The organism is Halarchaeum nitratireducens (assembly GCF_014647155.1).
Taxonomy (GTDB): Archaea; Halobacteriota; Halobacteria; order Halobacteriales; family Halobacteriaceae; genus Halarchaeum; species Halarchaeum nitratireducens.
The window spans coordinates 1-113,613 of the sequence record NZ_BMOQ01000002.1 but is presented as its reverse complement, the minus strand read 5'-3'; the positions used below and the strand labels follow the sequence as shown (position 1 = coordinate 113,613).

General features: G+C 69.9%; 107 protein-coding genes (1 of these 107 only partly in view). 54 read left to right on the top strand and 53 right to left on the bottom strand.

The window, feature by feature from the left end; translation table 11 throughout:
• Positions 1-316, bottom strand: partial view of a VOC family protein gene (locus IEX91_RS02980; RefSeq protein ID WP_188877029.1) — the 5' portion only. It extends 41 nt beyond the left edge of the window; 316 of the gene's 357 nt are visible here — the first part of the coding sequence; it begins with the start codon at positions 314-316; its stop codon lies off the left edge, out of view.
• 198 nt (positions 317-514) lie between these two features.
• Between IEX91_RS02980 and IEX91_RS02975 the strand changes: the two genes are divergently transcribed.
• Positions 515-1,570 carry a zinc-dependent alcohol dehydrogenase gene (locus tag IEX91_RS02975; RefSeq protein ID WP_229772767.1) on the top strand — a complete coding sequence of 352 codons (1,056 nt, stop codon included), beginning with the start codon at positions 515-517 and terminating at the stop codon, positions 1,568-1,570.
• On the opposite strand, the gene IEX91_RS02970 is transcribed toward IEX91_RS02975, so the two are convergent.
• Both IEX91_RS02970 and IEX91_RS02965 read right to left on the bottom strand, forming a co-directional pair.
• Positions 1,560-2,090: a VOC family protein gene (locus tag IEX91_RS02970; protein ID WP_188877027.1), complete on the bottom strand. Its 531-nt coding sequence runs from the start codon at positions 2,088-2,090 to the stop codon at positions 1,560-1,562. The genes IEX91_RS02975 and IEX91_RS02970 overlap by 11 nt on opposite strands.
• Before the next feature lie 90 nt (positions 2,091-2,180).
• Entirely contained in the window at positions 2,181-3,668 is a 1,488-nt protein-coding gene (locus IEX91_RS02965; protein ID WP_188877026.1) for an aldehyde dehydrogenase family protein, read from the bottom strand.
• A gap of 495 nt (positions 3,669-4,163) precedes the next feature.
• Here IEX91_RS02965 and IEX91_RS02960 point away from each other — a divergent pair, with 495 nt between their 5' ends.
• Both IEX91_RS02960 and IEX91_RS02955 read left to right on the top strand, forming a co-directional pair.
• Entirely contained in the window at positions 4,164-4,721 is a 558-nt protein-coding gene (locus IEX91_RS02960; RefSeq protein WP_188877025.1) for a hypothetical protein, read from the top strand.
• Between the two features lie 61 nt (positions 4,722-4,782).
• Positions 4,783-5,526, top strand: coding sequence for a hypothetical protein (locus IEX91_RS02955; RefSeq protein WP_188877024.1), 744 nt, complete (start codon positions 4,783-4,785; stop codon positions 5,524-5,526).
• Positions 5,527-5,557: 31 nt separating this feature from the next.
• Here IEX91_RS02955 and IEX91_RS02950 read toward each other — a convergent pair whose 3' ends face one another.
• Both IEX91_RS02950 and IEX91_RS02945 read right to left on the bottom strand, forming a co-directional pair.
• Positions 5,558-6,829, bottom strand: coding sequence for a tubulin/FtsZ family protein (locus IEX91_RS02950; protein WP_188877023.1), 1,272 nt, complete (start codon positions 6,827-6,829; stop codon positions 5,558-5,560).
• A 3-nt stretch (positions 6,830-6,832) separates the two neighbouring features.
• Positions 6,833-8,011, bottom strand: a complete 1,179-nt coding sequence (locus tag IEX91_RS02945) for a tubulin/FtsZ family protein (RefSeq protein ID WP_188877022.1) — start codon at positions 8,009-8,011, stop codon at positions 6,833-6,835.
• A 600-nt stretch (positions 8,012-8,611) separates the two neighbouring features.
• Between IEX91_RS02945 and IEX91_RS02940 the strand changes: the two genes are divergently transcribed.
• Together IEX91_RS02940 and IEX91_RS02935 are read left to right on the top strand one after the other, a co-directional pair.
• Positions 8,612-9,418 (top strand): aldo/keto reductase, encoded by an 807-nt coding sequence (locus tag IEX91_RS02940; protein ID WP_188877021.1) that lies wholly within the window; start codon positions 8,612-8,614, stop codon positions 9,416-9,418.
• Positions 9,419-9,535: 117 nt separating this feature from the next.
• Positions 9,536-11,056 carry an HTTM domain-containing protein gene (locus IEX91_RS02935; protein ID WP_188877020.1) on the top strand — a complete coding sequence of 507 codons (1,521 nt, stop codon included), beginning with the start codon at positions 9,536-9,538 and terminating at the stop codon, positions 11,054-11,056.
• An 89-nt stretch (positions 11,057-11,145) separates the two neighbouring features.
• On the opposite strand, the gene IEX91_RS02930 is transcribed toward IEX91_RS02935, so the two are convergent.
• Positions 11,146-12,084: a D-2-hydroxyacid dehydrogenase gene (locus IEX91_RS02930; protein WP_188877019.1), complete on the bottom strand. Its 939-nt coding sequence runs from the start codon at positions 12,082-12,084 to the stop codon at positions 11,146-11,148.
• 129 nt (positions 12,085-12,213) lie between these two features.
• Complete coding sequence (locus IEX91_RS02925) at positions 12,214-12,753, bottom strand: plastocyanin/azurin family copper-binding protein (protein WP_188877018.1); 540 nt, start codon at positions 12,751-12,753, stop codon at positions 12,214-12,216.
• 153 nt (positions 12,754-12,906) lie between these two features.
• Here IEX91_RS02925 and IEX91_RS02920 point away from each other — a divergent pair, with 153 nt between their 5' ends.
• A complete protein-coding gene (locus IEX91_RS02920; RefSeq protein WP_188877017.1) occupies positions 12,907-13,824 on the top strand; it encodes a COX15/CtaA family protein in 918 nt (305 codons plus the stop codon).
• A 30-nt stretch (positions 13,825-13,854) separates the two neighbouring features.
• Here the strand turns inward: IEX91_RS02920 and IEX91_RS02915 are convergent, their stop codons facing one another.
• Complete coding sequence (locus tag IEX91_RS02915; protein ID WP_188877016.1) at positions 13,855-14,346, bottom strand: TRAM domain-containing protein; 492 nt, start codon at positions 14,344-14,346, stop codon at positions 13,855-13,857.
• Between the two features lie 133 nt (positions 14,347-14,479).
• On the opposite strand from IEX91_RS02915, the gene IEX91_RS02910 reads away from it, so the two are divergent.
• Positions 14,480-17,017, top strand: a complete 2,538-nt coding sequence (locus IEX91_RS02910; RefSeq protein WP_188877015.1) for a PAS domain S-box protein — start codon at positions 14,480-14,482, stop codon at positions 17,015-17,017.
• Between the two features lie 91 nt (positions 17,018-17,108).
• Entirely contained in the window at positions 17,109-17,417 is a 309-nt protein-coding gene (locus IEX91_RS02905; RefSeq protein ID WP_188877014.1) for a DUF202 domain-containing protein, read from the top strand.
• Between the two features lie 81 nt (positions 17,418-17,498).
• Here IEX91_RS02905 and IEX91_RS02900 read toward each other — a convergent pair whose 3' ends face one another.
• On the bottom strand, positions 17,499-19,016 hold the full coding sequence (locus tag IEX91_RS02900; RefSeq protein ID WP_188877013.1) for a cryptochrome/photolyase family protein: 1,518 nt from the start codon (positions 19,014-19,016) through the stop codon (positions 17,499-17,501).
• A gap of 41 nt (positions 19,017-19,057) precedes the next feature.
• Complete coding sequence (locus tag IEX91_RS02895) at positions 19,058-19,579, bottom strand: HTH domain-containing protein (RefSeq protein ID WP_188877012.1); 522 nt, start codon at positions 19,577-19,579, stop codon at positions 19,058-19,060.
• Positions 19,580-19,710: 131 nt separating this feature from the next.
• Between IEX91_RS02895 and IEX91_RS02890 the strand changes: the two genes are divergently transcribed.
• The 5 genes from IEX91_RS02890 (at position 19,711) to IEX91_RS02870 (ending at position 26,063) form a co-directional block, all read left to right on the top strand.
• On the top strand, positions 19,711-20,265 hold the full coding sequence (locus tag IEX91_RS02890; RefSeq protein WP_188877011.1) for a ribbon-helix-helix protein, CopG family: 555 nt from the start codon (positions 19,711-19,713) through the stop codon (positions 20,263-20,265).
• 135 nt (positions 20,266-20,400) lie between these two features.
• Positions 20,401-21,609 carry an Nramp family divalent metal transporter gene (locus IEX91_RS02885; RefSeq protein ID WP_188877010.1) on the top strand — a complete coding sequence of 403 codons (1,209 nt, stop codon included), beginning with the start codon at positions 20,401-20,403 and terminating at the stop codon, positions 21,607-21,609.
• Positions 21,610-23,622, top strand: coding sequence for a hydantoinase/oxoprolinase family protein (locus IEX91_RS02880; protein WP_188877009.1), 2,013 nt, complete (start codon positions 21,610-21,612; stop codon positions 23,620-23,622).
• Positions 23,619-25,238, top strand: coding sequence for a hydantoinase B/oxoprolinase family protein (locus IEX91_RS02875; RefSeq protein WP_188877008.1), 1,620 nt, complete (start codon positions 23,619-23,621; stop codon positions 25,236-25,238). Before IEX91_RS02880 ends, IEX91_RS02875 begins: the two co-directional genes overlap by 4 nt.
• A 156-nt stretch (positions 25,239-25,394) precedes the next feature.
• The gene (locus IEX91_RS02870) at positions 25,395-26,063 is read left to right on the top strand and encodes an AIM24 family protein (protein ID WP_188877007.1); all 669 of its coding nucleotides are present in this window, start codon (positions 25,395-25,397) and stop codon (positions 26,061-26,063) included.
• Between the two features lie 9 nt (positions 26,064-26,072).
• Here IEX91_RS02870 and IEX91_RS02865 read toward each other — a convergent pair whose 3' ends face one another.
• From IEX91_RS02865 to IEX91_RS02830, 8 genes are all read right to left on the bottom strand, one after another.
• Positions 26,073-26,351 (bottom strand): CDGSH iron-sulfur domain-containing protein, encoded by a 279-nt coding sequence (locus IEX91_RS02865; RefSeq protein ID WP_188877006.1) that lies wholly within the window; start codon positions 26,349-26,351, stop codon positions 26,073-26,075.
• Between the two features lie 49 nt (positions 26,352-26,400).
• On the bottom strand, positions 26,401-28,323 hold the full coding sequence (locus tag IEX91_RS02860; RefSeq protein WP_188877005.1) for a molybdopterin oxidoreductase family protein: 1,923 nt from the start codon (positions 28,321-28,323) through the stop codon (positions 26,401-26,403).
• A gap of 3 nt (positions 28,324-28,326) precedes the next feature.
• Entirely contained in the window at positions 28,327-29,052 is a 726-nt protein-coding gene (locus IEX91_RS02855; RefSeq protein WP_188877004.1) for a DUF1641 domain-containing protein, read from the bottom strand.
• Complete coding sequence (gene fdhF, locus IEX91_RS02850) at positions 29,052-31,331, bottom strand: formate dehydrogenase subunit alpha (RefSeq protein ID WP_188877003.1); 2,280 nt, start codon at positions 31,329-31,331, stop codon at positions 29,052-29,054. The genes IEX91_RS02855 and fdhF overlap by 1 nt, the downstream gene beginning before the upstream one ends.
• Entirely contained in the window at positions 31,328-32,260 is a 933-nt protein-coding gene (locus tag IEX91_RS02845; protein ID WP_188877002.1) for a 2Fe-2S iron-sulfur cluster-binding protein, read from the bottom strand. Before IEX91_RS02845 ends, fdhF begins: the two co-directional genes overlap by 4 nt.
• Positions 32,261-33,721: an NADH-ubiquinone oxidoreductase-F iron-sulfur binding region domain-containing protein gene (locus tag IEX91_RS02840; RefSeq protein ID WP_188877000.1), complete on the bottom strand. Its 1,461-nt coding sequence runs from the start codon at positions 33,719-33,721 to the stop codon at positions 32,261-32,263.
• A 216-nt stretch (positions 33,722-33,937) separates the two neighbouring features.
• Complete coding sequence (locus IEX91_RS02835) at positions 33,938-34,501, bottom strand: hypothetical protein (protein WP_188876999.1); 564 nt, start codon at positions 34,499-34,501, stop codon at positions 33,938-33,940.
• 91 nt (positions 34,502-34,592) lie between these two features.
• Positions 34,593-35,510 (bottom strand): DMT family transporter, encoded by a 918-nt coding sequence (locus IEX91_RS02830; RefSeq protein WP_211086500.1) that lies wholly within the window; start codon positions 35,508-35,510, stop codon positions 34,593-34,595.
• A gap of 215 nt (positions 35,511-35,725) precedes the next feature.
• On the opposite strand from IEX91_RS02830, the gene IEX91_RS02825 reads away from it, so the two are divergent.
• Positions 35,726-37,030: an MFS transporter gene (locus IEX91_RS02825; RefSeq protein WP_188876997.1), complete on the top strand. Its 1,305-nt coding sequence runs from the start codon at positions 35,726-35,728 to the stop codon at positions 37,028-37,030.
• Between the two features lie 47 nt (positions 37,031-37,077).
• A complete protein-coding gene (locus IEX91_RS02820) occupies positions 37,078-37,482 on the top strand; it encodes a disulfide bond formation protein B (RefSeq protein ID WP_188876996.1) in 405 nt (134 codons plus the stop codon).
• A 53-nt stretch (positions 37,483-37,535) separates the two neighbouring features.
• Here the strand turns inward: IEX91_RS02820 and IEX91_RS02815 are convergent, their stop codons facing one another.
• Entirely contained in the window at positions 37,536-37,886 is a 351-nt protein-coding gene (locus IEX91_RS02815) for a hypothetical protein (protein ID WP_188876995.1), read from the bottom strand.
• A gap of 98 nt (positions 37,887-37,984) precedes the next feature.
• Here IEX91_RS02815 and IEX91_RS02810 point away from each other — a divergent pair, with 98 nt between their 5' ends.
• Both IEX91_RS02810 and IEX91_RS02805 read left to right on the top strand, forming a co-directional pair.
• A complete protein-coding gene (locus IEX91_RS02810; protein WP_188876994.1) occupies positions 37,985-38,923 on the top strand; it encodes an amino acid kinase family protein in 939 nt (312 codons plus the stop codon).
• Positions 38,924-39,056: 133 nt separating this feature from the next.
• Positions 39,057-40,280, top strand: coding sequence for an MFS transporter (locus tag IEX91_RS02805; protein WP_188876993.1), 1,224 nt, complete (start codon positions 39,057-39,059; stop codon positions 40,278-40,280).
• Between the two features lie 17 nt (positions 40,281-40,297).
• Here the strand turns inward: IEX91_RS02805 and IEX91_RS02800 are convergent, their stop codons facing one another.
• Entirely contained in the window at positions 40,298-41,092 is a 795-nt protein-coding gene (locus IEX91_RS02800; RefSeq protein WP_188876992.1) for an HpcH/HpaI aldolase family protein, read from the bottom strand.
• Positions 41,093-41,155: 63 nt separating this feature from the next.
• A complete protein-coding gene (gene eif1A / locus IEX91_RS02795) occupies positions 41,156-41,440 on the bottom strand; it encodes a translation initiation factor eIF-1A (RefSeq protein WP_188876991.1) in 285 nt (94 codons plus the stop codon).
• A 163-nt stretch (positions 41,441-41,603) separates the two neighbouring features.
• On the opposite strand from eif1A, the gene glpR reads away from it, so the two are divergent.
• The 9 genes from glpR (at position 41,604) to IEX91_RS02750 (ending at position 49,591) form a co-directional block, all read left to right on the top strand.
• The gene (gene glpR, locus IEX91_RS02790) at positions 41,604-42,365 is read left to right on the top strand and encodes an HTH-type transcriptional regulator GlpR (protein ID WP_188876990.1); all 762 of its coding nucleotides are present in this window, start codon (positions 41,604-41,606) and stop codon (positions 42,363-42,365) included.
• Positions 42,362-43,270 carry a 1-phosphofructokinase gene (gene pfkB / locus IEX91_RS02785; protein WP_188876988.1) on the top strand — a complete coding sequence of 303 codons (909 nt, stop codon included), beginning with the start codon at positions 42,362-42,364 and terminating at the stop codon, positions 43,268-43,270. The genes glpR and pfkB overlap by 4 nt, the downstream gene beginning before the upstream one ends.
• 75 nt (positions 43,271-43,345) lie before the next feature.
• Entirely contained in the window at positions 43,346-44,455 is a 1,110-nt protein-coding gene (locus IEX91_RS02780; protein WP_188876987.1) for a PTS fructose transporter subunit IIC, read from the top strand.
• A gap of 52 nt (positions 44,456-44,507) precedes the next feature.
• Positions 44,508-44,972: a PTS sugar transporter subunit IIA gene (locus IEX91_RS02775; protein ID WP_188876986.1), complete on the top strand. Its 465-nt coding sequence runs from the start codon at positions 44,508-44,510 to the stop codon at positions 44,970-44,972.
• 1 nt (position 44,973) lies between these two features.
• Entirely contained in the window at positions 44,974-45,252 is a 279-nt protein-coding gene (locus IEX91_RS02770) for an HPr family phosphocarrier protein (protein ID WP_188876984.1), read from the top strand.
• A 2-nt stretch (positions 45,253-45,254) separates the two neighbouring features.
• Positions 45,255-46,943, top strand: a complete 1,689-nt coding sequence (gene ptsP, locus IEX91_RS02765) for a phosphoenolpyruvate--protein phosphotransferase (protein WP_188876983.1) — start codon at positions 45,255-45,257, stop codon at positions 46,941-46,943.
• 2 nt (positions 46,944-46,945) lie between these two features.
• Positions 46,946-47,464 (top strand): PTS fructose transporter subunit IIB, encoded by a 519-nt coding sequence (locus IEX91_RS02760; protein WP_188876982.1) that lies wholly within the window; start codon positions 46,946-46,948, stop codon positions 47,462-47,464.
• Between the two features lie 91 nt (positions 47,465-47,555).
• Complete coding sequence (gene fba, locus IEX91_RS02755) at positions 47,556-48,548, top strand: class II fructose-bisphosphate aldolase (RefSeq protein ID WP_188876981.1); 993 nt, start codon at positions 47,556-47,558, stop codon at positions 48,546-48,548.
• Between the two features lie 119 nt (positions 48,549-48,667).
• On the top strand, positions 48,668-49,591 hold the full coding sequence (locus IEX91_RS02750; protein WP_188876980.1) for a sulfide-dependent adenosine diphosphate thiazole synthase: 924 nt from the start codon (positions 48,668-48,670) through the stop codon (positions 49,589-49,591).
• Positions 49,592-49,812: 221 nt separating this feature from the next.
• On the opposite strand, the gene IEX91_RS02745 is transcribed toward IEX91_RS02750, so the two are convergent.
• Together IEX91_RS02745 and IEX91_RS02740 are read right to left on the bottom strand one after the other, a co-directional pair.
• Positions 49,813-50,418 carry a TetR/AcrR family transcriptional regulator gene (locus tag IEX91_RS02745; protein ID WP_188876979.1) on the bottom strand — a complete coding sequence of 202 codons (606 nt, stop codon included), beginning with the start codon at positions 50,416-50,418 and terminating at the stop codon, positions 49,813-49,815.
• Positions 50,419-50,509: 91 nt separating this feature from the next.
• Positions 50,510-51,442, bottom strand: a complete 933-nt coding sequence (locus IEX91_RS02740; RefSeq protein WP_188876978.1) for an alpha/beta fold hydrolase — start codon at positions 51,440-51,442, stop codon at positions 50,510-50,512.
• 117 nt (positions 51,443-51,559) lie between these two features.
• Between IEX91_RS02740 and IEX91_RS02735 the strand changes: the two genes are divergently transcribed.
• From IEX91_RS02735 to IEX91_RS02725, 3 genes are all read left to right on the top strand, one after another.
• Positions 51,560-52,903: an MFS transporter gene (locus IEX91_RS02735; RefSeq protein WP_188876977.1), complete on the top strand. Its 1,344-nt coding sequence runs from the start codon at positions 51,560-51,562 to the stop codon at positions 52,901-52,903.
• A gap of 83 nt (positions 52,904-52,986) precedes the next feature.
• On the top strand, positions 52,987-53,565 hold the full coding sequence (locus tag IEX91_RS02730; protein ID WP_188876976.1) for a hypothetical protein: 579 nt from the start codon (positions 52,987-52,989) through the stop codon (positions 53,563-53,565).
• A gap of 141 nt (positions 53,566-53,706) precedes the next feature.
• Positions 53,707-54,093: a hypothetical protein gene (locus IEX91_RS02725; protein WP_188876975.1), complete on the top strand. Its 387-nt coding sequence runs from the start codon at positions 53,707-53,709 to the stop codon at positions 54,091-54,093.
• A gap of 3 nt (positions 54,094-54,096) precedes the next feature.
• On the opposite strand, the gene IEX91_RS02720 is transcribed toward IEX91_RS02725, so the two are convergent.
• Positions 54,097-56,079 (bottom strand): ABC transporter ATP-binding protein, encoded by a 1,983-nt coding sequence (locus tag IEX91_RS02720; RefSeq protein WP_229772766.1) that lies wholly within the window; start codon positions 56,077-56,079, stop codon positions 54,097-54,099.
• Between the two features lie 103 nt (positions 56,080-56,182).
• Positions 56,183-56,785: a hypothetical protein gene (locus IEX91_RS02715; protein WP_188876974.1), complete on the bottom strand. Its 603-nt coding sequence runs from the start codon at positions 56,783-56,785 to the stop codon at positions 56,183-56,185.
• An 81-nt stretch (positions 56,786-56,866) separates the two neighbouring features.
• Here IEX91_RS02715 and IEX91_RS02710 point away from each other — a divergent pair, with 81 nt between their 5' ends.
• A complete protein-coding gene (locus IEX91_RS02710) occupies positions 56,867-57,853 on the top strand; it encodes a hypothetical protein (protein ID WP_188876972.1) in 987 nt (328 codons plus the stop codon).
• A gap of 19 nt (positions 57,854-57,872) precedes the next feature.
• Here the strand turns inward: IEX91_RS02710 and IEX91_RS02705 are convergent, their stop codons facing one another.
• Positions 57,873-59,333, bottom strand: a complete 1,461-nt coding sequence (locus IEX91_RS02705) for a type IV pilin (protein WP_188876971.1) — start codon at positions 59,331-59,333, stop codon at positions 57,873-57,875.
• Positions 59,334-59,434: 101 nt separating this feature from the next.
• Between IEX91_RS02705 and IEX91_RS02700 the strand changes: the two genes are divergently transcribed.
• Positions 59,435-59,653 (top strand): hypothetical protein, encoded by a 219-nt coding sequence (locus IEX91_RS02700; protein WP_188876970.1) that lies wholly within the window; start codon positions 59,435-59,437, stop codon positions 59,651-59,653.
• Here IEX91_RS02700 and IEX91_RS02695 read toward each other — a convergent pair.
• Together IEX91_RS02695 and IEX91_RS02690 are read right to left on the bottom strand one after the other, a co-directional pair.
• Positions 59,650-59,862, bottom strand: a complete 213-nt coding sequence (locus tag IEX91_RS02695) for a hypothetical protein (protein ID WP_188876969.1) — start codon at positions 59,860-59,862, stop codon at positions 59,650-59,652. The two genes, IEX91_RS02700 and IEX91_RS02695, sit on opposite strands and share 4 nt — an antisense overlap.
• 37 nt (positions 59,863-59,899) lie before the next feature.
• Complete coding sequence (locus IEX91_RS02690; RefSeq protein ID WP_188876968.1) at positions 59,900-60,871, bottom strand: phosphoadenosine phosphosulfate reductase family protein; 972 nt, start codon at positions 60,869-60,871, stop codon at positions 59,900-59,902.
• Positions 60,872-61,059: 188 nt separating this feature from the next.
• Here IEX91_RS02690 and IEX91_RS02685 point away from each other — a divergent pair, with 188 nt between their 5' ends.
• Positions 61,060-61,431: a response regulator gene (locus IEX91_RS02685; protein WP_188876967.1), complete on the top strand. Its 372-nt coding sequence runs from the start codon at positions 61,060-61,062 to the stop codon at positions 61,429-61,431.
• An 8-nt stretch (positions 61,432-61,439) separates the two neighbouring features.
• On the opposite strand, the gene IEX91_RS02680 is transcribed toward IEX91_RS02685, so the two are convergent.
• Positions 61,440-62,492, bottom strand: a complete 1,053-nt coding sequence (locus IEX91_RS02680; RefSeq protein ID WP_188876966.1) for a PAS domain-containing sensor histidine kinase — start codon at positions 62,490-62,492, stop codon at positions 61,440-61,442.
• A 167-nt stretch (positions 62,493-62,659) separates the two neighbouring features.
• Here IEX91_RS02680 and IEX91_RS02675 point away from each other — a divergent pair, with 167 nt between their 5' ends.
• From IEX91_RS02675 to IEX91_RS02665, 3 genes are all read left to right on the top strand, one after another.
• Positions 62,660-62,998, top strand: a complete 339-nt coding sequence (locus IEX91_RS02675) for a PadR family transcriptional regulator (protein ID WP_211086517.1) — start codon at positions 62,660-62,662, stop codon at positions 62,996-62,998.
• A gap of 192 nt (positions 62,999-63,190) precedes the next feature.
• The gene (locus tag IEX91_RS02670; RefSeq protein ID WP_188876965.1) at positions 63,191-65,641 is read left to right on the top strand and encodes a ribonucleoside-diphosphate reductase subunit alpha; all 2,451 of its coding nucleotides are present in this window, start codon (positions 63,191-63,193) and stop codon (positions 65,639-65,641) included.
• Between the two features lie 17 nt (positions 65,642-65,658).
• A complete protein-coding gene (locus IEX91_RS02665; protein ID WP_188876964.1) occupies positions 65,659-66,651 on the top strand; it encodes a ribonucleotide-diphosphate reductase subunit beta in 993 nt (330 codons plus the stop codon).
• A 248-nt stretch (positions 66,652-66,899) separates the two neighbouring features.
• Here the strand turns inward: IEX91_RS02665 and IEX91_RS02660 are convergent, their stop codons facing one another.
• The 7 genes from IEX91_RS02660 to IEX91_RS02630 form a co-directional block, all read right to left on the bottom strand.
• Complete coding sequence (locus IEX91_RS02660; RefSeq protein ID WP_188876963.1) at positions 66,900-68,036, bottom strand: site-2 protease family protein; 1,137 nt, start codon at positions 68,034-68,036, stop codon at positions 66,900-66,902.
• Between the two features lie 110 nt (positions 68,037-68,146).
• Entirely contained in the window at positions 68,147-69,142 is a 996-nt protein-coding gene (locus IEX91_RS02655) for an NAD(P)-binding protein (RefSeq protein WP_188876961.1), read from the bottom strand.
• Positions 69,139-70,308, bottom strand: a complete 1,170-nt coding sequence (locus IEX91_RS02650; RefSeq protein ID WP_188876960.1) for an ABC transporter substrate-binding protein — start codon at positions 70,306-70,308, stop codon at positions 69,139-69,141. Before IEX91_RS02650 ends, IEX91_RS02655 begins: the two co-directional genes overlap by 4 nt.
• A gap of 53 nt (positions 70,309-70,361) precedes the next feature.
• Entirely contained in the window at positions 70,362-71,168 is an 807-nt protein-coding gene (locus IEX91_RS02645; protein WP_188876958.1) for an alpha/beta fold hydrolase, read from the bottom strand.
• A gap of 90 nt (positions 71,169-71,258) precedes the next feature.
• Positions 71,259-72,491, bottom strand: coding sequence for a glycosyltransferase (locus IEX91_RS02640; RefSeq protein WP_188876957.1), 1,233 nt, complete (start codon positions 72,489-72,491; stop codon positions 71,259-71,261).
• 63 nt (positions 72,492-72,554) lie between these two features.
• Positions 72,555-72,983, bottom strand: coding sequence for a hypothetical protein (locus tag IEX91_RS02635; protein ID WP_188876956.1), 429 nt, complete (start codon positions 72,981-72,983; stop codon positions 72,555-72,557).
• Between the two features lie 45 nt (positions 72,984-73,028).
• Positions 73,029-73,976: a transcription initiation factor IIB gene (locus tag IEX91_RS02630; protein ID WP_188876955.1), complete on the bottom strand. Its 948-nt coding sequence runs from the start codon at positions 73,974-73,976 to the stop codon at positions 73,029-73,031.
• Between the two features lie 176 nt (positions 73,977-74,152).
• Here IEX91_RS02630 and IEX91_RS16455 point away from each other — a divergent pair, with 176 nt between their 5' ends.
• The 5 genes from IEX91_RS16455 to IEX91_RS02610 all read left to right on the top strand — a co-directional run bounded on the left by IEX91_RS16455 (position 74,153) and on the right by IEX91_RS02610 (position 78,645).
• On the top strand, positions 74,153-74,281 hold the full coding sequence (locus tag IEX91_RS16455) for a hypothetical protein (RefSeq protein WP_268238656.1): 129 nt from the start codon (positions 74,153-74,155) through the stop codon (positions 74,279-74,281).
• 72 nt (positions 74,282-74,353) lie between these two features.
• A complete protein-coding gene (arcD, locus tag IEX91_RS02625; protein ID WP_188876954.1) occupies positions 74,354-75,889 on the top strand; it encodes an arginine/ornithine antiporter ArcD in 1,536 nt (511 codons plus the stop codon).
• A 48-nt stretch (positions 75,890-75,937) separates the two neighbouring features.
• Entirely contained in the window at positions 75,938-76,531 is a 594-nt protein-coding gene (locus IEX91_RS02620; protein ID WP_188876953.1) for a hypothetical protein, read from the top strand.
• Complete coding sequence (locus IEX91_RS02615) at positions 76,528-77,898, top strand: hypothetical protein (protein WP_188876951.1); 1,371 nt, start codon at positions 76,528-76,530, stop codon at positions 77,896-77,898. The genes IEX91_RS02620 and IEX91_RS02615 overlap by 4 nt, the downstream gene beginning before the upstream one ends.
• 165 nt (positions 77,899-78,063) lie before the next feature.
• The gene (locus IEX91_RS02610; RefSeq protein WP_188876950.1) at positions 78,064-78,645 is read left to right on the top strand and encodes a response regulator; all 582 of its coding nucleotides are present in this window, start codon (positions 78,064-78,066) and stop codon (positions 78,643-78,645) included.
• A 36-nt stretch (positions 78,646-78,681) separates the two neighbouring features.
• On the opposite strand, the gene IEX91_RS02605 is transcribed toward IEX91_RS02610, so the two are convergent.
• Positions 78,682-80,118 carry an MATE family efflux transporter gene (locus IEX91_RS02605; RefSeq protein WP_188876949.1) on the bottom strand — a complete coding sequence of 479 codons (1,437 nt, stop codon included), beginning with the start codon at positions 80,116-80,118 and terminating at the stop codon, positions 78,682-78,684.
• Between the two features lie 259 nt (positions 80,119-80,377).
• On the opposite strand from IEX91_RS02605, the gene IEX91_RS02600 reads away from it, so the two are divergent.
• Positions 80,378-81,430 (top strand): phytoene/squalene synthase family protein, encoded by a 1,053-nt coding sequence (locus tag IEX91_RS02600; protein WP_188876948.1) that lies wholly within the window; start codon positions 80,378-80,380, stop codon positions 81,428-81,430.
• 179 nt (positions 81,431-81,609) lie between these two features.
• Here IEX91_RS02600 and IEX91_RS02595 read toward each other — a convergent pair whose 3' ends face one another.
• The 3 genes from IEX91_RS02595 to IEX91_RS02585 all read right to left on the bottom strand — a co-directional run bounded on the left by IEX91_RS02595 (position 81,610) and on the right by IEX91_RS02585 (position 85,808).
• A complete protein-coding gene (locus tag IEX91_RS02595) occupies positions 81,610-83,082 on the bottom strand; it encodes an amidohydrolase family protein (protein ID WP_188876947.1) in 1,473 nt (490 codons plus the stop codon).
• A gap of 274 nt (positions 83,083-83,356) precedes the next feature.
• Positions 83,357-84,112 (bottom strand): helix-turn-helix domain-containing protein, encoded by a 756-nt coding sequence (locus IEX91_RS02590; RefSeq protein ID WP_188876945.1) that lies wholly within the window; start codon positions 84,110-84,112, stop codon positions 83,357-83,359.
• A gap of 94 nt (positions 84,113-84,206) precedes the next feature.
• Entirely contained in the window at positions 84,207-85,808 is a 1,602-nt protein-coding gene (locus tag IEX91_RS02585; protein ID WP_188876944.1) for a hypothetical protein, read from the bottom strand.
• A 255-nt stretch (positions 85,809-86,063) separates the two neighbouring features.
• Between IEX91_RS02585 and IEX91_RS02580 the strand changes: the two genes are divergently transcribed.
• A complete protein-coding gene (locus tag IEX91_RS02580; protein WP_188876943.1) occupies positions 86,064-86,672 on the top strand; it encodes a nitroreductase family protein in 609 nt (202 codons plus the stop codon).
• Positions 86,673-86,791: 119 nt separating this feature from the next.
• Entirely contained in the window at positions 86,792-87,430 is a 639-nt protein-coding gene (locus IEX91_RS02575) for an NAD(P)-dependent oxidoreductase (protein ID WP_188877348.1), read from the top strand.
• A gap of 144 nt (positions 87,431-87,574) precedes the next feature.
• Here the strand turns inward: IEX91_RS02575 and IEX91_RS02570 are convergent, their stop codons facing one another.
• The 6 genes from IEX91_RS02570 to IEX91_RS02545 form a co-directional block, all read right to left on the bottom strand.
• Positions 87,575-89,065, bottom strand: a complete 1,491-nt coding sequence (locus tag IEX91_RS02570; RefSeq protein WP_188876942.1) for an aldehyde dehydrogenase family protein — start codon at positions 89,063-89,065, stop codon at positions 87,575-87,577.
• Between the two features lie 556 nt (positions 89,066-89,621).
• The gene (locus IEX91_RS02565; protein ID WP_188876941.1) at positions 89,622-90,329 is read right to left on the bottom strand and encodes an ABC transporter ATP-binding protein; all 708 of its coding nucleotides are present in this window, start codon (positions 90,327-90,329) and stop codon (positions 89,622-89,624) included.
• A complete protein-coding gene (locus tag IEX91_RS02560; protein WP_188876940.1) occupies positions 90,326-91,108 on the bottom strand; it encodes an ABC transporter ATP-binding protein in 783 nt (260 codons plus the stop codon). Before IEX91_RS02560 ends, IEX91_RS02565 begins: the two co-directional genes overlap by 4 nt.
• A complete protein-coding gene (locus IEX91_RS02555; RefSeq protein ID WP_188876939.1) occupies positions 91,105-92,208 on the bottom strand; it encodes a branched-chain amino acid ABC transporter permease in 1,104 nt (367 codons plus the stop codon). Before IEX91_RS02555 ends, IEX91_RS02560 begins: the two co-directional genes overlap by 4 nt.
• Positions 92,205-93,227, bottom strand: a complete 1,023-nt coding sequence (locus IEX91_RS02550) for a branched-chain amino acid ABC transporter permease (protein WP_188876938.1) — start codon at positions 93,225-93,227, stop codon at positions 92,205-92,207. The genes IEX91_RS02555 and IEX91_RS02550 overlap by 4 nt, the downstream gene beginning before the upstream one ends.
• A gap of 6 nt (positions 93,228-93,233) precedes the next feature.
• Positions 93,234-94,496: an ABC transporter substrate-binding protein gene (locus tag IEX91_RS02545; RefSeq protein WP_188876937.1), complete on the bottom strand. Its 1,263-nt coding sequence runs from the start codon at positions 94,494-94,496 to the stop codon at positions 93,234-93,236.
• Between the two features lie 620 nt (positions 94,497-95,116).
• Between IEX91_RS02545 and IEX91_RS02540 the strand changes: the two genes are divergently transcribed.
• Entirely contained in the window at positions 95,117-95,509 is a 393-nt protein-coding gene (locus IEX91_RS02540; protein WP_188876936.1) for a DoxX family protein, read from the top strand.
• Between the two features lie 16 nt (positions 95,510-95,525).
• Here IEX91_RS02540 and IEX91_RS02535 read toward each other — a convergent pair whose 3' ends face one another.
• The 3 genes from IEX91_RS02535 to IEX91_RS02525 form a co-directional block, all read right to left on the bottom strand.
• Positions 95,526-95,756 (bottom strand): MarR family transcriptional regulator, encoded by a 231-nt coding sequence (locus tag IEX91_RS02535; RefSeq protein ID WP_188876935.1) that lies wholly within the window; start codon positions 95,754-95,756, stop codon positions 95,526-95,528.
• Between the two features lie 64 nt (positions 95,757-95,820).
• The gene (locus tag IEX91_RS02530; RefSeq protein WP_188876934.1) at positions 95,821-96,384 is read right to left on the bottom strand and encodes an FAD-dependent oxidoreductase; all 564 of its coding nucleotides are present in this window, start codon (positions 96,382-96,384) and stop codon (positions 95,821-95,823) included.
• Positions 96,385-96,460: 76 nt separating this feature from the next.
• Positions 96,461-97,213 carry a pirin family protein gene (locus IEX91_RS02525; RefSeq protein ID WP_188876933.1) on the bottom strand — a complete coding sequence of 251 codons (753 nt, stop codon included), beginning with the start codon at positions 97,211-97,213 and terminating at the stop codon, positions 96,461-96,463.
• Positions 97,214-97,466: 253 nt separating this feature from the next.
• Here IEX91_RS02525 and IEX91_RS02520 point away from each other — a divergent pair, with 253 nt between their 5' ends.
• From IEX91_RS02520 to IEX91_RS02490, 7 genes are all read left to right on the top strand, one after another.
• Entirely contained in the window at positions 97,467-97,883 is a 417-nt protein-coding gene (locus IEX91_RS02520) for a Rieske (2Fe-2S) protein (protein WP_188876932.1), read from the top strand.
• A gap of 331 nt (positions 97,884-98,214) precedes the next feature.
• A complete protein-coding gene (locus IEX91_RS02515) occupies positions 98,215-98,628 on the top strand; it encodes a DoxX family protein (protein WP_188876931.1) in 414 nt (137 codons plus the stop codon).
• Positions 98,629-98,722: 94 nt separating this feature from the next.
• Positions 98,723-99,340 carry a TetR/AcrR family transcriptional regulator gene (locus IEX91_RS02510; protein WP_188876930.1) on the top strand — a complete coding sequence of 206 codons (618 nt, stop codon included), beginning with the start codon at positions 98,723-98,725 and terminating at the stop codon, positions 99,338-99,340.
• Between the two features lie 39 nt (positions 99,341-99,379).
• The gene (locus IEX91_RS02505; RefSeq protein WP_188877346.1) at positions 99,380-100,186 is read left to right on the top strand and encodes a CBS domain-containing protein; all 807 of its coding nucleotides are present in this window, start codon (positions 99,380-99,382) and stop codon (positions 100,184-100,186) included.
• A 183-nt stretch (positions 100,187-100,369) separates the two neighbouring features.
• On the top strand, positions 100,370-102,676 hold the full coding sequence (locus IEX91_RS02500) for a receiver/sensor box histidine kinase (protein ID WP_188876929.1): 2,307 nt from the start codon (positions 100,370-100,372) through the stop codon (positions 102,674-102,676).
• Positions 102,677-102,795: 119 nt separating this feature from the next.
• Entirely contained in the window at positions 102,796-103,302 is a 507-nt protein-coding gene (locus IEX91_RS02495; RefSeq protein ID WP_188876928.1) for an acyl-CoA thioesterase, read from the top strand.
• On the top strand, positions 103,299-104,147 hold the full coding sequence (locus IEX91_RS02490) for an MOSC domain-containing protein (protein WP_188876927.1): 849 nt from the start codon (positions 103,299-103,301) through the stop codon (positions 104,145-104,147). The genes IEX91_RS02495 and IEX91_RS02490 overlap by 4 nt, the downstream gene beginning before the upstream one ends.
• A 67-nt stretch (positions 104,148-104,214) precedes the next feature.
• On the opposite strand, the gene IEX91_RS02485 is transcribed toward IEX91_RS02490, so the two are convergent.
• From IEX91_RS02485 to IEX91_RS02470, 4 genes are all read right to left on the bottom strand, one after another.
• Positions 104,215-104,610, bottom strand: coding sequence for a secondary thiamine-phosphate synthase enzyme YjbQ (locus IEX91_RS02485; RefSeq protein ID WP_188876926.1), 396 nt, complete (start codon positions 104,608-104,610; stop codon positions 104,215-104,217).
• 51 nt (positions 104,611-104,661) lie between these two features.
• Complete coding sequence (locus tag IEX91_RS02480) at positions 104,662-105,867, bottom strand: MFS transporter (RefSeq protein WP_188876925.1); 1,206 nt, start codon at positions 105,865-105,867, stop codon at positions 104,662-104,664.
• 151 nt (positions 105,868-106,018) lie between these two features.
• Positions 106,019-108,643 carry a heavy metal translocating P-type ATPase gene (locus IEX91_RS02475; RefSeq protein ID WP_188876924.1) on the bottom strand — a complete coding sequence of 875 codons (2,625 nt, stop codon included), beginning with the start codon at positions 108,641-108,643 and terminating at the stop codon, positions 106,019-106,021.
• 87 nt (positions 108,644-108,730) lie between these two features.
• The gene (locus IEX91_RS02470; protein ID WP_188876922.1) at positions 108,731-110,173 is read right to left on the bottom strand and encodes an MATE family efflux transporter; all 1,443 of its coding nucleotides are present in this window, start codon (positions 110,171-110,173) and stop codon (positions 108,731-108,733) included.
• Positions 110,174-110,318: 145 nt separating this feature from the next.
• On the opposite strand from IEX91_RS02470, the gene IEX91_RS02465 reads away from it, so the two are divergent.
• From IEX91_RS02465 to IEX91_RS02455, 3 genes are all read left to right on the top strand, one after another.
• Positions 110,319-111,548 (top strand): MFS transporter, encoded by a 1,230-nt coding sequence (locus tag IEX91_RS02465; RefSeq protein WP_188876921.1) that lies wholly within the window; start codon positions 110,319-110,321, stop codon positions 111,546-111,548.
• Positions 111,549-111,642: 94 nt separating this feature from the next.
• Positions 111,643-112,944 (top strand): L-lactate MFS transporter, encoded by a 1,302-nt coding sequence (locus IEX91_RS02460; protein WP_188876920.1) that lies wholly within the window; start codon positions 111,643-111,645, stop codon positions 112,942-112,944.
• Positions 112,945-113,071: 127 nt separating this feature from the next.
• The gene (locus tag IEX91_RS02455) at positions 113,072-113,266 is read left to right on the top strand and encodes a hypothetical protein (RefSeq protein ID WP_188876919.1); all 195 of its coding nucleotides are present in this window, start codon (positions 113,072-113,074) and stop codon (positions 113,264-113,266) included.
• Positions 113,267-113,613 lie beyond the last annotated feature (347 nt).

Here is a 113,613-nt window from a genome sequence, read left to right as displayed (position 1 = left end):
TGACGAAGGCCGCGCGCGTCTCGTCGTCGATGTCGAACGGCTCCCGTTCGAGCGTCGCGTCCCACCCACTGACGGCCGTCTCGACGGTCGCGTCGAGGTCGTCGACGCCGACGGAGAGGTGGTTGATGCCCGCGGGAACGACGGGGTCGTCGACCTCGCGGAACTGGATCTCGGCCGGTCCCTCGCCCCCGACGCAGTAGTTGTGCGTCCCCTCGACGGTGAACGCCCGAGTGAAGCGGAGACCGAGCGCGTCCTCGTAGAACCCGCTGGCCGTCTCGATATCGGTGACGTCGACGGCGACGTGGAGCACGTCCATACGACCGCTACGGCGACCGGCGCGAAGAAGTTTGTGATCCGTGTGAACACACTGCATTGAGTGTGCACGCGGCGGACCGCAGCGCTCAGCCACGTACCGCCGGGACCCGACCGAGACGCCGCGAACCCGCATCCAAACGTGATGCGTGAACTCTACCCGAAAACACGATTATCGTTCGTTCGAAACGTGGCGGCACCGATGACAGACGCGTCGATGACCGTGTTGGAGAAACGCGCGGCCGAACCGGGGATGAAGCTCGCAGAGCGGCCGATACCGACTCCGGGGGCGGACGAGGTTCGGATCGCCGTTCGGTCGGTCGGAATCGACGGCGGCGTCGAGGCCCCGCTCTACCGCTGGGACGAGTACTACCACCGTTACGAGTCCCACCTCCCGCAGGTGTTCGGCCACGAGTTCGCGGGCGTCGTCGACGCCGTCGGCGCAGACGTCGTCGATTGGACCGGCGGTGAGCGCGTCGCGGTCGAGCCGCGCGTCTCCTGCGGGCGCTGTCGGAACTGCCGCGAGGGGCGACAGAACCTCTGCACGGAGAAACCGGGGTTCTCGCCACACGGCCGGCGGGCGATCGGGATCGACGTCGACGCGCCGGGCGCGCTCGCCGAATACGTCGTCGTCCCCGCGCGGAACCTCTACGAGCTTCCCGGGAGCGTCACGTTCGACGAGGGCGTCTTCCTCGAACTGCTCGCGATCGGCGTCCACGCCGTCGAGGCGTCGTCGTTCGAGATGGGCGATCGGGTGGCGATCGCGGGACCGGGATCCGCGGGGTTGAGCGCGCTGCTCGCGGCCCGTGCGGCGGGCGCGAGCGAGATCGTGATGATCGGGGCCGATATCGACGAGGGGACGCGGCTCCCGATCGCCGCCGAGATGGGCGCGACGGCGACGCGGAACGCGACGGAGGGAGCACTCGATCGACCCGTCGACGTGTTCGTCGAGGCCTCGGGGCACGAGTCGGCGTTTCGGCTGGCGGAGTCGAGCACTCGACCCGGCGGCGAAATCGTGCAGGTCGGCGTCTTTCATGACGATCGCGTCTCCGTCGCGCTCACGGCGCTGCTCAACGACGAGGTGTCGATCCGGACGGTAAACGGACGCCGACAGTCCGACTGGCGACGCGCGCTCGCGCTGTCGGAGAGCGTCGACCTCTCGCCCGTCGTCGGCCCCGCCTTCGACATGGCCGACTACGAAGCGGGGTTCGCGGCCGAAGCCGAACGCGCGGGCGTCAAAGTCGTCCTCAATCCGTGAACGGCCGCGTCGGGTCCACGCCGAACGACCCGTAGAGATTCGCGTCCGAGCCGGGTACCGGTGGGTCGAGGTCGGTGCGCTCGACGACGTTCGGCACGACCGTTCGATCGAGGGCGTCGACGTCGGGGGCGTTGACCTCGATCAGGTTCCCGGCCGGGTCGCGGACGTACAGTTGAGCGGTCCGGATCGTCGGCAGGTAGTAGACCGGCGGGTCGCCGTCGGCCCAGTCACCGCCCCCGGTGACACCGAGGTCGTCGAACGCGGCCGCGGAGTGCGCCTCGACCGCCGCGTACACCCCTTCGAGGTCGTCGACGTGGACGCCGAAGTGGTGAAAGGCCGGCGCGTCGGCGTCGGTCTCGACGAGGTGCAACTGGAGGCCGCCGCAGTCGAGCCACTGCACCGGGAGGTCCCAGTCCGGCGTCGGGACGGGTTCCATCCCGAAAACGCCGCCGTAGAAGTCGACCGCCTCGTCGAGGTCGTCGATAGCGATCGTGACGTGCGTGTACGTGGATCTGGTCACGGCAGTACTACCGCACAATTAGTAATAAATATTCGTGCGTGTCGGGCGGCGCGCGACTCGTTCTTCGATAGCGGGGCGCGGGGGCGGTCCTCAGAACCCGTAGTCGCGCTGTTCGTGCTGGACGCTCATCCACTTCGTCTGCGTGAACTCGTGGATGACCTCGTCGGCGTTGAACCGACCGATCCCGGAGGCACCGACGCCGCCGAAGGGCATGTGCGGCTCCTCGTTGATCGGCTGGTCGTTGACGTGGATCATCCCCGTCTCGACGCGCTTGGCGATCTCGCGCCCGCGTCCGGTGTCGCCCGCGTAGACGCTGCCGGAGAGGCCGTAGTCGGTGTCGTTGGCGATCTCGACCGCCTCGTCGACGTCGCTCGCGCGGATGACGGGAGCGATGGGACCGAAGTGTTCGTTACACGCCGCCGGCATGTCGTTCGTCACGCCGGAGAGCACGGTCGGTTCGACGACGAGCGAGTCCGCGACGTCGTCGAGGTCGTGGACGCCGCCGCCGGCTTCGAGGGTCGCGCCCGCGTCGATCGTGTCCTCGACGAAGCCGAGGACGGAGTCGCGCTGGGACTCGTTGACGATCGGGCCGACGATCGTCTCCGGGTCGTGGGCGCTCCCGGTGGGGACGTGCTCGGCCATCCCCGCGAGCTTCTCGACGTACTCGTCGTAGACGTCGTCGACGACCACGTGGCGGTTGATCGAGATGCAGATCTGCCCGGAGTGGATGAACGAACCGAACGCCCCGGCCTCGACGGCGTCGTCGACGTCCGCGTCCCCGGCGACGATGTGCGCGTTGTTCCCGCCGAGCTCCATCGCGGGGAGCGCGAGGTTCCGTCCCGCCGTCGCCGCGACCTCGCGGCCGACCGCCGTGCTCCCCGTGAACGCGACGACGTCCGCGTCCGGGTGGCCCGCCATCCGGTCGCCGATGGCGGAGCCGCGCCCCGTGACGACGTTCAGGACGCCGTCGGGGAGACCCGCGGCCTCGAACAGCGCGGCGACGAGCAGGCCGCCCGTGACCGGCGTCTCGGAGGCGGGCTTGAGTACGACGGCGTTCCCCGTGGCGATCGCGGGCGCGACCGCGCGCGTCGTGAGCACCAGCGGGAAGTTCCACGGCGTGATGACGGAGACGACCCCCTCGGGCTTCCGCTCGACGATGTTCTCCTTCGCCGGGACGTTCGAGTCGGCGTGTTCGCCCTTCATTCGCGACGGGAACGTCGCGGCCTCGCCCAGCGACGCGACCGTGTTCTCCGTCTCGATGCTCGCCTTCGCGGTCGAGGACCCGCCTTCCGCCGTGAGGAGACCGACGGTGCCGTCGAACGACGATTCGAGGGCGTCCATCGCGTCGAGGACGACGCGCTGTCGGCGGCCGGGACTCGCCGCCTCCCACTCGGGTTGCGCCGCCGCGGCCGCCTCGTACGCGGCCTCGACGTCCGCTTCCGTCGACGCGGGGACGTCGAAGAGGTGTTCTCGCGTCGAGGGGTTCTCGACGGCGAGCGTCCCGCCATCCGACGCCGCCGTCCACTCCCCGTCGATGTACTGTCGTGACCACTCGCGCTCCGAGATCGCTGGGTCCATGCCGACGGCGATACGGTCAGCACGAGTATATAGGTTCGCGTCAACGAAGGGCACACGTTTCGGCCGCGGTTTCGCAGACGAGTAATGCGAAACTATATTCTGTTCTCTATATATTTCGAGATATAAGACCCGCATCTCGATCCGCGTCCGAGTTCGCAGATCGCGACTAGATCACGCGGTAAGACGGGGCGTCCCGAAAGAAGGCCTCTCGGCGCGCAATGCATGCCGTGGTCGACCAAAGGCGCGATCGCCGCGACCACCGAACCCGATTAAGTGCCGCTCGGTGAAGATCGATCGGATATCACAACTTTCCTACTAGGTGTAGAAATAGTTCACTCGCGTATCTGTTATCGGACCGGGTGGACGGTCGACAGCGGACGACGGTGGGTGGTCGCTCCCACTGGCAGCGCGTCGGGCCGGTCGAGTGTCGAACGGCAAGACGGGCGTCCGACGATGCCCGGGCGCTTAAGTCCTCGAACGTCGAAATCGGGGTGAATGGAGACGCGCGGACACCTCGGTGTCGTATTGACGGTGATCGCCAGCGTGGGGATCGTGCTCCTCGGGGCGGACCTGATCGCGCCGACGCTGACCATCGGGGCGGCACTCGTCGGCTGTCTCGCGCTCGGGGCCTGTTGCGCGCCGCTCCCGAACGCGCTCGAATCGCTCACGGGGACGCGGCGCCGCGGCTACCTCCACAGCGTCCTCGCGCCCGTCGCGTTCGCACCGGTGTGCTACCTGCTCGTCCTCGGCGTGGGCACGCAGGTCCGAACGGTCGTCGACACGGCGATCGGGGCGGCGACGTGGGGGACGATCGCGCTCGGCGTCGCCGGGACGGTCGGCGGGTCGTGGCTCGTCCACATCGCCGTCGACGGCGGGGCGCAAGGCGACGGTCGATTCGTCCTCCGGCCGTTCGCGCCCGTCTCGGACCGCTCGGTCGCGGCCGGCCTCTATCGGAGCGACTCCCCCGTGGTCAACGCGAGCGCGCTGCTCGTCGGATCGCTCACGACCGGACTCCTCGGCGTCGTCTTCTGCCTGCGCGCGCTGCTCGGCTGAGCCGACTCACGTCGCGTCGGAGTCGGGAGAGTAATGGCGTCCCCAGCGATACCTGCGGACGATGGGAACGTCATCGGACCTCCTCGCCGCGGTGAAAGTCGACCTCGTGCGACTGCTCGGGGCGTGGCTCGATCTCGTCTTCGATCGTCCGACGGACGAGTACGCGGCCCGCGGGTGGCGACCCGAGGGCACGGCGAAGCGGATCGCCTTCTGGTGTTGGAGCGCCGCGGGCGTCCTCCTGATCGCCGCGAGCTATCCGTTCGTCCTCCTCGGGTTCTGGATCCGCTACGTCGCACACCGACTCGACCGGATCGTCGCCGGACTGGGCGTCCTCGTGATCGTCGGCGTCGTCGCGCTCGTCTGGGGCGGCTTGAGCGCGCTCGCGTGGGACCGCCTACCGACCGCCGGGTTCCGCGCCGTCCTCGCCGCGAGCGTCGTCGCCACCGTCTCCGTCGGGCTCTGCTGGGCGTTCGCGAGCCACCGCTCACGAGCCCTGACGCTCGTCTTCGCCTACCCCTTCGGCGTCGCGGCCGTCTTCCTCCCGCCCGTGACGGCCGCGCTCTTCTCGCCGACGCTCGGGACCGTCGTCCTCCCCGGGAGCACGTCGCTGGCCGCGTGGCTCCTTGATAACGTCCTCGGCGTCGCGGGACTCGCGGCGACGATCAGGGCGCGCTTCGACCTCGCCGGCTTCGCGTTCGTCGGCATGTGGTTCGGGCTCGCCGTCCCGGTCGGATGGGCGCTCGGCCTGCTGGTGCGACTGGCCGACGTCGTCCGGCCACAGGAACAGTCACGGCCGCGGCGATAGGCCGCGCCGCACGGCGCGCGGACCGCGCTCGCTACTCGCTCGCGTCGTCCGCCACCGCCTCCGCGTCCTCGATCAGCGGCGCGTCGTCGCTCGCGTCGCCCGCCCCCGAGTCCGAATCGGCGGCGTCCACCCCGTCGGCGTCGCGCGTCTCGCTCGCGGCGTCAGCGCGCGCATCGTCCGCGTCGTCGTCCGATGCGGGTTCGCCCTCGCGTGCCGCCTGCACGTCGAGCGCGCGCCGTTGGAGGGTGTCGATCCGTGGCACGTCCGTGACGTTCGAGAAGATGACGACGGCTTCGAGCGTCGAGGACCGCGGGCGCGGGTCGTCGCCGGCGAGGATCTCGACGGTGTCGGCCTCGGCTTCGAGCCACTGGCGCGCGCTCTCGAAGCCGCGCCGCGAGAGTTCGCTCGGCGGCCCCGAGAGCACGACGAGCGCGCGCTCCGCGCTCGACACCTCACAGGGGATCGTGAGGCGCGTGTTCGCGGCGCGTTGGACGAGCGACTTCACCTTCGCGGCGTCCGTCGCCTCGTCGTCGTCGGTGCTCCGACTGAACCACGCCAACAGGCGACCGAGGAAGCCGCGCTCGTCCGGTTCGACGTCCGTCGAGGCGTAGCCGATCGAGGAGACGCCACCGGGTTCGAGCGTGCGGATGAGGTCGCTCGAGTCCATCGCGTTCTCCGCGACGACCGGCGAGTCGAGTTCGCCGGCGGCGAACAGCGTGGCGACGCGCGTCGCCAGCGCGCGGATCTCCGGGTCGTCGTCGCGCTCGGGATCGCCCGGCCACGTCTCGCGGTCGAAGGCGAGCGTGCTGTCGGCGGTCGGCACGACCGAGCGGAGCGCGCGCGCGGCGTTCAGCGCCGCCGTCCCGCCGTCGTCGTCGGCCGGGAGCGCGCCGAGGACGTAGAGCGGTTCGTCGTACAGCCCCTGTAGCTCCTCGACGAGGACCGACCCGGCACCGCTCCCGGTCGCGCTCCCGAGGTCCGCGACGAGGAGCACGCCGTCCGACTCGTGGATGGCGAGCGAGTCGAGCGCGCGTCGGAACTCGGGGAGATCGGCCCCCGCGACGTCGGCGGCGAGTTCGAGGTCGCCCTCGACGCCCTCGGCGGTGACGCGCTCGTGGGTGTCGCCGAGGAGGACGCGCTGGTCCTCGGGGACGGCGTCGAACCCGTCCGCGGGCGTTCGGGCGATGTCGCAGACGAGGGCGTTCCCGCGGGTGAAGGCCCGACCGGTGTCAGCCTCGACTTCGAGGATCCGATCGACCATCCGACTCCCGACCGCGCCGACGCCGACGAGTGCGAGCTTCATCGACTAGACGACGGGGTCGAGGTCGTTGTTGTCGTCCGTGATCAGGTCGTTGATCTGCTCCTCGCGTACGGCCTCCTGTTCGGCGATCTTCTCCTGGGCGTCGACCGCCTGGTTCTGGATCTGGTCGATCCGCGGCGCCTCCGTGACGTTCGAGAGGAGGACGGCGGCGGAGAGGCGCGGCGAGTTCTCGCGCGGGTCGTCGCCCACGAGCACCTCGACCGTATCGGCCTCCTGTTCGAGCCACTGGCGCGCGCTCTCGATGCCCTTCCGGGAGAACTCGCTCGGCGGCCCGGAGATGACGGCGAGCGCGCGGTCCGCGCTCGACACCTCGCCGGGGAGGGTCAGCCGGGAGTTGACGGCGCGCCGGACGAGCCCCTTGATCTTCGTCGCCTGGCTCCCGTCGTCGCGGTTGACGCGCTGGGAGTCGGAGCTCCAGCGATCGAGGAGGCCCTCGGAGGTGTCCTCGACCTGCGTCGCGGCGTAGCCGATCGAGGAGACGCCACCCGTGTCGAGCGTGCGGATGATGTCGCTCGAGTCCATCGCGTTCTCCGCGACGTCCGAGTCGTCCGTCTCGCCGGCCGCGAGGAGGGTGACGAGGCGCGCCGCGAGCTCGCGGTTCATCTGCTCGTATCCCTCTTCGATGGTCTGCTCGCGGGCCCGCCACGCGTCGTTGTCGAAGCCGATGAAGTTGTCCACCTTCGAGACGAACGACTGGAGCGAGCGCGCGGCGTTCAGCGCCGGGCGGCCGCCCTCGTACTCGCCGGGGAGGACGCCGAGTGCGTACACCGGCTCGTCGTACATCTCCTGGAGCGCGTCGATGACGACGGGACCGCCGCCGCTGCCCGACCCGCCACCGAGACCCGCGACGACGAGGATCGCGTCGACCGTGTGGATCTCGACGTCGTCGAACGCCCGCCGGATCTCGTCGAGGTCCGCCTTCGCTACTTCGGCGCCGATTTCGACGTCGCCGCCGACGCCGTGGCCCTTTGCCTTCTGGTTCGTGTCGCCGATCAGGACGCGGCGCTCCTCGGGGATGTAGTCTGGCTTCGCCAGGTCCGTGCGCGCCGTGTTGATCGCGTGCACGTGACGACAGAGGTTCCGGTCGGTACGGGACTCGAACTCCAGCATTCGGTCCACGATCTTGCTGCCGGCGTTCCCGACGCCGATCGTAGCGAGCTTCATAGCTATCGTGTTACCCGGACTCGTCTCGGACGGATAAATCCGCCGTGTGTTTCGGTGACGCAACGGACCGGGTCGATGGGGCGCCAGTCACCAGCGTCGGAGGACGCGCTCCCGACGCCGGTGTTTCCCCCGGGAGATGTAGAAGACGGCGGCGGCGAACGCCATCAGCGCGGAGCTCGCGCCGACGACGATCGCCCCGGCGAGCGCGTTGCCCCCGCTGATCGTCCGTGCGCCGGTGGCGATAGCGAGCGGCGAACCGAGGAGTTCGCGGGGGAACGCGTCGCGCGGATACAGGGCCCGAGACAGCCGACGACGAGCAACAGCAGGGAGTACGACCCGCTGCGCATTAGCGCGGGCCCCCGTCGCCCGGGTCCCCGTTCGGGGAACGCCCCAGCACCGAGGCGTCGTGACGGACCGGCGACCGGTCGCGTCACGACGCTCCCGATCGGTGAGGAGGCCGGCGGCGGGACGGGGGATGGCGGAGTGGCAGAGTAACCGCGCGAGGGGAAGCGGTGCGGCGGGGGTCGTGGTACGGCGACGCGAAGGGGTAGACGTGGCCGCGTGACGACGTTTGAAGGCGACAGGCCGAGAAGTGCGCGTATGGCCATCGAGATGCCGCGACTTGGGCTCGGAACGTACACCGACGACGATCAGGAGGGGCGCTACGACGCCGTGAAGACGGCACTCGACGTCGGCTATCGCCACGTCGACACCGCGCAGGTCTACGAGAACGAGGAGTACGTCGGCGCCGCCATCGCGGACTCGCCCGTCGAACGCGACGACGTCTTCCTCGCCACCAAGACCGTCCACAACACCGTCCCGGAATCGACCGACCTCGTTCGGGACGCCATCGAGGGCTGTCTGGATCGCCTCGGCGTCGACAGCGTCGAACTCTGTTACGTCCACTGGCCGGTCGGCGTCTACGACGCGGAGTCGGTCCTCACGACGTACCAGGAGGCCTACGACGACGGGTTGATCGACAACATCGGCGTCTCGAACTTCACGCCCGAACACTTGGCGGAGGCGCGCGAGATCCTCGACGCCCCCATCGCCGCCCACCAGTTCGAGATGCACCCGCTGCTCCCGCAGGAAGAGCTCCGGGCGGACGCCCGCGAACACGACTACTGGGCGGTCGCGTACTCCCCGCTCGCACAGGGGAGGGTCGCGGACCTCGATCCCGTCGTCGACGCCGCCGACGCGCACGACGTCAGTCCGTACCAGGTGGCGCTCGCGTGGCTCCTCTCGAAAGAGAACGTCGCGGCCGTCCCGCGCGCGACCGGCCGCGAGCACATCGCCGACAACCTCGCCGCCCGAGCCCTCGATCTGAGCGACGACGAGCTCGACGCCATCGACGCCGTCGAGGACCGCGAACGCTGTATCGATCCCGAGTGGGCGCCCTGGAACTGACCACGCGCCCGACGAGACGAGCGTGACGCGGGCGAGCGCGGCGTCGTCCGCCCGGACCGGCGTCCGCGCCCCGCTCCCGATGCGAAGCTTTATCGGCCGCGTCGGCGGAACGCGGATGTGCGGTTCCGACAGCGTACGGCGGCCCTCGTCGCCCGGCTCCGATCCGGATTCGACGCGCGGTTCGGCGTCGACCGGCGCGGACTCGCCGCCTTCCGTCTCGCGCTCGGCGCGCTCCTCTGTCTCGACCTGCTCCTGCGCGCGCGGAGCCTCCGCGCGTTCTACACGGACGCCGGCGTCCTCCCCCGCGGGACGCTCCACGCCCTCTACCCGACGCTGTCGCGGCTCTCGATCCACGCCCTCTCCGGGGCGCTGTGGGTCGAGGTCGCGCTGTTCGCGCTCGCGGCCGCGTTCGCGCTCGCGGTGCTCCTCGGCTACCACACGCGCCTCGCCCTCCTCTGCTCGTTCGTCCTCCTCGTCTCCCTCCACGCGCGCAACCCGCTCGTGCTGAACGGCGGTGACTCGCTCCTCCGCCGGCTGACGTTCTGGGGGCTCCTTCTCCCGCTCGGTTCACGCTGGTCGCTCGACGCGCTGGCGCGCGTCCGTGCGGGGGTCCGCGACGCCCGCCCGACCCGCGTCGCCACGGCGGCGTCGGCGGTGCTTCTCCTCCAAGTCGTCCTCGTCTACGCCGTCACGGCGCTGTTCAAACACCACGGAACGCTCTGGGGACGCGGGCTCGCCGTCCGCTACGTCTTCGACCTCCGCGAGTTCACCGTCTTCCTCGGACCCGCGCTCGCCGGGCACGCGCTCCCGCTCACGGTTGCGAACGACGCGTGGCTCGCGCTCCTGACGTGCGCGCCGCTCCTCGTCCTCACGACCGGGCGGATCCGCGCCGCGCTCGTCGGCGCGTTCGCCCTCGCACACGTCGGCCTGCTCTGTACGATCGGCGTCGGGATCTTCCCGCTCGTCGATCTCGTCGCGCTCCTCCCCTTCGTCCCGTCGTTCGTGTGGGACGGCGTGGAGCGGCGTCTCGATCGCTCACGGCTCCCGGCGGTCACCGGCGCGCTCGCCGATCGCCTCCCGACGCCGCGCGCCGTCGCGCCGGCCCTCCCCGCGGGGGCGAGGCGCGCCGCACGTCGCGGGCTCGCCGTCGTCGTCTGCGTCCTCCTCGTCGCCATGTGCGCGTGGAACGCCGCGTCGCTCGGCTACGCCGACCTCGGAACCGAGGGGCGCGTCGACCCCGGCCAGTACGGCTGGAACATGTTCGCGCCCGACCCCGTCACGACCGAGGTGTGGTACGTCGCGCCCGCCGAGACGACGGGCGGCGAGCGCGTCGACGCGATCACGGGCGAAGCGGTGTCGTGGGCACCCCCGCCGTCGTTCGAGCGCCAGTATCCGACGGCGCGCTGGCGCAAGCTCCTCCGGAACGCCCACAAGCGCGATCTCGCGGGCGTCCAGCGGGCGTACGCCGGCTACCTCTGCACGCGCTGGAACGCCGCGCACGCCGACGACCTCGAACGGATAGCCGTCGCGGTCGCGGTGCAAGACGCGAGGCTCGACGGGCCGGAGCCCGTGACGCACGAGGTTCGATGGCGGGGGACGTGTGCGGCCGCGGGCGCTTCAGCGGCGGGCGTCGCGTAGGCCAGCCGAAAGCGAGACGCGCACTGCAGGCGGCTCGCCCGTAACGTCCCGCCAGCCCGGCGTGGCGGCCCGTCAGCGCCGAACGCCCGCTACCGCGACTGGCCGTAGTCGAGCGCGGCGTCGTCGGCGGCGTCGAGGAGGATGTCGGCGCAGCGGTTCCAGTACTCGGGGGTGTGGCCGGCGTTGTGGGGTGTGACGAGGCAGTTCTCCAGCGTCCACAGCGGGTGGTCGGCGGGGAGCGGTTCGGGGTCGGTGACGTCGAGGGCGGCGCTCCGGATGTCGTTGCCGCGCAGCGCGCTCACGAGCGCGTCCGTGTCGATCACGGGGCCGCGCGCGACGTTGACGACCATCGCGTCCGTGGGGAGCGTGAGGAAGGCCTCCTCGTCCACAAGCCCCGCCGTGGTGTCGGTGAGCGGACAGGCGAGCACGAGGTAGTCGCTGCGCGCGAAGGCGTCGAGGAGCGCCGTCTCCTCGAAACCGATGACGTCGTCGGCGTTCCCGCCCTTCGCGGGCGTGTAGCGCACGCCGATCGTCTCGACGTCGAAGGCCCCGAAGCGGTCGATGATCGTCTCGCCGATCGGTCCCATCCCGACGACCGTCGCGGTCGAGCCCGCGAGTTCGCCGCCCTGATAGTGGTTCCACTCGCCGCGCTCGTGTTGGGCCCACCCCCGACGGAGGTTCCGGACGTCCGCGAGGACGTACCCCAGCACCTGCTCGGCGATGTTCGGCCCGTGCACGCCCGAGGCGTTCGCGACCGTCACGCCCGCCTCCTCCAGCGCGTCGAGGGGGAGGTGGTCGGTACCGGCGAACGTGCAGACGAAGAGGTCGAGGCTGTCGGACGCCGCGACGACGTCCGGGTCGATCCGGAAGCCGGTCGCCACCGTCGCCTCCATCAGGAGCTCGCGCTCCTCGCTCGGCGTGCCCGCGAGCGCGACGTCCGCCTCGGGGAGGCGCTCGCGGATCGCCTCGGCGTAATCCGCCGGATCGAGCCCGTGGATCTTCTGCCGCAGGACGACCACGTCCGTCATCGCCCCGCCCCCGTCGCCGTCGGTCGTCGTGCGCTTCGCCGTCGCGCCGCCGTGTCGGCCGTCGCTACCATCGGTACCGGCGGTGTTCTGTCGCGCGCCCCATAAAGGACGCCGATGCGCGACGACGGGTCAGGCGTCGAGGACGTGGACGTTCCCCATCATGCCCGCCGGGAGGTGAGGGATGCAGTAGTAGTGGTACCAGCCGGGCCGCTCGAAGCGGTGCTCGTAGCGCTCGCCGGGCGGGACGACGCCGCCGCCGTTGACCTCGTCGATGAACGACCGGGTGGCGGCGACCTCGCCGTCGAACGACCCCGAGGAGAAGAAGCTGGCACCGGCCGGGAGGCGCGGGTCGTGCGAGTGCGCGGCGTCGCCGCCGACGCCGAGGAGCTCCTCGACGCGCTCGTGGTCGTACGTCGCGGCCGTGACCGTGTGGTTGCGTGCGCCCGTGTTCTCCCAGACGACGGTGTCGCCGGCGACGACTTCGACCGTCGGGACGTCGCTGGGAACCCAGTCCGGTGCGTCGTCGGGGACGGTCGCCGTCGAGTGCGGGACGTACGCGTCGGAGGTCATCGCCACGTCGTAGTCGCCCTCGGTGCCGCCGAGACAGCCGGCCGTCGTCGCGCCGAGGGCGACTGCCGCGCCGCTTGCGAGGAACGCGCGCCGATCCATACCCGATGGTTGGGGCGACGGCGGACTAATACTCCCCGGTCCGCCGTCTTCAGCGGGATGGGATAGAACGAGGCGGGACGAGTCGGGGCGGGCGACGGCGGCGCGACGACGAACCTGACAGGCATATATAGGCGCGTGTCCCTACGTCCGACCATGGAAACGTCGACGTCCGGACGCTCGCTCGCCGCGCTCCCGCGGCGCGTCGGGGGCTTCTTCGTCCGCCACGTCCGCGGGTTCGCCGCGCTCACGCTCGTCGTCACGTCCCTCCTCGTGCTCCTCGGCGAATACACCGCCGCGGCCGGTGCCGGCGCGACCTGCAACAACACCTACCCCGGGTGCGCCGGGCAGTTCTCGCCCGTCGGCCTCTCGATCCCGCAGTTCATCGAGTGGTTCCACCGCCTCGTCGCCATGGGGGTCGGCTACGTCATCGTCGGGAACGCCGTCCTGCTCTGGTGGGCGTACCGCGGTACGCGCGCCTCCCGCAGCGCGTGGCTCGCCACGTTCCTCCTCCCCGTGCAGGTGGCCTTCGGCGCGCTCACCGTCACCGTCGCCGGCCTCGTGCCCGGCGGCTACGCGCCCCCGACCCAGCTCGTCCACCTGACGACCGCGCTCGCGATCTTCGTCGCGCTCGTCGCCACGCTCGTCTGGATCGACGCCGAACGCGGGCGCGGCGCGAGCGCCACGCGGTTCCGCTACGCCGCGTTCGGTGGTCTCGCCCTCCCGGTCCTCCAGGCGGTCTTCGCCCGCGATCTGTTCGTCACCTTCTGGCCGAGCGTCCAGACCGCCTACCACCTCTTCGGCATCCTCGGACTCGCCGTCCTGATCGCGCTCGTCCTCTGGGCGCTCGACGCCGGCGAAGCGAGCATCGCCGCCTACGGCGCGGTCGGCGCGGTGGCGACGCTCGCGAACACGTACCTCGTCGCCGGCCTCTTCCTCGTCACCGCGCGCGTCGAGGCGGTGACGTACGTCCTGCTCGTCGTCCAGTTCTGCTGTTTCGCGCTACTCGCACGCGCCGCGAGAAACGCGAGCGCGTCCGCCGACCGCGGCCGCGCGACGCACCACCGCGCCTAGCGGCCCGGTCAGAGGGGAATCGGTCCTAAACTAGAGCGACTCGTCGGCCGCGACCGGCTCCGCGAACGCCACCGTCTCCTTCACGTCCGTGATCTCGACGTTGAGCTGATCGCCGGGCTCCGTCCCCGGGACGATGACGATGAAGCCGCGTTCGACCTTGGCGATGCCGTCGCCCTGATCGCCGAGGGTGTCGATCGTCACCGTCCGTATGTCCCCCTCGCTGACCGGGGGCTGTTGGGTCCGTCGACCGCTCGAATCGCCGTCGGTACGCGAGCGCGAGGAGCGCGAAGAGCGTGAGGAAGACGAGTCGGACGTCGCGTCCCGCGATTCCTCGTCGGTCCCGTCTGCGTTCGCCGCCGTCTCGCCGGCCGCCGCGAGGAGCGCAACGCGGTACGGCTCGTCGGTCGAGAGCGAGCCGTCCTCGACGAGCGATTTCGGGATCGACACCGCGTATCCGTCGTCCCCGTCAGTCTCGATTTCCGCCTCGAACAACAGTCGAATCGAATCAGATATCTCTGCCATTGTCTCGTCTACGGCGTCGGAGGATAAAATCCCCGGGATCGACGGGTGCCGATCGAGCCCCCGAGGCGATCCCGGGCGGGCCGCCGCGACTATCGGCCACGGTATTCAAACGTCCGGGCTCGCAAGTGTTGGCATGAACGAATCGCCGGGGTCGTCCTCCCGCGGGCTGGCGTGGGTGCCGATCTCCCTGCTCGGCCTCCTGCTCCTGTCCGTGCCCCTCTACGACATGTGGGAGGACACCACGGCGCTCTCGTGGGCCGTCACGACGACGGCGATCGAGAACGCCCCGCTAATCTGCCTCTCGCTCGGGCTCGTCTACGGCGGCGTCCGGCTCGGGCGAGCGGGGTGGGAGCCGGAGTACGTCTGGATGGTCACGAAGTGGAACGTCGGCGTCGCGGCCGGCATCGCGCTCCTCTACGGGCTCGTCATCGGCCTCCAGCTGTGGGCGATGGGCAGCCTCAAGCCGTGGATCCTCGCGCTCGACGGCGTCCTCTTCGGCTCCATCGCCGCGTTCGGTGCCGGCGTCTACAGCGCCCGACGGCGCCGGACCGAGGTCGATCTCGAACGGAGCCGCGAGGAGTACCGGACGCTCACGAACGACGTGCTCGACACCTCGGAGGTCGCCACGTTCGTGCTCGACACCGACTGTCGCGTCGTCTGGATCAACGAGGCGACCGCGGAGTACTTCGGCCTCGATCGTACCGCCATCGTCGGGCGCGACAAGCGCGAGCTCATCGACGAGCGGATCGCAGGTCGCATCGAGCGCCCCGAGCGCTTCCGCGATCGCCTCTTCGAGGCGTACGAACGCAACGACGAGACCGTCGAGTTCGAGTGCCACATGACTCCCGGCCCCGACCGCGAGGAGCGGTGGCTGAAACACTGGAGTAAACCGATCGAGAGCGGACGCTACGAGGGGGGACGCATCGAGCACTACACGGACATCACGGCGACGAAACGCCGCGAGCAGGAACTCAACGCCCGAGAGCGGACGCTGCGCGAGATGTACGAGGTCATCTCCGATCCCGAACGTGACTTCGACGCGAAGGTCGAGGCCCTCGTGGACATCGGACGCGACCTCTTCGACGCCGAGTACGGCTCGTTCGCGCGGATCGACACGGACTCCGGCGAGTATCGGATCGAGGCCGTCCGGTGCGAGGACGCCGACATCGGGGCCGGCGACGTCGTCCCGCTGGCCCAGACGCACTGCCAGCGTCTCGTCGAGGCGGGCCGGACCGTGCAGTTCGAGGCCCGGCCGTTCGACGTCCCCGAGCGGGACTACGGGACTGACGCGGGGTTCGAAACGTACGTCCGGACGCCGGTCTACGTCGGCGAGACGCTCTACGGGTCGCTGTGTTTCCTCGACCGCGAGGAGGCCGACCCCTTCGACGACTGGCAGCTGACGATGGTCGAGCTGATGGGCAACTGGATCGGCTACGAGCTCGATCGGAAGACCCTCTTGGAGGAGCGACGCCGGCGCCTCCGGGAGGAGGAGTCGAAGTTCGAGGAGGTCGTCGAGGACGTCGACAACTACGCCATCTTCGCCCTCGACGCCGAGGGACGCGTCGTCTCGTGGAACGAGGGGGCCGCCCAGATCAAGGGGTACGACGAGGACGAGATCCTCGGCGAACACATCTCGATCTTCTACCCGGAGGAGGACGTCGCGGACGGCCTTCCCGGGGAGCTCCTCGCCGAGGCGCGCGAGACGGGCCGCGCGCATCACGAGGGATGGCGCGTCCGCGAGGACGGCACGCGCTTCTGGGCGGACGTGACGATCGCCGCGCGGCGCGACGCCGACGGCGACCTCCAGGGGTACACGAAGATCGTCGAGGACATGACCGACCGACGCGAGCGCGAGCGCGCCCTCGAACACGAACGCGAGCGCCTGGAGTTCATGAACCGGATCATCCGGCACAACATCCTGAACGGCCTGAACCTCGTCGACGCCCGCGCCGGTCTGCTCGCCGACGAGTACGTCACGGACGACGCGGCGATCGACCACCTCCGAACGATCCGCGAGCGCGTCGACGACCTCGGGGCGGTCATCGACACGATGCGGACGTTCATGGACGCGGTCGTCAATCAGAGCGATCACGAGACCCACCCGGTGTCGCTTCGGGACGCCCTCGACGAGAAGCTCGCACTCGCGCGCGACACGCATCCGGACGCGGTGTTCACGGCCCACGACCTCCCGGACCCCGAGACGACCGTCGTCGGCGACGACCTCGTCGGCGAGGTGTTCGAGAACGTCCTCTCGAACGCCGTCGTCCACAACGACGCCGAGACGCCCGAGGTCGACGTGTGGACGACGCGAACGACGTGTTCGGCGCAGGTCGACGCCGAGACGGGCGAGGTCCTCCCGGACTTCGACGCCGGCCGCGCGGACGTGGACGTGACGGAGACCGAGCGCCCCGCGATCGCCGTCCACATCGCCGACAACGGCCCCGGCATCCCCGACGACAAGAAGGAGAGCGTCGTCCGGAAGGGCGTCTCGGAGCTCAACGATCCCGGGAACGGGTTCGGACTCTACCTCGTGAAGGAGATGATGCACGCCTACGGCGGCTCGGTCGGCGTCCGCGACAACGACGCGCGCGACGACGCGCGCGGCGCCGTCTTCGATCTCGTCTTCCCGCTCGCCGAGGAGACGGTCGCGGACGCACGCTCCACCGAGTGAGGACGAATCGGGGCACCCGGTACGCGCCGCGCGGGGTGTGAGCGCGGTCGCGGCGAAATCACTACGGTGTCGGCCGATCGATCGACGAGCGATGAGCGACGATCCCAGCGGCCGGGACGCGGACGTCGAGCGAACGCAACTCGCGGCGGAGCGGACGCGCCTCGCCCGCGAGCGAACCACGCTCGCGCACATCCGGACGGGGTTCGCCTCCTTCCTCTTCGGCACCGCGATCCTCGGCCTCTTCGACCGATCCACGGCGGTCCCGCTCGGCGGCGCGTTCGTCCTCGTCGGCGTCGCGTTCCTCGCGACCGGGTGGGTGTCGTACGTGCGGAGCAACCGACGGACGCGCGCCCTCCTCGACGACCTCGAACGGCCGTTCCGTCGCCGCCGCAGGCGGTGAGGCGGCATACGGCTTCGCCGTTCACTCAGCCCGCGGCGGGTCGCTGAGGCTCGCCGCCGCGCGGTTCGCGGATTCTACCGCTCACTCCGTCCGCGACGGGTCGCTCGCGCTCACCGCCGCGCGTACTTCCCCAGCGCGCTCCCGGATCGCCGCGAGGTCGCCCGCGTCGCGCTTGTCGTCGAGGTGCGAGTAGACGAGCCCCATCCGGTGGTTCGATCGGAGGTCGTCCTCGTTCTCGGCGAGGAAGTCCCAGTAGAGCGCGTTGAACGGACAGGCGTCCGCGCCGGTCGTCGCGTCCGGGTCGTAGGCACACCCCGCGCAGTAATCCCCCATCCGGTCCAGGTAGTTCGCCGACGCCGCGTACGGCTTCGTGGCGAAGAGGTCGCCCGCGTACTGGCCCATCTCGACCGTGTTCGGCGTCGACACCCAGTGATAGCCGTCGACGAAGGCGACGTGGAACCACCGATTGAGCGCGTGCGGATCGACGCCGTAGAGCAACGCGAAGTTCGAGAGCACCATCAGCCGCTGGATGTGGTGTGCGTACCCGCGACGGCGGACGCCCGCGACGGCCTCGGCCACGCACGCCATGTCGGTGTCGCCGTCCCAGTAGACCGGCGGGAGATCGCGCGTCGCGTCGAGGCGGTTCGCGTCGGCGAGGTCGGGCATCCCGACCCGGTAGGCGTGGCGGACGAACTCGCGCCACCCCAGGACTTGGCGGACGAACCCCTCGACGCTCTCGATCGGGACGTCGCCACGGGCCTCGTAGGCCTCGACGGCGGCGTCGACGACCTCGCGCGGGCCGAGGAGTCCGAGGTTCAGCGGCGCGGAGAGGAGCGCGTGATCGAGCGTCGGTTCGCCCGCGACCATCGCGTCCTCGTACGGGCCGAAGTCGGGGAGTCGACGGGCAACGAAGTCGTCGAGCGCCGCGAGCGCGCCCTCGCGCGTCACCGGCCAACCGAACGGCGCCGGGTCCGCCCACGACTCGGCGTTCGCGTCCGCGTAGTCGTCCTGCACCGCCCGCGTCGTCGCGTCCGGATCGAACGTCGGGACGTCGGGCGGTTCGTAGTCCTCGGGCGGCGTCTCGCGGTTCGACTCGTCGTAGTTCCACTCCCCGCCGACCGGGTCGTCGCCGTCCATCAGCACGCCGGTCTCGCGGCGCATGTGCCTGTAGAAATCCTCGTGGCGGAGTGTTCCGCCCTCGTGCCAGTCGTCGAAGTCGGCGGGCGAACAGCAGAACGTCTCGTTCTCGACGACGGTCAGCGTCCCGCCGCGGGCCGTCACGAGATCGCGGAGGCGGTCGGCCGCGCCGTGACTCGACGGGCGCATCACGACGAGGGCGTCGCCGGGACGGGCGTCGAAGTGCGCGTCGAGGCCGCCGCCGAACGTCTCGGTCTCGTGATACGCCACGTCGCGGCCGTCGTCGCGGAGCGCGTCGCGGAAGTGGCGCATCGCGCTGGCGACGAGCGTCCGTTTGTGCGGGTGGTAGGCGTGGCGGGTGGCGAACGCGCGCGCTTCGATCATGAGGACGCGTTCGTCGGGACGGGCGACGAGCGGGCCGGCGCGGCGAGTGAGTTGATCGCCGAGAACGAGGACGGTCACGAGTGCGTCGTCGCGGGGGACGCGGATGGCCGTTACGGTCGTTACGGTTCGGCGACGAGCGGTGCTTCGAGTTTGGTGACGTCGATCCGGACCGTCCGCCCGTCGTCCTCGACGGCCGTGACCTGCCCGGCGACGACGAGGGCCGTGTTCGGCGTGGGCCCGATGACGATCGGATCGCCGACCTCGACGTCGACGGCCTCGGTGAACTCGATTTCGGCCGCGCACTCGTCGGGGTGGTTCACTTCGAGGAAGTCGATTCGCTCGACGGTGACCGCGATGCGGTCGTAGTCGCTCGCGACCGTGAGCGCCTCGGCGTCGGCCTCGTCGAGGTCCTGCTGGTCGAGCGCCTCGTAGGCGTTCGTCGTCGGCTTGTACCCCCCGCGCGGGCCGGGAATCCCCTCGACGAGGTCGAGGGCCTTCAGCGTCTGCATCTGGTTGCGTATCGTCCCGGGGTGGCGATCGACCGCCTCCGCGATCTCCTCCCCCGTCATCGGGGACTCAGTAGACTGATAGCCGTCGATGAGCGCGGTGAGAATCGCCTGCTGCGAGTCAGTCAAATCCATCGATTCTTACAGACCGTAGGGCGTATCCGGGCATATACGTTTGGATACACCCCCTATCGATCGCTAGCGTCTCGCACCCGGGGGCGGCGACGAGTGAAAAGCGCTAACTCCGCGTCACGCCACGATACACCGTGCCCTCGAATCGCCTCACGGTGTCGCTCGACGAGGAGTCCGCCGACGCGCTCGGGGACCTCACGGACCGCGCGGAGACCTCGCAGAGCGAGATCGTCCGCCGAGCGCTGACGTTCTACGCGGCGAACTTCGACGCGGTCGACGGGGCGGCCGACGCCCGCCTCGACGCCTACCATCGGATGCTCTCGACCGGCGAACACGTCCTGCTCGACGTCGACTTCCTCCACTGCTTCCTCGACTACGTGGAGGGCGAGTCCGGCGACCCCGACCCGGCGTTCCTCGACGCGATCGATCGGGTCGCGGCGTATCACGCCCGCGAGTACGGCGAGCGGTTCACGACGCTCGGCGACCTCCTCCACTGGCTCGACTTCTGTGGCTTCCTCACCGTCCGCGACTCCGACGGCCCGACCTACCACGTCGTCTTCCCGACGGCGTCGATCAAGTGGTTCATGCTCCGCTTTCTCACGCACAGCGTCCGCGACCTCCCGTTCGACGTCAACGTCGAGGAGGGCGTCTCGAAGGCGATCGTCACGGCCGTCGACGCCGAGGACTGACGCGATCGATCACACGCGTTCATACAGCGTCATACGTCGCGTGAACGCACGCGCGCCTCCGGTGTCGGCGTATTCTCCGTTCTTACAAAGGTCTATACCCATCGCTGGTCGTTCGTGTGGTGTGATGTCTCACGCATGAACGGTATCGAACGACTACGGTCCGTCGGACCGGGAGCGATGGTCGCCGCCGCGTTCATCGGTCCCGGGACGGTGACGACGGCGAGCGTCACGGGCGCGCGCTTCGGGTACGCGCTCCTCTGGACCATCGCGTTCTCGATCGCGGCGACGATCGTACTTCAGGAGATGAGCGCGCGCCTCGGCCTCGTCTCGCGCGAAGGGCTCGGCGAGGCCCTCCGCGGGCAGTTCGACAACCCCGTTCCCTCCTACGTCAGCGTCGCGCTCGTCGTCAGCGCCATCGGTATCGGCACCGCGGCCTACGAGGCTGGAAACATATTGGGCGGCGCCGCCGGCCTCGCCACCCTCAGCGGGATCCCCGCGACCGTCTGGGGCCCCGTGATGGGGCTCGTCGCCGGCGCGCTGCTCTTCACGGGTCGGTACGAACTCATCGAGCGCGTCCTCGTCGGCCTCGTCGCCCTGATGGCCGTCGCGTTCGTCGTCGACGCCATCCTCATCGGGCCGGACGTCGGCGCGCTCGTCGCGGGGTTCGCCCCGCGCGTTCCCGGGGACTCGCTCGTCCTCGCCACGGGCCTCATCGGAACGACCGTCGTCGGCTACAACCTCTTCTTGCACGCGAGCAACGTCCAAGAGCGCTGGAGCGGGCCGAGCGACCTCCCGGACTGCCGGGCGGACACCGTCCTCTCCATCGTCGTCGGCGGCCTGATCACGATGGCGATCCTCGTCACCGCGGCCGCGGCGTTCCCCCGCGGGACCGCGATCTCGGACGTCGGCGTGATGGCCCAGCAGCTCGAACCGCTCGCCGGCCCGTGGGCGAAATACCTCTTCAGCGTCGGTCTCTTCGCCGCCGGGTTCACGAGCGCGACCACCGCACCGCTCGCCGGCGCGTACGCCACCGCGGGCGCGCTCGGCTGGGAGACCGATATCGACTCGCCGCGCTTTCGCGCCGTCTGGGGCACCATCATCGCCGTCGGCATCGTCGCCTCGCTCGTCGGCGGGAGCCCCGTGCAGGTCATCGTCTTCGCACAGGTCGTCAACGGTATCCTCCTGCCCATCGTCGCTCTCTTCCTCATCTACGCGGTGAACGATCGAGACATCCTCGGCGACTACACGAACAGCACGGCCGGAAACGTCGTCGGCGGACTCGTCACGCTCGTCGTCGTCTGGCTCGGCGTCCGAACGCTCCTCTCCGTCGCGGGGGTGCTGTAGATGGTCGAGACGCCCGCGACGCGCGTCGGCGTCGACGTCGGCGGCACCTTCACGGACGTCGTCCTCCACACCGCCGACGGCGACCTCGTGACGGCGAAGGTCCCGAGCACGGCCGACCAGAGCGTCGGCGTCGTTCGCGGGATCGAGGAAGTCTGCGAGCGCGCCGGCGTCGACCCCGCTGACGTCGAGGCGTTCGCGCACGCGATGACCGTCTCGACGAACGCGCTCCTCGAAGGCGACGGCGCGCGGAGCGCACTCGTCACGACCGCGGGCTTCCGCGACGTCCTCGAACTCCGCCGACAGGATCGACCGAGCCTCTACGACCTCGACGCGTCGAAGCCCGACCCACTCGTCCCGCGCCGCCGCCGCTTCGAGGTCGACGAACGGGTCACCGTCGACGGCATCGAGACGCCCGTCGACGAATCGGAGGTGCGCGCGCTCGCGGACGGGATCCGTGACTGCGACGCTGAGAGCGTCGCTGTCTCCCTCCTTCACGCCTATCGGCATCCGGAGAACGAGCGGACCGTCGCGTCGATCCTCCGCGAGGAACTCGACGTCCCCGTCTCGGCCTCGCACGAGGTGCTCGCGGAGTTCCGCGAGTACGAACGCACCTCGACGACGGCCGTCGACGCCTACGTCACGCCCGCCATCGACGCCTATCTCGGTCGACTCGAAGACGAGGTCGCGGAGCGCGGCGTGCCGACGCCGCGCGTGATGCAGTCGAACGGCGGTATCGCGGCCGCGGAGACGGTCCGCGATCACGCTGTCACGACGGCGCTCTCCGGGCCGGCCGCGGGCGTCGTCGGTGCGAGCGACACCGCGACGGACGTGACGGAGACCGCGGGACTCGTCACCTTCGACATGGGCGGGACGTCGAGCGACGTCTCGCTCGTGCGCGACGGCGAGGCCGAACGCACCACGGACGCCGAGATCGCCGGCCACCCGATCGGCGTCCCGATGGTCGACGTGACGACCGTCGGTGCCGGCGGCGGGTCCGTCGCGTGGGTGGACGAGGGCGGCGCGCTGCGCGTCGGCCCGAAATCCGCCGGTGCCGAACCCGGTCCCGCCTGCTACGGCAAGGGGGGCACCGAACCCACCGTCACGGACGCGAACGTCGTGCTCGGGTACATCGGCCCGGACGCGTCGCTCGGCGGCGACCTCGAACTCGACGTCGACGCCGCACGCGACGCGCTCGCCCGCCTCGCAGACGACGCCGACCTCGACGGCCCGCGGGCGGCCGCCCGCGGCGTCTACCGCGTCGCCAACGCGAACATGACGCGCGCGATTCGCCGCGTCACCGTCGAGCGCGGCCACGACCCCCGGAACTTCGCGCTCGTCGCCTTCGGCGGGGCCGGCCCGATGCACGCCGGCGCGCTCGCCGCCGACCTCGACGTCGACACGGTCGTCGTCCCGCGCGCCTGCGGTGTCCTCTCCGCGTACGGGTTGCTCGCCGCCGACGAGAAGCACGACGCCGCGCGCACCCACCAGGTCGCGCTCGACGACGCCGATCCCGCGACCGTCGAAGCCGCGTACGACGACCTCGTCGAGGAGGTCCGCGCGGACGTCGCCGACCCCGAGGCCGCGACCGTGACGCGCGCCGTCGACTGCCGCTACGCCGGGCAGAGCTTCGAGCAGACCGTTCCAGCGCCCGACTTCGACCCCGCGGCCGTCGCCGAGCGATTCCACGCGGCCCACGAGGACGCACACGGTTACCGGCTCGACGACCCCGTCGAGGTCGTCACGCTCCGCGCGAGCGCGACCGTCGAAGGCGACCCGCTCGACGTCGCGTACGCCGGCGCTGGCGATCCGGTCACCGGCACTCGCGAGGCGTTCTTCGACGGCGACTACCGGGAGACAACGGTGTACGACCGCGCGGCGCTCACCCCCGCGGCCGAGTTCGGCGGGCCCGCGGTCCTCGACGGCCGCGAGAGCACCGTCGTCGTTCCGCCGGGCTGGACGGGGCGCGTGACGTCGGACGGCACCGTCGTCCTCGAACGGGGTGAGCGCGAATGAGCGAGCGCGACCTGGACCCCGTCACCCTCGAAGTCGTCCGCAATCAGTTCGAGAGCCTCGCCGAGGAGATGGGGCAGGTGCTCATCCGCGGCGCGTACTCGCCGAACATCAAGGAGCGCGAGGACTGTTCGACGGCGCTCTTCGACGCCGACGGGCGGCTCGTCGCGCAGGCCGAGCACATCCCCGTCCACCTCGGCGCGATGCCGCGGGCCGTCGAGGCCGTCCGCGACTACGACCCCGCGCCCGGAGACGTCTACGTCCTCAACGACCCCTTCGAGGGCGGCACCCACCTCCCGGACGTCACGATGGTCTCCCCGATCGGGATCGGCGGCGAAGTCATGGGATACGCGGTCTCCCGCGCCCACCACGCCGACGTCGGCGGGATGACGCCCGGGAGCATGCCCGCCGGCGCGCGCGAGATCTTCCAGGAGGGCCTGCGCCTCCCGCCGACCCGCCTCGTCGAGGGCGGGGAGGTCGTCGAGGACGTGATGGACCTGCTCCTCGCCAACGTGCGCAACCCCGGCGAGCGCCGCGCGGACTTCCGTGCGCAGATCGCCGCGAACGACCGCGCCGAGGAGCGATTGGCCGAGCTCGTCGCCGACCACGGCCGCGACGAGATCCGCGCCGCCTTCGACGCCGTCATCGGCTACTCGCGCGACCGCGTGCGCGCCGAACTCCGCGACCTCCCCGACGGCACGTATCACGCCCGGGACGCGCTCGAAGGCGACGGCCTCACCGACGACGAGATCCCCATCGCAGTGGCCGTCACGATCGACGGCGACGCGGTCACGGTCGACTTCGCGGGCACGGCGGACCAGGTCGACGGGAACGTCAACGCGCCGCTCGCGGTCGCCACCTCCGCCGTCTACTTCGTCTTCCGCTGCCTCACAGATCCCGAGATCCCGCCCAATCAGGGGTGTTACGACCCGATCTCGGTCGAGGTCCCCTCGGGGTCCGTCCTCGATCCCGACCCGCCCGCGGCCGTCGTCGGCGGCAACGTCGAGACGAGCCAGCGCGTCACGGACGTCGTCTTCGCCGCGCTCGCCGACGCCGTTCCCGAGCGCGTCCCCGCGGGGGGGCAGGGAACGATGAACAACCTCACGATCGGCGATCGGACCGGCGACGGCTTCGCGTACTACGAGACCATCGGCGGCGGGGCCGGCGCGCGCCCGACCGGCGACGGCCTCGACGGCGTGCAGGTCGGGATGACGAACACGCTCAACACGCCCGTCGAAGCCCTCGAAAACGAGTACCCGCTCCGGGTCGAGGAGTACGCGCTCCGTCCCGACAGCGGCGGTGACGGCGAACACCGCGGCGGACTCGGCGTCGTCCGCACCGTCACCGTCGAGACGGACGCCACCGTCTCGCTCCTCACCGAACGTCGGCGGCGCGCCCCGCGCGGTCTCGCCGGCGGCGCGGACGGCGCGACCGGCGAGAACCGTATCGACGGCGAGTCGGTGCCCGCGAAGACCGTGCGCGACGTCGCGGCGGGGACGACTGTCTCGATCCGGACGCCGGGCGGCGGCGGTCACGGCGACCCCGCGAAGCGCGACCCGGACGCGCGGGCCGCCGACGCGGCCGACGGGACGGTCACGGACGCCGAGCAGGACCCCTAGTCGCCCTCCTCGACTCCCGACGCGAGACCGCCTAGATCCCGATCGCCGTCCGCGCGGCGCGTCGGCGTTCGCGCGACGTCCCCGGCAAACCTTTTTCCGATCACTCCGCGACCCTCCCGACGAGAGCCCTCCACGGCTCGGATACCGACAATGTCCATGGAACTCGACGAGTTCGTCACCGCGAACGAACCGGACGAGAGCGGCGAACAGTTCGAACTGGAGAACGGGAAGCTCCTCGATATCGCGGTCGACGGCACCGTGATCACGAAGGCGGGTGCGATGGTCGCCTTCGACGGCGATCTCTCCTTCACGGGAAAGTCCTCCGCCGAGGGCGGTGTCACGGGCTTCCTGAAGGAGAAGGCGACGAGCGAGGGGACGCCCGTCATGGAGGTCTCGGGACAGGGCCACCTCTACGTCGCCGATCAGGGCAAGGAGATCCAACTGCTCGAACTCGACGCCGACGAGGCCATCTCCGTGAACGGGATGGACGTGCTCGCCTTCGAGGACCGCGTCGACTACGAGATCGGCGTCACCGGGAGCCTCGGCGGGGCCTCCGCCGCCGGGTTGACGAACGTCTTCCTCTCCGGGCCGGGGACGGTCGCCATCACCACGCACGGCGATCCGCTCGTCCTCACGCCGCCCGTCCGCACCGACCCCGACGCCACCGTCGCGTGGAGCCGCGACCTCTCCCCGAGCGTCGAGTCGAATCGGAGCCTCAGCGACCTCGTCGGGAGCTCCTCCGACGAGCGCTATCAGCTCGTCTTCGAGGGCGACGCCGGCTTCGTCGTCGTCCAGCCCTACGAGGAGCTCGGACCGCAGGTCTGATCGGGGCCGTCACCCGGTCTCGTTCGCGTCCTCGTCCCCGTCCCGCTCCTCGGCGTCGGCGTCGGCCTCGCAGACGACGTCGACGACGACGCGGCGCTCACCGTCCGCGTCGTAGCAGTACGTCTCGTCGGGCGACTCGTCCGCCGTCGCGCGATGCGAACCGTCACAGAAGGGATGCTCGTCGGAGAGGCCGCAGCGACAGACCGCGATATCGCCCTTCTCGGGATCGACATCGTCGGCGTCGAGTTTCACGGGACCGTGCGCGTCGCGTTCGACGAGGCGGGACATGCGTGAAGGGAGACGGCGCGGACACAAGACGTCGGCGCTCCGAGCGGCGTTACGCGGCCGCCACCTCGACGCTCGCCGTCCCGGCGCGCACGAGGGGATCGGCGACGTCCGCGTGGAGATAGGCGACGCCGCGGCGGACGCCGTCCTCGACGGTGAGTACCGTCTCGACGCTGGCGCCGTCGCCGCGGACGACGACGGCGTCGCCGTCGGCGAGGCCGAGCGCGTCGGCGTCCGCGGGGTTGAGGTGGAGCAGTTCGTCCGCGGTCGCGTCGGCCGCCCCGAAGCCGCCGGCGCGGGAGCCGACGACGAGCGCCAGTCCATCCGCGTCGACCTCGACGTCCGTCTCGACGGGCGCGAAGGCGGCGCGGCCGTCGGGCGTGGCGAAGCGCTCGCGGTAGTCGTCGCCCCACCGCTCGCCGACGGTGACGTCGGCGTGGATCGGGCTCACCGCGCGGAGCTCGGCGAAGGCCTCGCGCGGGCCGTCGTACTCGAAGCCGTCGCCCATGAGGCGCCGTCCGAGGGCGCAGAGCGTCTCGAAGTCCGGTCGGGCGTCGCCCGGTGGGTCGGCTACGGCGGCGAGCGCCTGCACGCGGCGATCGAGGTTCGTGACCGTCCCCGTCTTCTCCACGCCGACGGCGGCGGGGAGGACGACGTCCGCGTGCGCGGTCGTCTCCGTCTCGTAGACGTCGACGACGACGAGCGTGTCGAGGGCGTCGAGGCGCGCCGCCGTCCAATCGGCATCGCGCTTCGAGATCGCGGGGTTCTCGCCGACGACGAGCGCCCCGTGGATCGACTCGCCGAACGCGGCGAGCGCCTCCTTCTCGTTCAGTCCCGGGGTCTCGGGGACGTCGGCGCCCCAGACGTCGGCGACGCGCTCGCGGGCCGCGGGATCCGTGAGGTCGGCGTGACCCGGGAGTTCGTCCGGCCGACAGCCGACGTCGGTCGCGCCCTGCTCGTTGTTCAGCCCGCGGAAGAGCGCGAAGCCCGCGCCGGTTCGCCCGACGTCGCCCGTGAGACAGAGCAGATCGCAGAGCGCGCGCGCCGTCGCGCCGCCGTCCGCCTCGACGCCCGTGCCGGCGATGACCGCGACGCCGTCGGCGGCGGCGATCCGCTCGCTGAGGTCGCGCACGTCGCCCGCGGGGACGTCCGTCGCCGCCGCGGCCCGCACGGCGTCGACGTCCGAGAGGGACTCCCGGTAGCCGTCGAACCCGGTCGTGCGTTCGGCGACGAACGACGCGTCGACGGCGTCGCGCTCGATGAGTTCCGCGGCGACCGCGTGGAAGAACAGCGCGTCCGTCCCGGGTCGGGGCGCGAGGTGGACGTCCGCCGCGCGCGTCGTCTCGTTCGCCCGCGGGTCGACGTGAACGACGTCGGCGTCGCCGCCGCGAACGAACGCGTTGAACGCGACGGGCTGTTGGACGGCCGGGTTCGCGCCGACGACGAGGACGAGGTCGCTGTCGACGAGCTCGTCCATGCCGAACGTCGAGGCCGGATAGCCGAAGCGATCGGCGAGCGCCTCGGCGGCGTTGTCGTGACAGAGGCGGGCACGGTTGTCGACGGTGTTCGATCCGACCGTCCGCGCGAGCTTCTGTAAGAGGTAGTTCTCCTCGTTCGAGCAGTGTGGCGCGCCGAAGAACGCGAGCGCGTCGGGGTCGCGCGCGTCCGCGACGGCGGCGAGACCGTCGGCCGCGCGATCGAGCGCCGTCGTCCAGTCCGTCGGAACGAGCGCACCGTCCTCACGAACGAGCGGTCGGGTGAGTCGGTCGGGGTCGTCGACGCTCTCGAAGGCGTTGACGCCCTTCGCGCAGAGCCGGCCGTTCGGGTTCGCGGGGCCGGCGACGCCGCGCGCCCGGCCGCCCGCACCCGCCCCGTCGGCCGGCGTGAGGTGACAGCCGACCGCACAGAGCGGGCAGACGGTCGTTCCCGCGGTCTCCGATCGGTCGCTCGCGTCGTCCGTGCCCGCCTCGTGCATCACCTAGGTGTTACGGCGGCCGAGACCCTTCAGTATCTCGACGACGTATCCGAGACCGGCGCGGGCCTCGCTGCTTCGCAACGCGCCGAGCGCGCCGAAGAGACCCATCGGCTCGGACTCCTCCTCGGCCTCACCGACGGCACCGAGGACGTCGTTGAGGGCGTTCGCGGTCGTCTCGTCGGCGTCGAGGGTGGAGAACGTCGCCGCGAGTTCGAGGAGCGCGTCGAGCTGACCGGTCTGCTTCAGTGCCATCAGGTCGTCGAGGACGTCCGCGAGCTCCTCGGCGTTCTCCCCGACGGTGTTAGCGAGTCGCTCGGCATCGTCCTCGTCGAGCGGTTCCGCGAGCGTCCCCGCGAGTTCGAGGAACATCGTGAGGTGGCCCTCCTGCTGGAGGCGCACCACGTCGTCGACGACCTCGGCGAATCCCTCGGAGTTATCACCGAACGACTCGGCGAGCGCGACGGTCCCCTCGGTGCTGATGGCGTCGCCCGCCTTCACGAGCGTCACCATCGAGTCGGTGACGTAGTCGACCTCCGCGTCGTCCGCGCTGGAGATGACGAGAATCGCGGTTTCGAGGACGTTCTCCAGTTCGTCCGTGTACTCCGCGGCGTCCGCGTAATCGCCGCCGTACTCCTCGAGGACCGATTCGAGGGCGTCGCGGCCCTCCTGCGGTCGTTCGGGCTCCGTGTTCGTCGCGCTCTCCGGAACCTCGCGGACCGGTTGGGCCATCAGTCGTCACCCCGGGCGGGTTCGACGCTCCCGGGTCGGCTCGTCGACTGCTGACCCTCGACGGGGCTGATGCGAACGGCGGTCGCCTTGAACTCCGGCGTCTTCGCCTCGGGGTCGAGGCGCTCGGAGTCGGTGAGCGTGTTGACCGCCGTCTCCGCGAAGTGGATCGGGGCGAAGACGGTGTCCTCGCCGATGCGCTCGGTCACCTGCGCGGTGACGACGATCTCGCCCTTGTCGGACTCGATGCGGACCGGGTCGCCGTTCTCGATACCGTAGGCGGCGGCGGTGTCGGGGTTGATCTCGACGAAGTCCCGGTCGTTGTACTTCATGATCCCCTCCTCGGGGTGCGTCATCGTTCCCGTGTGGTACTGGTAGAGGACGCGCCCCGTGGTGAGCGTGAGCGGGAGCTCCTCGGTCTGCGGCGCCATCGGCTCCGCGTAGCCGACCGGCGTGAGGTTCGCCTTGCCGCTCTCCGTGTTGAACTCCTCCGTGTAGAGGCGCTCGGTCCCGGGGTGGTCTTCGTCCCAGCACGGCCACTGGATGCCGCCCTCCTCCTCGATACGCTCGTGGCTGATCCCGCCGTAGATGGGCGTGAGCGAGCGCATCTCCTCGTTGATCTCGTTGGTGTCCGCGTAGTCCCACTCGCGGCCCATGCGGTTTGCGAGCTCCTGGAGGATCTCCCAGTCGGCCTTCGCGTTGCCCTTCTTTTCGAGGACCTGATTGACCTTCTGGACGCGGCGGTCCGTGTTGGCGAACGTCCCCTCCTTTTCGAGGAAGGAGACGGCGGGCAGGACGACGTCGGCGTACTTCGCGGTCTCGTTCATGAAGAGGTCCTGCACGACGAGGAACTCCATCTCCTCGAGCACTTCGTCGGCGTGCTTCTTGCCGGGCTCGGAGAGCGAGGGGTTCTCGCCGATACAGAACATCCCGCGGAGCTCGCCGTCGTCGAAGGCGTTGAACATCTCCGTCGTGTAGTAGCCCCGCTCGGCCGGGATCTCGCAGTCCCACGCCTCCTCGAACTTCGCGCGGATCTCGTCGTCCGCGACCTTCTGGTAGCCGGGGAAGTTGTCCGGCAGGGGTCCCATGTCGCCACCGCCGCCCTGCACGTTGTTCTGACCGCGGAACGGCGAGACGCCGGTGCCGGGCTTCCCGACGTTCCCGGTGATCGCGGCGAGGTTGGCGAGCGACGCGACGTTGTCCGTCCCGTGCGAGTGCTCGGTGATGCCGAGCGTCCAGCCGAAGACGGTGCGGTCGGCCTCGGCGATGGCCTCCGCGGCGGAGACGATCTCCTCGGGAGAGGCGCCCGTGACCTCCTCGACGTAGTCGAGGGTGAACTCGTCGACGGCCTCCTTGACCTCCTCGAAGCCCTCGGTGCGCTCCGCGACGAACTCCTCGTCGTAGAGGTCGTTCTCGATGATGTAGCGCGTGAGACCGTTGACCCAGACGGTGTCGTAGCCCGGGCGGATCGAGGTGTACTGATCGGCGTACTCGGCGATCTGCGTCTCGCGCGGGTCGAAGACGATCAGGTCGCCGCCCTCCTTGACGTGCTGCTTGACGCGCGTGCCGAGCACGGGGTGGGCCTCGGTCGTGTTCGATCCGGTGAGGAAGATCAGGTCCGCCTCCTCGAAGTCCTTCACGCTGATCGACGCCGCGCCGTAGCCGTACGTCTTGGCGAGGCCGGCGACCGTCGAGGAGTGACAGAGGCGGTTGCAGTTGTCGACGGTGTTCGTGCCGAGGACCTGGCGGGCGAACTTGCCCATCAGGTAGTTCTCCTCGTTCGTCGCCTTCGAGGACGCGATGACGCTCATCGCCTCGTTGCCGTACTCGTCGATGATGTCCCGGAACCCCTCGACGGTCCGCGAGAGGGCTTCCTCCCAGGTCGCCTCGCGCCACTCGCCGTTCTCGTCGCGGACGAGCGGGTCGGTGAGGCGCTGATCGGAGTTGGCGAAGTTGTAGGAGAACTTCCCCTTCACGCACGTCGAGATGTCGTTGACGGGGGACTCCTCGGGGTCGGCCGCGCGCGTCGCCAGCACCTCCTCGCCGTCCGTGTAGACGTCGAAGCGACAGCCGACGGCGCAGTAGCCACACGTCGTGCTGTCGACCGTGAGTTCGCCCAGTCGCTTGTCGCTGATCTGCTGGGCGATGTCGAAGAGCTTGCCCTCCGGCATCGAACCGGCGGCCATCCCCTCCGCGAAGTGCTCGACGTTCCTGTTCGCCTGTTCCTTGGCGCGCTGCATGAATCCAGCGACGCCCTCCTTTCGCTCGTTGTTACTACTCATAGCCAGTCACCGGGGTTCTCGTCCGTTCGCGCCTCGCTCGTGAGGTCCTTCGGTTCGTCGCGCTTCATCCGCGTCATCGGTCCCTTCTTCTCCTTGCCCGTGCTCTCCAGGGACTTCCCGATCGAGTTCTTCTGACTGAAGCCGGGCAGCGGGATCGTCGCCGCGTCCGTGATCCCCTGCTCGACGAGGCTCCCCGTCGGGCAGACCGTCACGCAGTGCCCGCAGGAGACGCACGTCGAGTCCTCCATCGTCTCCGAGCCGTTCTGGAAGCCGATTCGGGTGTCCGCGCCGTGGCCCTCCATCCGCAGGACGCCCTCGACCTGCACGTCGTTACAGGCCTCCACGCAGCGGTTACAGAGGATGCACTTGTTGCGGTCGATCTGGATGAAGTCGCTCGAATCGTCGAGGGGCTCGTACGCCTCCCGGTCGTCGAAGACGCCGTATCGGGGCTCCTCGACGTCGTTGTCGATCGCCGCGTCCTGCAGTTCGCAGCGGCCGTTCTTCCCGCAGGTCGTACAGCGGAGGTTGTGATCGGAGAGGACGAGGTCGAGGTTGACGTCGCGGGCCTCCGTGGCCGCCTCGTCGTCCGTCGAAATCGTGAGGCCGTCTTCGGCGGGGAAGCTACACGACGGCACCATCCCGTGCTCGTCGGTCTCGACCATGCAGGTCCGACACTCGCTGCGCGGGCCGATCTTCTCCGCCTCGGGGCTGTCCCGATCGTAGTAGCAGAGCGCGGGGACCTCGCCCGCCGTCTCCGCGGCCTCGATGGCCTCGATGATCGTCGAGCCCTCCGGGACGACGATGTCCTGCCCGTCGACCGTCACGGTCGCCTCCTCGGCGCTCTTCACGTCGGGGTCCGTCGCCGTCCCCGGCGCGATCGTCTCGGTCAGTGGCGGTGCGTCTGCTCTGTCTGCGTGTTCCGAACTCATCTACTGTGTCCCTCCGACCGCACACGTGCCGCTCGGGCAGTCCCCGTCGGCGTGCGCCTCGAACGCGTCGTCGAACTCCCGCATCGCCGTCCGCACCGTGCGGGGAACGTCGCGCCCGAACGCGCAGATACTCGTCGACTCCATCACGCCCATCAGCTCCGTCATCCCGCCCTCGTCGTACGTGCCGTCGTAGACGTCGCGGAGCTTCTCCGTGAGCTGCGTCGTCCCCTCGCGACAGGGCACGCAGCGCCCGCAGTTCGTCTCCGAGGCGACATTAGTCCGCTGGCCGACGAACGCGACCGGACAGCGGTCCTCGCCGAGGACCTCGACGACGCCCTCGGTGCCGAGGTCCGCCTCGTCGAGGTCCTCGGGGGCGAGGCCGACGTCGAGATCGGTCGTGATCCCGCCGAACTTTCCGCCGACGCAGGCGGCCGTGAAGTCGTCGACGCCCGCGGCGGCCGTCGCGCTCGCGACGGTGTCCGACTCGGCGAGTTCGACGGTCGTCGCGTCGGCCACGTCGCCCGTCACGGAGACGACGCGCGTCTCGGGAGCGTCGCCGTGGATCGCGCCCGCGAGGTGCGCGTACGTACGCGCGGTGTGGACGACCGTCGGGTTGCCGTAGATCCCCTCGACCTCGGGGCCCGGGGGACGCAGGCGCGCCTCCAGACGGTGGTTGCCCTCGATGGCCTCGATCGCCATCGTCGGCTCCGCGGCGCGATAGACGTCGGGGCCGGCGACGACTTCGACCGGAACGCCGTAGTCGCGGGCCGCGGCGGCGTCTCGCGCCCGTTCGAGGGCGGCCTCGTCGGCCTCGCTCGCATAGAGATAGAGATAGTCGGCGTCGACGGCGCGCGCGGCGGCGCTCGCCCCGTCGAGGACGGCGAAGGGGTCGCTCTCCAAGAGGAGGGCGTCCCCGGGGTTTCCGTGGGCGTTCACGACGACGGAGGTCGGTCCGTCGCGCTCGCGGACGCCCGCCCAGAGGTCGGCGTACGGTTCGTCGGCGCACCAGTCGCCCCAACCGCGACCGCGGAGGCCCTCGGCGGCGTCGAGGACGGCGTCGGCGTCCGCGTCGCTGAAACCGACCGCGTTCGCGTAATCGTCGGGGTCGCGCGGGTCGGTCCACCCGCAGCGCGCGAGGACGCTCCGCTCGCCCGCGAAGCCCTCGATCGAGGGGATCGGGAGCGACGCCTGCACCTCGTCGTGGTCGACTCGCGCATCGGCGTCGGGGAGCGTCCCGTCCGCGAGCGCGTCGACGGCGGCCGCGACGTCGTCCGCGTCCGCGTTCGGCACGAACGCCGAGGTGCCTTCGTGGGTCGCAACGACGAGCGGTTCGAGCGCCCGGGCTCCGGTCGAGCCGACGGCGACGACGGGAACGCCGTCGCGTTCCGCGCTGGCGGCCAAGCCAGCGGCGTCCGCTCCGGCGACGCGGAGCGCGGTCGTTCGTTCGGATGGATCAGTCACTACGTGTCACCATTCGTCAGACCGTTCTCGCCCCAGGCAAAAATAGTTACCCGCTTCGTACCGTTCCGCCCCTTCTTCCGCACGGTGGCGTCCGCGAGTCCGTGACCCGTGAAAGCGCCCGACGGCGGCGGAATATTTAGGGGCGCCAAAATCGAGTCGCCGAGGCGACGCCGCGGACGCCGCGGCCCGGGTTCAAGTAGTCGCGGTCGAGGGCGCTCAGCGGTCTTCGAGCGCGTCCGCCATCGAGGAGGAGAGGTAGTGCGAGAACAGCTCGTTGGTCGTGAGCGGCGACTTCCCGCTGGGGTAGCTCTCCTCGAAGACGGCGTACAGCGGCCGGAGGTAGACGCGCAGTTCGTGTCCGCGGCGCTCGACCGTCTCGTGGCGCCAGCCCGCCTCCTCGAGCGCCCCGCGAACGAGCTCGTCGAACCCGCCCTGCGTCCATCCGGTGACGTGGTCGCGGACCGGCTCCTCCTCCTCGCTCTCTCGCGCGAGGGCGTCGCAGACCTCGTCGTGGGTGACGAGCAGGCGGCCGTCGCCGCGCAGGTCGTCCGCGAGGGCCGTCGTCGCGTCGCGCAGCCCCTGCGGGTGGTAGTAGAGGTGTCGGCTGTACTCCCAGCCCTCGTCGGCGAACGCCTCCGTCACGCGGTCGTGGTCGATCTTCGAGATGTCGAGGCGGGTCTTCAGCCGGTGGTTGACGTCCGGACGCGAGAGGACCACGAGGTCCTCGCGGACGAGATCGGTGGCGAGGTCCGCTGCGGTCTCCGAGAGGTCGTCGCTCATGTCCCGTGGTGTGAGTCGGCCGCCGCATAACCGTTCCGACACCGGCCGGAATCGAGCGCGAAGCGCGTCGCCGTCCGCCGGGCGGTCCGGGCTACGCGCGCACGGCGTCGGCCCAGCCGCGGAGGCGCCGCCGGAGGGCGTCACCCTTGAGGAGACAGAAGCCCGCGAGGACGGCGACGAAACCGCCGACCGTCGCCGCGTCGATCACGTCGCCGAGGAGCACCCAGCCGAACAGCGCCGCGAACGGCGGGATGACGTACTCGATGAGCCCCATCTCGATCGGTCCGAGACGGTCGAGCAGACGGAAGTAGACGAGGAAGCCGACGGCGCCGGGCACGAGCGCGAGGTAGAGCACCCAACCGACCGTCGCGAGGGGGAAAGTCGCCGCGGCGAGCGACTGTCCGGGGAGGACGACGGCGGCCGCATCGAGCGCGAGCGCGCCGACGAGGAGCGTCCACGCCTGGAGGGCGAGACCCCCGAGTTCGGCGTCGTCCTCGTCGACGAGCACCGCACCGACGGTCCAGACGGCCGCGGACGCGAGGACGAGCGCGACGCCGACGCTCGCGGAGAGGTTCGAGGGGTCGGGATGCGCGATGAGCGCGACGCCCGCGAAGCCCACGAGGACGCCGGCGATACCGCGCGGGGCGAGACGGTCGTCGGCGCGTGCCACGCGCGCCACCGCGGGGGTCAACACCGGCACGAGGCCGAGGAGCGTCGCGGCGACGGCCGGCGGGACGGTCCGCTGGCCGGCGAAGAGGAGCGCGTGGTGGAGGCCGATGTTACAGACGCCGCCGAGCAGGATCGGTGCCCAGTCGCCGCGGCCGCGCGGTCGGAGGGAGCGTCCCGCCGCGGCGGCGACGGCGAACAGCGCGAGCGCGGCGATGTCGAAGCGGACGGCGGCCAGCAACACGGGGGGTACCGTGTCGAGGGCGGCGTCCGTGGCGACGAACGCCGTCCCCCACGAGGCGGCCAATCCGAGGTACAGCGCGACGTCGCGTCTCGCGGTCACGTCGGTTCGGACGGAGCAGGGCGGTTTGTATCCGTCCATTCGCCCGTGTCGCGGGGTAGCGATAGTGACGGTGTCGGTAGCGGTGGCGGCGGAGTACGCACCCGACGCAACCCTTATGTCCGACGGCGACGACGTTTCCGATACAGCTGACTAACCGTTCAGTTACTATCTACCATGCACGAGAGACACACCGGAACGAGCGAGGTGCCCCGATAATGGGTATCCGAGACATCGACAGACGAATACTCGCGCTCGCGTTCGCGCGGATGGCCGACGCGATGGGGAACTCCTTCCTCATCATCGTCTTACCCCTCTACATCGCCAGCGGCGTCGTCTCCGGCGGGACGTTCGGGCTCGCGCCCGCGCTCATCACGGGGATCATCCTCTCCATGTTCGGCTTCTTCAACAGCGCCATCCAGCCCTTCGCCGGCAACCTCTCCGATCGCAGCGGCAGACGGAAGATCTTCGTCATCGCCGGGTTGCTCCTCCTGACGGTGGCGAACTTCACGTACACGGTCGTCGGAAGCTACGCGGCCGTCCTGCTCATCCGCGTCGCGCAGGGCGTCGGCGTCGCGCTCACCGTCCCCGCGACCGTCGCGCTCGTGAACGAACTCTCCGCGGACGCCGACCGCGGCAGCGCGATGGGGATCTTCAACACCTTCCGGATGGTCGGCTTCGGACTCGGCCCCGTCGTCGCCGGCGGCGTCGTCGCCGGCGGCCCCTACGAGTTCCTCGGAGCGTCGATCACCGGCTTCGAGTCCGCGTTCTACGTCGCCACGGTTTCCTCGCTCGTCGGCGCCGTCCTCGTCCACGTACTCGTCTCCGACCCCGAGCCGGAGGAGCTCGGCGAGGAGGCCGGTGAGGACCTCAGCATCGCGATCCTCGACCGCGAGCGCGAGGGGAAGCTCCTCGATCCCGTCTTCACGCTCGGCGTCGCCTCGGTCTTCATGGCCGTGGGGATCGCCCTCCTCGAACCGCTGGCGACCCACATCAACGCCACGCTCGGACAGAACGCGACGTGGTTCGGCATCGAGTTCGCCGCGTTCGTCCTCGCGCAGGTCCTCTTCCAGGCCCCCATCGGCGCGTGGAGCGACGAGTACGGCCGCAAACCGTTCATCCTCGCCGGCCTCCTGTTACTCGTCCCCACGACGCTCGCGCAGGGATTCGTCACCACACCCGCGGGCATGGTCGTCGCGCGCTTCCTCCAAGGCGTCGCCGGCGCGGCCGTCTTCGCGCCCGCGATGGCGCTCGCCGGCGACATCGCCAAGGGGCGGAGTTCCGGGACGACGCTCTCCGTCCTGACGATGGCGTTCGGCCTCGGCGTCGCCATCGGACCGCTCTCCGCCGGCTACCTCGCCGGCTTCAGCCTCCCGTTCGGGACGTCGTACGCCGCGCCGTTCGTCTTCGGCGCCGTGCTCGCGCTCCTCGGGTTCCTGCTCGTCTACTCGCAGGTCGACGAGACCGTCCACCGCGGGCGATCGGGCGAGCGTTCCGAGGCCGAGCCCGCGGCCGCGGACTGAATCGGGGCGACCGAAAGCCGATAAGGGGTGCGCGTCGAACGCCCGATGTGCCCGCACGTCGACGCCCGCGTTCCCTCCTGGCCGCCGCGACGCTCGTCGCGGCCGTCGCCACAACCGGGAGCCTCACGTACAGCCTCGTCCTCGGCTACCCGCCCTGCGAACTCTGCTGGTACCAGCGCATCCTCATGTACCCGCTCGTCGGCGTCCTCGCGTACGCGTGGTACACCGAGGACTACGGGGTCTATCGACTCGTGCTCCCCTTCTGTGCCGGCGGGATCGCCCTCGCGGCCTACCAGTCGTACCTCCAACGCGTCGCCGGCGGCACCTGCACTCTCGGGGGCTGTGCCGCGATCCACGTCCGTCCCGTCACGATCCCGAACCAGTCGCTCGTCGCGTTCTGCCTGATCGCCCTCGGCATGGTCGTGCTCGCCGTCCGCGGGCGTCGTGCCTGAGGGAGGGATTTCTGCGGACAGGACGGGGTGAAAGCTGCGGACGCGGTGGTGTCTCAGGCGTCCTGTACCGCCGCGACCGTCGCGAAGAAGACGCTCGCACCGACCAAGACGAGAACGAACAGGTAGGTCTCGAGATCGCCGAGGCCGAACTGGCGGCCGCTCTCCACGAGCACGAGCGACACGCCGAGGAGGCCGAGGAAGCCCACGACCGTCGCCCGCCGGCCGAGCCCGCGCAGGCTCGTATCGATGCGGCCGTATCGCACCCGGAAGTAGCCGATCGCGAAGTAGAGCAGGCCGACGGCGACGCTCAGCGCCGGGTCCGCGAACCAGTAGTGGACGACGCCGCCGACGAGGACGGCCGCGGCGACGCCGACGATCGGGGGCGAACGGTGGAGGGCGGGCACGGCAGGTCCGTTTTCGGGCGACGGCGATAAATCTGGGGTCGGCGCGCGGCGTCCGCCCCGGCCGTAACGCCCTTCTCCACGCCCCCCGCGCTACGCGTATGAGTCGCTTCGTCGTCGCGCTCGGCGGGAACGCGCTCCTCCGGTCGGGCGAGGGGAGCGTCGCCGAGCAGCGCGCGCGCATCGCCGAGACGCGCGACGCCCTCGAACCGCTCCACGAGCGCGGCCACGACCTCGTCTTCACGCACGGCAACGGCCCGCAGGTCGGCAATCGACTCCTCGCCGAGGAGGAGTCCGAGGGCGGCGCCGAACCACTCGACGTCCTCGTCGCCGAGACGCAGGCGCAGGTGGGCTACCTCCTCCAGAGCGGCTTCGGCGACGCCTTCGGCGGGCCGCCGGCCCCGGTCGTCACGCGCGTCCGCGTCGACCCCGACGACCCCGGCTTCGACGACCCCGCGAAGCCCGTCGGGCCGTACTACACCGCGTCCGAGGCCGCCGAAAAGCCCTTCGAGACCACCGCGATCCACGGCGGCGGAGGCGACGGCACGCGATACCGACGCGTCGTCGCCTCGCCCGACCCGGTCGAGATCCTCGAAGCCGACCACCTCGCCGCGCTCGTCGAGAACGGGGCCGGTCCCGTCGTCTGCGGGGGCGGCGGTGGCGTCCCGGTCGTTCCGAGCGACGACGTGGGGTCGACGCCGGGCGACTACGAGGGCGTCCCCGGGGTCGTCGACAAGGACCACACGACGCGTCTCGTCGCGGACGTCGTCGACGCCGAGACGGTCGTCATGCTCACGGACGTCGACGCGGTGTACCGGGATTACGACACCGACGACCCGACGCCGATCCGCGAGACGACGCCGAGCGAACTCCGCGCGCTCCGCGAGACCGACGAGCTCCCCGCCGGCAGCATGCGACCGAAAGTGAGCGCGTGTGCGCGCTTCGTCGACGAGACCGGCGGCCGGGCGATCGTCACCGATCCCGAGTCGCTCGTCGCCGCGCTCGACGGCGACGCCGGGACGACCGTCCGACCGGCGTGAGTGGGTCCGAGGGGGATTTGTGGGCCAGCCGATAACGGTCGTGCATGCACACTGAGAGGGGTCTCGGGGGGCGCGCGAACGTCACCGGGACCGAAATCCGACTGGCTCGCACGACCCGCGAGCGGTGGTCCGCGTGAGCGGCCCCGACCGTCGCGTCGTCGCGCTCGGGATCGCCCGCCTCGCCGACTCGTTCGGGAACGCCCTCCTCATCGTCGCCCTTCCGCTCTACGTCGCCAGCGACCGCGTCGGCGGCCGAACGCTCGGCCTCTCCGTCGCCGTCCTCGCCGGCGTCGTCCTCGCCGCCTTCGGCGTCTTCGACGCCGTGATCCAGCCGGTCGCCGGGCGGCTCTCCGATCGGCTCGGCCGCCGGCGCGCGTTCGTCCTCGCGGGCCTCGTCGTCCTCTGCGTCACCGACCTCGCCTTCCTCGCCACCGACAGCTACCTCGGCCTGTTCGCCGCCCGCGCCGTCCAAGGCCTCGGCGTCGGCTGCACCGTCACCGCGAGCGTCGCGCTCATCAACGAGTACAGCACGCCGGACACCCGCGGGATGCACTTCGGCGTCTTCAACGCCCTCCGCCTCGTCGGCTTCGGGCTCGGTCCCGTCGTCGCCGGCCTCCTCGTCGCGCGCGGACCCTACGACCTGCTCGGGCACGCGATCGGCGGGTTCGCACTCTCCTTCGACGTCGCCGCCGCCGCGGCCGCGCTCGGACTCGTCGTCGTCCTCGCGCTCGTCCGCGACCCCGTGAGCACGAGCGCCGCGGCGGCGAAGGACCTCGGCTTCGCCGTGACGGACGGCACCGGTGGACTCGATCCGGTGTTCGCGCTCGGCGTCGCCACGCTCGTCCTCGCGCTCGGCATCGCCTTCTTCGCGGCCATCGAGCCCGCGATCAACGCGCGCCTCGATCAGAGCGCCGCGGCCTTCGGCGCGCAGTTCGCCGCGTTCGTCACCACCTTCGTCTGCACGCAACCGATCGCCGGACGGCTCTCCGATCGCTACGGGCGCAAGCGCTTCGTCGTCGCCGGCCTCCTCGTCGCCGCCCCGGCGCTGCTCCTGCAGGGGTTCGTCGCCGGCCCGTGGGGCCTCGGCGTCCTCCGCGCGCTCCAAGGCGTCGGGGCCGCGATGGCGTTCGGACCCGCGCTCGCCCTCGCCGGCGACTACGCGTCCGGCGGCAACGACGCCGCCACGCTCTCCGTGCTGACGATGGCGTTCGGCCTCGGCGCCGGCATCGGTCCCGTCGTCGCCGGTCCCCTCACGGCTTACGGCTTCACCGCCCCGTTCGTCGTCACCGCCGCCCTCTCCGCGCTCGCCGCGCTCGTCGTCCAGACGCAGGTGCCCGACGACGGCGCGGCGGGGTGAACCGAGAGCGCGTCGCGCTACCGCGTCGCGTCCTCGTACCGGTCGTGCCAGCCGTCGAACGTCTTCGTGAGCGCGCCGAGGGTGCTGCCGACGTGGAGGAGCCGATAGCCGCTCTCGACCTTCTCGACGGCGTCCTCCATCCCGAAGGTGAGCCCGCCGAGCGTCACGTCGTGCGCGAGCGCGGCGTCGTGCACCGCCTCGACCGCCGCTTGGACCTCCGGATCGGCGAGGTCGCCGGGCGCGCCGTAGGCGACGGAGAAGTCGTTCGGGCCGAGGAAGGCGAACCCGAGTTCGGGGACGGAGAGGATCTCGTCGATGTTCTCGACCGCCTCGGCGGTCTCGATCGTCACGCCGAGGAGGATCTCCGCGTCCTCGGTTCCGACGTAGTCGTCCGCGAGCCCGTAGCGCGCCGATCGCGGACCCCCGAGACCGCGTCGACCGGGCGATCCGGCGTACTCGAAGTTCGCGGCCTCGACGGCGATCCGGACCTCGTCGGCGCTCTCGACGCGCGAGAGGAAGACGTTGCGGACGCCCGCGTCGAGGGCCTTGCGGATCATCGCCGGGTTCGCCTCGGGGATCCGCACGAGGAGTTCGGTGTCGGTCAGCTCGGCCGCGCGCAGGAGGTCTTCGAGCGCGTCGGCGTCCCACGGGCTCGGCCCGCCGTGTTCGAGGTCGATCCAGACGAAGTCGAAGCCGAGCTCCCCGACGACTTCGACGGCCGCGGGGCTGTACGTGTTGTCGAGGACGCCGAACGCGGGGGTGTCAGCGTCGAGCGTTCGACGGAGTGCGTTGTGTCGAGGGTCCACGCTCAAGGCGTGGGACGGCGCGAGGAAAAGCGTCGGGGCCGAACGCGTACGGACCCGAGCGGTGGTCGCTTACTGGATGTGGCCTTCTTGGCGCAGCTGCTCGGCGGCGTCGTCGTCGTAGCGCCACTCGACGTTCGCCTTCTCGTCCTGCCAGTCCCACGGTTCGGCGATGACGACGTCGCCCTCCTGGATCCACGTCCGAAACTTCATTCGTCCGGGGATGCGGCCCATGCGTTCTTTGCCGTCCGCACAGCGAAGCTGGACGCGGCTGCCGCCGAGCATCTCGGTGACGACCGCGAAGACCTGGTTGTCGTCGGGCATCCGGAGGTTCCGACGGCCCTGATTGTCGCTCATAGAGGCGGTAGGCCTGCGACACGGTTAAACAATTCCCCTTCGTGACCGAAGCGTTCGAGGCGGCGGTGAGACCGCCCGATCGTTTCGATCGGAAACGAGCACGATCGGAAATAAATAGTTATAGGCGGTGCGCGCTATCTCCCGGTAGAGACTACCTCTGGCAATGCTACCGGAAGCGAGAAAACGGAAGATCGTGGAGCTGGTGTCGACGCACGACGGCCAGTCCGTCTCGGAGCTCGCCGACGAACTCGACTACTCGAAGGCGACGATCCGGCGCGACCTGCGGGCGCTGGCGGAGGAGGGACTGATCGAGCGCAGCCACGGCGGGGCGCTCCCCGCCACGTCGGTCGCCAGCGAGCGGTCCTACGGCGAGCGCGAGGTCAAGAACCTGGAGGCGAAACGCGCCATCGCGGCGCGCGCCGTCGAGGAGATCGCGGACACCGAAGTTGTCTTCTTCGACGCGGGGACGACCACGACGGAGGTGGCCCGCCGCGTCCCGAGCGACCTCCTCGCGGTGACGAACTCGCCGCAGCTCGCCGTCGAACTCGGGGAGCGCGTCGAGGAGGTGAAGCTCACCGGCGGGACGCTCCGGAGTCGTACGCGCGCGCTCGTCGGCCCGACCGCGGAGTCGTTCATGGAGCGGACGAACTTCGACCTCCTCTTCCTCGGGACGAACGGGCTGGACGTCGAGGCGGGGTTGACGACGCCGAACGAGAACGAGGCGCGGATGAAGGAGCTGATGGTGGAGAAGGCGAACCGGGTCGTGCTCGTCTGTGACGGCTCGAAGGTGGGCGAGCGCAGTTTCGTGCAGTTCGCGGAGTTGGACGACGTGGATCACCTCATCACGGACGCCGCGCTCCCGAAGCGCCTCGCGGAGACGCTCGACGCCGCGGGCGTCCGCGTCACCGAGGAGGACACGGCGTGATCCTCACCGTCACGCCGAACCCCGCACTCGACTACACGGTCGCGCTCGACGAACCGCTCGACTCCGGGGCCGTCGTCCGGACGAGCGGTGCGCGCGTCGATGCGGGCGGGAAGGGGATCAACGTCTCGCAGTACCTCCGTGCGCTCGGCTCCGAAACGGCCGCCAGCGGCTTTCTGGGCGATCCGTTCGGGCGAGTGCTCGCGGACGAGCTCGACGACGCGGGCCTCGAAACGGCGTTCGTCACCGTTGATGAGTCCACTCGGCTGAATCAGACGATCCTCGCGCCCGACGGCGAGTACAAGATCAATCAGGACGGCCCGCGCGTCTCCGAGCGCGCCGTCGAGGACCTGCTCGCGCGCGTGCGAGAACTCGCGCCGCCGTCGCTCGTCGTCGGTGGAAGCCTCCCGCCGGGCGTGCGCGCCGCGGACGTCGACCGGCTCGCGGCGGCCGGCGACTGGGCGACGACCGTCGACGTCGGCGGCGAGATGCTGGCCGAGCTGGAGAGCGAGTACGCCCTCTGCAAGCCGAACCGCGAGGAACTCGCGGCGGCGACGGGGATGGCGACCGCGAGCGTCGACGACTGCATCGCGGCGGCGGAAGCGCTGCGCGAGACGGGGTACGAACGCGTGATCGCCTCGCTCGGGGGCGACGGCGCGGTGCTCGTCGGACCGAGGGGAGCGTTCGTCGCGGACGCGCTCGACGTTGACGTCGTCGATACCGTGGGCGCCGGCGACTCCCTCCTCGCTGGCGTGCTCGCGGCGTACGACGACGGCGCGGACGACGCGACGGCGCTCGCACAGGGCGTCGCCGTCTCCTCCCGGGTCGTCGGCGTCGCGGGGACGAGCGTCCCCGATCTGGACGAGATCGCGGCCGTCCGCGACGACGTACGCGTCCGGCGGCACTGATCTCGCGCAGAACCGAGCAGAAAGACGCAAACCCGAACGGTTTTAAACACTCTCTCACAACTATCGTGACAGACTATGGCAGATCTGACCACGACGTATCGGGAGTACCTGACCTCGATCAAGGACGACCTGATGACGGGGGTGTCGCACATGATCCCGTTCGTCACCATCGGCGGGATCTTCCTCGCGCTCGGCTACGCGTCCGCGAGCGTCTTCGGTGACGTCACGAACGTCTTCGAGGCGACGGGGACCCTGGGGTGGTTCTTCGCGCAGGTCGGAAACATCGGCCTCACGATCATGGTGCCGATCCTCGGCGCGTACATCTCGTACGCGATCGCCGACAGACCGGGACTGGCGCCCGGCTTCGTCCTCTCCTACCTCATCCAGCAGGGGAACGTCCTGCAGGAGGCGGGGACGATCATCGGGATCCAGGGCGGCGCCGCGGGCGCCGGCTACCTCGGCGCGCTCGTCGCCGGCCTGATCACCGGCTACGTCGCGCTGTGGTTCAAGCGCCGCGACGTCCCCGGGTTCATCGAGCCGATGATGCCCGTGCTCATCATCCCGGTGGTGACGACGCTCGTGCTCCTCCCCGTGATGCTGTTCGTCGTCGGCGTCCCCGTCTCCATCGCGAACGCCGCGCTCACTGCCTGGCTCACCGGGATGCAGGGCAGTCAGGCGGTCCTCGTCGGCGCCATCCTCGGCGGCATGATGGCCTTCGACATGGGGGGGCCCGTCAACAAGGTCGCGTACGTCTTCAGCGTCGGCCTCATCGGCGAGCAGATCTACGGGCCGATGGCCGCCGTGATGATCGCCGGCATGACGCCGCCGCTCGGCATGGCGATCGCCAACCTCGTCGCCCCCGAGAAGTACCCGGCGGAGATGTACGAGAACGCGAAGAACGCCATCCCGCTCGGCCTCTCGTTCATCACCGAGGGCGCGATCCCCTACGGCGCCTCCGACCCCGGTCGCGTCATCCCGGGCATCGTCGCCGGTTCGGCCGTCGCGGGCGCCGCGGCGATGGGACTGAACGTCACGATGCCGGCCCCGCACGGCGGCATCTTCGTGATCCCGCTCTCGAACAAGCCGCTCCTCTTCCTCGGCTGTCTCGCGCTCGGCGCCGTCGTCACGGCGGTCATCGAGTACGCCATCACGCCGGCGTACGACGAGCGCGTCGGGAACGCGTAGCGGCCGAGCGAGTGCGGAACGCTTACACCCCGCGCAACACCACTCACAAACGATGAACGAAACTGAACTGAAGGAACTGATCGACGTCGATCTGATCTCCCTCGACGAACCGCCGGCCGAGAAGGAGGCGGTGATCGAGCACCTCCTCGATCTCGCCGTCGAGGCCGGGCGCGTCTCGGACCACGAGCAGGCGCTCGCCGACCTCCTCGCGCGCGAGGAGGAGTCGACGACGGGCGTGGGTATGGGCATCGGCATCCCGCACGCGAAGACGGCGGGCGTCGCGGAGCCGACGCTCGCGTTCACGCGCTCCAGCGAGGGCGTCGACTTCGGCGCGATGGACGACGAGCCCGCGACGCTCTTCTTCATGATCCTCGTCCCCGAGGCGTCGAGCGACGACCACCTCCAGATCCTCTCCAGCCTCTCGCGCTCGCTCGTCCACGAGGAGACCCGCGAGAAGCTCCACACGGCGGAGACGGCCGAGCGAGTGCAGGAGATCATCATCGAGGAGGTGGCCTGAGATGCCCGAGCGTGTCGTCGAAGTCGTTCCCGAGGAGGGCCTCCACGCCCGCCCGGCGTCGCTGTTCGTCGAGACCGCGAACGAGTACGACGCCGAGGTGTCGGTCGGCCCCGAGGGCGCGGCCGACGACGACCTCGTGAGCGCGTCGTCGATGCTCGCCGTCACCGGCCTCGGCGTCGCCGGTGGCGAAAAGCTGCGCATCGTCGCCGAGGGAGCGGACGCCGTGGCCGCCCTCGACGCCCTCGAAGAGCTGCTCTCGACGCCGGAGGACGAACTGTAGGGATGAGCGAACGACGACTCTCGGGGGTCGACGTCACGCCGCTCACGGGCGTCGGCACCGCCGTCTGGTACCGGCCGGACGCCGACCTCCCGGAGCGGCCGGCGCCGGCGGAGGTCGACGGCGAGGCGGAGTTGGCGGCGTTCGAGGACGCGCGTGACGAGGCCGAAGCCGAGCTCGACGCCGAGCGCGAGCGCACGGCCGAGCGCGTCGGCGAGGACGAAGCCGCCGTCTTCGACGCGCACGTGCAGTTCCTCACCGACCCGCAGATCGCCGACGGCGTCGCCGAGCGCATCGACGACGGCCTCCCGGCGGCCCACGCCGTCGCGGAGACCTTCGACGAGTTCGTCGAGCGGTTCGCCGCGATGGACGGGAAGATGGCCGAGCGCGCGGACGACCTCCGCGACGTTCGGGACCGGCTCCTCCGGCTCCTCACGGACGGCGAGCGGGTCGATCTCTCCGCGCTCCCGGATGGATCGGTGGTGCTCGCGGAGCGGCTCACGCCGAGCGACACGGCGCAACTCGACCCCGAGCGCGTCGCCGGATTCGCGACGGTCACGGGCGGACGGACGAGCCACGCGGCCATCTTCGCGCGCTCGCTCGCCATCCCCGCAGTCGTCGGCGTCGGTGACGCGCTGACGTCGGTCGCGGACGGCGAGACGGTCGTCATCGACGGCACGACGGGCGAGGTGGTCGTCGATCCGAGCGACGACACCGTCGCGGCCGCGAGCGAGGGCACGGAGGCCCGCGTCCGCGAGGAGCGCGTCGAGACCGCCGACGGCCGGGAGATCGAGGTCGCGGCGAACGTCGGCACGCCGGCGGAACTCGGTCCCGCGGCGGACCGCGGCGCGGACGGCATCGGCCTCTTTCGCACCGAGTTCCTCTTCCTCGACCGCGACGACGCGCCCGACGAGGCAGAGCAGTACGAGACCTACAAGCGGGCGATCGAGACGTTCCCCGAGGGCCGCGTCGTCGTCCGGACGCTCGACGTCGGGGGCGACAAGCCCGTTCCGTACCTCGATCTGCCCGACGAGGAGAACCCCTTCCTCGGCGAACGCGGCATCCGGCGTTCGCTCGGCCCGGACGCAGACCTCTTCGAGACGCAACTGCGTGCGCTCCTCCGTGCGGACGCGGACACGGACGTCGGGAGCCTCGCCGTGATGCTCCCGCTCGTCACGACCGTCGAGGAGATCGCGGCGGCCGAGACCGTCCTCGATCGGGTCGTCGAGGACCTCCGCTCCGAGGGTATCGAGGCCGAACGCCCCGAATTCGGCGTGATGATCGAGACGCCCGCCGCGGCGTTCATGGCTGACGAATTCGTCTCGCACGTCGATTTCTTCAGCATCGGGACGAACGACCTCGCGCAGTACGTGATGGCGGCCGAACGCGGCAACGACGCCGTCGCGGACCTCGGCGACTTCCGTCAGCCGGCGGTGTTGCGTGCGATCGACGCGACGACGACCGCCGCCGAAGGAACAGACGTCTGGGTCGGGATGTGCGGCGAGATGGCGGGCGATCCGGCGCTGACCGAACTGCTCGTCGGACTCGGGCTGACCGAGCTCTCGATGAGCGCGGTGACGGTGCCGGCGGTGAAAGAGCGCGTCTCGGAGATCGACACGGCGGCGGCGACGGCGCTGGCGGAACGCGCGCTCGCCGCCGCCAGCAGAGACGAAGTGATCGACCTCCTACCGTAACCATGAAACTAGTCGCAATCACGAGTTGTCCGACGGGCATCGCACACAGCCAGATGGCGGCCGAGAACCTCGAAACGACGGCCGAGGGAATGGGCCACGACATCAAAGTCGAGGTCCAGGGCGCCATGGGGGCGGAGAACGAACTCACCGCCGAGGACATCGCGGCGGCGGACGCGGTCATCATCACGGCCGACACGGCCGTCAAGACGGACCGCTTCGAGGGGAAGCCGGTCGTGCGGGGACCCGTGAAGGCGGGCGTCAACCGCGCGGACGAGATGGTCGAACGCGCCGTCGAGGCGGCCAACGCGGGCAAATCCGGCATCATCGACGAGGGCGACGCCCCCGAGTCCGAGTCCGAATCCGAATCCGGGTCCGGGACGGTCGAGTCCACGGAGACGGACGAGAGGCGAGAAGACGGCGACGCGGCGGCAGACGACGAAGACGGAGACGAGCCGGTAAAGCGCGGCGGCGACCCGGAGAAGGGGATCTTCCGCCGGCTTCGCCGGTGGCTCAGCGGCTAACTCGAATCGGAGTTTTTCGTTTCTGCGCGGGTCTGCGTTTTTCCGTGTCAGTTATACGGGTGGCGGGGGATCACCCGGACGAGGTAATACAATGGGCTTCTACGGCGGCGACGAACTCTCGAAGGTGTACGCAGACGGGCTGGAGGACGGCTTCGGCCTCGTCGCGAGCAACGTCGCGGAACCGAACGTGCTGTTGGGACTGCTGGAGGGCGCCGAGCGCGTCGACTCGGACCTCCTCGTCCAGATGAGCGCTGGAGCCTGTCGCTTCGCGGGCGACGGGGACGAGGTGGCGGGCCTGAAGGCGATGGGTAACTACATCGAGGTGATGGCCGAGCAGCGGGACATCGGCGTCTTCCTCAACATGGACCACCAGACGGACATGGAGTTCATCGAGGCGCAGATGGACCTCGACATCCCCTCCTCGATCATGATCGACGCGAGCCACGAGGAGTTCGAGGAGAACGTCGCGCGCTCGAAGCGCGTCGTCGAGATGGCCGAGGAGAAGGGCTCGGACGTCCTCGTCGAGGCCGAGCTCGGCCGGATCAAGGGCGTCGAGGACGAGATCGAGGCCGACGAGGCTTACTACACCGACCCCGAGCAGGCCGTCGAGTTCGTCGAGCGAACGGGCTGTGACCTGCTCGCCATCTCGGTCGGCACCCAGCACGGCGTGGCGAAGGGCAAGGACCTCGAACTCCGGCCGGACCTCGCGCGCGACATCGAGGACGCGTTGCGCGATCACGGCCTCGACACGCCGCTCGTCCTCCACGGTTCCTCCGGCCTCCAGCCCTCGCAGGTCGAGGAGATGATGCAGTACGGCATCTGCAAGATGAACAAGGACACCCGCTATCAGTACGAGTACACGCGGACCGCCTTCGACCTCTACCGGGCGCACACGGACGAGCTCGTCCCGCCGGAGGGCGTCCCGGACAGCCGTGACACCTTCTTCGAGGACGCGGACTGGTCGCCGAACAAGGACGTCTTCGACCCGCGCGTCGCCGGCCGCGACATCCGCGAGCGGATCGCCGACGTCCACGCGGATCTCGCCGAGCTCGCCGGCAGCGCCGGACGGAGCCGCTACGCGTAACACCCCACGCTCCGTTCACTCTCGTTTCTTCCGATCACTCGGTGATCCCGGCCAGCGACGCGTCCGTCAGTCGCCCCCGCACCGCCACGGTTAAATACCCAGTTGTATCACTAGGTGGTATGTCGTTCAGCGGCTTCAGCGACGCGACGGAGGCACAGGTCACGAACGCGATCGCCCGCTCGTGGGGCGACGAGTTCCTCGACTACACCGACACCGACGTCATCGTCGTCGGCGGCGGCCCCTCGGGACTGGTCGCGGCGAAGGAGCTCGCCGAGCGCGACGTGGACGTGATGGTCGTCGAGAAGAACAACTACCTCGGCGGCGGGTTCTGGCTCGGCGGCTTCCTCATGAACAAGCTCACCGTGCGCGAGCCCGCCCAGCGCGTGCTCGACGAACTCGGCGTCCCCTACGAGGAGGCGGAGGAGGCCGACGGCCTCCAGCTCGCGGACGGCCCGCACGCCTGCTCGGCGCTCATCCACGCGGCCTGCGACGCCGGCGCGAAGGTACAGAACATGACCGAGTTCACCGACGTCGTCGTCCGCGAGGACCACGAGGTGTCGGGCATCGTGATGAACTGGTCGCCCGTCCACGCGCTCCCGCGCGAGCTGACGTGCGTCGACCCCGTCGCCGTCGAGTCGGACCTCGTCATCGACGCGACGGGTCACGACGCCGTCGTCGTCTCCAAGCTCCAGGAGCGCGGCGTCGTCGACGCGCCCGGCATCGACGAGACGGAAGCGACGGGGATGGACACCACCGAGGAGGGCGAGTACGGCGCGCCCGGTCACGACTCGCCCGGTCACGACTCCATGTGGATCGCGGACTCCGAGGACAAGGTCGTCGAGTACACGGGCAAGATCCACGACGGCCTCCTCACCTGCGGGCTCTCGACGGCGACGACGCACGGCCTCACGCGCATGGGGCCGACGTTCGGCGCGATGCTGCTCTCCGGCAAGCGCGCCGCGGACGTCGCGCTCGACGAACTCGGCGTCGACGCGCCGAGCGTCGACGTGCCGGGGGCGACACCCTCGCCTGCGGACGACTAGCGTGATCCCTCCGCGATCACGTTGCTCACGGCTCCACCGTTTGCCTGAACGCGGTCGCGAAGCGACCGCGTTGCTTACGGCGTCGCCGTTCGCGTCAACGTGATCGCGGAGCGACCGCGGAACAGCGAGCGAGGAGCACGGCGGCCCGCGAGCAGGTAGCTCGAACGAAGTGAGACAGACGCGGCGAACACCGAACGACGCGAGCGCTCCGAGGACGCGCCTCAGACTTCGAGAACGTCCGCGACGTACGTGCCGGCGACGTCGCGCGCCACGTGGAGGACGGACGGGTCGGCGAGGACGACGAACCGAGTGCGCGCGCCCTTCACGATCGTGATGAGGGCCGAGGCGGCGGCGTCGGGGTCGACGTCGTCGCGGAAGACGCCGCGCTCGACGCCGTCGGCGATGACGGTGGCGAAGACGTCGCGGATGTACTCGTCGTTCCGGACGAGCTGCTCGCGGATGGCGTCGTGGTAGGGCGCCTGTGCGCGCATCTCGAGGAGCGCGCAGACGAGATCGTAGTCGCCCTCGCGGTCGATCAGGAGACCGTCGAGGAGGTCGCCGAGGTGACGCTCCGGCTCCGCCTCCGCCTCGCGGGCGTCATGGACGTGATCGAGGAACTTATCGAGGAGGTATTCGAGGAACGCGACGAGGAGGTCGTCCTTCGTGTCGTAGTGGTAGTGGATGGCCGCCGTCGTCTTCCCGTACTCCTCGGCGATGGCGCGCATCGTGAGGTCCGCGTACCCGTGTTCGCGGAGCGCGCGGTAGGTCGCTTCCATGATGGCCACCTCGACGTCCGTGGACTCCCGATCCGTCGGCGTGTCGGCCATTGGTAGTACGTGGGTGCGTGGGGGTTTGGATGCGTCGATTCGGCGCCCGACGGCGGCGGTCACGGGTGAGTCGAGCCGCGTCGCGGGCGAGTCAGAGGGGAACGAGGCGCCCGGCGATCACGTCGAGGAACGCCGCGGGCCGCTCCGCGTGCGGGACGAGGGCCGTCCGGTCGAGCTCGACGAAGTCGGCTCCCGCGGCGTCGGCGAGCGCGCGCCCCTCCGCGGGCGTCGTCGTCTCCGCGGCCGACCCCCAGACGAGCGTGACCGGGCCGTCGGCGTCCGCGAGCGCGGCTTCGAGGTCCACGTCGACGTTCAGATAGCCGCCGACGAACGCCGCGACGGCGTGTTTCGCGCCGCGCTGGTGGGCGCTCCGCCACTGGTAGTCGAGCCACGCGTCGTCGGCCGCCTCGACGTCGTAGTAGCCGTGGTCGGCGTTCGAGCGCCGGATCGAGTAGCGCGAGGTGGCGAGATCGACGAGGAGGTCGCCGAGCAGCGGCGCGCGGACGACCCCGCGAGCCCACGGGTTCGGACCGGGCATCGCGCCCGAGGAGGGGCAGACGAGGACGAGCGCCCGCGGATCGATCTCGTCGCGCGCGAGCGCGTTCGCCACGTAGCCGCCCGCGAGCGAGGCCGCGATCACCGCCGGCTCGTCGTACCGTTCGAGGAACGCCGCGACGAACGCCGTGTAGAGGTCGCCGTCGTAGTCGATCGGCGGCCGATCCGAGCAGCCAAAGCCCGGGAAGTCGGGCGCGACGACGTGGTACTCCTCGGCGAGCGCGTCCCAGACCGCCCGGTATTCGCCGCTCGATCCCGCGGCGTTCACGCCGTGGAGGCAGACGACAGTCGGGTCCGAGGCGTCGCCGGCCTCGGTGTACGCCACGTCCATCCCGCGCCAGCGGAACGTCCCGCGGCGGCCGTCGAGCGGCGGTTCGAGGTCGCCGGCGTACGCGCCGAGCGCGCGGTCCGCGACGGCCGCGAGACCGACCGCGCCCGCCGCCACGCCGATGGTTCGGAAGAGTCGCATGGGTGAGCGTTGGCCCGCGAGCGACAAAAGTTCGGGTGGAGGAGAACGGCGGATCGGGAGGGCCGTCGGCGGTGTCGTGTGAGAAACGTTTAGACGCCGCCGCGCGACGCCACGCTCATGCCCTCGGATCGCTGGCTCTACGCGCTCTCGCTCTCCGCGGTCGCCTCCAGCGTCGCCGGACTGCTCGTCCCGCTCTACGTCGTGTATCTCGGCGGCGGGCCGGGCGCGCTCGGCGTGTCCGCGTCGCTGTCGTCGCTCGTCGGCGCCCCCGGGGCGATACTCGCGGGTCGTTACGCCGACCGCACCGGGGACCGCCGCGGCGTCGTCGTCGCCGCGCTCGCCGTCGCCGCCGTCGCCCTCGTCGCCCTCCCGTTCCTGCACAGCGTCTGGTCGGTGATCGCCGTCTACGCCGTCCTCGCGTTCGCCGTCGCGGCGATCTCGCCCGTCGTTACGATGCTCGTTGTCGGTGACACGCCCGAGCAGGCGTGGAACGGTCGGATCGCCCGTCTGAACGTCTTTCAGGGGTACGGATCGACCGCGGGGCTCGTCCTCGGGACGGTGTGGACGGTCGGGGTGGCGACGGTCGCGTCGACGGACGTCGTACAGGGGTCGCTGTTCGCCGTCGCGGCGCTCTTCGGGGTCGGGGCCGCCGTGCTCGCCGCGCGTTCGCTCCCGCGTCACGACGACCTCCACGTCGGCCCGCGGCGCGCGAGCCGCGTCGCCGCCATCCTCTCGCGGACCTCTCGGAACGCGCCGGACGCGACGTTCGCGTACGGGACGAACCGGCTCTTCTGGGCGACGCGCTCGCTGTCGCTCGCTCGCCTCCGTCGGATCGGGTCGGAGCTCCCGCCGACGCTCTGGCTCTACTTCGGGGCGGCGTTCCTGTTCTTCACCGGCTTCTCCGTCTTCTGGGCACCGCTCCCGCTCTACCTCGATTCGAGTCTCAGCTTCTCCTCCGGGATGGTGTTCGCGCTCTACCTCGTGAACAACGCCGCCTCGACGCTCCTCTTCGGCCGTGCGGGTCACGTCAGCAGCGCGCGCGACGTCCGGTTCGTACAGGGCGGCGCGCTCGGCCTCCGGGCCGCCGCGTTCACCGGCGTCGCCGGCGTCGGCCTCTTCGGCGCGGACGCGCTCACGGGGACGCTCGGCGCGCTCGCCACCGTCGGTGCGCTCCTCTTCGTCGTGGGCGTCACGTGGGCGTTCATCGCCGTCACCGGAACGGCGATCGTCTCGCGGTTCGCGCCGCAGGGCGCACGGGGGAGCATCTTGGGGGCCTACGCCGCGCTCGCCGCGGTCGCCGGCGCGGTCGGCGGCCTCCTCGGCGGGTGGCTCGCCGCCTACCGCTTCGACGTCGCGTTCGTCGTCGCCGCCGGCCTCTGCGTCGTCGGCGCGGCCGTCGTCTACGGCGCGCGACGGCTCTCCGACGGACCGGCGGCCGCGGCCGACGCGACGAGCACGTGAGATAAACCGGCGTTCTTGTGTAGTCGACTTCCTCGCTTCTTCTCGAAGCGTTAATACACGGACACTAAAAGCACGGGACGGACATGGTCGCAAGCGCACTCGCTCCCGTCGCCCTCGGCTTCTTCGGGCTCGGGACCGGGTACTTCATCATCGGCGGTACGAACCTCTTCGAGTTCCCCGAAAAGGGCGAAACGACGCGACAGACCCTCGGCTCTTGGGGTATCTGGATGCCGGGGTTCCTCCAGTTCGTCACCGGGATCCTCCTCTGGGGCGGCCTCACTTGGTTCGACGCCTTCCGCGATGACCACCTGCTCTACATGGCAGCGCTGGCGTTTACCGCGTACGGCGTCCACTGGTTCGTCCTCGGGTGGAAGATGTACAAGGGATTCGATCCCCGGCCGGACGCGTGGATGGCGATCGCGTTCCTGTTGCTCTCCATTCTCGGGACGGTGAACTTCTACCTGGGCGGCGTCCTCCCGGTCGCCGTCCTCTTCTTCGGGCTGACGCTCGTCTACCTCTCCGAGATCTGGGCGCGCTTCACCGGCTCGGAGACCGGCGAGAAGTCCGTCGCGCTCTTCCAGGTGCTCACCGGGATCTGGCTGATGTACCTCACCTACGCCGTCACCCTCGACATCGGGCTCGGCTGGGCGCTCCCGAAGTAAGTCGTTCCGTTCGAATCGTTTCGACGCGCACCAGACGGTGCCGTGACGACCGCCGTCGGCACGGGCCGACGTTCCCGCCCCCTACCGGCAGTGAGTGGCGGGACCCAGTCTTTTAGGCGCTCCACGACCGTCCGAACGGACGTGGCAACGTCTCAGTCCCGTTACCGGGCCGGCGTGTGCAATATCGGTCAGCGAGAGCGTCGCCGGCGATACACGTACGCTGCGGCCGCCCTCGTCGCCGCGGGCGCGTTCGTGCTCGGCGTCGTGGTCGGCATCGTCCCGCAGGAGCTCGTCCCCGCCCTCTTCGTGCCGCTCGCGCTCGCGACCGAGTGGTATCTCCAAGCCTCGAAGTCGTTCTGCGCGTTCCTCGCCCTCTTGGGCCGGTACAGCTTCGAGGAGTCGGACGATCGCGGGACCGTCGAGGACCCCGCGAACCGGGCGGCCGACCAGCAGTACGCCGTCCGGATCACCGCGACCGCGGTCGTCGCGGCCGCGCTCGTCACGACCGTCGTCTTCGTCGCGCTCTGACGATCAGTCCTCGTCGGAGAGGGCGTCGCCCCGTTCTCGCGCGCGTTCGAGGAACGACGCCGGGAGCGACGCGATCTCGCCGGCCTGGACGCGCCAGAGGTTCGCGTACAGTCCGTCCCGTTCGAGGAGGTCCTCGTGGGTCCCGCGTTCGACGACCTCGCTGTCGTCGACGACCAGGATCCGGTCCGCGTGGCGGACCGTCGAGAGGCGGTGGGCGATGACGAACGTCGTCCGGTCCGCCGCGAAGTCCGCGAGCGCGCGCTGGATGAGCGCCTCCGTCTCCGTATCGACCGCGCTCGTCGCCTCGTCGAGGATCATGATGTCGGGGTCCTTCAGGATCGCACGCGCGACGACGAGACGCTGGCGCTGGCCGCCCGAGAGCTTCACGCCCCGCTCGCCCACCATCGTCTCGTAGCCGTCCGGCAGGCGCTCGATGAACGCGTGGGCCTGCGCGCGCTTCGCCGCCGCCTCGACGGCCGCGTCGCTCGCCTCGAACGACCCGTAGCGAACGTTCTCGCGCACCGTCCCGTAGAAGAGGAAGGGGTCCTGCCCGACGTAGCCGATCGCGCCCCGGAGGCTGTCGACGGTCACGTTCCGGACGTCCCGGCCGTCGACGCGGACCGCCCCCGAGTCGACGTCGTAGAGCCGCGGGAGGAGCTTGAGCAGCGTGGACTTCCCCGCGCCCGTCGGCCCGACGACGCCGATCGTCTCCCCGCCCTCGGCCGCGAACGAGACGTCGCGGAGGACCGGGACGCGCGTGCCGCCGTCGGTGTCGTCGACAGCGCTCCCGCCGCCGTTCGTGCCGTCGCCGTCCCCGTCGTCGCCGTTCCCGCCCGGCCGGTGATACGAGAACGAGACGTCGTCGTACGCGACGCGGCCCGCACCGACGTCGAGGGGTGTCGCGTCGGGGGCGTCGCGGATCTCGCGCTCGCGCGTCGAGAGCCCGTAGACGCGCGTGCCGGCCGCCTTCGCGCGCTCGTAGTCGTCGACGATGTCGCCGAACTGGACGATCGGCCAGACGAACTGCTGGGCGTAGATGACGAACGTCACGAACTCGCCGGGGGTGAGCGTCGCCGCGAGGCCGAACGGCGGACCGAAGAGCACCCAGTAGCTCCCGAGCAGGAAGGTGACGGCGAAGCCGACGCCGGAGATGACGTTCAGCCCCGGGAAGAACGTGATGCGCGCGCGGATCGCCGAGAGGTTCGACGCGAGATAGGCGAGCGACGCCTCGCGCGTCCGCGCGGCCTCGTACGTCTCCGCGTTCGCCGTCTTCACGGTCTCGATCCCGCTCACCGTGTTCTCCAGACGCGCGTTCAGGTCGCCGATCTCCTCGCGGACGGCGAGGTACCGCGGCTCGATGACGCGCGCGAAGACGAGCGTGAACACCGCGAGCAGCGGGATCGGGAGGAGCGCGGCGAGCGTCAGCGGCGCGTTCAGGGAGAGCATCACCGCGCCGATGCCGCCGACGGTCGCGAGGATCCACAGCGAGGAGCTCACCGCGTCCGCGAGGAAGGTCTCCAGGGCGTTCACGTCGTTGTTCAGCACGCTCATCAGTTCGCCCGTTCGGCGGTGCGTGAAGAAGGCGAGATCGAGCGCTTGGAGACGCTCGAACGTCGCCGCGCGGAGGTCGTGTTGGGTGCGCTGGGCGAAGACGCTCCACGCGTAGTCGTCGATCCACGAGAGCGCCGCGCCCGCGAGCGTCGCGGCGAGCAACACGCCGACCGCGACCTCCACCTGAGCCCACCGGGCCGTCGCCGCGGGGAGCCAGTCGGCGGGAACGAACGGGAGCCCGAACGGCCGCGCGCCGAGGAAGATCGAGTCGACGGCGAGACCGACGATGTACGCGGGGACGAGGCCGAGCAGGCGGCCCGCGACGGTGGCGAGCGCGCCGCCGGCCACCCACTCCCAGTTGCCGCGGCCGTGCTCCGCGTACAGCCGCCACATCGGGTTCCGGGGATCGGCGCCATCGGCGCCACCGTCGTCCATACTCCCGAGTGGGCGCGGGCGTTGATAAATGCCCGACAGGCGGCGGGCCGCGTCGTGGACCGCGACGGAGGCGGAACGGGGACGACGGAGGCGGGCGCGCGACTCAGGGACCCGCGTCAGGGGCCGCCGCGTCGTTCCCGTCGCCCGCGTCGGGGTCCACGACGCCAGCCCGGTCGCCCGTGACGTCGATGCCGCGCTCGACGAACGCCGTCACCGCGCGCTCGTACGTCTCCGCGCCGTCCGGCATGAGGAGCGACGGGAGGTTCACGCGGCGCTTGCGCGTCGCGTCGCCGTCGCGGTACGCGAGTACGAGCCGCGGGCGCGTCAGCCCCCGCTCGCCCCGCGTCGCGGTCACCGACTCGACGTCGTCGAGCGCGATCCGGTCGGGCGAGCGATACCCCCGGAGGTAGTTCGCGAGCCACAGCGCGACCAAGAGCGCGGCGACGACGCCCGCGCCGCCGGCGGCCCAGATCGGGTCGGCGTCGCGCTGGACGAGCAGGACGACCAGTCGCGCCGACCACCCGATCGCGAAGACGACCCATAGGACGTACCCGAGGAAGATCGCCCGACGCCACCACGCGTCGCTCTTCCAGTAGTCGCGGTAGAGCGATCGGAGGTAGCCGGCGACGGACGATTCGAGGAGAATCTTGCTGTCCTCGAAGCGCGCGGTGCCGCGCTTCGTGGCGAACGACTCGATGGAGGGCACGCCGATCCAGTGTCGCGCCAGCGCGTTATCCGTTCCGGTGTCCCGTGCGTCTTTTGGCGATGAGGGCCGTTCGGTCGCTCGATGGGAGAGCGGGAGTTCGACAGATGGCGCCGCGACTGGTACCGGTGGATGGCGTTCACCGCCGACCGACGGGTCCTGACGACGATCGTCCTCCTCGTCGGGTTCACCACCTTCGGGCCCGTCGCCGGCGCCCTCCTTGCGAGCGCGAAGAACCCGCTCGCGGACTCCAGTCCCACGATATCGCTCGTCTCGGCGCTCCTCAGCGGGACGTTCTTCCTCTTCAGTATCGTCGTCACCGTCAACACGCTGTTCGTCTCCCAACAACAGCACCCGCTCGCACAGCAGTTCGGTCGCGTGCAGAGCGTCGTCGAGTACCGCCGCCAGTTGGAGACCGTCGTCGACACCGAGCACGTTCCGGCGGAACCCGAGGCGCTCCTTCGACTCCTCTCCGGAAGTATCCTCGAACGCGCCCAGCGCCTCGAAGAGGACCTCGGCGCCGCGGACTTCGAGCTACGCGAGGACTTGGAGGGGTACGTCGAGACTCTCGCGGAGGAGACCGGCGAGATGAACCGCGGGCTCGAAAGCGCGGAGGACACCCTCGACGTCGTGCTGGCGACAATCGACTACGACCACGACAGGCAGATCCACGACCTCCGCGCGATCCGCGCCGCGCACGGCGACGAGCTGGACGACGGGACCGCCGAGCGCATCGAGGAGATGCTTCGGCTCCTCCAGTACGCCGCGACCGCCCGCGAATACTTCAAGACGCTCTACACGCGCCGCGATCTCGCCGACCTCTCCCGTGACCTCGTCCTCACGGCCGTCCCGACCGCCGCGATCGTCGCGGCGTTCATGCACTTCCTCACCGATCTCCCGGACAGCAACCTCCTCGTCGTCGCCGTCGAAGCCGTCGCGTTCGCCCCGTTCGTCCTCGTCGCCACCTACGTCCTCCGTGTGACGCTCGTCAACAGCGCACAGCGCGCCGCCGGCCAGTTCGTCGTCGGCGACGACGGCGGCGACATCGAGGGTATCCCGGACGGCGACTGAGGTGGACCGATCGGTCAGGTCAGTCCGAAACGGTCGTGTTCGCGTTCGTCCGTGTCTCGCCCGTCGTCGTGACGGTCGCGCTCGAATCGCTCGCACGGACCGTCGCGTTCCGGAGGTCGATCGGATCGCCGGTGAGTGCGATGTCGGCTTCGTACCCGCTCGTTTCGACGCTCCCGTCGCGAAGGCCGAGGGGTCCGGATCTGGCCGTGAGCGTGATCATCGCCCCCTGTTGCTCCGTCGTGACGCGGGCGCCACAGAGATCGAGCGACGCACCGCTCACCGAGATATCCACGCTGTAGCCGTATCCGGCGAGGGTGGCGTTACGTAGGTTCGCGTCGCCGGTCGTCGCGTCGATACTCACCGGCGCGTCCTGCTGTTGCGTCGTGACCGTTCCGTTCTCCAAGTCGACGCTCGCGCCGGTCAGTATCACTTCGGCATCGTACCCGGCCGTCTCGATAGTGGTGTTCTCGGCGTCGAAGACGCCGTTCGAGCTATTAACGTCAATGCTCGAACTCTGTGCGGTAGTGGAAACGGTGCTATCGCGGAGGGTGAGGCCGGTCCCGGCGAGCGACACGTGGGCGTCGTAGCCCGTCGTCTCGATGGACGCCCCGTCGACGGTCAGAGCCCCGCTCTTCGCGTCGAGCGTGATGTGGGCGCTCTGTGCCGACGATTCGACGCTCCCGTTGAGCGTGATTCCGTCCGCGGCGATGAAGAGCGGATTATCAACGCTAAGGGAGACGCTCTTCGGGACGACGAGCGGGATATCCGACGAGTACCCATCGACGAGTTCACTCTCGTTCACCCTAGTGTCCCCGCCGTCGTAGACACCGTTTGCGTTCGCGTCCGCGTACGCGAATCCGGGATCGGCGACCCCGTCACTCGTCGGCGGCGAGCTATCATCGTCGGTCGTGGTGGTGGTCATCGTCGTGGATGTCGTCGTGGTCGTACTCGCCGTGCTCGTCGTGGATGTCGTCGTGGTCGTACTCGCCGTACTCGTCGTGGATGTCGTCGTGGTCGTACTCGTCGTCGCCGTGGATGTCGAGGGACTTCTCACCGAGTCTCCACCACACTGCGTCGTGTCGACGAGCGTGTTCGAGGGCGTGTGAGCGACGGAGACGTCGTCCTCGGCGAGGGAGCCGACGCTCGCGTTCTCGAACAGCCACGTCATGCCCGGGGCGAACGTCCCGCTCGCGGGCCCGCCGCTCGCCCACTGTCCTTCGGAGAACGCGACGCGTCGCAGCCCGTTCGTCCCGTCAAGTACGGCGGCGAGGTCGTCGCTGGCGAGGGAGTCGCCGCCGCAGTGCGTGACGGTGACGTTCGTCCCATCGACCCCGACGTCCACGGCCGCGACGGGCGCGCTGGCCGCGCCGCCACCGCCGTACGCGCGATCCAGCATGGCAGCGCCGCCGACCGTCACTGCGACGACGACGATACCGGTCATGAGGATCGTGCCGACGACGCTGCTGACGCCCCTGTTCATTCGTGACACCTCGAATTCGTCGTTCGTACGCTCCGTGTCCGCAAAAGCGTTCGGCGCCCGGATCGGCCGGTTTTTGTCACCCGGCCGCGAACCGGACGATCGTGACGCGTTACGACCGCATCGTCCGGGCGGCCGGCGGCGTCGTCTGCTGGCTCGCGCTCGTCGCCGCGACGGCGTCGCTCGTCGTCGGTGGGATCTTCGGGACGTATCCGGGACCGTACGGCGGGACGGCGCTCGTCGCGGGCGCGCTCGCCGTCGCCGTCCTCGGCGGCGCGCTGCTCGTGGCCGGCGTACCGGCACGCGTCGGGCGTTCGCGTTAGCCCTCGATCGGCGGGTTGACGAACACCGCTTCGCCGATGAGACAGAGACACCCGAGACAGCCGACGGCGAGCGTCGGCATCGCCGCGTAGGGTGCGACGACGGTCGCCGCGAGGGCGGCGACGAGCAGGACGGTGATGGCACCGAGCACCGCGTCGGGGCGGTCGATACCGGCGGGGAGCGTGCGCTCGCTCGCGTCTGTCTGGGTCATCGAGAGGGGAGAGTGAGGGGCGTGTATCCGGCGGGCGTTACATGTAGCCGAGGTCGCGGAGGCGCTCCATGAGGTCCTCTTTGTCCTGAGCGCGGCCGGCGCGCTCGGTGGTGTTGTCGAGGTCCTGGAGCCAGGCGGGCTCGTCGTCGGCCTTATCAGTGCTCACTTCGCTACCGAGCGAGCGGAAGCCCTTGAAGTACTTGGGGGAGACGGGGATGTCCTCGTGGGTGATGCCCTCGGGCAGGTCGTCGTAGGCCTGCGGAACGTACCCCTCCTCGGGGTACCCCTCGACGCTCTCGGGGACGACGTAGTGCCAGAAGGCGTCCCACACCGCCGATTCGTCGAACTGGAGGATCGGCTGGATGCGGTCGTGCGGCGGGTAGATGTCGGGGTCATGCCGAGGAGAGAAGAACGTCTCGTCGGCGCGGGCTTCCTGTTCGTCCCAGCGGATCCCCGAGAAGATCCCGTCGACATCGTACTCCTCGAGCGCGTCGTTGAGCGCCACGGTTTTGAGCAGGTGATTGCCGACGTACGTGTCGAGGAGGAAGGGGAAGGTGTCCTCTTGGTAGTCGAGGATGTCCCGAACGTGGTGTCGGTTGTGTTCGGAGAGGGCGGAGATGTCGATGTCGTCACCGGGGTTGAGGTCGTTGGCCTCGACGTAGTCGCCGACGTCCTCGTTCCGGGCGTAGATGAGCTCGAAGTCCCACTCGTCGGCCCAGTGCTCGGCGAAATCCAGGAGGTCCTCGAAGTGCTGGTAGTGGTCGATGAAGATCGCGGGCGGCATCTCGTAGCCGTACTCCTCGGCGACCTCCTTGACGAAGTAGAGGGTGAGCGTCGAGTCCTTCCCGCCCGTCCACATGATCGCGGGGTTCTCGTACTCTTCGAGGCCCGTTCGTACGACCGCCACGGCTTTCTCGATCTTGTCTTCGAGCGTCGGATAATCCTCCGGGGTCTCGCCCTCGCCGTCCGCGTAGTCGACGTCGAGGTAGTCGGGGAAGTCCGCTGACATCGTTGTGTCCTCCTCGAATACCGTCCCACGTAAAGGCTTGCGTGTGCGGTCAGCGTTCACCGGGGGACCGCGAATGCGGAGCATGTGGCCGGTACCTGTGTGGTCGGACAGGACGGTCGGTGAGTGTGCCGGCACTACGTGCCGGAACCGCCCGGAACACTGAATATCGATCCTCGTGTCAATTCGCTATGGCTTGGGGTTCGATCGTCTACGTCGACGACGACCGCGCGCTCGCGGACGTCGTTAGTCGGCGCTTACGCACCCGCTTCGACCGAGGGGTGGAGACGGTCGAGAGCGCCGAGGACGCCCTCGATCGTCTCGACGACGGGCGGGTCGACTGCCTCGTGCTCGACTACCGCATCCCGGGCGAGGACCCGCTGTCCGTCCTCCGCGACGCGCGCGCCCGTCACCCCGACGTGCCCGTCGTCTTCTTCACGGGGATCGGCGACCCGGAGACGGTGGACGCGGTGATCGAGGCGGGCGCCGACGCGTTCGTCCGAAAGGGACCGGGCGGCGTGGACGCGCTCGCGGACACGCTCGGCGAGACCCTCGAGGGCTGATGGGGACGCTACGGGCGCGGGAGGCGAACGCGGACGTCGTTCCCGCCGAGATCGCTCTCGTCGAAGGAGAGTTCGCCACCGAAGGTCTCGACGGTCCACTTGACGAGCCACAGCCCGAGTCCGCTGCCGTGACGCGTCGGCGTGATCTCCGCGTCGCCGGTGACGACGTCGCGCTCGTCGGCCGGGATCGGCGGACCGTCGTCCTCGACGTGGACGGTCGTCCACCCCGGCGCCTCGGCGACGACTCGGACGCGGACGCGCGGCGTCTCGCTCGGGTTGTGCCGGATCGCGTTGTCGACGAGGCTATCGAGAGCGACGTCGAGGTGCCCGGTCGCTCGAACGGCCATCGACGTGGGGAGGTCCGTGTCGATGGCCGCGTCCGGCGACTCCCGTCGATGGGTCTCGACGACGCGTCGAACCGTCGGAACGCAGTCGATCGTCTTCGTCACCTCGGCGGCGTTCAGGACGCGGTGGATCTCGCCGGCCTCCTCGGTGAGCCGCTGGAGGGCGTCCGCCGCCCGCTCGACCGCCGCCACGGCGTCCGTCCGCTCGGCGGACTGCCCGTCGAACGCGTCGAGGAGCCGCGCCGTGTGCGAGACGATGACGTTCGCTTTGTTTCGCAGATTGTGCCGGAGCACGCGGTTCATCACGCGAGCGCGGCGCTCGTTCTGCACGAACCCGCTCAGGTCCGTGTAGACGGCGAAGCCGCCCTCGTCCGAGCGGTCGTCGGCGTACGGGATCCCGCGATAGAGGAACTCGCGGAGGCCGTCGGCCGTCTCGCGCTTCACGCGCTGATAGGTGATCTCGCCGGCGGACGTCCGGTCGTCGAGCGCGTGCGCCTCGTCCCGGAGCCACACCGGGACGATCAGGTCGTTCAGCACCTCGCCGCGCGCGTCCGCCGCCTCGTACCCGAATGTCTCCGTGAACGCCCGATTGACGCCGACGACGACCGGCACGCCGTCGGTCAGTTCGAACTCGACCACCGCGTCTTGGATGTGCTCGATGAGGTGCCCGTATCGATCGCCGCCGTCCGCGCGACCGATCGGTGTGTTTTCGTCCATATTTTATTTCATGCATCCAAGAGTAGTCATGATATGCGCATCAATAGCGTATCGCCCCACATGAACGTACTGCTCGTCGGGTGGCTCGGTCGGTTTCACTGCAAGATTGATCCGTGCGGCCGTCGACGGTCCGGTCGACGCCGGCCTCGGCCGGACCCCTTACAGTAATGGCACCTGACGACACCACACAGCGCCGATCGCTACCGGGCGGCCGCGAGCACGACGCGGCGATGGCGGACCTCTCCGGCTTCCAGCGCGACCTCCTCTGGCGGCTCTACGAGCACCAGCCGTGCAACGGGCTCGACGTCGAGACGCACTTGGAGGAGTACTACGGGGAGATCGTCAACCACAGTCACGTCTACGCGAACCTCGATCGCCTCGTCGACGCGGGCTTCGTCGACAAGCGCGACGGGGACGGCCGCGCCAACGAGTACCGACTCACGTCGTTCGCGCGGACGACCCTCGATCGCCGGCTCGCGTGGCTGAACGACCGCTCCGCACCGTAATTAAAATCAGATTGTAGTTCTACAACACGAGTTGCAAAACTTTATTCGCCCGTAGGGAGACACACGTACTACCGCCGGAGACGGCCCACGAACCCCACTGGCGGCCGTTCCGCCGGATAGATACATCCCCGTTCGACGGAGACGGCGCCCGAGCAGTGGCGACGCCGTCGAGCGGGACACACCACAGCCACGATGAGTCAGACACAGACACACGACGATCCGCGAGACACCGTCCACGCCGTCCTCGAGCGCGCCCGATCGCGCCTCGACGACGAGGGCGACGGGGACGTGCTGACGGACGAAACGTTCGCCGACCTCGTCGACGAGGCCGACCACGCACTCTACGACGGCGCGAGCACGGAGGAGGTCTACGAGGCCGTCATCGACGCGCTGACCGCGCGCGTCGATCGCGACCCCGCCTACAAGCGCGCCGCCGCGGAGGTCTTCCTCCAGACGTACTTCCGCGAGGTCGTCGGCGAGGACCTCACCGGCTTCGAGCGCGACCGCGCGTACCGGGAGACGTTCCGCGAGAACGTCGAGGCGATGGTCGAGGCGGAGATCCTCGACGAGCGGATGCGCACGCGTTTCGACCTCGAACGCCTCGCCGACTCCCTCGACCCCGAGCGCGACGGGAAGTTCGAGTACATGGCGCTCGACACCCTCTATCAGCGCTACTTCCTCAAGACCGCCGACGACGAGCGTCTGGAACTCCCACAGGCCTTCTGGATGCGCGTCGCCATGGGGCTCGCGCTGGAAGAGGACGACCCGAACGCCCGCGCCGAGGAGTTCTACGACGTCCTCTCGAAGCTCGAGTTCACGCCCTCCTCGCCGACGCTCTTCCACGCGGGCACGACGCACCCGCAGCTCTCCTCCTGCTACCTCACGACCGTCCCGGACGATCTGGAAGGGATCTTCGACGCGTACAAGGAACACGCGACGCTCTCGAAGTGGTCCGGGGGGTTGGGCAACGACTGGACGAATGTCCGCGCCGCCGGCGCGCGCATCTCCTCGACGGGCGTCGAGTCCACGGGGACGGTGCCGTTCCTCCGCATCTCGAACGACGTCACGGGCGCCATCAACCGCTCGGGGAAGCGCCGCGGCGCCGCCGCCGCCTACCTCGCCGCGTGGCACGCCGACTACCCGGACTTCCTCGACCTCAAGCGCAACACGGGCGACGAGCGTCGGCGCACCCCCGACATGAACACGGCGGCGTGGGTGCCCGACCTCTTCATGGAGCGCGTCCAGAACGACGAGGAGTGGACGCTCTTTTCGCCCGACGAGGTGCCGGAGCTCCACGAGACCTACGGCGAGGAGTTCCGCGAGCACTACGAGGCCTACGAGGAGGCCGCCCGCGAGGGCGAGATCGACGAGTACGAAGTCGTCGACGCCGCGGACCTCTGGCGCAAGACCCTCACGCGGCTCTTCGAGACCGGCCACCCGTGGATCACGTTCAAGGACCCCTGTAACGTCCGCTCGCCACAGGACCACGAGGGGACGATCCACTCCTCGAACCTCTGCACGGAGATCACGCTGAACACGAGCGACGAGGAGACCGCCGTCTGCAACCTCGGGAGCGTCAACTACGAGACGCACGTCGAGAGCGGGGAACTCGACCGCGAGCGCCTCGGGGACACCATCAAGACGGCGATGCGGATGCTCGACAACGTCGTCGATCTCTGCTTCTACCCGACCGAGAAGGCCGAGCGCTCGAACATGCGTCACCGTCCCATCGGTCTCGGGACGATGGGGTTCCACGCCGCGCTGATGGAGTGTGACATCCCGATGGGGAGCGAGGAGGCGGTCGAGGCGGCGAACCGCTGGCAGGAGTTCGTCTCCTATCACGCGATTCTGAACTCCGCGAAGCTCGCCGGCGAGCGCGGCGCGTACGACTCCTACGAGGGCTCGAAGTGGGACCGTGGGATCCTCCCGCAGGACACCGTCGACCTGCTCGAAGACGAGCGCGGCCGCGAGATCCCCACGGACAGGACGGAGACGATGGACTGGTTCGTCGTCCGAGAGGCCATCGAGGAGCACGGGATGCGCAACTCGAACACGATGGCGATCGCCCCCACCGCCACGGTCTCGACGATCAACGGCACGTCGCCCTCCATCGAGCCGATCTACTCGAACCTCTACGTGAAGTCGAACATGAGCGGTGACTTCACCGTCGTCAACGATCGCCTCGTCGACGACCTGAAGGAGCGCGACCTCTGGACGGAGGAGATCCGCGACCGGATCAAGTACCACGACGGCTCGATCCAGGAGATCGACGCGATCCCCGCGGAGCTGAAGGAGCTCTATCGCGGCGCCTTCGAGATCGACCCGCGCCACCAGCTCGACCTCACCGCCCACCGGGGGACGTGGATCGACCAGTCGGTCTCGCACAACGTCTTCTTCCCGAGCACGGACGGGAGCCTGCTCGACGACGTCTACACCCGCGCGTGGGAGATGGGCGTGAAGACGACGTACTACCTGCGGACGCTCGGCGCCTCCCAGATCGAGAAATCGACGCTCGACATGGCCGAGTACGGGAAGACCCAGCACCGCGACGACGACGCGGAAGCCGCGACGGACGGCGGGACGCGCGACGACGACACCGACCTCTGCGCCGTCGAGGACCCGACCTGCGACGCCTGCCAGTAACACACATACACACCGCTATGCCTGTCCTGAACCACGACGGCGAGCACGACCCGAACAAGATCCTGCCCATCGACTACGACTGGGCGCGCGAGTACTACGAGGCCGGCGTGAACAACAACTGGGTACCCGAGGAGATCCCGATGCAGGACGACGTCGCCCAGTGGCAGGGCGACGCGCTCTCCGAGGCCGAGCGCCGACTCGTCGAGTGGAACCTCGGGTTCTTCTCGACCGCGGAGTCGCTCACCGCGAACAACATCGTCCTCGCCATCTACGACTACGTCACCGCCCCCGAGTGTCGCCAGTATCTCCTCCGGCAGGCCTACGAGGAGGCGATTCACACCGACACGTTCATCTACTGCTGTGACTCGCTGGGCTTCGAGCCGGACTACCTCTACGGGATGTACGACCGCATCCCCGCCATCGAGGCGAAAGACGAGTTCGTCGTCGACCTGACGCGCGCCGTCGACGACCCCGACTTCGAATTGGAGACCGAGGACGACGTCCGCGAGCTCCTGCGCGACCTCGTCGGCTTCTACGTCGTCATGGAGGGCGTGTTCTTCTACGCGGGCTTCGCGATGATGCTCGGGCTCAAGCGGCAGAACAAGATGGTTGGCGTCGGCCAGCAGTTCGAGTACATCATGCGCGACGAGTCCCTCCACGTCGGCTTCGGCGTCGACCTGATCAACCAGATCCGCGAGGAGAACCCCGGCGTCTGGACGGACGACTTCGACGCGGAGGTCCGCGAGATGATCACGGAGGCCGTCGACCTCGAACAGGTCTACGCCCGCGAGGCCTGCCCCCAGGAGGTCTTCGGGATGAGCCCCGAGCAGTTCGCCGAGTACGTCGAGTACGTCGCCGACCGCCGCCTCGGCCAGCTCGACATGGCCGAGGAGTACGGGACGACGAACCCCTTCCCGTGGATGAGCGAGCAGGTCGACCTGAACAAGGAGAAGAACTTCTTCGAGACGCAGGTCACCGAGTACCAGTCCGGCGGGAGCCTCGACTGGTAGCGCTCGCGCGAGCGGCCCGCTCGATCGGCGACCGGCGAGCGCAGCGCCGTCCGGCCGCGGCCCGAGCTCGGCCCCCGCGTCCGGTCGAGTGATGGACAGGCGGTGTTTTCAGCCGATCGTCCGACGACGCCGCGGCCATAGTGAGTGAGGGCGGGTGTCATTAGCCAAGCTAGCGCCGACCGTCGGTGCGTGACGCGCGCTGACGGACGCGACGGGCGCGGCGCGTGGAGGCTTTCTCCCCCGATGCTCTAGGCGGGCACGGTCACGTCGAAGGCCTGTCGGGCCTGGAGGACGCTGGCGTAGTCACTCCGAGTGACGATTCCGGCGCGCTCGCCGTCGTGTTCGACGAACGCGGCGCCGGCGTCCCCGTCGTTCAGGACGGCGAGCGCGTCGAAGGCGTCGGCGTCGTGGGAGACCGTCGGGAGGTCGCGTTGCATCACTTCCTCGACGCGGTAGGCGTCGCGTTCGACCTCGCGGACCCGCCGGAGCGCGTCGAGGGTGACGACGCCGACGACCCGGCCGTCCTCGGTGACGGCGTACTCGGTGCGTTGGTCCGCGAGCACCCGATCCGCGAACGACTGAACGCTCGCTCGGGCGTCGATGGTCGGCGTGTCGGCGAGGACGTCACCGACCGTCAACCCCTCCAAGAGGTCGTCGATGAGGACGGTCCGGGACTCGCCCGTCGCGGCGCTGTAGACGAACCACGCGAGCAGGAGGAACAGCGGCGCGAAGCTGAGGATCCCGAAGACCGCGAACGCGACGGCGAAACCGACGCCGATCCGTGCGGCCGTACGCGTGGCGACGCCGTATGGACGCGAGCGCGCGAGATACGCGCGGAGGACGCGGCCGCCGTCCATCGGGAACGCGGGCAGGAGGTTGAAGCCCGCGAGAAGGGCGTTGCTGATCGCCAGCCAGCCGACCACGAACCCGAGGACCGGAAGCGACGCCGGCACGACGTAGAGGGCGGCGTAGCAGAGCGCGGCGACGAGCAGGCTCGTCACCGGGCCGGCGATGGCGATGCCGAACTCCTGTTCCGGGTCGCGCGGGATCGAGGAGAGACTGGCGAGACCGCCGAGGAGCCAGAGGGTGATGGCCTCGGTCTCGACGCCGTAGCGCGCGCCGGCGTACGCGTGCCCGAGTTCGTGGATCGCGACGCCGACGAAGAGACCGACGGCGGCGAGCACGCCGACGATCCACGGGTTCGAGCCGACGTGGAGCGTCGCCACGTCGACGGCACGGGGCGCGACGGCGTTGACGACGCCCGCGTACGTGTCGATCTGCGCTTCGCTCCCGAGGAGCCACGCGAGGAGCGGGAGAAAGAGGACGAGCGACAGGTCGATGCGGATCGGGATGTCCCAGACCCGCCCGACGGTGAACTTGCGCATCTGCTAGAATGTGGTGCGGCGGGTAGTAATAGGCACCGCCGACGTCGGAGGGCACGGCGACGCGCGGCCGATCGGTCCGACGGGGCACGCGTCGACGCGATCCGAGCGCGTCAGCCGTCGCGGAGGTCGTGCTCGGCGGCGTACGCGCGGATGCGGTCGTCGTCGAGGTGGTCGAGGAGGCGGTCGTGCGCGCGCTCGCGCAGGTCCTCGACCTCGTCAGGATCGCGTCGCGTCTCGAAGGCGGCGTCGACGTAGGACTCGCGCAGGTCGGCGATATCGTCGTCCCCTTCGCGCTCTTCGGGGACGCGCTCGTCGAACCACTCGCGCCAGCGCTCGCGCTCGCCCCAGTCGCCCGAGAACTCGCTCGCGGAGCGCAGCCAGTCGTAGTGCTCGGCGAGCTCCTCGGGGTAGCCGTCCGCGAGTCGGACGTCCTTGACGAGGCGGCGGGCGACGTGCGCGCCCTGTCCGGCCGCGACCACGGCCTGCGCGTTGCGCTGGCCCGCGGGCGCGACGACGTAGAGACCCGTCACCTCGGTGCGACCGTCGGCGTCGGGGTAGTCGCCGTCGAAGTGCTCGTGATCGTCGCCGTCGTGCTCGTGGGCCTCGTACGCGCCGTCACCGACGACGGGTCGGAGGTAGGCGCCGTCGTACCACGACGCCGCGACGACGTGGCGCGCGCGGACGCGGCGGCCGTCCGCTGTGGTGACGACGAAGCGCGCGCCGTCTTCGGCGTCGTCGTTCCCGCTCTCTCCGTCTTCGCGCTCGTCCGCGTCCGCCGCGTGCTCGACCGCCTCGACGGTGTCGGCGGCGAGGTCGGCACCCGCCTCGTCGAGGTGATCGCGCAGAAGGGCCCGGTAGGTCTCGACGTCGATGCCCGCGGGGAAGCCCGGGTAGTTCTCGAGGAACGCCGAGCGGGGGAGCGCGGCGACGCCGCGGTCGAAGACGAGCGTATCGAGGCCGTAGCGTGCGGTGAAGAGCGCGGCGACGCCGCGGTCGAAGACGAGCGTATCGAGGCCGTAGCGTGCGGTGAAGACCGCGGCGCTCGCGCCGCTCGGTCCACCTCCGACGACCGCGACGTCGACGGTCCGGGCCGCGTGCTCGCTCATGCGTCGAGCTCCCCGGCGACGATGTCCGCGACGCGCTGGCGGTCGAAGAGCTGCTCGCCGCCGAACTCGTCGGGGTAGAGACCTCGTGCGGCCTGTTCGAGGTGGAAGAGGTGAATGATGGGACCCTGATAGGTGTGTCCGCCGTAGAAGACGCGGCCCTCCTGGACGGCGGTGAGTTCGCTCGCGACCTCGTGTTGCTCCATGTGCGCGACGATATTCTCTTGGAAGTACGCGTCCGTTATCTCGCCCTGAATGCGGACGGCAATGGCGTCGGGGTCGATGTCGAGGAGCGCCTCGTAGTCGAGCGTCGCGCCGCCCGCCTGCGCGTCCGTGACGTCGTTCTGCGCGAGCGCATCGCCGACTTCGAGGGTCTGCCACTGCTCGGACTGCGTCCCGTCGCCGAGGAGGTAGGGGTAGAAGGACTCGGGCGGGATGCCGGCGGGATAGAGGAGCGCGATGTCGGGCGTCGACGCCGGGAGGCGATCCTTCACGTCCGCGACGACCTCGTCGTGGTAGGCGCTGAACGCCTCGTAGCGCTCGCGCTCGTCGAAGAGCTCGGCCATCTTCTCGAAGGCCTCGTAGAGCGAGTAGTACCGGTAGTCGTGCCAGTCGTAGACCCGCGTGAAGACGGTGTTCCCGAAGAAGGGCGCGACGTTCTCCCGGACCTCCGCGATGTCGCTCTGATTCCACTGGAGGCGGTTCACCATGAAGTTCGGATCGATGACGTGGACGTCGGCGTCGAGCGAGTAGAACACCTCCTTGCCCGTCCCGTCCTGATAGAGCTGCGTGAGGTCCTCCGTGTCGAGGGAGAGCTCCGGGATCTCATCGTAGTAGTAGGCGGCGTAGCGCGCGCGGACGCCGATGGCTTCGAGGCCGTCCGCCCGTCCGAGCGCGACGCCCATGTCGGCGTAGTCGGCGGTGTACGGGAACCACGTCTCCGGCACGTCCTCGAAGGCGACGTCCCCGACGGGCGCCATCGAGACGGTGTGCGTATCGTCGCCGTCGGCGTCCGGCTCGCCCGACTCGCTCGCCTCCGTCGTGGTCGCACCGTCGCCCGTCGTCGTCGAGCCACCGCCGGAGCCACCACAGCCGGCGAGCAGCCCGCTCCCGACGACGGCCCCGGTCCCGAGGAGGTAGTCGCGTCGCGTCCGCGTTCGTTCGGCCATGTCTTTTAGGCTAGCCTAAAACAATAAATCTCCTCCGGTTCGCGTCGGCCGCGTCAGTCGGCGTACACGTCGGCGAGGAAGTCCCCGAGGGCGTCGGACACGACGGCGGGGCGTTCGAGGTTGGAGAGATGGCCCGCCTCGGGGACGCGCACGAGGTCGGCGTCCGGGAGGCCCGCGGCCGTCGCCTCGGCGCGTTCGATGTCGAAGACGTCCTCCTCCCCGTGGACGACGAGGGACGGGACGTCGATCTCGTCGAGGCGGTCCGCGACGCCCGCTTTCGCGTACCACGACTCGTACTCGTTCGCGACGGCGTCGCCGGGGTAGGTCTCCCACCGCTCGGCCCACGTCTCCAGCAGTTCGGGGCGCTCTTCGTGGGTCGTCTCGCTCGTCACGCGCTCGGCGATCTGTCTGGCGAGCGTCCCCGGGACGAGGTCGTTCTCGCGGAGGTCGGCGACGATGCGCTCGTACGTGTCGCGCTCGGCGTCGGTGGTCGGGCCCGCGGGCGCGTCGATCAGGACGAGGCCGTCGACGCGGTCGGGATAGTCGAGGGCGACGCGGAGCGCGGTGAAGCCGCCGACGCTCATGCCGACGAGGACGCAGGAGTCGATGCCCTTGCCGTTCAGGAGCTCGACGCAGTCCGCCGCGAGGTCGTCGAGGTCGTAGCCGTCGGCGTAGGCGTCGGTCCGGGCGCGGGAGTCGTAGGCGACGCAGCGATAATCCGGGGTCAGCTCGGCGATCTGCGGGTCGAACATCGTTCGGTCCATGAGCGTCCCGTGTGCGAAGACGACGGGGGACCCCGAGCCGCGGTCGTCGGCGAGGACGTCGGCGCGGCGTCGGAACAGCTCCGGGTGTGCGGGCATACGTTCGGAAGAACGTGTGGGGGGTACACGAAAGTGGGGGGTAGCGTCGGGCCGAGCGATGCGAGGGCCGACGAAACGACGAGCGGCGTCTCAGTCGGGGTCGCGCTCTCGCGTGGTCTTCTCGGTGGCGCGGAAGGTGTCGGGTTCGTCGACGAGGCCCCACGCGGCCCCGAGGGAGTGGACGGCGACGACGAGCGGGTAGAGCGGAACGGCGAGCCAGTGGTGGTAGGCGGGGTCGTCGTAGTAACGCCAGCCGCGGACGAACCAGACGAGCGCGTAGACGAGCAGCCCCCACGAGAGGACGCGGTAGAGGCCGACGCCGGGCATCGACCCGGGGAGGTAGCCGACGGTGAGGAGGAGGAAGGGCGTGATCGGCGAGAACGCCCACGTGACGTTTCGAAAGGCGTAGAGCGCCCAGTAGCGGTTCGGGAGGACCGGTTCGTCGCGGAGGCCGCCGGAGAGCCACCGGCGGCGCTGTTCGATCAGCTCGCGGACGGACGGTGGGGCCTGATTCCGGAATCGATCGGTGGTGACGACGTACTCGGCGTCGTGCTCCAACACCGCGCGCCAGACGAAGACGGTGTCCTCGATGAGCGTCGGGTAGTCCCACGTCACGAGGTCCTCGAGGTCGGCGCGGACGGCGATGCCGCCGCCCCACGCGTAGAGCGGGACGCCGGGGAGCCCGAACCCCTGCTGTTCGGCCTGATAGCCGATCCGGACGAGTTCGCACCAGAAGGCGAGCGTCGAGCCGGTGTACTCGGGCCACTCGCGGAACTGGACGATGTCGGCGTCCGGGAAGCCGTCGAAGGGCCGAACGTGCGAGTCCTCGTCGAGGAAGAGGACGAACTCGCGCTCGCAGGGGACGTTGCGGCGCGCCCACTCCAGCGCCCGGCCCTTATCCGAGGCGCGACTCTCGAAGTCGTCGGGGACGACGTGGACCGTCGCACCGTCGACGTCGATGGGGGCCTCGGCGATGACGTGTCTGTCGCCGGGCGCGACGTCCGCCGGGAGGGCGTCGACGGTCTTCTGGACGACGGCCTCGGCGTCGACGGTGAGAATCCGGAGTTGGCACTCCGTGGGGGCGTACGAGACGTCGGGGGGCTCGTAGTCGCGCCACGAGGTGAGGACCTCGTAGGTCCAAAAGAGCGCGGCGAACGCGTAGATGCCGAGGAATCCCCACAGCGAGGCGTACGCGATCGGTCGGAGGACGACGTCGACGAACGGATGGATGTCACCGTGGAGGACGACGACGGCGGCCACGGCGAGCGCGAGCGCGAACGCGCCGGCGAGGAGCCGGTCCGGAGCGGACGGTGACGCGCGCATCGACGGACCGAAGGAGCGACAGCGGTATGAAACGTGCGGCCGGTCGGGCGCGGGCGACGACCCTCAGGGTGCCGGATCGGGGAGGTCGGGGCCGATGGCGCGGAGCGCGGTGCCGACGAGGACGAGCGTGCTCAGCGTGCCGATCCAGAGGAGGAGATGGACGAACGCCAGCGGGAGGACGTCGGCGGTGACGGCGAGCGGGAGGCCGACGGCGAACGAGACCCCCTGAGCGAGGAGGAGCGCGGAGATCGCGGCGACGGCGGCGTCGACGAGGCGCCGCAGTGGCGGGCCGGAGAGTCGCGCCCGCGCGGCGAAGCAGCCGACGAAGCAGGCGGCGGCGAGGCCGACGCCGACGCCGACGCCGATCCGCGGCCATCGTCCGAAGAGATCGGGGACGAGCGTCGTGGCGACGAAGTAGAGCGCGAACAGCCCGACGACGGCGGCGGCGACGGCGGCCGCGGCGCGGCCGGGCGAGAGGTCACGACCGGTCATACCGTCGGGTTCGGTGGCGACGCTGTTAGGCCGTTCGGTGCGGGGTCACTCCTGGGCTTCGAGGAGCTCCTTGTAGCGCGACCGGATGGTGACGCGGGCGACGTTCGCCACCTCGCTCACGTCGGCCTGCGTCACCGAGTGGTTCGTGAGGCGCGCGGCGGCGTAGACGGCGGCGCCCGCCATCGTCGTCGGGCTCTTGCCGCTGTGGACGTTCTCCTCGATGGCGGCGTCGAGGAGCTCGCGGGCGCGTCGCGCCGTCTCGCCCGGGAGGTCGAGATCGCTCGCGTAGCGCTCGACGTACTCGCGGGGGTCGGTGGGCGGGACTTCGAGCCCGAGCTCGCGGCTCACCTGCCGGTAGGCGCGCTGGACGCGGAGACGATCGACGCGGGAGACGGTCGCCACCTCGTCGAGGCTGCGCGGGACGCCGGCCTGTCGGGCCGCGGCGTAGACGCTCGCGGTGGCGACGGCCTCGATCGAGCGCCCGCGGAGGAGGTCCTCGTCGAGTGCGCGCCGGTAGACCACGCCCGCCGTCTCACCGACGGTCTCGGGGAGGCCGAGCGCCGAGGTCATCCGCTCGACCTCGCCGAGCGCTTGCTTGAGGTTCCGCTCTTGGTCGTCGCGGGCGCGGAAGCGCTCGTCCCACTTGCGAAGCCGGGCGAGCTGTCGACGCTTGCGGCCGGAGAGGCGCTTGCCGTAGGCGTCCTTGTCCTGCCAGCCGATGACGGAGCTCAGTCCCTTATCGTGCATCAGGTTCGTGGTGGGCGCGCCGACGCGCGAGCGGTTCTCGCCGTCGCCGTCCTCGAACGAGCGCCACTCGGGCCCGCGATCGACGACGTCTTCGTCGACGATGAGCCCGCACTCACGACACGACACCTCGCCGCGGCTGTCGTCGTGTTCGAGCGCGGAACCGCATTCCGGACAGGCGTCCTCGCGCTCGGTCGTCGTCTCGTTCGTTTCGCGTTCTCGGCCGACGGCCGTGGTCGTTGCTTGCATCGTTAGGTCACCCAACGCTTGCGTGACTACCGAGACACACCCCTGTCACATAGTACCGCAACCCGGTTCCCACGGCGTGGGAATCGGGTGAGTGCGAGTCGATCAGGCGTCCGGTTCCGGCGGGAGGAGAGCCGAGCGCAACGACTATGTATCACAATGGTGAAGCAGGGACTGCGATGCCCACGTGTGACCGCTGCGGTGGCTCGCCACGACAGCTCTGGAAACACACCGATACCGGGTTCGACGGGTTCGTCTGCGCGGACTGTCACCCGACGGTCGACGACGGAATCGCGTTCGGATCCTGAAACCGCGACGTTCCCGCGCGTTCGAGACGACACCCACAAGAGCGCCGATTCCCGAATGCGCGTGAACGGACCATGAGCGACCTCGACTTCGATCCGCTGTCCTACGAGGAACTACCACCGGAGCGGCGCCCCTCGCTCGCGCAGGCGCTCGTCCCCGTCGCCGGGATGCTGGTCTTCCTCGGCGCCGGGCGACTCGTCTTCGGCCTCGACCCGCAGTTCCCGCTGCTCCTCGGCGTCGCGTTCACCGCGCTCTGCGCGCGCCGGTGGTTCGACCTCGGGTGGCGGGACCTCTACGACGGCGCGGCCGACAGCATCACGATGGGACTGCAGGCGGTCCTCATCCTCTTCATCGTCTACGCGTTGATCTCGACGTGGATCGCCGCCGGCACCATCCCCGCGATCATGTACTACGGCCTCGGCGTCCTGACGCCGAAGGTGTTCCTGCCCGCGGCGTGCGTCCTCGCCGCCGTCGTCTCGTTCTCCATCGGCTCCTCGTGGACGACCGCCGGCACGCTCGGCGTCGCGTTCATCGGCATCGGTCACGGCCTCGGCATCCCCGCCCCGATGACCGCGGGCGCGATCCTCTCCGGTGCCTACGCGGGCGACAAGCAGAGCCCGCTCTCCGACACGACGAACCTCGCCGCCGCCGCGACCGAGACGGACCTCTTCGAGCACGTCGACGCGATGCGCGTCGGCACGGGGCTCGCGTTCCTCGTCGCGCTCGTCGCCTACGCCGCCCTCGGCCTCCACGCGGGCGGCGACATCCCCGTGGGGCAGGTGGAGGCCATCCGCACCGCGATCGTCGGGAGCTACGACGTCGGCCTCGTCGTCCTCCTCCCGCTCGTCCTCACGTTCGCGCTCGCGCTCTACGGGATCCCGGCGCTCCCTTCGCTCGGGACCGGGGTCTTCGCGGGGATCGCCACGACGATCGTCTTCCAGGAGGGGCCCGTCGTCACCACCGCCCCGCTCGCCTTCCACAGCGGGCCCGTCACGCACGCGTTCACCGTCGCCCAGTCGGGGACGAGCCCGAGCACGTCCTCCGACCTCGTGAACAACCTCCTCTCCTCCTCGGGGCTCACGGGCGCGTCGTGGGTCGTCACGATCGTCCTCGCCGCGCTCGCGCTCGGCGGGATGCTCACCCGCGCGGGCGTCCTCGCCGCCGTCGCGAACGCCATCGCCGCGCGCGCTCGCTCCGTCGGGTCGCTCACCGCGACGACGGCCGTCACCGCGTTTTCGATGAACGTCCTCGCCGCCGATCAGTACATCAGCATCGTCGTCCCCGGGATGACCTATCGCGGCCTCTACGAGGACTTCGGACTCGACTCGGCGAACCTCTCTCGCGCCGTCGAGGCCGCCGGTACCACCACGAGCGCCTTCGTCCCGTGGAACTCCGGCGGCGTCTACATGGCGGGCGTCCTCGGGGTCGTCCCCATCGGCCTCGAACTCACCTCGGGAGGCCTCGGGTTCCACCTCCTCGGCTACGCGCCCTACTACTTCTTCGGCTTCCTCAGCCCCGCGATCCTCCTCGTGATGGGGTTCACCGGGTGGTGCATCCGCCCGGCAGAGGGGGTCGAGACGCCCGCGCCCGGCGCCGGCGACGACGCCTGAGCTGAGACACCACGTTTCTTGTCGACTCGGGCGCAGCGTTCACCCGCGATGGTCCGCACGCCCTCCAGACGGTCCGCCCTCCACGCGACCGGTGTCGCGCTCGCCGCGGCCCTCGCGGGCTGTAGCGCGAGCGACACCGACGACGGAACCGAACGCGGCCGACTCCTCGGCGACGTTCCGCACGCGACGCTGCGCACGACGGGAGATCGCCCGCCGATCGTCGCGCCGACCGACGACCGCGGCGAGCCCTCGATCGGGACGGTCGAGAGCGACGCCGACGCCGCCGAGCTGTCGTACGCGACCGACGCGCTCGAATCGACCGACGTGACCGCCGCCCGCCGCCTCGTCGCCGAGACGGACTTCGATCACGAGTCCGTCGTCGTCTCCCAGACCGCCATCGGCGCGTGTTACCGCCGCCGGCTGCACTACGTCGCGCTCGACGCCGACGGGGACCCGGACGTCCAGTTCTGTCGAGTCGTCCGCGATGCGCACGCGCCCTGCGAGCGCGACGAGACCGACCACGTGGCGGCGCTCGTCCGCCTCCCGCTCGCCGCCGACGAGTACGACGGCTACTCCGTGGGGAGCGGCGGGCGATGCGGTCCCGTACCCGAACGCTACCAAAACGGGAGTGAGTCGCCGTGAGCGACGACGAGTCGTACCGCGACGGCCGCGAATCGCGCCAGGACGGCCACGACTCGCGCGCGGCGTCGCCGGGCGGGTCGGGAGTCGGCCGACGCGGGTTCCTCACCGCGACCGGGGCCGCACTCGCCGCGTCGCTCGCCGGCTGTGGCGGCCGGTTCGGCGGCGGCGATCCCGCGCCGGACTACGACGTGGACGCGCTCGCCGCGACGCTCGATCCGCTGCCGGACGTGCCCGTCGCGGTCCCCGTTCAGCCCTCGCGCGAGCACGTCTCGGCCGCCCGCGAGCGCGTTCGAGCGCTCCTCGACGGCGACGTCTCGCGCGTCCCGAACGCCGTCGTCCGGGATCGCCTCGCGGCGGAGCGCGAGGACGCCCGCGACGCGCTCGCCGACTCCCCGTCGAGTCGCCTCGACGCCGTCTCCGGACTCGCCCACCCGCGCGGGGAAGCGATGTTCGTTCGCGCGGGACTGGCGGCCTTCGACGGCGACCTGACCCGGTCGGACGTCGCCGCGCGTCGCGAGCGCGTCACGGGAGCGCTGGACGCGTTCGAGGCGAACCGGCGCTACGTCGGCGGCGACGACCCCGTGGCCGCGCTCGTCGAGCACGTCGAAATCGGCTCGTGGCGAGCCGACGCGCACAGCGTCCTCGCCTCGACCGTGCCGGACGCACACGATCCCGAGAACGACGTCCTCGGCGTCGCCGAGCACGCGAAGGACGTCGAGTGGGGGCGGGCGACGCTCGCGGACGCCCGACGGCTCGCGGCGCGCTACCGCGGGACGCTATCCGACCCCGTCGACTACGGGGGCCGGTTCGCCGCCGCGGCCGCCGCGCTCGCCGACGCGCTCCCGGACGACGCGACGGCGCGTCCCGACTTCGACGCCGCCGGGACGACGATAGAGCGCGGCATCGCGGACACGGCGGCGGCGACCCTGCTGCGCGAGCTCCGCCGATCGCGCTGGCAGAACGCGACCGACGTCGCCGAGGAGCGATCGGCGGGGCGGTCTCCGCTGGCCGTGGCGTCGGCGATGCGTGCGCTCGTCGAGGGGGCCGCACTCGCGGACGCCACGGCCGCGATCCGAGACGGGGCGTACGCGAGACCCGACGCGATCGACGTCATCGCGGCCGAGCGCGAGGCGGCCGTCGACGCGCTCCGGACGCTCCGTGAGGACGGGCCCGCGCCGCTCGCCTCGCGCGTCGCGTCGAGCGTCCGCGCTCGGATGCGCTGGGCGGACCGCGACGTCCGCGACGGGGTCGACGACCGCTCTCTCGCGGACGACGTGTACGCCGACTACGCGTACGCGCACCGCGTCGCGGCCGCCGCGCCGCCCGTTCTCGACCGCGTCGCAGACGCCGTTCGGGGCACCGCGTGAGCCGACGCGGCCCGTGACCGGTGCGGCGTGCGAAACGAGATCGGACGCGGCGTCGCCGCGCGTCCCGACGTATCGTTCGTGATTGAGACGGAGGCCGTGGTGACACTTAATAGGCATTCTATATCAGGGAAAGATACCTCCCCGCCCAGGCACATAGTCCGTCTCATGGGAGAGGATGACACGGGGCCCGTGGTGCTCGTGGCCGAGGACGATCCGGAGCTCCGGGCACTGTACGCGGCGCGCCTGGAGAGCCGGTACACCGTCCGAACCGCCGGCACCGGGGCGGAGGCGATCGACGTGGCGGATCCGTCCGTCGCCGTCGTCGTACTCGATCGCCGGCTCCCCGACGGGGACGGACTCGACTACCTCGACCACCTCGACGAACGGACGGACGGGGCGTTCGTCGCCGCGGTCACCGGCGTCGATCCCGAACTGGAGATCGCGACCGTCGACGTCGACGACTACCTCGTCAAGCCCGTCGACGGCGATCGGCTCGTCGAGACGGTCGACGCCCTCGACGAGCGACGACACTACGAGTCCGACGTCGCGCGCTACTACGCGCTCGCGTCCCGGCGCGCCGCCCTCGAGGCGACCCACGATCCGGACGCGCTCCGCGACGACGAGCGGTACGCGTCGTTGATCGCGGAACTCGAGGAGCTCCGAACGAGCGTCACGGCCCCGACCGCCATCGTCGAGGACCGCGCGCGCTCGGCGGCGCTCTACCGGGATCTCGCGGCCCCCGAGTGAGCGGAACGGCGGACACGGTGGGGTCGGACGGTCGCCTCAGTCGGTCGATGCACCGTCAAGCGCATCCTCTTCGACGTCGACGCGCTCGCGGGTGAGGTCGCCGCCGCGCCACCCGCCGCGGCGGTACCACGCGTAGGCGACGAGGGCACCGAGGACGTTCGAGACGGCGAACGCGATCCAGATCCCGGTCTCGCCGACCCACCCGGACGCGACCCACGCGATGGGGAACCGGACGAAGCCGAGCATCACCACGGAGAGCGCGGCGGCGGTCAGCGTCTCGCCGGCGCCGCGGAAACTGCCCGTGTACGCGCGCATCACGCCCATGAATCCGAACGTCAGCGCGACGTACCGGACGAAGGTCGCGGCGGCGTCGACGACCGCGGAATCGGTCGTGAAGACGCCGACGATCGGACCGGCGAAGACCCACGCGAGGACCCCGACGGCGGTGAGGACGCAGAAGAGGGTCTTCGCCGCGAGCCCCGCGGCCCGCGCCGCGCGCTCGGGCTCGCCGGCGCCGATGTTCTGCCCGGTCATCGTCTCGACGCCGCGCGCGACGGCGATCGCGGGGAGGAAGACGACGGAGAAGACCCGCGTCCCGATACCGTAGCCGGCGACGACGGTGTCCGGGAAGAACGCGACGATGAGGAGGAGGAGGTTCATCGAGAGCGCACGCCCCGTCCCCTCGACGGACGCCGGGACGCCGATGCGCGCGAGTCGTCGGAGGTAGTCGAAGTCGGGGGCCATATCGCGCAGGCGGATGCGGACGCCGCGCGTTCCGCGGAACATGATCGCGAGGCCGATGGCGAAGGCGAGCGCGCGCGAGAAGACGGTGGCGATGGCCGCGCCCTCGATCCCGAGGGCGGGGAAGGGCCCCCAGCCGAAGATGAGGAACGGATCGATGACGATGTTGAGGACGACGGACCCGAACATGACGAGCATCGGCGTCACGGTGTCGCCGTAGCCGCGCATGAGGGAGACGAAGACGGCGAACCCGAACATGGCGAAGAGCCCGAGGGAGATGTACTCCATGTAGCCGGTCGCCATCGGGAGGACGTCCGCCGAGGCGCCCATGACCGCGAGGAACTCGTCGACGAAGACGTAGCCGACGGCGCCGAGGAGGAGGGAGGCGAGAACCGCGAACGTGACCGTCTGCGAGGCGGCGTACTCGGCTTCGGCATCCGCGCCCGCGCCGGTGTACTGGGCGACGAGGACGCTGCCGGCGACGGAGATCCCCAACCCGAGAGAGATGAGGAGGAAGACCATCGGGAACGCGAAGCTGATCGCGGCGAGCGCGTCGGTGCTGTACTGGCCGAGCCAGAAGGTGTCGGCGAGGTTGTAGGCGGTCTGAAAGAGGTTCGTGATGACGATCGGGAGGGAGAGGAAGAACAGCGGGCGGGCGATCCCACCGCTCGTCAGATCGAACGCGTCGGGGCCCTTGAACAGGCGCTCGATCCGCTCACGGACGCCCGTCATCGGGTCTCCTCCCGCGTCGGTCGCCCACCGGTGGCGTGCGCGTGGCGCGTCGCGCGCCCCGCGTCTCCCGTGTCTCCGCGCCCTCGATGCGGTCGCGTCCCGGTACCGGACTCGTCTCGCATTACCGATGTTACTGACCGGTCAGTCAAAGGTCTTCCGTGAGGGGCGACGGCACGGGCCGCCCGCCGTCGCGACGGGACGGTGCGGGCGAGTGCAGACCCCGCTCATTTTTCTTCGGACGGCGTCTGTGTAGGATCGAATGCCGCCGAACCGCCCCAATCGGTCGCTCGCGGACGACGTCGCGTGGTGTTACGATGCCGTGCACGGCGTATCGCGTACGTTCAGCCTGACGATCGAGGAGCTCGACGAGCCGATGGCGCGCGAGATCTGTGTCGGCTATCTGCTCTGTCGCGTCGCCGACACCGTCGAGGACGCGACCCACGTCCCCCCGGCGGCGCAGGCGCGACTCCTCGAACTGTACAGCAGAGCGCTCGACCCCGACGACGACACCGGCGTCGACGCGTTCCGGGAGGCGGTCGACGAGTGGGTTCCGGACGATCCCGACGCGGATTGGACGGTCGTGGCGAACGCGGCCCGGATCGTCGGCGTCTTCCGCGACCTCGAACCGGCGTCCCGGGAGACGATCCGACCGGCGGTCCGCGAACTCACCGAGGGGATGGCCATGTTCGTCGAGCGGTACGCCGACGCGGGCGGTCTCCGTATCCGGACGCTCGACGAGCTGGAGGAGTACTGCTGGTACGCCGCCGGGACGGTCGGGGAGCTCGTCACGGGCCTCGTCTCGCGCGGCGCGACGCGGGCGACGCGGGCATCGCTGGAGGAGAACGCGACGGCGTTCGCGATGGTCCTCCAGCTGGTCAACGTGGCGAAGGACGCCGCGCGCGACTTCGAGGACGAGAACAACGTGTACCTCCCCACGGAGCTGCTCGACGCGCACGGCGTCACCCCGGGAGCGCTCGCCGATCCCGAGCAGAGCGCCGCGGTCGCGTCCGTTATCGGGCGCGTCGTCGAGCACGCCGAGGGCTACCTCGACGGCGCGAAGACGTGGCTCGACGCGATGCCGGAGACGCGTGGAAACACCATCGCGGCGTGGGCGATCCCCTACCTGCTCGCGGTGGGGACGCTACGCGAGCTCAAAGCGCGCCCCGCGGACGTCGTCACCGAGGGGAACGTGAAGATCACGCACGCCGAGGTCGCGGCCGTCTGCGCGCAGTTCGCCGACGACGCCAGCCCGTCGCTGGGCGACCTGCGGGCGCGGATCGAACGCCGGCCGCTCCACGAGTACGAGAGCTGAACGGACCCGGGACGACGAGAGGAGCCGGCCGCGAACGGCGGCAGCGCAAAGGTAGTCGAGGGAGAGCGCGGCCGCGAGGGCGAGATCCGGGAGTGATCGCGAAGACGAGAGCGAGAACGACCGCGAAGGCCGGGGCGAAAGCGCTCCCGTGGGCGGCGGTGAGAGCGAGCGCGTACCCTTCAGAGGCCGGCTTCGCGGAGGATGCGGCGGCCGGACTGTTCGAGGCGGTCGAGGTGGTTCTGCGCGGTCGCGTTGTGGACGAGGCCGTTGCGCTTGACGACGGTCCCGTCGACGAGGACGGTGTCGACGTTCTCGACGCCGGCCTGGAAGACGACGGTCTCGACGGGGTCGTGCACCGGGGCGGTGTTGAGGTCCTCGCCGTCGATGATGGTGATGTCGGCGCGCTTGCCGGGCGTCAGCGATCCGATGCGGTCGGCGAGACCGAGCGCACGCGCGCCCTCGATCGTCGCGTACTCCAGCGCGCGGTGCGCCGTCGGCGTGACGTCCTGAATCTGCTCGCCGCGCTCGACGGCGGGCTGATTGCGCAGGCCGCGCTCGACCTGGACGGCCGTCCGGAGCTGCGTGAAGAGGTCGTCGCTGACGTTCGAGACGATGTCGACGCCGACGGAGGGCGTCGCGCCCGCGTCGACGGCGTCGCCGATGGCGGGCATCCCCATCCCCATCTGGAGTTCGACCTCCGCGGTCGTCGAGATGGAGCCACCGGAGGCGCCCATGAGGCGGAACTCCTCGTCGGTGAGGCGGTTCGCGTGGACGTAGTTGAGGTCGCTCCCGAGGAGGTCGAGGTCGTCGAGTTTCGCGACGCCGCCCGGGCCGAGCGATCCGATGTGCATGGACACCGGGATGCCGAGTTCGCGCGCGAGTTCGATGTCGTGACGGGTGACCTCGTCGGTGGAGTAATCCGGACCGCGCGCCCCCATGGCGAGCGTGAGCAGACCGTCGTCGCTCGGGAAGCGCTCGCGGGCGAGCCGCCGGATGTCGTCGGGGTGCGGGACGTCGCTGTTCTCCCACCACTTCGCGCTGTTGTCGCCGGGCGGGCCGTGGGTGAACAGCGCGCGGACGCCGGCGTCCTGCAGGCCGTCGATGGCGCGGTCGGTGTGGTCGGGCGTGTTGGCGATGTGGAACCAGTCGAGGATCGTCGTCGTCCCGGCGTTGAGCTGCTGGACCGCGCCGAAGAGGTTGCCGAGGTAGGCGTCCTCCGGGCGGTAGTGGCTGCTGATGTTTCCCAACATCTTCTCCAGGTACTCCATGAACGTCCAGTTGCCCGCGACGCCGCGGACGCCGGACTCCCACGTGTGAAGGTGGGCGTTGACGAACCCGGGAACGACGATGGCGCCGCTCGCGTCGATGACGTCCGCGCCGGGTGCGGCGATGTTCGGCTCGATCCGCCGGATCTCCCCGCCGCGCACGAGGACGTCCGCGGTGTCGTAGACGCCGTGGTCGGGGTCGACGGTGACGACCGTCCCGTCCGTGATCAACGTCGCGCCGCCGGCGTTCGCGGTGCCGGCCGCCTCCGTTTCCTGTCCCGCGGCGGCCCCCGAAGCGAACGAGAGCGACGCGAGGCCGGCCGCGCCCGCCTTCAGGTAGCTCCGCCGCGATACGCCAGCTTTCGATGCGTCGGTGTCGTCTGCCATGAACGAGTGCTGCTTGCGGGGGGAGAGAGATATGGCCTCGTTCGGTATGTTCCAACTCCGGGCCGACGCCGGCGAGCGTCGCCGCGAATCCGGGGACGGCACCGCCGCCGGGGCGGTACAGCGGGCCGGTACGGCGCGCCGGCGATCGCGGTACGCGCGGGCGAAGGACGCGGAGCCACGAGGACGAGACGCGAGCGACGAGAATCGGGGAACGCCGAGTGAGAGAGAGACGAGGAACGGGACACAGCGCGGATCGTCGGGGCGGTCGGCGGCGCTACTGCGAGGCCGCGGAAGCGATCGAGGCGGGGTCGAAGCGGGCGTCGTCGACGAACGATTCGACGACGTGGCGCTCGGCGCTGGTGAGACGGTACTGGAGGGTCGAAGTGGGGATGTCGGCCAGTTGGGCGATCTCTTGGAGGGAGTGGCGTCGCGGTTGCTCGTAGTAGCCGTGTTCGACGGCGAGTTCGAGCGCCGCGCGCTGCTTCGGTGAGAGCCCGGCGTCGTCGACGCCGTGTTTCGACCAGTTCGTCGCGCGCTCGATGTGATCGAAGTCGATGGAGAGCCCCTCGCGAAGGTGGCGTTCGAGTTCGTCGTACACCGCGCTGAGCGCGGCGTCGTCGGGGGCGAGGACGCGCCAGACGTACTCGTTTCCGTGCTGTTCGGCGTGGATGAGCACGCCGTCGCCGAGGTGGTCCGCGACGAGGTAGGGGATGGAGCGACAGCCGGGCCCCTCGGACTGCTGGGAGTAGATGAGCCGACTCGTCGGGGTCTCCTCCAACACCTCGTAGCGCCAGTCGAGCGTGCACCCGCCCATCCCGCGGAGGTTCGAACAGCGGGTCAGACCGGCGAGCACCGCGTCGTACGCCGCGAGCGCCTCCTCCGGACCGGTCACTTCGTCGACCCGCCACATCGACTCGGCGGTGGCGTGACAGGAGACCGTCCGCGAGGAGAGATCCGGGTGGTCGATGAAGACGTCCATCAGTTCGTCCGCACCCCGTTCGTAGGTGACGGTGAAGGCGAACTCGCGCATACGTATCGGGTGGCGCGCGTCCGTATATATCGGTTCGGTTGGTATGTTCCAACGGGGGAGCGGAGAGGCGACCGGTCGACCGCTCCGGGGAGCGTCAGGCCGTCGCGTTTCCGCCGGCGCTCGCGTTCCCGTCGGCCTCGTTCTCGACGGTCACCTGCACGTCGCCGCCCTCTGGGACGGTGACGTTCTGCGTCCCGGTGATCGTGCCGTTCGCGTCCGTGACGACGACGCGGACGGTCGTGTCGCTCGCCGCCGGCCCCGAGCCGTCCGTCTCGTTCTCGATCGCCGCGACTTCCGCACGCGTCATGAAGGCGTAGACCGGCGCGTCGCCTTCGAGGATCGTCACGGTTCCGGTCCCGGCGTTCACGAACGCCGTGTACGTGACCCCGGAGTCGCTGCGCGGGACGACCTTCACGTGCCAGTAGAGGGCGTCGTCCTTCACGATCGGGATCGGCGAGACCGCTTGCGCGTTCGAGAGGCGGTTCACCTCGGGGTTACGCGAGACGAAGTCGATCGCGCGCTGCGGGCCGATCTGGGCGTCGTCGTACTGCTGGACGCTCGCCGCGCCGGTCTGCCCGTCGAACGTCCAGATCTGGTAGACGCCGTTCCCGCTGCCCGTCGGTTCGGTCGCCACGAAGTACGTCAGGCCGTTCTGCGTGTCCGTCGGGACGACGAGCGGCCACTCGTTCCCGCCCTCGGGGAGCTCCGCGATCCGGAGGACGTCCTCCTTCCAGAACCACTTGTTGAGCGGGCCGTGGACGTACTGCATCGACCGGACGCGGTAGGTCGACAGCGAGTAGGGGTAGACGTTCTGCCCGTCGAGGAGCGTCGACGCGTCGGCCTCCGCGGGCGTGAGGTGGCTGATCGAGCCGTCCGGGCGCATCACCTCGACGCCGCCGAACTGGGGGACGGCGTAGAGCTGCGGGAGCGGGAAGAGCCGGACCTTCCACTCGTACGTCGTCGTCGAGTGGGCGATGTAGCTCGTCCCGTTCGCGCGGGCGTTGAACGTCGTCTCCCAGTCGTGTCGTTCGAGCGGCGCGTCAAGGACGCTCTGGTACCGATAGGAGTCGAAGAAGAGCTGGCCGCGCCCGTTCTCGAAGCGCGTATCCTCCGTCTCGATGTCCTTGTCCGTCGTCGTCATGTTCACGTACATCGTGCCGCGCTGATTCCCGAGGACGGAGACGAGGAAGGCGTCGGGGACGATGCCGTACGACCACTCGTAGGTGCCGTTCCGATACGCGATGTCCGAACCGGTGAGGCGGTACTGCGGGTACTGCATCGAGGACTGGGCGTAGTTGTCCGCGACGCTCCGCGGGAGCATCCGGACGTTCTCCGCGGAGGTGTTCGGCAGCGTGTCGAGCTGCGTCGCGTCCTCGCTCATGCTCGCCGCGACGTCCTCGTGGGCGTAGATGCCGCCGACGATCGGCCCCGCGAAGAGGCCGAGGACGACGAAGACCGCGATCGCGGCCATCACGAGCGGGCGACTCCGCCGGCGGTAGCCGACCGCACCGAGGACGAGCGCGACGGCCCCCCACTGGATCAGGGCGGGCGTCCCGACGAGGAGGCCGTAGAGCGCGCCGTGAACGCTCGGGAAGTAGAGGATCCCGAGCACGACGGCCGCGAGCGCACCGGCGACCACCTGCCAGCGCTCGACGTCGCTCTCGATCGTGAACGGATCGGGGTCTCGCGAGCTCATCGGCGATCACCGCCGGCGTCGTCCCGTGCGGCGGACGGTCTCGATAGCCGTGGAGGGCGCGTCATCACGCCGATATTTTCGCGGCCACGCGTATATATCCCGTCGTTGCGATTTCGTCGCCACACCCCCGTCGTCACGAGAGCGCCGTCGACGCGCCCGTCACGGACGATGCCGTGGGATGTCCGGCGCGCGTCTCCGCGAAGCCCCGACCGCGAAGCCGAAGGCGATATGCCGACGAACGGGCTACCTCGGAGTATGACAGACACCGATCCGTCGCGGTCGCTCACTGACGAGGTCGCCGCGCACCGCGAGCCGAGCGAGGACGTCGGCGCGCTGTTCGTCAACCGGTGGTCGCCGCGCGCGATGACCGGTGAGCCGCTCGACGAGTCGGAGTACCGCCCGCTGTTCGAGGCGGCGCGCTGGGCGCCGTCGTCGCGCAACAGCCAGCCGTGGCGGTTCGCGTACGCCGCGCGCGGCGACGAGGCGTGGGAGACGTTCGCCGGCCTCCTCAACGAGTTCAACCGCTCGTGGGCGGCCAACGCTGCGGTGCTCGCCGTCCTCTTCTCCGAGACGACGGACGAGAAGGACAGATCCCTCCAGTCGCACAGTTTCGACGCGGGCGCGGCGTGGGAGAACCTCGCGCTCGAAGGGGCGCGTCGCGGACTCGTCGTCCACCCGATGGGTGGCTTCGATCACGAAGCGGCGGCGGCGGAACTGGACGCACCGTCGTCGTACGACGTCGAGGCGATGATCGCCATCGGCGAGCGCGCGCCGCCGGAGTCGCTCCCGGAGGACCTCCGCGAGCAGGAGGTCCCGAAGGGGCGAAAGCCGCTCGACGAAGTCATCAACCGCGGCGGGTTCTGAGCGACCGGCGAACCCGACCGCGGACCGTTGAGGAGGCCGTCTCATCGGGGGCGCGGAAACCCGCGACGTCAGCCGTTTGGCGAAACGCTATAGGCTCGGACGTGGAGGAATCAGCCGAGATGGACGTGCTCCTCCTCGGCGCGAGCGGACGTATCGGCCACCGAGTCGCGGACGAACTCCTGTCGCGCGGACACCGCGTGACCGGCGTCTCGCGGAGCGGTGAGATCGACGACATCGAAGGGCAGGACTTCGTGGCGGTCGCCGGTGACGCGACCGACGCCGACGACGTCGCGAAGCTCGCGACGGGCCACGACGCGATCGCGTCGACGCTCGGTCCGAGCGACGACGAGGACCCGGCGATCCTCTCGGGGATGATGCGCGCCGCCGTCGACGGGGCGCGCCGCGCCGGCGTCACGCGACTCGTCTGGACGGGCGGCGCGGGCGGCCTCGACGCCGGCGACGGCACGCCGCTCATCGAGACGCCGGAGTTCCCCGAGGAGTGGAAGCCGGTGGCGAGCGCCGCCATCGACGCGCTCGACATCCTCCGAGAGGCCGACGACCTCGACTGGACGTATCTCGCGCCCGCGGCGCTCATCGAACCCGGCGAGCGAACCGGCGACTACCGCACCGCCGAGGGAGAACTCGTCACCGACGAGGAGGGCGAGAGCTACATCTCGATGGAAGACTTCGCGGTCGCGCTCGTCGACGAACTCGAAGAGCCGCAGGGCGTCCACACCTATCTCGCCACGGGCTACTGAAGCGGCGGCGGGTGCGGCCGGCGGCACGGGGCGATCAACCGCGCACCCGAACCACACCGAGCGGCTTCGCCGCTCGGGGTTTTTAGTGGAGGTGTGTACAGTGAGCGGGTCGCCAGTGGCGACCCCGCTCGGTAAAAGAGTCCGTTAGAAGGGGTAGTCGCGCGCGTCGTGCTGGATGGAGATCCACTTCGTCTCGGTGATCTCGTGGAGGAAGGCGTCGCTGTTGTACGTCCCGACCCCGGAGGCGCCGATGCCGCTGAAGGGGACGTGGGCCTCGTCGTTGATCGGCTGGTCGTTGATGTGGACGTTCCCGGTCTCCATGCGGTCGGCGATGTCCTTTGCGACTTCGAGGTCGCCGGAGTGGACGGCGCCGGAGAGACCGTACTCGGTGTCGTTGGCGAGTTCGACGGCCTCGTCGACGTCGCTGAAGGGGATGACGGGGGCGATGGGGCCGAAGTGTTCGTTGCACGCGGCCGCCATGTCGTTCGTGACGTTTGAGAGGACGGTGGGCTTCACGACGAGGGAGTCATCGACTCCTTCGAGGTCGGCGATCTCGCCGCCGGTTTCGAGCGTCGCACCGGCCTCGACGGTCCGCTCGACGTACCCCATCATCTGATCGCGCTGGCTCTCGTTGACGATGGGACCGACGATGGTGTCGTCGTCGTGCGCGCTCCCGAGCGGGAGGGATTCGGCGCGTTCCGTGAGACGCTCGACGTACTCGTCGTAGACGTCCTCGTGAACGATGTGGCGGTTGATCGAGATGCAGACCTGTCCCTGGTGGACGAACGAGCCGAACGTGGCGCCGTCGAGGGCGCGGTCGAGGTCGGCGTCGTCGGTGACGACGAACGCGTTGTTGCCACCGAGTTCCATGGCGGGTACGGCGAGGTTCTCGCCGGCGAGACCGGCGACGTGCTGGCCGACTTCCGTGCTCCCGGTGAAGGAGACGACGTCGCTCTCCGGGTGGGAGGCGATGTGGTCGCCGATATCGGAGCCGCGTCCCGTGACGACGTTGACGAGGCCGTCGGGGACGTCCGTCTCCTCCAGGAGCTTGGCGAAGAGGAGGCCGCCGGTGATCGGCGACTCGGTCGAGGGTTTGAGGACGACGCCGTTCCCGGCGGCGATGGCGGGCGCGACGGCGCGCATCGAGAGGTTCAGCGGGAAGTTCCACGGTGAGATGACGGTAACGACGCCCTTCGGCTCGCGCTGTACGAGGTTCTCCTTCCCGGGGATGTTGGAGGTGGCGTGTTCGCCCTTCATCCGGCGGGGCAGCGTCGCGGCCTCGCCCGCGTGGTCGGCCGCGATGTGTATCGAGGTCTCGCCCATGATCGCCGATCCGCCGACCTCGTGGGCGAGGAGTTCGATGATCTCGTCGCTGTGTTGGTGAATGGCCTCGTCGAGCTGCTCGACGGCCGCCTGTCGCTGTGCGGGCGGCGCCTCAGCCCACTCCTCTTGGGCGGCCGCGGCGGCCTCGTACGCCGCATCGACGTCCGATTCGGTCGCGGCGGCGACTTCGGTGAAGACCTCGCGCGTCGAGGGATCCTCGTTGGGGATCGTCTCGCCGCTCTCGCTATCCGTCCACTCGCCGTCGATATAGAGCTTGTCCCACTCCGCGTCGATGGATAAGTCGTTCGACATCGTACTCTGACCATATGGACCAATCGGTTAAAAGGTGAGAGGAAGGGGCAAGGTGTTACCGATTCGCACCCGACGGGTGTGCGAGCGACGGTGAACGGCTCCGACCGGTCGGTTTCGTCGGTGGCCGCACGGCGGATTCGGGCCCGCCCGACGTCCACCCGGCCGCGCGCTGTCGAGTCGGGAGACGACGAGGCGTCGTTCGACGGCCCACCGTCGAGAGGTCCTATCGGCACGGATAAAATTGTTTTTCGCTTATATGATACCAGGGTTATAGATAAGTCGATCGTTTTTAGATCGTATTCAGGCGTCGAACGGTACGCGATAATCCCAAGGAGAGGAAGTAAATCGGGGCCGGATAAATCGTTTTCGTGGATTTCTGCTATGTAGTGCTCTCTGATTGCTTCTCGTTCTACTCAGTCCGATAGATATCGATCGGGGCGATCCACGTCACGACGCGTCCCGCTAAGTCACCGGTCTCGACTGCGGGCGCTCGCTCGCGCTCGGGCGGGGGAGCGTCGGAACGCGGGACCGACGGGAATCGAGTCGAAAAGCGGTGCTAGACGCCGAGGTAGCGCTGACGGAGCGTTTCGTCCTCGCGGAGGCGTTCCGTCGTCACCTCGTCCACGATGTGGCCCTCGTCGATGAGGTAGTGCCGGTCGGCCGTGGCGAGCGCGACCGCGACGTTCTGCTCGACGAGCAGGATCGTGACGCCCTCGTTCTCGCTGATCTCGTGGATGATGTCCTCGATGCGGCGCACGATGTAGGGCGCGAGGCCCTCACAGGGCTCGTCGAGCAGGATCATCTGGGGGTTCGTCACGAGGCTGCGCGCGATGGCGAGCATCTGCTGTTCGCCGCCGCTCATGTGCCTCGCCGGCCGATCGCGCATGTCGTCGAGTTCCGGGAAGCGCTCGAACATCGCCGCGACGTCGCGCGGGTTCGTGGCGTGATGCGCCGCCAATCGGATGTTCTCCGTGACCGTGAGGTCGCCGAAGCAGCGACGGGCTTCGGGGACGAGCGAGAGCCCGAGACGCGGGATATCGTGAGCCTCCGTGGCGAGCAGGTCGTGGCCGTCGAACGTGATGGAGCCCCCGCGAACGGTCGGCTCGTCCGCCCCGACGATGGAGCGCATCGTCGTCGTCTTCCCCGCCCCGTTGCGCCCGAGCAGGGAGACGACCTCGTCGCGCTCGACGTCGAGATCCACGCCGAAGAGGACCTGTCCGGTCTCGTAGCCGGCATCGAGGTCGCGGACTTCGAGGAGGCTCATAGTTCCTCCCGGACGCCGCCGAGATAGGCGTCCTGTACGTCGTCGTCGCCCTGAATCTCGTCCGGCGTGCCCGTGGCGAGGACGGAGCCGCGGTTCAACACCGTGATGCGGTCGCTCACCGACAGCACGATCTCCATGTCGTGTTCGATCATGAGTACCGTCAGTCCGAGGTCGTCCTGCAGCGACTGGACGAGCTCGACCGTCTCGCGGCTCTCGCCGGGGCCCATCCCGCTCGTCGGCTCGTCGAGGAGTAACACCGACGGCTCGGTCGCGACGGCCATCGCGATGCCGAGGCGACGCTGGTCGCCGTGGGAGAGGTTCGTCGCCTCCGTCGCGGCGTGCTCGCTCAGGCCGACGCGAGCCAGGATGTCGCGGGCCGCCTCCGCGCGAACGGAACGCCCGTCGCCGAGGAGAGAGAAGGAGAACGTCCCGGCCGCTGCCGTCTGGGCGATGACGCGGACGTTCTCCAGCACGCTGAGTTCGGCGAACAGTTCGTTGCTCTGGAAGGAGCGCGCGAGTCCGAGGTGGGGGCGACGCTCCTGCGGGACGTCCGTTATGTCCTCGCCGCCGAGGTACACGGATCCCGACGTCGGCGCCAGCGCGTGCGTGACGACGTTGAACAGCGTCGTCTTCCCCGCGCCGTTCGGGCCGATGATGGCGCGGAGCTCCCCGGCGGGGACGGCGAGGTCGACCTCGTCGACGGCGACGATGCCGCCGAAGTGCTTGCTCAACCCCTCGGTCCCGAGGGCGGCCGAGCGCGGGTCGACGTCGTCGCTCATTCGCTCTCACCCCGGATTCGGGCCGAGAGACGCGCGACCGTCGCCTTCGCCAGTCCGAGGACGCCCTCGCGCGGCGAGACGAGGACCGCGACGACGAACAGGAGGCCGAGGAAGAACTGCCAGTAGGCGAGGACGCCCGTCAGTTCGATCCGGAGGAGCGGCACCTCGGTGAGCGGGAGGACGAGCGTGTGGAAGTCCGTGAGGTACTCCTCGACGAACATCCAGACGAACACGCCGGCGAGCGGACCGAAGAAGTAGTTCGCCCCCCCGAGCACGGCCATGATGATGATGTTCCCGCTGGTGACGATGGAGAGTTCGGAGAGCGTGGCGCCCTGATTGTTGATCTCGAGGAGGACGCCACCGAGCGCGGCGAACGCGGCCGCGAACGTGAACGCCCACACCTTGTAGCGGCGGACGTTCACGCCCATCGAGCGCGCGAGCGCCTCGTTCTCTCGGACGGCGACGAGCGTCCGACCGAACGGCGAGCGAACGAGCTGCCACAACAACAGCAGTCCGACGACGAAGACGGCGGCGACCGCCCAGTACCAGTCGATCCGGAACCCGCCGAGTACGACGTACGTGAATCCCCGCGACGTCTCGATCCACGCCGGCGTCGTCCCGTCGGCGAGGCCGGTCGTCCCGCCGGTCAGGCCACCGGGGTTGTAGTTCGCCACGAAGTGCGCGGATTTGGCGAACGCGAGCGTCAGCATGGCGAAGTAGATCTCGCCCTTGTGCGCGATGAGGCGGCCGATGAGGTAGGCGACGCCCGCGGAGAACAGGATGCCGAGCGGCGCGGCGAGCAGGAACGGCACCGCGAGACTGGAGAGGGCGATGGCGACCGAGTACGTCCCGATCCCCATGAACATCGCGTGCCCGAAGGAGATCAGCCCCGTGTACCCCATGAGGAGATTGAACGACGCGACGATGATCATCCAGATGAGGAAGGAGCTCGCCACCTGCGGGTAGCCGAGCATGAGGTCGTGCGAGACGACCGGACGGAGGAGGACGGCGACCGCGAGGAGACCCAGCGGGACCTGCCAGACGCCGAGGTCGATCGCACCGACGCGTTCGAGGACGCCGGCGGTGGAGTCTCGGCTCATTCCATGAACCCCTCCTGACCGTAGAGCCCGCGCGGGCGGACGAGCAGCACGAGGATCATCACGAGGTACGGGACCAGCCCGCCGATGCCGGGGACGGCGAGCGCGCCGATCCCCGTGACGTCCGCGAGCGATCGGAGGACGAGAGGCGTCAGGAAGACGGCTTCGCCGATGAGGAGGCCGGCGACGACGCTCCCGAAGAGGCTGCCGATGCCGCCGACGACCACCACGACGAACGTGATGATGATGTACTGCTGTCCCATGGTCGGGTTCATGCCGACAGCGGTGCCCTGGAGGACGCCCCCGATGCCGGCGATGACGGCGCCGAGGAAGAACATGAGGACGAAGCGACGCGGCATGTCGATACCGAGGAAGCCCGCCATTTCGCGGTCTTGGACGCCCGCGCGGACGGAGAGCCCGAAGTCAGTGCGCTCGATGAGGAGGTAGACGGCGAGGATCACGAGCGCGGCCACGACGACGCTGAACAGGCGGACGCGCGCGACGGTCGTGACGGCGAGGTCGGCGCTCTGCGCGAGGACGGCCGGCGTGACGACCGAGAGGGGCGTATCGCCCCAGATCGCGCGGGTCGCCTCCTGGATCATCAGCGCGAGGCCGAAGGCGGCGAGCAGGCCGGCGAGCGGCGGTTCGTCGTAGAGCCACTGGAGGACCAGTCGCTCCATCGCCACGCCGACGAGGCCGACCAGTAGGGGCGCGACGACGAGCGCGATCCAGAACGATAGGCCCCAGAGCGCCATGAGCTGGTACGTGAAGTACGCGCCGAGCATGAACAGCGCGCCGTGCGCGAAGTTCACGATGCCGAGCAGTCCGAGGATGATGGAGAGTCCGAGGGCGATGAGGACGAGGGTCATCCCGTAGACGAGGCCGCCGACGAACTGATCCACGAACAGCCCAGGCTCCACCGCGAAGGCGACGAGGAGGAGGAGCGCGATAGCGCCCCAGACGGCCGCACCGCCGGCTGAGAGGCGTGCGAGTCCGAGCGTTCGAAGCGAAGACGTGGACATCTGAGATCAGAGCGTACAGCCGGTCTCCGCACACGAGCGGACGACGTCGTCGCCCGGGGTCGTGTCCGTCACGTCGAACCACTGCTTGTACGGGTCGTCCTGCATCTCGCTCGCGTCCCGCGCGGTGGCGCTGAAGACGGGCGAGACGAGTTCGTGGTCGCACGCGCGCCAGTACATCTCGCCGCCGCCGTGGATGTCCCTCGCGGCGCTCTGGATCTCGTGGCCTTCGAGTTCCTCGCGGACGTCCTCGGCGCGCGTGGAGCCGGCGCGGACCGCCGCGCGGATCTGCTGGTCGGCGGAGGTGTAGGACTTCGCGTGGCGCACGAACGGATCGAGTTCGCCCGCCTCGGCGACGCGGTCGTTGAAGTCTCCGACGCCGTCGATGGTGTTCACCCACCCCATCGATGCGATGTCGACCATCGCGGCGGCCTCGTGATCGAGGCCCCAGAAGACCATGTCTTCGAGCATCTGCGCGCCGATCTTGACGTCGGTGAGCCCCTGATTTCGCATCTGTTTCACGGCGCGCGAGGCGTCCGGGCCCGGGATGAGGAGCGCGACGCCGTCGGCCTCGGAGTTGGCGACGTTGTTGATGTACTGGGTGTAGTCGTCGTTCGGGAACGGCGTCGCGTCCGTGCCGACGACCGTCGCGCCGTTCTCCTCGACGGCGCTGGTGACCACCTGTTCCGCGTTGTGTCCCCACACGTAGTCGGCGTAGAGGACGTACCAGCGGTCGGTGACGTCCGCCATCTCGCGGCCGATCGTCGTCGCCATCATGTGGTTCGTCTGATAGACCATGTACATGAACGGTTGACAGGCCTCCCCGCGCAGGGAGTCGGAGGCGCCCTGTCCGATGTACGAGACGTTGTTGTCGGACGCCCACGTCCCGATCTTCGTGCAGACGGAGGAGTTGATGCCGCCCTGCGCGAAGTCGATGCCGTCCGCGGTGACGGCGCGTTTCATCGCGTCGAGCGCGCCGCTCGGGTCCGTCTTCGTGTCGTAGACGTTGAGGTCGACCGAGACGTCGAGTTCGTTTTCGAGGTCCCGGATGGCGAGCCGGGTGCCCGTCTCGAGCGACGGCCCCCACGGCGCGAACGCTCCGCTGTTCGGCGTGAAGAGGCCGAGCGTGATCTCCATCGCCCCCGTACTCCCGGTCGTGGTCCCCTCCGAGCCGGAGCCGTCGCCGGCGGGACCGCTGGAGCAGCCCGCGAGACCGGCGATACCCGCCGCACCGAGCCCTTCGAGAGCGCGTCGTCTGGTAATCTTCGGCATACCACGGTAATCCGAATGTGTGCATATAAAGATTGTTATGGATAGGGCGGCGGAACGGGTCGATCAATCGCCGCAGGCGGCGGTAAAACGCCGAGTGGCGGATCCGAGACCCGTCCGTATCGTCTGTTATATCCGAACGCCACGTCGCGGCGTCGGACCCGAATCGGAGTACCGACGCACAGGACGGGGTTTCGGCCCCGTATCGAAGCGATTTGATTACGGACGTATTCGCGTAAAGGGTCCGAATCACCCACGTGTTCGTCTACGATACGCAAACGGCGCGTTGATCGGGCCGTCGGGGCGCGGAGACCTGAGAGCGAGACCACTCCACCCAATCGTCGAGAATGACGCGACGCTACCGCCAGCCGTGGAGCGCGTGAGACATGTGGATTTCCGAATGATATACCTGATATATAATGTATCAATTATATGTGAGCGTGTGCCGCTTCTCTCGGACAGTGCTTCGCAGGCGCATCAGTGGCAGAATACGCACGGAAAGGCGGTTCTAGTCGAACGACGTATAACCCATCAATACTTATGTATTATTTTACACTTTCAGACCCATCGAGTCGACTGTACCCGCACGTACGCTTTTGGGTCTCCCGCCAGTACGGCAGGGTATGACGACTAACGACGACGCGAGCACGTCGCTCTCCCGGCTGGGACGACTCGCACTCGGACTCGGTCTCGCGCTGCAAGCGACCGAGGATTTCCGGGACATGGAGGACACGATCGAGTACGCCGAATCGGCCGGCGTTCCCGCGCCGTCGGTGCTCGCGCCGCTGGCCTCGGGGACGATGGTGTCGGCGGGGGTCGGGATCGCCCTCTGGCGGCTGCCGCGGCTCGCCACGGGGGCCGCCGCGACGTTCCTCTCGGTCGTGACGCTGACGATGCACGACTTCTGGACGAAAGACCCCGACGAGGGGCGCGGCGGCGAGCGACTCGCGTTCTTCGGGAACGTGGCGATGCTCGGCGGCGTCCTGATCGCGCTTCGCGAGGCGTGGCGGCGCTGAGCGTCGGGCGCGTCGGCTACTCCTCGCTCGTCGTCAGGCTGTAGAGGTCCTGACGGGCGTCGGGGATGTACATCTCCTTCTCGACGACGTCGTTCTCTTGGAGGCGTTCGAGCGCCTCGCGGGCCGTCCGCTGTGAGAGGCGGGTGCGTTCGATGATGTCTTTCTGCGTCAGCGCGCCCTCGTGTTCGAGCACCTTCAATACGAGTTTCGCGCTCGGTGGCAGTCGCTTCGCCGTCTGATCGTCCATCCCTGTGTACTGAATACTCGCGTGGTCGTTCGAAGCCGATGCGCCCGCGTCGTTCCGTCCCGGCTCAGAGTTCGGGGACGTCGTCGGGCACGTCGAAGTCGTGGTAGTACTCGCCCTTCTCCTTCGAGAGGATGTCGAGGACTGCGGAGGCCCCGTCGCCGACGGCGATGGCGGCCTGCCACTTCGTGTCGCGGCCCATCGCGCCGGTCGCGTAAACGCCGTCGACGCTCGTCTGCATGTCGACGTTCACGTCCACGACGTCCTCGTCGGTGAACTCGCAACCGAGGTTCTCGGCGAGGTCGCGGTTCGCGCCCGTGGCGAGCACGACGTAGTCCGCGTCGTACGCCTCGTCGTCGGTGGAGACGACGAAGCCGTCGCCGTCCTGCTCGACGGCCGTGACCTCGGTGTCCTCGTGGACGTCGGCGCCGCGATCGCGGGCCTGATCGCGGGCGATGAGGAGGAACTCCTCGCCGCTGATCGAACGGACCGCGGGGTAATTGAACAGGTGCGCGCGGTACATCCACGACTCGCCGGTGTCGAAGACGACCGTTTCGAGGTCGTTCTTCGCGGCGAACTGTGCGGCACTGAGGCCGGCGGGGCCGCCGCCGACGATCGCGACGTTTACCATACACGTCACTCACACCGCCTTGGTAAAGAGCCTTACCATATGGTAAAGTCGGGCGCGCGGTCGGCGCGCTCGCCCCTCAGAGGACGAAGGGGCCGCGCTGCTGGATCGGTTCGTCGTGGGGCCGGCCGGCGACGGCGACGAACCGGAACGTGCCGTCGTCGGCCGCGGCGGTGACGTCGCGGGCGTCCGTGACCGGCAGGACGTCCCCGGCGCCGAACGCGCGGCCGTCGACCGTTCCCTCGCCGTCGACGCCGTAGAGGAACCCGGTCCACCCGTCGGGGACCGACCACGTCCAGGTGTCGGAGACGCGGACGTCGAGGTACTCCATCTCTGTGTGGAGGGCGATGGGCGAGCCCTCGCCGACGACGGTGGTCACGGTCGCGCCGTCGTCCGTCGCGGTCGGGAGTTCGTCCGCGCTCGCGTCGACGTAGTCGGGCTCGACGTCCTTCTTCTCGCGCGGGAGGTTCACCCAGAGCTGGAGGCCGTTGCAGGCCCGTTCGTCGGCGGGGAACTCGGAGTGGCTGATCTCGCGGCCCGTCGTGATCCGCATCGCTTCGTCCTCGTAGGCGGTGTGCTCGACGCCGAGGGAGTCCTCGTGCTCCATCCCGCCCTCGATCATGTACGAGACGATCTCGAACCCCTTGTGCGTGTGCATCGGGAACCCCTTGTCGGGGTCGATGTAGAAGCGCTCGAAGAGGACGAACGGATCGAGGTGGTGGGGGTACGCCTCGGTCGGGAACGCGCGAGTGGACCGGACGCCCGTCCCGTGCCGGACGGTCTGGCCGGCGACCGGGTCCGCCCGGTCGCGCGGCGTCTGGTTACGTGCCATGCGCTCGCCTACGTTGACCAGATGGTAAAGCCTGTCGGGCCCGGGCGGTCGCGTCGGCGTTGACTAATCAGACAGTAAGCTTTTTCCGCGCCACTAAACTACGGAGGAATGGCGTTCGTCGGAACGCCGGCATGTGCTGCGATCGGGGACGACGGGCAAACACCGGGTTTGGCATACACACGGGATCGCCCCGGGGCCCGCCCGGCGTCCCCGAGCAGCACGCTTTTGGCCGCGTCGCTCGTCGGTTGACCGTATGGTCGACGGAACCGAGATCGCGTCGCTCGACGACGTGCCCGAGCTCGGATCGTACCTCTTCACCGCGGAGGATCTGTTCACGAACGAGGAGGAGGTGATCCTCGTCCGCTGCGAGGACGACCCGGGCGTCGAGGCGTGGGTCAACAACTGCCCGCACGAGAGCCAGCGCTTCGACCGGGGCGACGGCGCGCCGATGCGCGACGGCGAGATCATCTGCCCGAAGCACGGGTCGCTCTTCGACAGGTGCACCGGCGAGTGCGACAACGGCGAGGCCGCGGGCACCACCCTACCGTCCGTCGACGTCGCCGTCGACGGCGAAACGATCTACCTCACCGACGACGACTACACCTTCCTCCACGCGGGCCCGATGGACGACGACGAGGGACCCGGGTCGACGTCCCACCTCTCCTTCTGACGCGTCCGGTCGTCGTCCCGCGAGCGGATGACCGGCGAGCGTATTGTACCATACGGTCAACTTTTCGCGTCGCGAGCGACGATCTCACCGGCGAGTGAACGACTGACGACGAGAATGGCGTCGAATGCCGGGTTAGGTGATACGTTCTACGAGTCCGGGAGAGGCGACCAGTCGAACCGCCGTCTCCGGAATCGAGGGGCGAGGTCGTCGCGCGTCCGGGGCCAATCGTAAGACGGATGACTGAACCCGCCGTGAGGTGGAGTATGACGACAGCCGCGACACGACCGATCGGAACGGACGGCGCACACGGAACAACGACGGTGGGCGAGCGATGAGCACGGGCCTCGAAGCCGTCCTGCTCGTCGTCGGCCGCCTCCTCTTCGGTGGCGTCCTCGCCTACACCGGCATCGGGCACTTCACCGGCACCGAGGGGATGGCGCAGTACGCCGAGTACAAGGGACTGCCGGCGCCGAAGCTCTCCGTGCTCGCCTCCGGCGCCCTCCTCGTCGCCTGCGGGATCGGGGTCGTCGTCGGGATCTTCCCCGTCATCGCCGCGATCGTGCTCGCCGTCTTCCTCGTCGTATCCGCTGTTCTGATGCACGACTTCTGGAACGTCGATGAGGAGCAGCGGCAGAGCGAGGTGAACAACTTCCAGAAGAACGTCGCTATGGCGGGCGGCGCGCTCATCCTCGCCTCGGTCGCCGCGGACGGGTGGGCGATGGGGCTCGGCGTCGGCCTCTTCTGAGACGCGCGAGCCGCCCCATCGTGCGGTGTCGCCCGCGGAGGGGAGTCACGCGAACCTCACAACTCGTATAAGGCTCTCAGCCGTACGTTCTCGTATGACCGCTTCGAGTACGTCCCAATCCTCGACCGACACGCGGGAGGCGATCATGGAGGCGACGTTTCGGGCGCTCAGCGAGCACGGGTACAGCAACCTCCGCGTCCGTGACATCGGCGAGGAGTTCGAGAAGAGCCGCACGCTCATCCACTACCACTTCGACGGGAAGCACGATCTCATCTCCGCCTTCCTCGAATACCTCGTCGCGCAGTACGAGAGCGATCCGGAGGTGCCCGCGGACGCCGATCCGTGGGCCGTCCTCGACGAGCGCCTCGATCAGTGCCTCTTCGGGCCCGACGTCGGCGACTTCGATCACTGGGAGCGGATGCGCGTCTACCACGAGCTCTTCTCGCACGCCCGCCACGACGAGCGCCACCGGGAGACGTTCAACGAGCACTACGAGACGATCCGCGGCAACATCTCGCGCGTCCTCGAAGCCGGGATCGAGCGCGGCGTCTTCGCCGACGTCGACGTCGACGACATGACCCAGCTCATCACCGACGTCATCCACGCCGCGCGCGCACGGAAGATCTCGCTCGGCCACGACGACGCGCCCGCCCAGTCGCGCCGAGCGATCGACGAGTTCGTCCTCCCGGCGCTCGAACCCGACGAGGCGTAACGCGCCATGACGGACGATCGAGACGCGACGCTCACGCCGATGGAGTTCGACGAGATCAGCGTCGACGCCTACATGCGGACCGACGTCGACACCGTGGGGCCCGAGGCGTGGGTGACGGACGTCGTCGACCGGCTGACGGCCGGCGCGCGGTACACCGGACTCCCGGTCGTCGACGGGGACGACCACCTCCTCGGGTTCGTCGGCGCGATCGACCTCTTGGAGGTGTACGGCGACGTCCACGTGCACGAGGTGATGACCCGCGAGCTGATCGTCGTCGGCCCGGAGATGTCCGTGAAGGACGCCGCGCGCGTCATCTTCCGCACCGGCCACCAGTTCCTCCCGGTCGTCGACGAGGACGACCGGCTCCTCGGGATGTTCTCGAACGGCGACGCCGTCCGCAGCCAGATCGAGCGCACGACGCCGTCGAAAGTGGAGAGCACGCGCGAGCTCCTCGAACGGACGCACGACGTCGAGGTGCCGGTCTCCGAGCGCGACGTCACCGTCTCCGAGTTGGTGCCGACCCAACGCTCCGTCTACGCGGACGAGCTGGAGGGGCGACGATACGAGCTCGAAAACGGGCTCGCGGAGCCGCTCATCGTCGTCGACTACGGCTACGAGACGCTGCTCGTGGACGGGCACCACCGGGCGCTCGCCGCGGCCCGCGCCGGCATCGACCGGATGCACGCCCACGTGCTCACGGTCTCCCCCGACGACGTCCCCGACCTCGGTCTCCGCGAGATGGCGCGCCTCGGCGGCCTCCGGTCGCTCGACGACGTGGAGGTCGACGACTACGTCCGACATCCGCTGATCCGGAAGACCGACCCGGACGCACACGACGCGGCGTGACGCGGGGAGGAATCCGGCACGCGGACGGGACGACGGACGAAGATCCCACGGCACGCGGACGGGCGGGCGGGCGCAGGCGGTCAGTTGCCTCCGAGGTCGAGATCGTAGACGAACGAGATCCAACGATGAGACGGGCGAAGGACGTTAAGTGGCCGGGAGCGTACGTCTCGTATCGACCTCCGTATGTCCGGGACACCACCATCGACGTCGCGCGTGCCGTCCTCCGAGCGACGGTCGCCGCCGCGGCAGATCCGCGTCCTCTACGTCGACGACGACCGGGCCGTCGCCGAGCTGGCCGCGGCGCAGCTCACCCGCCACGACGAGCGGTTCGCGGTCACGATCGAGACGGCCCCCGAGGAAGCGCTCGAACGCGTCCGCGAGGACCCGAGGCAGTTCGACTGCGTCGTGAGCGACTACGAGATGTCGACGATGGACGGCCTCGCACTCCTCGACGCCGTCCGCGAACGCGACGAACGCCTCCCGTTCGTCCTCTTCACGGGAGCGGGCAGCGAGGAGCTCGCCAGCGAGGCCATCGCGCGCGGCGTCACCGACTACCTCCCGAAGAGCGGGGGGACCGAGCAGTACGCCGTGCTCGCCGACCGCGTCCGCGACCTCGACGTCGCAGCGGGGGACGATCGGGCCGTCGAGATGAAACTGCCGGCGATCGAGGCCGCACCGGTGGGGATCGCCATCAGCGACCCCCACCGGGCGGACAACCCCCTCGTCTACGTCAACGAGCGCTTCGAGGCGCTGACTGGCTACGACGAGTCGGAGATACTCGGACGGAACTGTCGGTTCCTGCAGGGCGAGGAGACCGCGGAGGCGGCCGTCGCCGAGCTCCGGGCGGGGATCGACGCCGAGGAGCACGTCAGCGTCGAGGTGCTGAATTACCGGAAGGACGGGACGACGTTCTGGAATCAGGTCGACGTCGCCCCCCTGTACGACGACGCGGGGGAGCTGACGCACTTCGTCGGCTTCCAGCGGGACGTCACCGAGCGCCACGAACACGAGGCGCGCGTGGAGGCCGACGCGGCGAAACTGGAAGCGCTCTTCGAGAACTCCCCGGACATGATCGAGGTCCTCGACGCCGCGGGGGGACGCCGCGCGGTGAACCGCCGGCTGTGCGAGGAACTCGGCTACGAGGAGTCGACGCTGCTCGACACGGCCGTGTGGGAGACCGACCGGCTGACGACGCCGGACGAGGTCCGCGAGCGACTGGCGGGGATGGACGACGGCGATCGCCGGCGCTTCGAGGGAGAGCTCGAACGGGACGACGGGTCGACGTTCCCCGTCGAAGTCCACCTGATCCGGTTCGACGTCGACGGCGAGCGGCGGTTCGTGTCCGTCATCCGCGACGTCACCGAGCAGAAGCGCCGCGAGGAGACGCTTCGCGCGCTCTACCAGTCCACGCAGTCGCTGATGGACGCGGCCGATCAGCAGGCGGTCGCGGACGAGGCCGTCGAGACGGCACGAAGCGTCCTCGATCGCCCGCTCAACACCCTCTGGCTGTACGACGAGGACGCGGACGCTCTCCGGCCGGCCGCGACCACGGCGGAGACGCGCGCCGTGTTCGACGGACTCCCCACGTACACGGGCGGCGAGAGCCTCGCGTGGGAGGCGTTCCAGAACGGCGAGGTGGCCGTCTACGACGACCTCGGAGCGGAGGAGGGGCGGTACAACGCGGAGACGGTGGTCGGGAGTGAGATCACGCTCCCGCTCGGACCGTACGGCGTGCTGACGATCGGGTCGCGCGAGACCGACGCGTTCGACGACGAGGAGACGTGGCGTGCTCGACTCTTCGCGCGGACCGTCGAGTCCGCGCTCGCGCAAACCCATCGGGAGGAGGAGCTACGCGCGCAGCGGGCGGAGCTCGAACGGCAGAACGACCGCCTCGACGCGTTCGCGGGCGTCGTCTCCCACGACCTCCGCACGCCGCTCAACGTCGCGGACGGCTACCTCGAGCTCATGGCGGCGGACGTCGACGACGAGCGGATCGCGAAAGCCCGGGACGCGCTCGATCGGATGGACGGGATCATCGAGGAGACGCTGACGCTCGCCCGACAGGGCCGGACGGTCGGCGAGATGGAGGACGTCGGGTTGAGCGAGCTCGCGCGCCGGTGCTGGGAGCGCGTCGAGACGGGCGCCGCCACGCTCGACGTCGAGAGCGACCGAGCGCTTCGCGGGGACCGCGATCGGCTCCAGCACGTCTTCGAGAACCTCTTCCGGAACGCCGTCGAGCACGGCGGCGACGACGTGACGGTGACCGTGGGCACGCTCGACGACGGGGGAGGGTTCTACGTCGCGGACGACGGGGCCGGCATCCCGCCGGACCAACGCGACGTCGTCCTCGAACCCGGGCACTCGACGGGCGGCGACGGCGTCGGGTTCGGGCTGGCCATCGTCGCGGAGATCGTCGACGCGCACGGCTGGACGATCGAGGTGACCGAGAGCGCGGCGGGCGGTGCGCGCTTCGAGATCCGGACCGCGTGACGAGAGACGGCCGCGTCGGTCGCGCGAGCGCGGGCGCGGGCGCGGGAGCGGGCGGCCGCCGGCGGCCACGCCCGCGGAACACCACCGAGTTAAATGGGGCGACGACGTACGGTCCGAACATGACAGACTCGGCGACGCTCGGGTCGTCGCTCACCGAGCGGACGGAGGTCCTGATGCCGGAGGGAACGAATCACTTGGGTCGCGCGTTCGGCGGTCGCATCCTCGAGTGGATGGACGTCGTCGCCTCGGTCGCCTGCCGGCGCTTCGCCGGCACGCAGGTCGTCACCGCGAGCATCGACCACGTCGACTTCCACGCGCCCATCGCCGTCGGCGACGTGGTCACCATCGAGGCGTACGTCTTCGACGCCGGGCGGACGAGTCTCACCGTCCGGACGACCGTGCGGGCGGAGGACCCCGAGAACGACGAGGAGTGGGACGTCACGGGCGCGTTCTTCACCTTCGTCGCCGTCGACGACGACGATCGGCCGACGGCCGTCCCGTCGCTCGACTGCCCGAGCGAGAACGAGCGTGCGCTCCGCGAACGCGCCCTCGATCGGCGCCGCGAGCACCGCGAGGACCTGCTCGAACGACTCGACGCGGAAGGGACGAACGCCGAGGCAGAATGACCGACGCCGATCCTCACCTCGCCGGGATCCGGGTCTATCCGGTGAAGTCACTCGATCCGGACCCGCGAACGCGGGCACGCGTCCTCGCCGACGGCGGGCTCACCCACGACCGGGCGTACGCGATCCGCGACGCCGACGGCCGGTACGTCAACGGGAAGCGAGAGCCCGCGGTCCACGGGATCGACGCGACGTTCGACCCGGCCGATCACGCGCTCGCCCTCCGCACGCGCTCTCGCGACCGCGAGTCCCGACCCGACGGGGCGCTCTCAGCGACTACCGTCTCGCTCGCCGACGAGTCCGGACGCGACGCCGCCGCCGACTGGCTCTCGACGTATTTCGACTATCCCGTGACGCTCGACCACGACGGGACGGGCGGCTTCCCCGACGACACGACGGCGCACGGCCCGACCGTCGTCTCGACGGCGACGCTCGACGCGATCGGCGACTGGTTCGACCTCGGGACGGAGAGCGTGCGCCGGCGCTTTCGTCCGACGCTGGAGATCGGCGGCGTCCCCGCGTTCTGGGAGGACCGCCTGTACGCGGACCGCGAGCACGTCGTTCGCTTCCGAATCGGGGACGCCGAGTTCCTCGGGACGAACCCCTGTTCGCGCTGCGCCGTGCCCTCGCGCGATCCCGAGACGGGCGACGCGATCGAGGGGTTCCGCGAGACGTTCGTCGAGCGCCGCGAGGCGACCCGGCCCGCGTGGGCCGACGAAGCGTGGTTCGATCACCACTATCGCCTCGCGGTGAACACCGCGGTTCCCGAAGCGACGGTGGGAGCGACCCTCACCGTCGGCGACGCGGTGACGGTCCTCGACGTCGAGGCCGGCAATCCGCAGTCCTGAGCGTCGGCGGGCGGCGAGCCGACTCGCCTCACGCGACGACGTATCGGCGGGCGGCTGAGCGGCGCGGTCACGCGATCGTCGGCGCGACGCGGACGTCGATCGAGCGCGTCCGCGGGCCGTCGCACTCCACGAAGAGCACCGACTGCCACGTCCCGAGGTCGAGCGACCCGTCGGCGACGGGGACGCTGACGCTCGATCCGAGGAGGAGCGCGCGGAGGTGGGCGTCCGCGTTGTCGTCGATCGCGTCGTGCGCGTAGTCGTCGTCCGGGACGAGGCGCGCGAGCGCGGCCTCGACGTCGTCCAACAGCCCCGATTCGGCCTCGTTGACGACGACGCCGGCGGTCGTGTGCGGGACGAAGACGGTGCAGACGCCGCGCTCGACATCGGACGGAACCGCGTCCGCGACGCGCGCGGTGACGTCCGTCACGGCGAGGCGATCGGTGGTGTCGATGGAGAGTCGCACGCGCGTCGATGAGGAGAGCGAGCGAGAAGAGCGGTTCGCTCGACGGCCGACTCAGCGTCTGCGTCGCATCGCCGCGACGACCACGGCGCCGAGGAAGAAACACCCGGCGATGGCGACGACGGCGTCGAGGTAGGAGAAGCGGGTGATGACCCCGCCGAGGACGACGGGCGCGACCGCGCCGCCGATCGGCAGACCGGTGTAGACGAGGCCGAAGCTCTTGCCGGTGTCCTCGGTGCCCGAGAGGGCGTTCGTGATGCGATCGCGGGCGGGGAGCGAGACGCCGAAGCCCGCGCCGGCGACCGCCCACACCGCGACGAACGCCGTCCGGCCGAGGTCGAACGCGACGCTCGCGCCGAGGACGAGCGCCGTCCACGAGAGGCCGACGACGATGATCGCGAAGGCGTCGTACCGGTCCGCGAGCCACCCGCCGATCAGAACCGTGACCGCGGTCACGCCGAGGAGCGCGGTCAGCGCCGTGTTCCCGACGACCGTCGAGAGGCTGAGGTGTTCCACCGCGAACGCCGTCGTGTACGTCTGAAGGCCGGTGTCTGCGAGCGTCACCAGCAGGAAGAACGCGAACATCCCGGCGACGAGCGGGCGCGTGAGCAACCCGACGCTGGCGAAGAGCGACCCGCGCCCCGCGTCGTCGTCGGACGGACCGGCGGCGTTCACGGCGCGGAGCGCGCGGCGGTGGACGGGGGCGAGCGCGACGGCGAGCACGCCGGCGTAGACGAGGCCGACGGCCCCGACGACGACGAGCGCGGTGCGCCAGTCGGCGAGCGCGGCGATGCCCGTCGTGAGCACGGGCGCGGCGGCGAAGCCGACGAAGCCGCCGAAGGAGTGGACGCTGAACTGTTTGCCCTCGCGGTCGGCGTCGCCGGCCGCGTCGAGGAGCGCGTAGTTCCCCGGGTGGAACGGCGATTGGCCGACGCCGGAGAGGAACGCGCAGACGAGAACGTGGAGGTAGGTGGTGGCGAACCCCGCGGCCACGATGCTCGCCGCGGTCACCGCGAGGCCGGCGACGACGGCGCGCTTACCCCCGACTCGATCGACGAGCTCGCCCGCGGGCACCTGACAGAGGAACTGCGCGGCGTAGATGAGCGTCACGCTCACCGCGAGACGCGTCACCGAGACGTCGAAGGTCCCCGCGATGAGCGGGAACAGCGGCGGGAACGCGAGGAGGTAGACGTGCGAGAGGAGGTGATCGGCGCTCACGAGCGTCGTCACGCCGAGGACGCCGGACGCGCGTCGCGTCATCGCGCGCCGCGGACGGGAGTGACTGCGAAGCGATACCGTCGGCGTTGAATCGAGATCGACATATCGGGGGATAGCGACGGCCCGGGCCTAAGCGTTTCCGTCGACTGTCACGTGCGCAAAGCGGGACTGGTCCCGCTGAGCGCGACGTCTCTCAGAGCACCGAGTACTCCTCGGACGGATCGTATCGCCGGAACAGGAGACTGTTCGAGAGCACGCTCACGCTGCTGAACGCCATCGCGGCGGCGGCGAGCGCGGGCATCATCAGCCCGAGCGAGGCCAGCGGGATGAGGACGGTGTTGTAGCCGAGCGCCCAGAAGAGGTTCTGTTCGATCTTCCGGAGCGTCGCGTCCGAGATGTTGACGGCCTTCAGGACGTCCGCGGGGTCGTCGCGCATCAGCGTGACGTCCGCGGCCTCGATGGCGACATCCGTCCCGGAGCCGATGGCCGCGCCGACGTACGCGGCGGCGAGCGCGGGCGCGTCGTTCACGCCGTCGCCGACCATCATGGCGCGCGAGCCGTCCGACTGGATGGCGTCGACGGCGTCTGCCTTCTCGTCCGGGAGCACCTCGGCGCGGACGTTCTCGGCGGGGATGCCGAGCTCGTCGGCGACGGCGCGCGCCGTCCGCTCGTTGTCGCCGGTGAGCATCCGCACCGTGAGGCCGCGCTCCTGCAGGCCGTCGACGGCGCGCTTCGCGGAGGGTTTCACCGTGTCCGCGGCCGCGACGACGCCGGCGAGCCGGCCGTCGATGGCGACGAGCATCGCCGTCTTCCCTTCGGATTCGAGGCGTTCGCGGACGTCCGCGGCGGCGTCGACCGGGACGCCGGCGTCCGCGAGGAGCGCGGGGTTGCCAACGAGCACGTCGCGGCCGTCGACCGTCGCGCGCACGCCCTTCCCGGCGGCGTTCTCGAAGCCGGTCGGCGTCGTCGGATCGATGCCGCGCTCCGCGGCGCCGTCGACGACGGCGTCGGCCAGCGGGTGTTCGCTTCCGGACTCCGCGCTCGCGGCCGCGTAGAGCAGGTCCGTTTCGGGAGCAGTGGGTGTCGCGCCATCGCCGCCTTCCGCGGCCGCGGTGGCGCCGGCGCCGTCGGCACGCGTCTCGCCCTCCGGTCGGCCGCCGTCGGCCGCGGTGCGATCGAGCGCCACGACGTCCGTGAGCGTCATCTCGCCCTCGGTGAGCGTCCCGGTCTTGTCGAAGACGACGGTGTCGACGTCGCGGACGCGTTCGAGGACGTCGCCGCCGGTGAAGAGGACGCCGTTGGTCGCGCCGATCGACGTGCCGATCATCGTCGCCGCGGGCGTGGCGAGGCCGAGCGCGCAGGGGCACGCGACGAGCACCGCGGAAGCGAAGACGACGACGGCGAACTCGAAGACGCTCACCGTCCCGCCGGCGACGACCGGTCCGCCGCCGACGAGCCCCCAGAGCGGAAGCCAGTCGACGAACCCCGCGAGCGTCGCGGGCGCGGCGTACCAGAGGATCCCCCAGAGGAGGGCGTTGGCGATCACCGCGGGGACGAAGTACGCGCTGATGCGGTCGGCGAGGTTCTGCACCTCGGGCTGGCGCGATTGGGCCTCGCGGACCGTCTCGACGATCTGCTGGAGCGCGGTCTCCGAGCCGACCTTCGTCGCCTCGACGACGAGCCGGCCGTTCTCGTTGACGGTTCCCCCGACGACATCGTCGCCGGGCGTCTTACCGACGGGTTCGGACTCGCCGGTCACCATCGACTCGTCGACCGCCGACTCCCCCTCGACGACGACGCCGTCAGTCGGCACCTTCTCGCCGGGCTTGACGACGAGGCGATCGCCGACCGCGACCACGGAGACTTCGACCTCGCGCTCTTCGCCGTCCCGGAGGACGCGCGCGGTGTCGGCCTCCATCTCCAGGAGGGACTGGATGGCCTCGCCGGCGCGGCTCTTCGAGCGCGCCTCGAGGTAGTTGCCGAGCGTGATGAACGTGAGGATGAACACGGCGCTGTCGAAGTACGTCCCGCCGGCGACGAGTCCCACGAGGGTCGCCACGCTGTAGACGTACGCCGTGGACGACCCGAGCGCGATGAGGACGTCCATGTTCGCCCGGCCGTTCGTCACGAGCGCCGTGTACGAGTTCTCGTAGAACTCCTTCCCGAGGACGTACTGGACCGGCGTGGCGAGGACGAAGCCGACGACGTCCATCGGGAGGTCCGTCCCGGGGATCGTCGCCGGGAGCGCGTCGGGCGCGAACAGTCCTTCGAGCATCAGCGCGAACAGTGGGAGGGCGAACGCCGCGCCGAACAGCGTGAGGTTCCGCTGTCTGCGCGTCTCGGCGCGCCGCGCGGCCGTCGCCGCGCTCTCGTCGTCGTCTCGGTCGCGCTCCGTCTCCGCCTCGCGGACGGGCGAGTAGCCCGCGTCCGCGATCGCGTCGTAGAGATCCGCTATCGACGCCGTCGCGGGGTTGTAGCGGACGCGCGCCTCGTCGGTCGCGAAGTTCACGTCCGCCTCGATCACGCCGGGCGTCCCGAGGAGCGCGTCGTGGACGGTCTGCGAACAGTTCGCACACGACATGTCGGTGATCGTGATCGTCACCGTCTCGTCAACGGGATCGTATCCCGCGTCCGCGATCGCGCCGTAAATCGCCGCGATCGACACCGACTCCGAGTCGTACGTGACGCTCGCCTCGTCGGTGGCGAAGTTCGCGCTCGCCTCGACGACGCCGTCGAGGTCGGAGAGGGCGTCCTCGATGGTCGCCGAGCAGTTGGCGCAGGACATCCCCTGGACGTCTATCCGCTCGGTTCTGGGCATGCGTGCGTCTACGTCCTCCCGGTTCAACGGGCTTGCCCTTACGGAACGTAAGCGAGACGGCCGTCCGACTTCGGCTTCGAAGGTCGATCAGTCGCCCGCGGTGTCGTCTGGTCGGTAGCCGCGGCTGATGGCGCGCCACGCGCCGGTGCGAAAGCGGTAGTAGTTGACGAGGGCGGGAACGGTCGTCTCGGCGAAGAGCGCGAGGTAGATCCCGCCGATCCCGAGCGGCGTCGTCGCGCCGAGATAGGTGAGCGGGACGGCGAGGACGAACATCCCGACGACGCGCCCGTAGAACGGCCAGCGGGTGTCACCGGTGGCGTCGAGAGCGCCGTCGAGGGCGCGGGCGACCCCCTGCGGAACGACGGCGACCGCGGCGACGCGGACGAGGTCGCGGGCGATCGGAACGACGGGACCGGTGGGATCGTCGACGAACAGGCGGACGATCGGTCCGGCGAACGCGACGACGAGGAGGCCCGCGAGCAGGTAGGTGGCGGCCGAGAAGACGGCGATCTCGCGGCCGTGGACCTCGGCTGTGGCCTCGTCGTCGCGGCCGAGCGCCTGTCCGACGAGGCTGCTCGCGGCGAGGCCGAACCCCCAACCCGGCGTGTTCAACAGACCCCAGACGCGTCGAGTGACGACGTACGCCGCGAGGACGTCGCTCCCGAGGAGACCGACGAACGCGAGCATCGGGAAGCGCGCGACCGTCCAGATGCCGTTTCGGCCGACGACCGGCACGCCGATCGTGAGGACGTCGCGGACGAACCCCGGGCGGAGGTACGGGCCGCGCGGGGAGACGGTCACGGGGAAGTCGACGAGCCCCGGGAGCCCGCCGCGCGCGAACCCGACGACGAAGACGACGGCGACGATGGCGTTCGAGACTGTGGTGCCGTAGCCGGCGCCGGCGGCGCCCAGATCGAAGCCGAAGACGAGGACGGCGTTCAGCGCGATGTTCGCGGCCGCGCCGCCCGCGCGGACGACCATCGGCGTCCACGCGTCGTCCGCGCCGACGAGCGCGCGACTGCCGACGAGGTTCAGCGCGGCGAGCGGAACGCCGACGCCGAGCGCGCGGAGGTAGGCCGCCCCGTAGCCGATCGCCGCCGCGTCGTCCGTGAGGAGGCCGACGAGGTCCGCGGGGACGGCGACGAACAGCGCGGCGAGCGGGAGGGAGAGGAGGACGACGAGGAGCGCGCTCGTCCGGACGGCCTGCGCGAGTTCGTCCGTCGCGCCGGCGCTGTACCGTTGGGAGACGAGCGCGATGGTGCCCGCGGCGAGACCGCCGCCGAGCGCGAACACGAGCCCCCAGTAGGGGCTGGCGTAGCCGACGCCCGCGATGGCGCTCGCGCCGAGGGCGACGCCGACCATCGCCACGTCCGCCGCCCCCTTCGACATCCGCGCGAGGCCGGTGACGATGCGGGGCCACGCGAGGTCGGCCGTGCGGCGGACGTTCGCGGGCTCGACGAGCCCGAGTCGGGAGAGCGCGAGGCCGAGCCGGAGGAGGACGGCGCGGACGGGGTTCGGGAGAGAGGACACGGTGGCGTCCCGGACGGTAGGTCGGGGGGCCCTTTGGCCGTTCGCACATCGGCCGCCCCGCCGGACCGGACCGACAACACGCCGACAGCGCCCGCGGCGCGCGAGGCGACGCGTATAATCGGGTCGAGCGTGTACGACGGCTCGGATGGACCTCGGCGTCGACGCGCATCGGTGGGCCCCCTCGGCCGTACAGCGCGACCGAGCGGTCCTCGCCCTCGTCGTCTTCGTCGTCCTGTTCGCCCAGGTGCTCCTCTATCCGGGGATCACCGATCTCGTCGCCGCGCTCGGGCGCGCGCCGTCGCTCGACGCCGGCACGTGGTTCCTCGGGGCCGAGTTCGTCGCCTTCGTCCTCTTCGCCGGACTCTGGGGCTACCTGAGCGACCGCACCGGCCGCCGGACGGCGTTCATCGTCGCGGGCGCGCTCGGCGGCGCGCTCGGCTACCTCTCGCTCGCCGCCCTCGGCCGCGGTGGCGACGTTCCGTTCGCCCTCCTGCTCGTCGTCCGCTTCGCGCAGGGCGCGTTCACCATCGGCGCGCTCTCCCTGGCGATGACGATGCTGATGGACTTAGAGGGCGGCCACGGGAAGAACATGGGCGCGGCGGGCATCGCGATCGGCTCGGGGACGGCGCTCGGCGCACCGCTCGGGGGACAGCTCTACGAGCGGGGCGTCCTCGTCCCGCTCTGGACCGCCGGCGCGGGACTCCTCGTCGCGGCGCTGTTGGCGACGCGCGTGGCCGATCGCGCGCCGAGCGGGGACGGCCGGGCGGTCGGACTGCGCGACGTCGCCGCGCGCGTCCGCGCGACTCCCGATCTCAGCTTCCCGTACGCCTTCGGCTTCATGGACCGGCTCACCGCGGGGTTCTTCGCGCTCGTCGGCACCGTCTACTTCCGCGAGACGTTCGGCCTCGACGCGGGCGGCGCGGGCCTCGTCCTCGGGCTCTTCTTCGCGCCGTTCGCGCTCCTCCAGTACCCGCTCGGCGTCGTCTCGGACCGCGTGGGACGGACGGTCCCTATCGTCGTCGGCTCGGTCTGCTACGGGGCCGTCGTGATCGCCGTCGCGCTCGCGCCGACGCTCGCGCTCGCCGCGGGCGCGATGGTCGTCCTCGGGGTCTGCGGGGCGCTCGTCTCCCCGGCGACGATGGCGCTCGTCACGGACATCGCCGCGGACGACGAGCGCGGCGTCGCCATGGGCGGCTTCAACGTCTTCGGCAACCTCGGCTTCCTCGCCGGGTTCGTCGTCGGGAGCGTCGTCGCCGACGCGGCCGGCTACACCGCCGCGTTCCTGACCGCGGGGGTGCTCGAGGCCGGCATCGTCCTCCTCACGCTCCCCGCGTTCCTCCGGCTCGACGTCCTCGGGCGCAGTCGAGATACATAACACGAGAAAGATCCGGCAGTTACGGCCGCTTTAACGCCGGTTAGTAATTCCGAATCGAGAGGGTTTATGGTCCCCGCAGTTCAGACCAAAGATCATGGGTAATAACGGTGCAGACAAGAACAGATGGCTGATCGCGGTCGGTGCGGTCGCCATCCACCTCTCCATCGGTGGAATCTACGCGTACAGCATCTACCAGAACCCGCTCCAGAGCGCGCTCGGCTGGGATACCTCGAGCGTCTCGCTGGCGTTCTCCATCGCCATCTTCGTGCTCGGGATGACGGCGGCGTTCCTCGGCAGCTACGTCGAGAAGTACGGCCCGCGGAAGTCCGGCCTCGCGGCCGCCGTCCTCTACGGAGTCGGGATCATCGGTGCCGGTCTCTCCGTACAGATCGGGAGCCTCTACCTGTTCTTCGCCACCTTCGGCATCATCGGCGGGATGGGGCTCGGGCTCGGTTACATCTCCCCGATCGGGACGCTCCTCGAATGGTTCCCGGATCGCCGCGGGATGGCGACCGGTCTCGCCGTCATGGGCTTCGGTGCCGGCGCGCTCCTCACCAGCCCGCTCGGTAACGCGCTGATGTTGAACTTCAGCACCGGCTCCGCGCAGTACACGCAGTCCGGCATCGCCACGACGTTCTACGTGCTCGGTGCGCTCTACTTCGTCCTCATGGCGCTCGGCGCGAGCTACCTCGCCAAGCCGAACGAGGGGTGGCTCCCGTCGGGCATGGAGCAGACCGAAGCGGCACAGGAGAAGGCGAAGTCCGCCATCTCCGGTCTCTCGAACCTCACCGCCGCGGAAGCGCGGAAGACGCCGCGCTTCTACATGATCTGGCTCATCATCTTCATCAACGTCTCCGCGGGCATCATGCTCCTCGCGTACGCCTCCCCGATCCTGCAGACGCTCGGCGGCGCGTCCGCGACGACGGCCGCGTTCATCACCGGCTACATCGGGATCTTCAACGGCGGCGGCCGCATCTTCTGGTCGAGCCTCTCCGACTACATCGGCCGGACGACGACCTACGGTGCGTTCTTCGTCATCCAGATCCTCGCGTTCTTCATGCTCCCGCAGGTCACGGGCGTCTGGATCATCGCCATCACGCTGTTCATCATCATCACGTGTTACGGCGGCGGCTTCGCGTGTCTGCCGGCGTACCTCAGCGACCTGTTCGGCACGAAGGAGGTCAGCGCGATCCACGGTTACGCGCTCACCGCGTGGGGTCTCGCCGGCGTCGCCGGTCCGACCCTCGCCTCGACCATCCTCGAATCCACGGGGAGCTACACGACGGCGCTCTACATCATCAACGCCGTCCTCGTCGTCGGCCTCGCCATCGTCCTCATCCTGCGCTGGCGGATCGGGAAGGTCGGCGAGCAGAGCGCGGCGGCCGCGGCGAACTAACGGCGTCCTCGCCCCGCATCGCGCGCGAATCACGCGGACTCGGTTTCTTCGGCCGACGACCCGTCGAGTGCGCCGCGCTCGCGACGAGACCCGTACCTTTTTCTTTAGGTGTCCCTAAACGAGGCGTATGTCACCATCGCGTCGTTCGTCTCGGGTCGAGCGGTCGGACGACCCCGACGGTCGGAGCAGGACGGACGAGTCGGAGAACGAGGCACCGACAGTCAACTGCCGCGAGCTACACTCCGAGCGCCGAGTCTTCACCGAGGACGGGAACAGCGAGGGCTGGATCTCGACCGACTTCACCGTCGTTCCCGAAGCGTAACGCCGACCGTCACCGAACCCCCGACTTCTCTCTCGCGGTTTCCGCGTCGACGTTCGAGACGTACGCGTATCAGTGGCAGCGGGCAACGGGCACGGAGAGCGGACAGCGGACGCGATAACGATCGACGGGAGTCGACGGCGGAGCCGGTACGACGACGTACCGAACCGGGGACGAAGCGAGAGGGGTGCGAGAAGACGAACCGTTTCAGTCGTCGGTAGCGCGGAGCCTCCGTCCTCAGCGAGCGAAGCGAGTAGGGCGGAGAGGAAGGGCGTTCGCGCACCTTTAAGACCGCCCGCGCCGTATCCTGTGCTACTGCCGTCCTCGCACACGTCGGGGTCGGTAGGCGT

Coding starts and splice junctions, on each gene's coding strand:
- IEX91_RS02975 (WP_229772767.1), top strand. CDS start 515: ATGACAGACGCGTCGATGACCGTGTTGGAGAAACGCGCGGCCGAACCG.
- IEX91_RS02965 (WP_188877026.1), bottom strand. CDS start 3,668: ATGGACCCAGCGATCTCGGAGCGCGAGTGGTCACGACAGTACATCGAC.
- IEX91_RS02960 (WP_188877025.1), top strand. CDS start 4,164: ATGGAGACGCGCGGACACCTCGGTGTCGTATTGACGGTGATCGCCAGC.
- IEX91_RS02955 (WP_188877024.1), top strand. CDS start 4,783: ATGGGAACGTCATCGGACCTCCTCGCCGCGGTGAAAGTCGACCTCGTG.
- IEX91_RS02950 (WP_188877023.1), bottom strand. CDS start 6,829: ATGAAGCTCGCACTCGTCGGCGTCGGCGCGGTCGGGAGTCGGATGGTC.
- IEX91_RS02945 (WP_188877022.1), bottom strand. CDS start 8,011: ATGAAGCTCGCTACGATCGGCGTCGGGAACGCCGGCAGCAAGATCGTG.
- IEX91_RS02940 (WP_188877021.1), top strand. CDS start 8,612: ATGGCCATCGAGATGCCGCGACTTGGGCTCGGAACGTACACCGACGAC.
- IEX91_RS02930 (WP_188877019.1), bottom strand. CDS start 12,084: ATGACGGACGTGGTCGTCCTGCGGCAGAAGATCCACGGGCTCGATCCG.
- IEX91_RS02925 (WP_188877018.1), bottom strand. CDS start 12,753: ATGGATCGGCGCGCGTTCCTCGCAAGCGGCGCGGCAGTCGCCCTCGGC.
- IEX91_RS02920 (WP_188877017.1), top strand. CDS start 12,907: ATGGAAACGTCGACGTCCGGACGCTCGCTCGCCGCGCTCCCGCGGCGC.
- IEX91_RS02915 (WP_188877016.1), bottom strand. CDS start 14,346: ATGGCAGAGATATCTGATTCGATTCGACTGTTGTTCGAGGCGGAAATC.
- IEX91_RS02910 (WP_188877015.1), top strand. CDS start 14,480: ATGAACGAATCGCCGGGGTCGTCCTCCCGCGGGCTGGCGTGGGTGCCG.
- IEX91_RS02905 (WP_188877014.1), top strand. CDS start 17,109: ATGAGCGACGATCCCAGCGGCCGGGACGCGGACGTCGAGCGAACGCAA.
- IEX91_RS02895 (WP_188877012.1), bottom strand. CDS start 19,579: ATGGATTTGACTGACTCGCAGCAGGCGATTCTCACCGCGCTCATCGAC.
- IEX91_RS02885 (WP_188877010.1), top strand. CDS start 20,401: ATGAACGGTATCGAACGACTACGGTCCGTCGGACCGGGAGCGATGGTC.
- IEX91_RS02880 (WP_188877009.1), top strand. CDS start 21,610: ATGGTCGAGACGCCCGCGACGCGCGTCGGCGTCGACGTCGGCGGCACC.
- IEX91_RS02875 (WP_188877008.1), top strand. CDS start 23,619: ATGAGCGAGCGCGACCTGGACCCCGTCACCCTCGAAGTCGTCCGCAAT.
- IEX91_RS02870 (WP_188877007.1), top strand. CDS start 25,395: ATGGAACTCGACGAGTTCGTCACCGCGAACGAACCGGACGAGAGCGGC.
- IEX91_RS02865 (WP_188877006.1), bottom strand. CDS start 26,351: ATGTCCCGCCTCGTCGAACGCGACGCGCACGGTCCCGTGAAACTCGAC.
- IEX91_RS02860 (WP_188877005.1), bottom strand. CDS start 28,323: ATGCACGAGGCGGGCACGGACGACGCGAGCGACCGATCGGAGACCGCG.
- IEX91_RS02855 (WP_188877004.1), bottom strand. CDS start 29,052: ATGGCCCAACCGGTCCGCGAGGTTCCGGAGAGCGCGACGAACACGGAG.
- fdhF (WP_188877003.1), bottom strand. CDS start 31,331: ATGAGTAGTAACAACGAGCGAAAGGAGGGCGTCGCTGGATTCATGCAG.
- IEX91_RS02845 (WP_188877002.1), bottom strand. CDS start 32,260: ATGAGTTCGGAACACGCAGACAGAGCAGACGCACCGCCACTGACCGAG.
- IEX91_RS02835 (WP_188876999.1), bottom strand. CDS start 34,501: ATGAGCGACGACCTCTCGGAGACCGCAGCGGACCTCGCCACCGATCTC.
- IEX91_RS02825 (WP_188876997.1), top strand. CDS start 35,726: ATGGGTATCCGAGACATCGACAGACGAATACTCGCGCTCGCGTTCGCG.
- IEX91_RS02810 (WP_188876994.1), top strand. CDS start 37,985: ATGAGTCGCTTCGTCGTCGCGCTCGGCGGGAACGCGCTCCTCCGGTCG.
- eif1A (WP_188876991.1), bottom strand. CDS start 41,440: ATGAGCGACAATCAGGGCCGTCGGAACCTCCGGATGCCCGACGACAAC.
- glpR (WP_188876990.1), top strand. CDS start 41,604: ATGCTACCGGAAGCGAGAAAACGGAAGATCGTGGAGCTGGTGTCGACG.
- IEX91_RS02780 (WP_188876987.1), top strand. CDS start 43,346: ATGGCAGATCTGACCACGACGTATCGGGAGTACCTGACCTCGATCAAG.
- IEX91_RS02775 (WP_188876986.1), top strand. CDS start 44,508: ATGAACGAAACTGAACTGAAGGAACTGATCGACGTCGATCTGATCTCC.
- IEX91_RS02770 (WP_188876984.1), top strand. CDS start 44,974: ATGCCCGAGCGTGTCGTCGAAGTCGTTCCCGAGGAGGGCCTCCACGCC.
- ptsP (WP_188876983.1), top strand. CDS start 45,255: ATGAGCGAACGACGACTCTCGGGGGTCGACGTCACGCCGCTCACGGGC.
- IEX91_RS02760 (WP_188876982.1), top strand. CDS start 46,946: ATGAAACTAGTCGCAATCACGAGTTGTCCGACGGGCATCGCACACAGC.
- fba (WP_188876981.1), top strand. CDS start 47,556: ATGGGCTTCTACGGCGGCGACGAACTCTCGAAGGTGTACGCAGACGGG.
- IEX91_RS02750 (WP_188876980.1), top strand. CDS start 48,668: ATGTCGTTCAGCGGCTTCAGCGACGCGACGGAGGCACAGGTCACGAAC.
- IEX91_RS02745 (WP_188876979.1), bottom strand. CDS start 50,418: ATGGCCGACACGCCGACGGATCGGGAGTCCACGGACGTCGAGGTGGCC.
- IEX91_RS02740 (WP_188876978.1), bottom strand. CDS start 51,442: ATGCGACTCTTCCGAACCATCGGCGTGGCGGCGGGCGCGGTCGGTCTC.
- IEX91_RS02735 (WP_188876977.1), top strand. CDS start 51,560: ATGCCCTCGGATCGCTGGCTCTACGCGCTCTCGCTCTCCGCGGTCGCC.
- IEX91_RS02730 (WP_188876976.1), top strand. CDS start 52,987: ATGGTCGCAAGCGCACTCGCTCCCGTCGCCCTCGGCTTCTTCGGGCTC.
- IEX91_RS02720 (WP_229772766.1), bottom strand. CDS start 56,079: ATGGACGACGGTGGCGCCGATGGCGCCGATCCCCGGAACCCGATGTGG.
- IEX91_RS02710 (WP_188876972.1), top strand. CDS start 56,867: ATGGGAGAGCGGGAGTTCGACAGATGGCGCCGCGACTGGTACCGGTGG.
- IEX91_RS02705 (WP_188876971.1), bottom strand. CDS start 59,333: ATGAACAGGGGCGTCAGCAGCGTCGTCGGCACGATCCTCATGACCGGT.
- IEX91_RS02695 (WP_188876969.1), bottom strand. CDS start 59,862: ATGACCCAGACAGACGCGAGCGAGCGCACGCTCCCCGCCGGTATCGAC.
- IEX91_RS02690 (WP_188876968.1), bottom strand. CDS start 60,871: ATGTCAGCGGACTTCCCCGACTACCTCGACGTCGACTACGCGGACGGC.
- IEX91_RS02685 (WP_188876967.1), top strand. CDS start 61,060: ATGGCTTGGGGTTCGATCGTCTACGTCGACGACGACCGCGCGCTCGCG.
- IEX91_RS02680 (WP_188876966.1), bottom strand. CDS start 62,492: ATGGACGAAAACACACCGATCGGTCGCGCGGACGGCGGCGATCGATAC.
- IEX91_RS02675 (WP_211086517.1), top strand. CDS start 62,660: ATGGCACCTGACGACACCACACAGCGCCGATCGCTACCGGGCGGCCGC.
- IEX91_RS02670 (WP_188876965.1), top strand. CDS start 63,191: ATGAGTCAGACACAGACACACGACGATCCGCGAGACACCGTCCACGCC.
- IEX91_RS02665 (WP_188876964.1), top strand. CDS start 65,659: ATGCCTGTCCTGAACCACGACGGCGAGCACGACCCGAACAAGATCCTG.
- IEX91_RS02660 (WP_188876963.1), bottom strand. CDS start 68,036: ATGCGCAAGTTCACCGTCGGGCGGGTCTGGGACATCCCGATCCGCATC.
- IEX91_RS02655 (WP_188876961.1), bottom strand. CDS start 69,142: ATGAGCGAGCACGCGGCCCGGACCGTCGACGTCGCGGTCGTCGGAGGT.
- IEX91_RS02650 (WP_188876960.1), bottom strand. CDS start 70,308: ATGGCCGAACGAACGCGGACGCGACGCGACTACCTCCTCGGGACCGGG.
- IEX91_RS02645 (WP_188876958.1), bottom strand. CDS start 71,168: ATGCCCGCACACCCGGAGCTGTTCCGACGCCGCGCCGACGTCCTCGCC.
- IEX91_RS02640 (WP_188876957.1), bottom strand. CDS start 72,491: ATGCGCGCGTCACCGTCCGCTCCGGACCGGCTCCTCGCCGGCGCGTTC.
- IEX91_RS02635 (WP_188876956.1), bottom strand. CDS start 72,983: ATGACCGGTCGTGACCTCTCGCCCGGCCGCGCCGCGGCCGCCGTCGCC.
- IEX91_RS02630 (WP_188876955.1), bottom strand. CDS start 73,976: ATGCAAGCAACGACCACGGCCGTCGGCCGAGAACGCGAAACGAACGAG.
- IEX91_RS16455 (WP_268238656.1), top strand. CDS start 74,153: ATGCCCACGTGTGACCGCTGCGGTGGCTCGCCACGACAGCTCTGGAAA.
- arcD (WP_188876954.1), top strand. CDS start 74,354: ATGAGCGACCTCGACTTCGATCCGCTGTCCTACGAGGAACTACCACCG.
- IEX91_RS02620 (WP_188876953.1), top strand. CDS start 75,938: ATGGTCCGCACGCCCTCCAGACGGTCCGCCCTCCACGCGACCGGTGTC.
- IEX91_RS02610 (WP_188876950.1), top strand. CDS start 78,064: ATGGGAGAGGATGACACGGGGCCCGTGGTGCTCGTGGCCGAGGACGAT.
- IEX91_RS02605 (WP_188876949.1), bottom strand. CDS start 80,118: ATGACGGGCGTCCGTGAGCGGATCGAGCGCCTGTTCAAGGGCCCCGAC.
- IEX91_RS02600 (WP_188876948.1), top strand. CDS start 80,378: ATGCCGCCGAACCGCCCCAATCGGTCGCTCGCGGACGACGTCGCGTGG.
- IEX91_RS02595 (WP_188876947.1), bottom strand. CDS start 83,082: ATGGCAGACGACACCGACGCATCGAAAGCTGGCGTATCGCGGCGGAGC.
- IEX91_RS02590 (WP_188876945.1), bottom strand. CDS start 84,112: ATGCGCGAGTTCGCCTTCACCGTCACCTACGAACGGGGTGCGGACGAA.
- IEX91_RS02585 (WP_188876944.1), bottom strand. CDS start 85,808: ATGAGCTCGCGAGACCCCGATCCGTTCACGATCGAGAGCGACGTCGAG.
- IEX91_RS02580 (WP_188876943.1), top strand. CDS start 86,064: ATGACAGACACCGATCCGTCGCGGTCGCTCACTGACGAGGTCGCCGCG.
- IEX91_RS02575 (WP_188877348.1), top strand. CDS start 86,792: ATGGACGTGCTCCTCCTCGGCGCGAGCGGACGTATCGGCCACCGAGTC.
- IEX91_RS02570 (WP_188876942.1), bottom strand. CDS start 89,065: ATGTCGAACGACTTATCCATCGACGCGGAGTGGGACAAGCTCTATATC.
- IEX91_RS02565 (WP_188876941.1), bottom strand. CDS start 90,329: ATGAGCCTCCTCGAAGTCCGCGACCTCGATGCCGGCTACGAGACCGGA.
- IEX91_RS02560 (WP_188876940.1), bottom strand. CDS start 91,108: ATGAGCGACGACGTCGACCCGCGCTCGGCCGCCCTCGGGACCGAGGGG.
- IEX91_RS02555 (WP_188876939.1), bottom strand. CDS start 92,208: ATGAGCCGAGACTCCACCGCCGGCGTCCTCGAACGCGTCGGTGCGATC.
- IEX91_RS02550 (WP_188876938.1), bottom strand. CDS start 93,227: ATGTCCACGTCTTCGCTTCGAACGCTCGGACTCGCACGCCTCTCAGCC.
- IEX91_RS02545 (WP_188876937.1), bottom strand. CDS start 94,496: ATGCCGAAGATTACCAGACGACGCGCTCTCGAAGGGCTCGGTGCGGCG.
- IEX91_RS02540 (WP_188876936.1), top strand. CDS start 95,117: ATGACGACTAACGACGACGCGAGCACGTCGCTCTCCCGGCTGGGACGA.
- IEX91_RS02535 (WP_188876935.1), bottom strand. CDS start 95,756: ATGGACGATCAGACGGCGAAGCGACTGCCACCGAGCGCGAAACTCGTA.
- IEX91_RS02530 (WP_188876934.1), bottom strand. CDS start 96,384: ATGGTAAACGTCGCGATCGTCGGCGGCGGCCCCGCCGGCCTCAGTGCC.
- IEX91_RS02525 (WP_188876933.1), bottom strand. CDS start 97,213: ATGGCACGTAACCAGACGCCGCGCGACCGGGCGGACCCGGTCGCCGGC.
- IEX91_RS02520 (WP_188876932.1), top strand. CDS start 97,467: ATGGTCGACGGAACCGAGATCGCGTCGCTCGACGACGTGCCCGAGCTC.
- IEX91_RS02515 (WP_188876931.1), top strand. CDS start 98,215: ATGAGCACGGGCCTCGAAGCCGTCCTGCTCGTCGTCGGCCGCCTCCTC.
- IEX91_RS02510 (WP_188876930.1), top strand. CDS start 98,723: ATGACCGCTTCGAGTACGTCCCAATCCTCGACCGACACGCGGGAGGCG.
- IEX91_RS02505 (WP_188877346.1), top strand. CDS start 99,380: ATGGAGTTCGACGAGATCAGCGTCGACGCCTACATGCGGACCGACGTC.
- IEX91_RS02500 (WP_188876929.1), top strand. CDS start 100,370: ATGTCCGGGACACCACCATCGACGTCGCGCGTGCCGTCCTCCGAGCGA.
- IEX91_RS02495 (WP_188876928.1), top strand. CDS start 102,796: ATGACAGACTCGGCGACGCTCGGGTCGTCGCTCACCGAGCGGACGGAG.
- IEX91_RS02490 (WP_188876927.1), top strand. CDS start 103,299: ATGACCGACGCCGATCCTCACCTCGCCGGGATCCGGGTCTATCCGGTG.
- IEX91_RS02480 (WP_188876925.1), bottom strand. CDS start 105,867: ATGACGCGACGCGCGTCCGGCGTCCTCGGCGTGACGACGCTCGTGAGC.
- IEX91_RS02475 (WP_188876924.1), bottom strand. CDS start 108,643: ATGCCCAGAACCGAGCGGATAGACGTCCAGGGGATGTCCTGCGCCAAC.
- IEX91_RS02465 (WP_188876921.1), top strand. CDS start 110,319: ATGGACCTCGGCGTCGACGCGCATCGGTGGGCCCCCTCGGCCGTACAG.
- IEX91_RS02460 (WP_188876920.1), top strand. CDS start 111,643: ATGGGTAATAACGGTGCAGACAAGAACAGATGGCTGATCGCGGTCGGT.
- IEX91_RS02455 (WP_188876919.1), top strand. CDS start 113,072: ATGTCACCATCGCGTCGTTCGTCTCGGGTCGAGCGGTCGGACGACCCC.